The organism is Aeromonas sp. R2-1 (genome assembly GCF_040908425.1).
GTDB classification, from domain to species: Bacteria; Pseudomonadota; Gammaproteobacteria; order Enterobacterales; family Aeromonadaceae; genus Aeromonas; species Aeromonas caviae.
This window is the reverse complement of the sequence record NZ_JBFODR010000021.1, coordinates 1-111,835: the sequence shown is the minus strand read 5'-3', so window position 1 is coordinate 111,835 and position 111,835 is coordinate 1. Positions and strand designations below refer to the sequence as shown.

At 61.7% G+C, this 111,835-nt stretch carries 117 protein-coding genes and 2 tRNA genes (1 of these 119 cut by a window edge); 62 read left to right on the top strand and 57 right to left on the bottom strand.

The features are described 5' to 3' along the window. The 3 genes from rbsB to AB5Y80_RS05870 all read left to right on the top strand — a co-directional run. Window positions 1-643, top strand: partial view of a ribose ABC transporter substrate-binding protein RbsB gene (gene rbsB / locus AB5Y80_RS05880; RefSeq protein ID WP_368172647.1) — the 3' portion only. It extends 233 nt beyond the left edge of the window; 643 of the gene's 876 nt are visible here — the last part of the coding sequence; its start codon lies beyond the left edge, outside the window; the stop codon is at window positions 641-643. A gap of 98 nt (window positions 644-741) precedes the next feature. Further along, entirely contained in the window at window positions 742-1,674 is a 933-nt protein-coding gene (rbsK, locus tag AB5Y80_RS05875) for a ribokinase (RefSeq protein WP_368172646.1), read from the top strand. Next, window positions 1,674-2,699 carry a substrate-binding domain-containing protein gene (locus AB5Y80_RS05870; protein ID WP_323917425.1) on the top strand — a complete coding sequence of 342 codons (1,026 nt, stop codon included), beginning with the start codon at window positions 1,674-1,676 and terminating at the stop codon, window positions 2,697-2,699. The genes rbsK and AB5Y80_RS05870 overlap by 1 nt, the downstream gene beginning before the upstream one ends. An 89-nt stretch (window positions 2,700-2,788) precedes the next feature. Here the strand turns inward: AB5Y80_RS05870 and AB5Y80_RS05865 are convergent, their stop codons facing one another. The 15 genes from AB5Y80_RS05865 to AB5Y80_RS05795 all read right to left on the bottom strand — a co-directional run bounded on the left by AB5Y80_RS05865 (window position 2,789) and on the right by AB5Y80_RS05795 (window position 20,523). After that, window positions 2,789-3,652, bottom strand: a complete 864-nt coding sequence (locus AB5Y80_RS05865) for a diguanylate cyclase (protein WP_368172645.1) — start codon at window positions 3,650-3,652, stop codon at window positions 2,789-2,791. Further along, complete coding sequence (locus AB5Y80_RS05860; RefSeq protein ID WP_368172644.1) at window positions 3,544-4,437, bottom strand: diguanylate cyclase; 894 nt, start codon at window positions 4,435-4,437, stop codon at window positions 3,544-3,546. Before AB5Y80_RS05860 ends, AB5Y80_RS05865 begins: the two co-directional genes overlap by 109 nt. Beyond that, entirely contained in the window at window positions 4,434-4,892 is a 459-nt protein-coding gene (locus tag AB5Y80_RS05855) for a hypothetical protein (protein WP_080770069.1), read from the bottom strand. The genes AB5Y80_RS05860 and AB5Y80_RS05855 overlap by 4 nt, the downstream gene beginning before the upstream one ends. A 106-nt stretch (window positions 4,893-4,998) precedes the next feature. Continuing rightward, window positions 4,999-5,772 carry a Sir2 family NAD+-dependent deacetylase gene (gene cobB, locus AB5Y80_RS05850; RefSeq protein ID WP_010674794.1) on the bottom strand — a complete coding sequence of 258 codons (774 nt, stop codon included), beginning with the start codon at window positions 5,770-5,772 and terminating at the stop codon, window positions 4,999-5,001. Between the two features lie 72 nt (window positions 5,773-5,844). Next, window positions 5,845-6,459, bottom strand: coding sequence for an N-acetyltransferase family protein (locus AB5Y80_RS05845; RefSeq protein ID WP_368172643.1), 615 nt, complete (start codon window positions 6,457-6,459; stop codon window positions 5,845-5,847). Next, a complete protein-coding gene (locus tag AB5Y80_RS05840) occupies window positions 6,460-7,710 on the bottom strand; it encodes a response regulator (RefSeq protein ID WP_368172642.1) in 1,251 nt (416 codons plus the stop codon). It abuts the gene before it with no gap. A gap of 1 nt (window position 7,711) precedes the next feature. After that, entirely contained in the window at window positions 7,712-11,635 is a 3,924-nt protein-coding gene (locus tag AB5Y80_RS05835) for a transporter substrate-binding domain-containing protein (RefSeq protein WP_368172668.1), read from the bottom strand. Window positions 11,636-11,689: 54 nt separating this feature from the next. Next, complete coding sequence (gene ihfA / locus AB5Y80_RS05830) at window positions 11,690-11,986, bottom strand: integration host factor subunit alpha (RefSeq protein WP_005300715.1); 297 nt, start codon at window positions 11,984-11,986, stop codon at window positions 11,690-11,692. Between the two features lie 3 nt (window positions 11,987-11,989). After that, complete coding sequence (gene pheT / locus AB5Y80_RS05825; RefSeq protein ID WP_368172641.1) at window positions 11,990-14,377, bottom strand: phenylalanine--tRNA ligase subunit beta; 2,388 nt, start codon at window positions 14,375-14,377, stop codon at window positions 11,990-11,992. A gap of 12 nt (window positions 14,378-14,389) precedes the next feature. Next, entirely contained in the window at window positions 14,390-15,373 is a 984-nt protein-coding gene (gene pheS, locus AB5Y80_RS05820; RefSeq protein ID WP_041215128.1) for a phenylalanine--tRNA ligase subunit alpha, read from the bottom strand. 398 nt (window positions 15,374-15,771) lie between these two features. Further along, window positions 15,772-16,758 carry a tyrosine-type recombinase/integrase gene (locus AB5Y80_RS05815; protein ID WP_368172640.1) on the bottom strand — a complete coding sequence of 329 codons (987 nt, stop codon included), beginning with the start codon at window positions 16,756-16,758 and terminating at the stop codon, window positions 15,772-15,774. A 369-nt stretch (window positions 16,759-17,127) separates the two neighbouring features. Further along, on the bottom strand, window positions 17,128-18,417 hold the full coding sequence (locus tag AB5Y80_RS05810) for a DUF6575 domain-containing protein (RefSeq protein WP_201969099.1): 1,290 nt from the start codon (window positions 18,415-18,417) through the stop codon (window positions 17,128-17,130). Then, window positions 18,414-18,812, bottom strand: coding sequence for a hypothetical protein (locus tag AB5Y80_RS05805; protein ID WP_201969100.1), 399 nt, complete (start codon window positions 18,810-18,812; stop codon window positions 18,414-18,416). The genes AB5Y80_RS05810 and AB5Y80_RS05805 overlap by 4 nt, the downstream gene beginning before the upstream one ends. A gap of 17 nt (window positions 18,813-18,829) precedes the next feature. After that, the gene (locus tag AB5Y80_RS05800) at window positions 18,830-19,519 is read right to left on the bottom strand and encodes a site-specific DNA-methyltransferase (protein ID WP_201969101.1); all 690 of its coding nucleotides are present in this window, start codon (window positions 19,517-19,519) and stop codon (window positions 18,830-18,832) included. 308 nt (window positions 19,520-19,827) lie between these two features. Continuing rightward, on the bottom strand, window positions 19,828-20,523 hold the full coding sequence (locus tag AB5Y80_RS05795) for a LexA family transcriptional regulator (RefSeq protein ID WP_274798585.1): 696 nt from the start codon (window positions 20,521-20,523) through the stop codon (window positions 19,828-19,830). 122 nt (window positions 20,524-20,645) lie between these two features. Between AB5Y80_RS05795 and AB5Y80_RS05790 the strand changes: the two genes are divergently transcribed. The 11 genes from AB5Y80_RS05790 to AB5Y80_RS05740 all read left to right on the top strand — a co-directional run bounded on the left by AB5Y80_RS05790 (window position 20,646) and on the right by AB5Y80_RS05740 (window position 27,267). Beyond that, window positions 20,646-20,843 (top strand): Cro/CI family transcriptional regulator, encoded by a 198-nt coding sequence (locus AB5Y80_RS05790; RefSeq protein ID WP_368172639.1) that lies wholly within the window; start codon window positions 20,646-20,648, stop codon window positions 20,841-20,843. A gap of 21 nt (window positions 20,844-20,864) precedes the next feature. Then, window positions 20,865-21,134 carry a DNA-binding protein gene (locus AB5Y80_RS05785; RefSeq protein WP_368172638.1) on the top strand — a complete coding sequence of 90 codons (270 nt, stop codon included), beginning with the start codon at window positions 20,865-20,867 and terminating at the stop codon, window positions 21,132-21,134. 37 nt (window positions 21,135-21,171) lie between these two features. Further along, complete coding sequence (locus tag AB5Y80_RS05780; protein ID WP_368172637.1) at window positions 21,172-21,681, top strand: phage regulatory CII family protein; 510 nt, start codon at window positions 21,172-21,174, stop codon at window positions 21,679-21,681. Window positions 21,682-21,694: 13 nt separating this feature from the next. Next, window positions 21,695-22,147, top strand: a complete 453-nt coding sequence (locus tag AB5Y80_RS05775) for a hypothetical protein (protein WP_368172636.1) — start codon at window positions 21,695-21,697, stop codon at window positions 22,145-22,147. A 65-nt stretch (window positions 22,148-22,212) separates the two neighbouring features. Beyond that, window positions 22,213-22,401 (top strand): hypothetical protein, encoded by a 189-nt coding sequence (locus AB5Y80_RS05770; protein ID WP_048207736.1) that lies wholly within the window; start codon window positions 22,213-22,215, stop codon window positions 22,399-22,401. 2 nt (window positions 22,402-22,403) lie between these two features. Further along, window positions 22,404-22,664, top strand: a complete 261-nt coding sequence (locus AB5Y80_RS05765; RefSeq protein WP_048207737.1) for a DNA-binding transcriptional regulator — start codon at window positions 22,404-22,406, stop codon at window positions 22,662-22,664. A 400-nt stretch (window positions 22,665-23,064) separates the two neighbouring features. After that, window positions 23,065-23,304 carry a hypothetical protein gene (locus tag AB5Y80_RS05760; protein ID WP_368172667.1) on the top strand — a complete coding sequence of 80 codons (240 nt, stop codon included), beginning with the start codon at window positions 23,065-23,067 and terminating at the stop codon, window positions 23,302-23,304. Continuing rightward, window positions 23,301-23,558 (top strand): hypothetical protein, encoded by a 258-nt coding sequence (locus AB5Y80_RS05755; RefSeq protein WP_201997606.1) that lies wholly within the window; start codon window positions 23,301-23,303, stop codon window positions 23,556-23,558. Before AB5Y80_RS05760 ends, AB5Y80_RS05755 begins: the two co-directional genes overlap by 4 nt. Beyond that, window positions 23,555-25,858, top strand: coding sequence for a replication endonuclease (locus AB5Y80_RS05750; protein WP_368172635.1), 2,304 nt, complete (start codon window positions 23,555-23,557; stop codon window positions 25,856-25,858). Before AB5Y80_RS05755 ends, AB5Y80_RS05750 begins: the two co-directional genes overlap by 4 nt. A gap of 324 nt (window positions 25,859-26,182) precedes the next feature. Continuing rightward, window positions 26,183-26,383 (top strand): hypothetical protein, encoded by a 201-nt coding sequence (locus AB5Y80_RS05745; RefSeq protein ID WP_368172634.1) that lies wholly within the window; start codon window positions 26,183-26,185, stop codon window positions 26,381-26,383. Between the two features lie 80 nt (window positions 26,384-26,463). After that, window positions 26,464-27,267 carry a hypothetical protein gene (locus AB5Y80_RS05740; RefSeq protein ID WP_368172633.1) on the top strand — a complete coding sequence of 268 codons (804 nt, stop codon included), beginning with the start codon at window positions 26,464-26,466 and terminating at the stop codon, window positions 27,265-27,267. A 4-nt stretch (window positions 27,268-27,271) separates the two neighbouring features. Here AB5Y80_RS05740 and AB5Y80_RS05735 read toward each other — a convergent pair whose 3' ends face one another. From AB5Y80_RS05735 to AB5Y80_RS05725, 3 genes are read right to left on the bottom strand one after another with little or no spacing between them, the layout of a single operon-like run. Further along, window positions 27,272-27,523: an ogr/Delta-like zinc finger family protein gene (locus tag AB5Y80_RS05735; protein WP_368172666.1), complete on the bottom strand. Its 252-nt coding sequence runs from the start codon at window positions 27,521-27,523 to the stop codon at window positions 27,272-27,274. A 58-nt stretch (window positions 27,524-27,581) separates the two neighbouring features. After that, on the bottom strand, window positions 27,582-28,598 hold the full coding sequence (locus tag AB5Y80_RS05730; protein ID WP_368172632.1) for a phage portal protein: 1,017 nt from the start codon (window positions 28,596-28,598) through the stop codon (window positions 27,582-27,584). After that, complete coding sequence (locus AB5Y80_RS05725) at window positions 28,595-30,409, bottom strand: terminase family protein (protein ID WP_368172631.1); 1,815 nt, start codon at window positions 30,407-30,409, stop codon at window positions 28,595-28,597. The genes AB5Y80_RS05730 and AB5Y80_RS05725 overlap by 4 nt, the downstream gene beginning before the upstream one ends. Before the next feature lie 175 nt (window positions 30,410-30,584). On the opposite strand from AB5Y80_RS05725, the gene AB5Y80_RS05720 reads away from it, so the two are divergent. The 25 genes from AB5Y80_RS05720 to AB5Y80_RS05600 all read left to right on the top strand — a co-directional run bounded on the left by AB5Y80_RS05720 (window position 30,585) and on the right by AB5Y80_RS05600 (window position 49,612). Then, on the top strand, window positions 30,585-31,457 hold the full coding sequence (locus AB5Y80_RS05720) for a GPO family capsid scaffolding protein (protein WP_368172630.1): 873 nt from the start codon (window positions 30,585-30,587) through the stop codon (window positions 31,455-31,457). Between the two features lie 9 nt (window positions 31,458-31,466). After that, window positions 31,467-32,516, top strand: a complete 1,050-nt coding sequence (locus AB5Y80_RS05715; protein ID WP_279986741.1) for a phage major capsid protein, P2 family — start codon at window positions 31,467-31,469, stop codon at window positions 32,514-32,516. A 3-nt stretch (window positions 32,517-32,519) separates the two neighbouring features. Beyond that, the gene (locus AB5Y80_RS05710; protein WP_324045714.1) at window positions 32,520-33,245 is read left to right on the top strand and encodes a terminase endonuclease subunit; all 726 of its coding nucleotides are present in this window, start codon (window positions 32,520-32,522) and stop codon (window positions 33,243-33,245) included. A 116-nt stretch (window positions 33,246-33,361) separates the two neighbouring features. Then, window positions 33,362-33,835: a head completion/stabilization protein gene (locus AB5Y80_RS05705; RefSeq protein WP_218291362.1), complete on the top strand. Its 474-nt coding sequence runs from the start codon at window positions 33,362-33,364 to the stop codon at window positions 33,833-33,835. Beyond that, window positions 33,832-34,356 (top strand): phage tail protein, encoded by a 525-nt coding sequence (locus AB5Y80_RS05700; protein ID WP_368172629.1) that lies wholly within the window; start codon window positions 33,832-33,834, stop codon window positions 34,354-34,356. Before AB5Y80_RS05705 ends, AB5Y80_RS05700 begins: the two co-directional genes overlap by 4 nt. After that, on the top strand, window positions 34,353-35,039 hold the full coding sequence (locus tag AB5Y80_RS05695; RefSeq protein WP_368172628.1) for a phage virion morphogenesis protein: 687 nt from the start codon (window positions 34,353-34,355) through the stop codon (window positions 35,037-35,039). The genes AB5Y80_RS05700 and AB5Y80_RS05695 overlap by 4 nt, the downstream gene beginning before the upstream one ends. A gap of 4 nt (window positions 35,040-35,043) precedes the next feature. Then, window positions 35,044-36,156: a DUF2586 domain-containing protein gene (locus tag AB5Y80_RS05690; protein ID WP_368172627.1), complete on the top strand. Its 1,113-nt coding sequence runs from the start codon at window positions 35,044-35,046 to the stop codon at window positions 36,154-36,156. Window positions 36,157-36,159: 3 nt separating this feature from the next. Then, window positions 36,160-36,615, top strand: a complete 456-nt coding sequence (locus tag AB5Y80_RS05685; protein ID WP_041214425.1) for a phage protein — start codon at window positions 36,160-36,162, stop codon at window positions 36,613-36,615. 9 nt (window positions 36,616-36,624) lie between these two features. Then, window positions 36,625-36,834: a TraR/DksA family transcriptional regulator gene (locus AB5Y80_RS05680; protein WP_139737785.1), complete on the top strand. Its 210-nt coding sequence runs from the start codon at window positions 36,625-36,627 to the stop codon at window positions 36,832-36,834. A 23-nt stretch (window positions 36,835-36,857) separates the two neighbouring features. Beyond that, window positions 36,858-37,184, top strand: coding sequence for a phage holin, lambda family (locus AB5Y80_RS05675; protein WP_039040942.1), 327 nt, complete (start codon window positions 36,858-36,860; stop codon window positions 37,182-37,184). Next, window positions 37,171-37,632 (top strand): glycoside hydrolase family 104 protein, encoded by a 462-nt coding sequence (locus tag AB5Y80_RS05670; protein WP_368172626.1) that lies wholly within the window; start codon window positions 37,171-37,173, stop codon window positions 37,630-37,632. The genes AB5Y80_RS05675 and AB5Y80_RS05670 overlap by 14 nt, the downstream gene beginning before the upstream one ends. After that, window positions 37,629-38,063 (top strand): hypothetical protein, encoded by a 435-nt coding sequence (locus tag AB5Y80_RS05665; RefSeq protein ID WP_368172625.1) that lies wholly within the window; start codon window positions 37,629-37,631, stop codon window positions 38,061-38,063. Before AB5Y80_RS05670 ends, AB5Y80_RS05665 begins: the two co-directional genes overlap by 4 nt. Then, the gene (locus AB5Y80_RS05660; protein ID WP_368172624.1) at window positions 37,996-38,190 is read left to right on the top strand and encodes a hypothetical protein; all 195 of its coding nucleotides are present in this window, start codon (window positions 37,996-37,998) and stop codon (window positions 38,188-38,190) included. Before AB5Y80_RS05665 ends, AB5Y80_RS05660 begins: the two co-directional genes overlap by 68 nt. After that, window positions 38,187-38,447 (top strand): putative phage tail assembly chaperone, encoded by a 261-nt coding sequence (locus AB5Y80_RS05655; RefSeq protein ID WP_041214418.1) that lies wholly within the window; start codon window positions 38,187-38,189, stop codon window positions 38,445-38,447. The genes AB5Y80_RS05660 and AB5Y80_RS05655 overlap by 4 nt, the downstream gene beginning before the upstream one ends. A 41-nt stretch (window positions 38,448-38,488) precedes the next feature. Continuing rightward, window positions 38,489-38,632: a hypothetical protein gene (locus AB5Y80_RS05650; protein ID WP_368172623.1), complete on the top strand. Its 144-nt coding sequence runs from the start codon at window positions 38,489-38,491 to the stop codon at window positions 38,630-38,632. Between the two features lie 6 nt (window positions 38,633-38,638). Beyond that, complete coding sequence (locus tag AB5Y80_RS05645) at window positions 38,639-40,561, top strand: phage tail tape measure protein (RefSeq protein ID WP_368172622.1); 1,923 nt, start codon at window positions 38,639-38,641, stop codon at window positions 40,559-40,561. Further along, window positions 40,561-40,884, top strand: coding sequence for a DUF2590 family protein (locus tag AB5Y80_RS05640; RefSeq protein WP_015985419.1), 324 nt, complete (start codon window positions 40,561-40,563; stop codon window positions 40,882-40,884). The genes AB5Y80_RS05645 and AB5Y80_RS05640 overlap by 1 nt, the downstream gene beginning before the upstream one ends. Further along, entirely contained in the window at window positions 40,881-42,068 is a 1,188-nt protein-coding gene (locus AB5Y80_RS05635) for a baseplate J/gp47 family protein (RefSeq protein ID WP_368172621.1), read from the top strand. Before AB5Y80_RS05640 ends, AB5Y80_RS05635 begins: the two co-directional genes overlap by 4 nt. Further along, complete coding sequence (locus AB5Y80_RS05630; RefSeq protein WP_368172620.1) at window positions 42,061-42,663, top strand: phage tail protein; 603 nt, start codon at window positions 42,061-42,063, stop codon at window positions 42,661-42,663. Before AB5Y80_RS05635 ends, AB5Y80_RS05630 begins: the two co-directional genes overlap by 8 nt. Next, window positions 42,660-44,696, top strand: a complete 2,037-nt coding sequence (locus tag AB5Y80_RS05625; protein ID WP_368172619.1) for a phage tail protein — start codon at window positions 42,660-42,662, stop codon at window positions 44,694-44,696. Before AB5Y80_RS05630 ends, AB5Y80_RS05625 begins: the two co-directional genes overlap by 4 nt. Beyond that, window positions 44,696-45,121, top strand: a complete 426-nt coding sequence (locus AB5Y80_RS05620; RefSeq protein WP_368172618.1) for a tail fiber assembly protein — start codon at window positions 44,696-44,698, stop codon at window positions 45,119-45,121. Before AB5Y80_RS05625 ends, AB5Y80_RS05620 begins: the two co-directional genes overlap by 1 nt. Then, the gene (locus AB5Y80_RS05615) at window positions 45,118-45,999 is read left to right on the top strand and encodes a hypothetical protein (protein ID WP_368172617.1); all 882 of its coding nucleotides are present in this window, start codon (window positions 45,118-45,120) and stop codon (window positions 45,997-45,999) included. Before AB5Y80_RS05620 ends, AB5Y80_RS05615 begins: the two co-directional genes overlap by 4 nt. Further along, complete coding sequence (locus tag AB5Y80_RS05610; protein ID WP_368172616.1) at window positions 45,996-46,544, top strand: hypothetical protein; 549 nt, start codon at window positions 45,996-45,998, stop codon at window positions 46,542-46,544. Before AB5Y80_RS05615 ends, AB5Y80_RS05610 begins: the two co-directional genes overlap by 4 nt. After that, on the top strand, window positions 46,541-48,154 hold the full coding sequence (locus AB5Y80_RS05605) for a hypothetical protein (RefSeq protein ID WP_368172615.1): 1,614 nt from the start codon (window positions 46,541-46,543) through the stop codon (window positions 48,152-48,154). Before AB5Y80_RS05610 ends, AB5Y80_RS05605 begins: the two co-directional genes overlap by 4 nt. A gap of 636 nt (window positions 48,155-48,790) precedes the next feature. Next, the gene (locus tag AB5Y80_RS05600; protein WP_323953263.1) at window positions 48,791-49,612 is read left to right on the top strand and encodes a hypothetical protein; all 822 of its coding nucleotides are present in this window, start codon (window positions 48,791-48,793) and stop codon (window positions 49,610-49,612) included. A gap of 99 nt (window positions 49,613-49,711) precedes the next feature. Here AB5Y80_RS05600 and nadS read toward each other — a convergent pair whose 3' ends face one another. The 6 genes from nadS to thrS all read right to left on the bottom strand — a co-directional run bounded on the left by nadS (window position 49,712) and on the right by thrS (window position 53,718). Continuing rightward, window positions 49,712-49,996: a NadS family protein gene (gene nadS, locus AB5Y80_RS05595; protein ID WP_113995677.1), complete on the bottom strand. Its 285-nt coding sequence runs from the start codon at window positions 49,994-49,996 to the stop codon at window positions 49,712-49,714. A gap of 1 nt (window position 49,997) precedes the next feature. Further along, window positions 49,998-50,318, bottom strand: coding sequence for a type II toxin-antitoxin system RelE/ParE family toxin (locus AB5Y80_RS05590; RefSeq protein ID WP_201969418.1), 321 nt, complete (start codon window positions 50,316-50,318; stop codon window positions 49,998-50,000). A 263-nt stretch (window positions 50,319-50,581) separates the two neighbouring features. Further along, window positions 50,582-50,938: a 50S ribosomal protein L20 gene (gene rplT, locus AB5Y80_RS05585; protein ID WP_010674800.1), complete on the bottom strand. Its 357-nt coding sequence runs from the start codon at window positions 50,936-50,938 to the stop codon at window positions 50,582-50,584. Between the two features lie 15 nt (window positions 50,939-50,953). Then, window positions 50,954-51,151, bottom strand: a complete 198-nt coding sequence (gene rpmI / locus AB5Y80_RS05580) for a 50S ribosomal protein L35 (protein ID WP_005300673.1) — start codon at window positions 51,149-51,151, stop codon at window positions 50,954-50,956. An 86-nt stretch (window positions 51,152-51,237) separates the two neighbouring features. Beyond that, window positions 51,238-51,768 carry a translation initiation factor IF-3 gene (gene infC, locus AB5Y80_RS05575; protein WP_185219337.1) on the bottom strand — a complete coding sequence of 177 codons (531 nt, stop codon included), beginning with the start codon at window positions 51,766-51,768 and terminating at the stop codon, window positions 51,238-51,240. A 21-nt stretch (window positions 51,769-51,789) separates the two neighbouring features. Next, entirely contained in the window at window positions 51,790-53,718 is a 1,929-nt protein-coding gene (gene thrS / locus AB5Y80_RS05570; protein WP_042017100.1) for a threonine--tRNA ligase, read from the bottom strand. 322 nt (window positions 53,719-54,040) lie between these two features. Between thrS and AB5Y80_RS05565 the strand changes: the two genes are divergently transcribed. Continuing rightward, complete coding sequence (locus AB5Y80_RS05565) at window positions 54,041-54,256, top strand: hypothetical protein (RefSeq protein WP_124245003.1); 216 nt, start codon at window positions 54,041-54,043, stop codon at window positions 54,254-54,256. Window positions 54,257-54,259: 3 nt separating this feature from the next. Here AB5Y80_RS05565 and AB5Y80_RS05560 read toward each other — a convergent pair whose 3' ends face one another. Continuing rightward, entirely contained in the window at window positions 54,260-54,850 is a 591-nt protein-coding gene (locus AB5Y80_RS05560) for a tetratricopeptide repeat protein (RefSeq protein ID WP_164882608.1), read from the bottom strand. 174 nt (window positions 54,851-55,024) lie between these two features. Between AB5Y80_RS05560 and AB5Y80_RS05555 the strand changes: the two genes are divergently transcribed. Then, a complete protein-coding gene (locus tag AB5Y80_RS05555; RefSeq protein WP_368172614.1) occupies window positions 55,025-56,080 on the top strand; it encodes a PA0069 family radical SAM protein in 1,056 nt (351 codons plus the stop codon). A 6-nt stretch (window positions 56,081-56,086) separates the two neighbouring features. Here AB5Y80_RS05555 and AB5Y80_RS05550 read toward each other — a convergent pair whose 3' ends face one another. Both AB5Y80_RS05550 and gyrA read right to left on the bottom strand, forming a co-directional pair. After that, window positions 56,087-56,260 carry a hypothetical protein gene (locus AB5Y80_RS05550; RefSeq protein ID WP_164882096.1) on the bottom strand — a complete coding sequence of 58 codons (174 nt, stop codon included), beginning with the start codon at window positions 56,258-56,260 and terminating at the stop codon, window positions 56,087-56,089. Window positions 56,261-56,565: 305 nt separating this feature from the next. After that, window positions 56,566-59,313, bottom strand: coding sequence for a DNA topoisomerase (ATP-hydrolyzing) subunit A (gene gyrA / locus AB5Y80_RS05545; protein WP_270807031.1), 2,748 nt, complete (start codon window positions 59,311-59,313; stop codon window positions 56,566-56,568). A 199-nt stretch (window positions 59,314-59,512) separates the two neighbouring features. Here gyrA and ubiG point away from each other — a divergent pair, with 199 nt between their 5' ends. From ubiG to yfaE, 5 genes are all read left to right on the top strand, one after another. Beyond that, window positions 59,513-60,229, top strand: a complete 717-nt coding sequence (gene ubiG / locus AB5Y80_RS05540) for a bifunctional 2-polyprenyl-6-hydroxyphenol methylase/3-demethylubiquinol 3-O-methyltransferase UbiG (protein WP_043155501.1) — start codon at window positions 59,513-59,515, stop codon at window positions 60,227-60,229. Further along, window positions 60,229-60,915 (top strand): HAD family hydrolase, encoded by a 687-nt coding sequence (locus AB5Y80_RS05535; protein WP_270807030.1) that lies wholly within the window; start codon window positions 60,229-60,231, stop codon window positions 60,913-60,915. Before ubiG ends, AB5Y80_RS05535 begins: the two co-directional genes overlap by 1 nt. 588 nt (window positions 60,916-61,503) lie before the next feature. Beyond that, a complete protein-coding gene (nrdA, locus tag AB5Y80_RS05530; RefSeq protein ID WP_182975747.1) occupies window positions 61,504-63,771 on the top strand; it encodes a class 1a ribonucleoside-diphosphate reductase subunit alpha in 2,268 nt (755 codons plus the stop codon). Window positions 63,772-63,850: 79 nt separating this feature from the next. Beyond that, window positions 63,851-64,984 (top strand): class Ia ribonucleoside-diphosphate reductase subunit beta, encoded by a 1,134-nt coding sequence (gene nrdB, locus AB5Y80_RS05525; RefSeq protein WP_104454217.1) that lies wholly within the window; start codon window positions 63,851-63,853, stop codon window positions 64,982-64,984. Between the two features lie 69 nt (window positions 64,985-65,053). After that, window positions 65,054-65,353 (top strand): class I ribonucleotide reductase maintenance protein YfaE, encoded by a 300-nt coding sequence (gene yfaE, locus AB5Y80_RS05520; RefSeq protein ID WP_270807035.1) that lies wholly within the window; start codon window positions 65,054-65,056, stop codon window positions 65,351-65,353. 133 nt (window positions 65,354-65,486) lie between these two features. Here the strand turns inward: yfaE and mltA are convergent, their stop codons facing one another. Beyond that, the gene (gene mltA, locus AB5Y80_RS05515) at window positions 65,487-66,638 is read right to left on the bottom strand and encodes a murein transglycosylase A (protein ID WP_042863900.1); all 1,152 of its coding nucleotides are present in this window, start codon (window positions 66,636-66,638) and stop codon (window positions 65,487-65,489) included. Between the two features lie 150 nt (window positions 66,639-66,788). Here mltA and AB5Y80_RS05510 point away from each other — a divergent pair, with 150 nt between their 5' ends. Further along, on the top strand, window positions 66,789-67,040 hold the full coding sequence (locus AB5Y80_RS05510) for a DUF1289 domain-containing protein (protein WP_039040754.1): 252 nt from the start codon (window positions 66,789-66,791) through the stop codon (window positions 67,038-67,040). Window positions 67,041-67,122: 82 nt separating this feature from the next. Here the strand turns inward: AB5Y80_RS05510 and fruA are convergent, their stop codons facing one another. Genes fruA through fruB form a run of 3 tightly spaced genes read right to left on the bottom strand, consistent with a single transcriptional unit; the run spans window position 67,123 to window position 70,933 of the window. Next, the gene (gene fruA / locus AB5Y80_RS05505; RefSeq protein WP_368172613.1) at window positions 67,123-68,847 is read right to left on the bottom strand and encodes a PTS fructose transporter subunit IIBC; all 1,725 of its coding nucleotides are present in this window, start codon (window positions 68,845-68,847) and stop codon (window positions 67,123-67,125) included. Further along, window positions 68,844-69,833 carry a 1-phosphofructokinase gene (pfkB, locus tag AB5Y80_RS05500; protein ID WP_368172612.1) on the bottom strand — a complete coding sequence of 330 codons (990 nt, stop codon included), beginning with the start codon at window positions 69,831-69,833 and terminating at the stop codon, window positions 68,844-68,846. Before pfkB ends, fruA begins: the two co-directional genes overlap by 4 nt. Continuing rightward, window positions 69,833-70,933 (bottom strand): fused PTS fructose transporter subunit IIA/HPr protein, encoded by a 1,101-nt coding sequence (fruB, locus tag AB5Y80_RS05495; protein WP_319893568.1) that lies wholly within the window; start codon window positions 70,931-70,933, stop codon window positions 69,833-69,835. The genes pfkB and fruB overlap by 1 nt, the downstream gene beginning before the upstream one ends. A 312-nt stretch (window positions 70,934-71,245) precedes the next feature. Between fruB and cra the strand changes: the two genes are divergently transcribed. From cra to AB5Y80_RS05475, 4 genes are all read left to right on the top strand, one after another. Continuing rightward, entirely contained in the window at window positions 71,246-72,232 is a 987-nt protein-coding gene (gene cra / locus AB5Y80_RS05490) for a catabolite repressor/activator (protein WP_048207771.1), read from the top strand. Between the two features lie 300 nt (window positions 72,233-72,532). Beyond that, the gene (locus AB5Y80_RS05485) at window positions 72,533-73,726 is read left to right on the top strand and encodes an aromatic amino acid transport family protein (RefSeq protein ID WP_219597017.1); all 1,194 of its coding nucleotides are present in this window, start codon (window positions 72,533-72,535) and stop codon (window positions 73,724-73,726) included. 243 nt (window positions 73,727-73,969) lie between these two features. Further along, a complete protein-coding gene (locus AB5Y80_RS05480) occupies window positions 73,970-74,374 on the top strand; it encodes an antitoxin Xre-like helix-turn-helix domain-containing protein (protein WP_219595771.1) in 405 nt (134 codons plus the stop codon). Further along, complete coding sequence (locus AB5Y80_RS05475; RefSeq protein WP_183149921.1) at window positions 74,374-75,063, top strand: RES family NAD+ phosphorylase; 690 nt, start codon at window positions 74,374-74,376, stop codon at window positions 75,061-75,063. The genes AB5Y80_RS05480 and AB5Y80_RS05475 overlap by 1 nt, the downstream gene beginning before the upstream one ends. Window positions 75,064-75,148: 85 nt before the next feature. Here AB5Y80_RS05475 and AB5Y80_RS05470 read toward each other — a convergent pair whose 3' ends face one another. Continuing rightward, a complete protein-coding gene (locus AB5Y80_RS05470; RefSeq protein WP_368172611.1) occupies window positions 75,149-76,555 on the bottom strand; it encodes a DEAD/DEAH box helicase in 1,407 nt (468 codons plus the stop codon). Window positions 76,556-76,893: 338 nt separating this feature from the next. On the opposite strand from AB5Y80_RS05470, the gene AB5Y80_RS05465 reads away from it, so the two are divergent. Then, entirely contained in the window at window positions 76,894-77,679 is a 786-nt protein-coding gene (locus tag AB5Y80_RS05465) for a substrate-binding periplasmic protein (RefSeq protein ID WP_368172665.1), read from the top strand. A gap of 87 nt (window positions 77,680-77,766) precedes the next feature. Here the strand turns inward: AB5Y80_RS05465 and aroC are convergent, their stop codons facing one another. Then, window positions 77,767-78,855, bottom strand: coding sequence for a chorismate synthase (gene aroC, locus AB5Y80_RS05460; RefSeq protein ID WP_167825666.1), 1,089 nt, complete (start codon window positions 78,853-78,855; stop codon window positions 77,767-77,769). Window positions 78,856-78,871: 16 nt separating this feature from the next. Continuing rightward, window positions 78,872-79,807, bottom strand: a complete 936-nt coding sequence (prmB, locus tag AB5Y80_RS05455; RefSeq protein WP_368172610.1) for a 50S ribosomal protein L3 N(5)-glutamine methyltransferase — start codon at window positions 79,805-79,807, stop codon at window positions 78,872-78,874. Between the two features lie 65 nt (window positions 79,808-79,872). Here prmB and smrB point away from each other — a divergent pair, with 65 nt between their 5' ends. After that, window positions 79,873-80,397 carry an endonuclease SmrB gene (gene smrB / locus AB5Y80_RS05450; RefSeq protein WP_041211465.1) on the top strand — a complete coding sequence of 175 codons (525 nt, stop codon included), beginning with the start codon at window positions 79,873-79,875 and terminating at the stop codon, window positions 80,395-80,397. A 90-nt stretch (window positions 80,398-80,487) separates the two neighbouring features. Here the strand turns inward: smrB and AB5Y80_RS05445 are convergent, their stop codons facing one another. From AB5Y80_RS05445 to AB5Y80_RS05420, 6 genes are all read right to left on the bottom strand, one after another. After that, window positions 80,488-80,898: an SRPBCC domain-containing protein gene (locus tag AB5Y80_RS05445; protein WP_042881036.1), complete on the bottom strand. Its 411-nt coding sequence runs from the start codon at window positions 80,896-80,898 to the stop codon at window positions 80,488-80,490. Window positions 80,899-80,944: 46 nt separating this feature from the next. Continuing rightward, window positions 80,945-81,172 (bottom strand): DUF4287 domain-containing protein, encoded by a 228-nt coding sequence (locus AB5Y80_RS05440; RefSeq protein WP_368172609.1) that lies wholly within the window; start codon window positions 81,170-81,172, stop codon window positions 80,945-80,947. Between the two features lie 29 nt (window positions 81,173-81,201). Continuing rightward, entirely contained in the window at window positions 81,202-81,600 is a 399-nt protein-coding gene (locus tag AB5Y80_RS05435; protein WP_010674834.1) for a GFA family protein, read from the bottom strand. Window positions 81,601-81,807: 207 nt separating this feature from the next. Then, a complete protein-coding gene (locus AB5Y80_RS05430; protein ID WP_201969142.1) occupies window positions 81,808-82,173 on the bottom strand; it encodes a VOC family protein in 366 nt (121 codons plus the stop codon). Window positions 82,174-82,295: 122 nt separating this feature from the next. Next, complete coding sequence (locus AB5Y80_RS05425; RefSeq protein ID WP_368172608.1) at window positions 82,296-83,741, bottom strand: chitinase; 1,446 nt, start codon at window positions 83,739-83,741, stop codon at window positions 82,296-82,298. 188 nt (window positions 83,742-83,929) lie between these two features. Next, on the bottom strand, window positions 83,930-85,123 hold the full coding sequence (locus tag AB5Y80_RS05420; RefSeq protein ID WP_368172607.1) for a methyltransferase: 1,194 nt from the start codon (window positions 85,121-85,123) through the stop codon (window positions 83,930-83,932). A gap of 179 nt (window positions 85,124-85,302) precedes the next feature. Between AB5Y80_RS05420 and AB5Y80_RS05415 the strand changes: the two genes are divergently transcribed. The 4 genes from AB5Y80_RS05415 to AB5Y80_RS05400 all read left to right on the top strand — a co-directional run bounded on the left by AB5Y80_RS05415 (window position 85,303) and on the right by AB5Y80_RS05400 (window position 88,075). Continuing rightward, the gene (locus AB5Y80_RS05415; protein WP_039040739.1) at window positions 85,303-85,881 is read left to right on the top strand and encodes an alkylphosphonate utilization protein; all 579 of its coding nucleotides are present in this window, start codon (window positions 85,303-85,305) and stop codon (window positions 85,879-85,881) included. 519 nt (window positions 85,882-86,400) lie between these two features. Beyond that, entirely contained in the window at window positions 86,401-87,036 is a 636-nt protein-coding gene (locus tag AB5Y80_RS05410; RefSeq protein ID WP_041211472.1) for a LysE family translocator, read from the top strand. Between the two features lie 123 nt (window positions 87,037-87,159). Further along, complete coding sequence (locus tag AB5Y80_RS05405; protein WP_039040737.1) at window positions 87,160-87,363, top strand: hypothetical protein; 204 nt, start codon at window positions 87,160-87,162, stop codon at window positions 87,361-87,363. Window positions 87,364-87,484: 121 nt separating this feature from the next. After that, a complete protein-coding gene (locus AB5Y80_RS05400; protein ID WP_048208717.1) occupies window positions 87,485-88,075 on the top strand; it encodes a hypothetical protein in 591 nt (196 codons plus the stop codon). A 68-nt stretch (window positions 88,076-88,143) separates the two neighbouring features. On the opposite strand, the gene AB5Y80_RS05395 is transcribed toward AB5Y80_RS05400, so the two are convergent. The 5 genes from AB5Y80_RS05395 to xapA form a co-directional block, all read right to left on the bottom strand. Beyond that, a complete protein-coding gene (locus tag AB5Y80_RS05395) occupies window positions 88,144-88,635 on the bottom strand; it encodes a histidine phosphatase family protein (protein WP_368172606.1) in 492 nt (163 codons plus the stop codon). Between the two features lie 38 nt (window positions 88,636-88,673). Further along, entirely contained in the window at window positions 88,674-89,588 is a 915-nt protein-coding gene (locus AB5Y80_RS05390) for a DMT family transporter (RefSeq protein ID WP_128314273.1), read from the bottom strand. Between the two features lie 47 nt (window positions 89,589-89,635). Then, the gene (gene deoC, locus AB5Y80_RS05385) at window positions 89,636-90,442 is read right to left on the bottom strand and encodes a deoxyribose-phosphate aldolase (RefSeq protein ID WP_368172605.1); all 807 of its coding nucleotides are present in this window, start codon (window positions 90,440-90,442) and stop codon (window positions 89,636-89,638) included. A 62-nt stretch (window positions 90,443-90,504) separates the two neighbouring features. Then, entirely contained in the window at window positions 90,505-91,764 is a 1,260-nt protein-coding gene (locus tag AB5Y80_RS05380; RefSeq protein ID WP_323890436.1) for a NupC/NupG family nucleoside CNT transporter, read from the bottom strand. A gap of 25 nt (window positions 91,765-91,789) precedes the next feature. Next, on the bottom strand, window positions 91,790-92,617 hold the full coding sequence (xapA, locus tag AB5Y80_RS05375; protein ID WP_323890438.1) for a xanthosine phosphorylase: 828 nt from the start codon (window positions 92,615-92,617) through the stop codon (window positions 91,790-91,792). Between the two features lie 308 nt (window positions 92,618-92,925). Between xapA and AB5Y80_RS05370 the strand changes: the two genes are divergently transcribed. After that, a complete protein-coding gene (locus AB5Y80_RS05370) occupies window positions 92,926-93,864 on the top strand; it encodes a LysR family transcriptional regulator (RefSeq protein ID WP_319909213.1) in 939 nt (312 codons plus the stop codon). A gap of 45 nt (window positions 93,865-93,909) precedes the next feature. On the opposite strand, the gene AB5Y80_RS05365 is transcribed toward AB5Y80_RS05370, so the two are convergent. From AB5Y80_RS05365 to cmoM, 8 genes are all read right to left on the bottom strand, one after another. Continuing rightward, window positions 93,910-94,218: a putative quinol monooxygenase gene (locus tag AB5Y80_RS05365; protein ID WP_042879252.1), complete on the bottom strand. Its 309-nt coding sequence runs from the start codon at window positions 94,216-94,218 to the stop codon at window positions 93,910-93,912. Between the two features lie 264 nt (window positions 94,219-94,482). Continuing rightward, the gene (locus AB5Y80_RS05360; protein WP_368172604.1) at window positions 94,483-94,968 is read right to left on the bottom strand and encodes a GNAT family N-acetyltransferase; all 486 of its coding nucleotides are present in this window, start codon (window positions 94,966-94,968) and stop codon (window positions 94,483-94,485) included. A 17-nt stretch (window positions 94,969-94,985) separates the two neighbouring features. Continuing rightward, on the bottom strand, window positions 94,986-95,459 hold the full coding sequence (locus AB5Y80_RS05355; RefSeq protein ID WP_041215097.1) for a cupin domain-containing protein: 474 nt from the start codon (window positions 95,457-95,459) through the stop codon (window positions 94,986-94,988). A 286-nt stretch (window positions 95,460-95,745) separates the two neighbouring features. Then, window positions 95,746-96,132, bottom strand: a complete 387-nt coding sequence (locus tag AB5Y80_RS05350; protein WP_042863918.1) for a septal ring lytic transglycosylase RlpA family protein — start codon at window positions 96,130-96,132, stop codon at window positions 95,746-95,748. 149 nt (window positions 96,133-96,281) lie between these two features. Next, window positions 96,282-100,709 (bottom strand): chromosome partition protein MukB, encoded by a 4,428-nt coding sequence (gene mukB, locus AB5Y80_RS05345; protein WP_368172603.1) that lies wholly within the window; start codon window positions 100,707-100,709, stop codon window positions 96,282-96,284. Window positions 100,710-100,754: 45 nt separating this feature from the next. Beyond that, a complete protein-coding gene (mukE, locus tag AB5Y80_RS05340) occupies window positions 100,755-101,492 on the bottom strand; it encodes a chromosome partition protein MukE (protein ID WP_029314572.1) in 738 nt (245 codons plus the stop codon). Then, complete coding sequence (gene mukF, locus AB5Y80_RS05335; protein WP_042863922.1) at window positions 101,473-102,792, bottom strand: chromosome partition protein MukF; 1,320 nt, start codon at window positions 102,790-102,792, stop codon at window positions 101,473-101,475. Before mukF ends, mukE begins: the two co-directional genes overlap by 20 nt. A gap of 114 nt (window positions 102,793-102,906) precedes the next feature. After that, on the bottom strand, window positions 102,907-103,683 hold the full coding sequence (cmoM, locus tag AB5Y80_RS05330) for a tRNA uridine 5-oxyacetic acid(34) methyltransferase CmoM (protein WP_039040723.1): 777 nt from the start codon (window positions 103,681-103,683) through the stop codon (window positions 102,907-102,909). A gap of 128 nt (window positions 103,684-103,811) precedes the next feature. Between cmoM and elyC the strand changes: the two genes are divergently transcribed. The 4 genes from elyC (at window position 103,812) to AB5Y80_RS05310 (ending at window position 109,166) form a co-directional block, all read left to right on the top strand. After that, window positions 103,812-104,597, top strand: a complete 786-nt coding sequence (elyC, locus tag AB5Y80_RS05325) for an envelope biogenesis factor ElyC (RefSeq protein ID WP_368172602.1) — start codon at window positions 103,812-103,814, stop codon at window positions 104,595-104,597. Window positions 104,598-104,732: 135 nt separating this feature from the next. Beyond that, window positions 104,733-105,488, top strand: coding sequence for a triose-phosphate isomerase (gene tpiA, locus AB5Y80_RS05320; protein WP_029314576.1), 756 nt, complete (start codon window positions 104,733-104,735; stop codon window positions 105,486-105,488). 143 nt (window positions 105,489-105,631) lie between these two features. After that, a complete protein-coding gene (gene pfkA / locus AB5Y80_RS05315) occupies window positions 105,632-106,603 on the top strand; it encodes a 6-phosphofructokinase (RefSeq protein WP_010674852.1) in 972 nt (323 codons plus the stop codon). A 1,306-nt stretch (window positions 106,604-107,909) separates the two neighbouring features. Beyond that, window positions 107,910-109,166, top strand: a complete 1,257-nt coding sequence (locus AB5Y80_RS05310) for an amidohydrolase (RefSeq protein ID WP_368172601.1) — start codon at window positions 107,910-107,912, stop codon at window positions 109,164-109,166. Between the two features lie 70 nt (window positions 109,167-109,236). Here the strand turns inward: AB5Y80_RS05310 and yjjG are convergent, their stop codons facing one another. The 4 genes from yjjG to AB5Y80_RS05290 form a co-directional block, all read right to left on the bottom strand. Further along, window positions 109,237-109,917, bottom strand: coding sequence for a pyrimidine 5'-nucleotidase (gene yjjG / locus AB5Y80_RS05305; RefSeq protein ID WP_042879264.1), 681 nt, complete (start codon window positions 109,915-109,917; stop codon window positions 109,237-109,239). A 33-nt stretch (window positions 109,918-109,950) separates the two neighbouring features. Next, window positions 109,951-111,435, bottom strand: coding sequence for a leucyl aminopeptidase family protein (locus AB5Y80_RS05300; protein WP_368172600.1), 1,485 nt, complete (start codon window positions 111,433-111,435; stop codon window positions 109,951-109,953). Window positions 111,436-111,579: 144 nt separating this feature from the next. Beyond that, window positions 111,580-111,656, bottom strand: a tRNA-Met gene (locus AB5Y80_RS05295). Between the two features lie 96 nt (window positions 111,657-111,752). Further along, window positions 111,753-111,829 (bottom strand) — tRNA-Met (locus AB5Y80_RS05290). Window positions 111,830-111,835: the final 6 nt, after the last annotated feature.

Below are 111,835 nucleotides of genomic sequence, written 5' to 3'. Positions count from 1 at the left end.
CAAGGTCAACGCCATCCTGATCAACCCGACCGACTCCGAAGCGGTGGGCAACGCCATTCGCCTGGCCAACAAGGCGAACATTCCGGTGCTGACCCTGGACCGCGGCGCAGCCCAGGGTGACGTCAAGGCCCACATCGCCTCCGACAACGTGGCCGGTGGCAAGCTGGCTGGCGACTTCATCGCCGAGAAGCTGGGCAGCGGTGCCAAAGTGCTCCAGCTGGAAGGGATCGCAGGTACCTCCGCCGCCCGTGATCGCGGCGAAGGCTTCGCCCTGGCGGTCACCGCCAACAAACTGCAGGTGCTGGCCTCCCAGCCCGCCGACTTTGATCGCACCAAGGGCCTGAACGTCATGGAGAACCTGCTGGCCGCCCATCCGACCGTGCAGGCGGTGTTCGCCCAGAACGACGAGATGGCGCTGGGTGCCATCCGCGCCGTGCAGGCCGCCGGCAAAGAGGTGATGATCGTGGGCTTTGACGGCACCGACGATGGCAAAGCCGCCGTGGCCAAGGGTAAACTGGCCGCCACCGTGGCCCAGCAGCCCGCCCTCATCGGCGCCATCGGCGTGGAAACCGCCGACAAGGTGCTCAAGGGTCAACCGGTGGAAAAATCCATCCCGGTACCGCTGCAAATCGTCAACAAGTAAGGTGACGGGGGGAGGTTCGCCTCCCCTCTCTTTTTCCGCCAGTGCTACCTGGTCTGGGCCCACCCAGACCAGGATGTACTCAACCAAGGGTGATAGGAATGAATCGTCTCGTAGTCCTCGGCAGCGTGAATGCGGATCATGTGCTGCGCGTCCCCCACTTTCCCCGCCCCGGTGAAACTCTGACCGGCCACAGCTATCAGGTCGTTCCCGGCGGCAAGGGTGCCAATCAGGCGGTGGCCGCCGCCCGCCTCGGCGCCCCTGTCTCCTTCATCGCCCGCATCGGTGATGATGCCATCGGCCACCAGATGAAAACCGGGTTTGCCAACGACGGCATCGATGTCAGCGCCGTCGAACTCGACCCCAGGCTCCCCACCGGCATCGCCATCATCTATGTGAGCGACGAGGGGGAGAACAGCATCGGCATCTCCGCCGAAGCCAACGGCGCCCTCACCCCGGCCGTAGTGCAAGGTCACGAGGCGATGATCGCCGCCGCCCACACCCTGCTGCTGCAACTGGAAGTGCCACTCGAGAGCGTGCAGGAAGCGGCCCGTCTGGCTCGTGCCCACGGCACCCGGGTGGTACTCAACCCCGCCCCCGCGCGCCCGCTCTCAAGGGATCTGCTGGCGCTGGTGGACCTCATCACCCCCAACCAGACCGAGGCCGAGCTGCTGACCGGCATCAAGGTGACGGACGAAGCGAGCGCCCGTGAGGCTGCCGCCCGCTTCCACCAGATGGGCATCGATGAGGTGATGATCACCCTGGGGTCTCAAGGGGTCTATTGCAGCAAGGGGCAGCAACAGGCGCTCATGCCGGGTTTTCGGGTCAAGGCGGTGGATACCACGGCGGCCGGGGATACCTTCAACGGCGCCTTCCTGGCGGCCGAGCTCGCCGGCGCCGACTTTGACGCTGCCGTACGCTTTGCCCACGGGGCGGCGGCACTCTCCGTCACCCGGTTTGGTGCCCAGAGCTCCATTCCGAGCAAGCAGGAGGTCGATACCTTCCTCCTTGAACAGACTGCGCAGGGGCACTGATGGCCAATATCAAGGAGGTGGCTGCGCTGGCGGGGGTGTCGACCACCACTGTCTCCCACGTCATCAACGAGACCCGCTTCGTGGCCGAAGAGACCCGGGAGCGGGTCTTCGCCGCCATGCGCGATCTCAACTATGCCCCGAGCCTGGTGGCCCGCAGCCTCAAGGTAAAGGAGACCAACAGCATCGGCATGCTGGTCACCACCTCCAGCAACCCCTTCTTCGCCGAGGTGGTGCGCGGGGTGGAGCGCTACTGCTTCGAGCAGGGTTACAACCTGATGCTGGGCAACACCGAAGGACAGGCCGAGACCGCGCTCTCCTACCTCAAGATGATGCTCAGGAAACGGGTCGACGGCCTGCTCATCATGTGCAGTGAAGGGCAGCAGGAGGTGTTCAACCAGCTCGACTGGCTCAAGAGCCTGCCGGTCGTGGTGATGGACTGGGGCATGGAGAACGGCGAGGTGGATCTCATCACCGACAACTCCCATCGTGGCGGCTACCTGGCAACCCGCCATCTGCTGGGGCTGGGTCACACTGCCATCGGTTGCATCACGGGCCCCCACAGCCGCGCCCCGGCCAACCAGCGCCAGGCGGGTTTCGAGCAGGCGATGCAGGAGGCCGGGCTCACCGTCAATCCGGGCTGGATCCAGGAGGGAGACTTTGACTGCGCCAGCGGCGCCGCCGCCATGACCCGCCTGCTGGCACTGCCAGAGCGTCCCACCGCGCTGTTTGTCTGCAACGACATGATGGCCATGGGGGTCATCAGTGCCGCCCATCAGGCGGGGCTGGTGATCCCCCGCGATCTCTCCATCGTCGGCTATGACAACGTGGCGCTGGCCCAGTTCATGTCCCCCCCGCTCACCACGGTCAATCAACCGAAAGAGGAGCTGGGCCGCCTCGCCGTCACCCGGCTGCTGGCGCGCATCAACGGCGAGCCTATCGCAAACCGCATGATCACCGTGGATCCGGACCTGGTGATCAGACACTCCTGCGCTCCCTTTTTCTCACCGAACAGCAAACCAGTTTAAGTGCCAGCAAGCAGCAGAAGGGCGGCCATGAGCCGCCCTTCTGTATATTGTCTCCTTGGCATCGGCCCCGATACTGCACAAGCCACCACTCAACTCAGCTTGAGATCATCCTCTTGCTGCGCCTCTCCCCGGGGAGCCAGGCGCAGCAGCCCCAGCGCCGTTGCCAACGGCTGGAGCAACGCCTCGTACCCGGAGGGTGCTGGCAGCCAGTAGCGAATTGGCCAGCCCGCCTGCAGCAGTTCGGGGGCGCTGCTGCCAAGCTCGCTCAGTGCCAGCATGCAGCCACACTCGCGCACCTTCTCAAGCAGGGTGGCATCCGGTATCAGCGCAGGCAATGCCAGGATCAGCCTCCCCTGTGGCAAGGGGGGCAGGCTCGCCAGCAGAGGGGCCAGCTGGGCAGGCTGATGAAGCATCACCAGCAAGGTGCCACTGCATGGCTCTTCTGTCAGCCATCGCGCCATCACGGGCCCAAGGACACCACGCTCCTGCATCCAGCCCACGTCACAGGGCTGCTGGCTCACCCGCCAGCGCAGGCTGACCGCCGTCACCGGCACGCCCTGCTCGTCTCTCATCGGCTCGCAGAAGGTCTCCAGGGGTGAAGGGGCGGCCCCCGCCAGCCATTCCCGCAGTTGGTGCAACTGCCGCTGGGCCATGTGGAGGTCAGCCTTCATCGCACTCTGATACCACACCAGGGTGGTCCCCTCACGCTTGGCCTCGTTCAATGCCAATATGGCCTGCTCCAATAGCTCATCGGCATCCTCGCCACCCTCGCACCTGGCCACTCCGAAGCGACACGCCAGATCAAAGCTGCTTTCCCGGGTCACGAACTCAAACTGCAACAGGCTCACCATGGCCGCCATGCGGGCATCGAGATCTCCCTCTTCGTCGTCCAGCACCACGGCGAACTCATCGCCCCCCAACCGGTACGCACGGCCGGGGCATGCCTGACGCAACCGGGCCGCAACGGCCTGCAACAGGCGATCACCAACCTGGTATCGAGCAGATCATTGACCTGCTTGAACCGCTTCAGATCCAGCACCGCCAGCGCCTGGACCCGATCTTGCAGCAGGGATTGCCTGAGCTGCCCCTGCAAGGCCCGACGGTTGCCAAGCCGGGTCATGGGATCGAGCAGGGAGAGGCGACGATTCTGCAGATTGGTTCGAATGAGGGCAAAGACCAGCACACAGCCCATCACCAGCAGGATCAACTGCCAGATCTGGATCCAGAACAGGCTCTGGCGCAACTGGTTGAGGGAGGCTTCCCGCTCCTGGCCGGAAAGGATCTGATCCCCAATCTGCTCCACCTGATGGATCAAACCGGTCAGCCGGACGAGGGCAAGATCGAGGGCTTTCCCCCTCTTCAGCTCCCCGGACTGCATCTGAGGATCCAGCGCCTTGAGTTCGTCAAAGAGCCGTTCAAGCACCTCCCCCAACCCATGCCTCGCCCGCGCATCGGCGGTCTCGGTGCTGATCAGGAACACATCCAGCCGGTTCCACAGCAGGTCGTAATCCAGGCTCAGGGCCGCCATGTCGAGCGCCCCGGCACGGTAGAGGCGCACATCATAGAGAAATCGCTGGGACTCCTGCATTACCTGGCTGATGTTCCAGTGGGTGTTGCGGTAGAACATGTCAACGAGCTGCTCGTGCCGACTCTGCAGCAGCAGCCCCCAGAGGGACGAGAAGAGAAACAGCAGGGAAATGGCTGCAAGCAGCAGGTTATCTCGCTGTCGTCGCGTCACGGGACAACCTCGATGCGGATCACCTGCCAGACCATGTTGTTGTGGATGGCGGACACATCCATGTCGGGATGGGCCGAGAGGGGGACCAGCAGCCAGAGCGGCCCTTTATTGCGACGGGTGAGCGGTTTGTCATCCTGGTAACGCACCAGGGTCAGCGGCACCTTGGCAAACAGGGAGAGATCGACCCGCTGCTGGTAGCCATTGAGTGCGGCGACATCGATGGCGCTGGCACTATCCACCTGCTGCGCCGCCAGCACGCTCTTCAGGGTCGGGCCACGATAGCGGTGAGTGCCGAGGGTCCAGGGCGTCGCCGTCTCGAACTCCACTTGTGGCAAGGCGGCCAACGCCGCCTCATCCAGGGTGATTTCCCGCTTGTCCGGCAGGATCAGTTGCAATAGCGAAGAGGAGGAAGCCTGGGTGCCGAACGAGAAAAACACCAGCAGGAGAGAGGCCATCCCGCGCGTTGGAAAGTTCATGACATGTTGTGCCAGCTGCATCTTGAAGTTAGGAGCCAGTGTGGCGATTTCAGTGGGTCAATGCAACTGTGTGAAAAATCAATAATTAGGGGCCCCGCATCTCCATCCAGTTATGGCCCTCGACGGAGAGAGGCTGATGCACTCCGCAACTTTGCAGGAGTTCATCCACAAAAGCGGGCACCAGCAAGGAAGCCGGACCATAACGTTTTTCATCAAACTGGCTGCCCACTTCGCTCGGCTCCAGATTGAGCTCCACCGTATGGGCACCGTTCAGGCCGGCCTCATGGACGAATCCGGCAGCAGGGTAGACCGCCCCGGAGGTCCCGATGGAGATGAAGAGATCGCACTGGGCCAGGGCAGAGTAGATGCGGTCAAGCCCGAGGGGCATCTCCCCGAACCAGACCACATGGGGGCGCAGCGGGTGGGGAAACTGGCAACAGGAACACAGCTCTTCCTGATGGAGATCCCCGCGCCACTCGATCACCTGACCCGAGCCCGGGCAGCGGGCCTTGAGCAACTCGCCGTGCATGTGGATGAGGTTCTTGCTGCCGGCACTCTCGTGCAGGTTGTCGATGTTCTGGGTGACAAGGGTGACGCGCCCCGGCAGCAGGCGCTCCAGCCGGGCCAATGCATAGTGGGCCGGGTTGGGGTGGATCTCGGCGCGCTGCAACTGATGGCGCCGCGCATTGTAGAAACGTTGTACCAGTTCGGGATCCCGCGCATAGCCTTCAGGGGTGGCCACGTCCTCCACCCTGTGCTCTTCCCACAGGCCATCACAGGCCCGGAAGGTCTTGATACCGGATTCGGCCGAGATGCCGGCACCGGTGAGGATCACGATATGTTTGGCTGACTGCACCATGGTTGTTCTCCTCCAACGGGTAACAGGCTGACCTTAGCACAGGAGCAAGAGGCGGCCCATTCGCCCTTGGTCTTAGGCCGACGGGAGCACAAAGCTCGCCATGGGCGCGAGATCCAGCCTGGCAAAGACCATCTCCCGTCCTGTCACCAGGGTAAGTGGCAACCCGAGCCCCTTGAGCAGGGCCAGCATGGGGCGATTCTGGCCGAGCACTTCAGCCGTCCACTCCCGGATCCCCTCCCCGTATGCCAGTCGCGCAAGCGCCAGCAGGATGCGACGCCCGGCGCCGCGATGCTGAAAATGATCCGCGACGATGCAGGAGAACTCTGCCCTGTCCGGGTGCAGGCGCCGGCGCACGGACTGGGCCATGGCAAGCGGCGCCCCCTGCTCGTCGGTCAGCAGCAATCCTATCTGGGGTTCTCTGGGGTAGTCGAGAAAGAAGGCGAGCTGCTCGGTCGTCGCTGGTTGCTTGGCCCGCATGAAGCGCAAATAGACGCTCTGCTCGCTCAGGGCGTCATAGGCCGCGCTTATTCGCTTCGGGTCGCTGCCCGCCAGCTCCTGCAAGCGGCAAGTCAGCCCCCCCACCACCATCGTCATCGGCAGGGCTGCCCGTGAGACGGGAGCCGTCCAACCCGACATTCCCTGCCACAAGCGCGTCTCATTGAGCGGCCAGCAAAGATAGCGAGCCATTTACCAGCGCCCTGCCACGCCGCGATCCTGCCACTGGGCGGCATCGTGCAGGTTGAAGGGGTCGTCGAGGTAGAGCGCGATGCCAAGCTCCCGGGAGCGCTGGATGAAGCGGGCCAGCAAGGAGTCGGCAGCCATCGCCTCCAGTTCGGGCAGCAGGTGTTGCCCGAGCAGCAAGGATTGCAACGGCAGACGCTCGATGAGATCAAACGGCAGGTGCTGGGCATGATCGAGTAGCAGCGCGAGTCTGGCCCCCGCGAGGCTCGCCTGCAGCACCAGGGCGAAACGGTCCGCCTGGCTCAGCAGGTGATCCCGTCGATGGATGACCAGGGTGAGCTCGCCTGCTTCTCGTCCATGCTGCTCGAGCCAGAGCTTGAGCGGCTCCCAGTGAGGGGAAAGGCCGCTCAGGCTCAGCCAGATCGGCAGCGTGCAGGAGGCCGCATCTGTCAGCAGCCCAAGCTGTCCTCTCGCCTCTCCCTGCCAGCTACGCACGGTGCGCTTGAGCCCGCCCAGCCTGCGCTGACGCTGGGGGCCAAGATAGAGCATCTTGAGCAGACGCAGCAGATCGTCGCTTTGCAGCGGCTTGGCCAGGGCGGCCAGCACGTTGAAACCCGCATCGTGCAGGAGACGCCGGGCGCCGTCTATCAGGGTCTGATCATGAGCGGAGAGCAGGATGATGGGCAGACCGCTGTGGCGATACTGGGGATGGCTCATCAGCAGGCTGATGGCATCCTGCTCCGCCAGGCTGAGATCACAGATAAGCAATCTCACGCCCCCCTCTTCCAGCGCCTTGAGGCACCCTTCGCCATCCTGAACCCAGTGGCAGGGCAATCCCAGTCCCTGGATCTCCTGCTGAATACAGGCTCCCTGGAAGGGGTGATCTTCGAGCAGCAGGATCTGGCACTGGGCAAGCCAGGCACGCCACCCCTGCTCCCGTACCTGCAACCCCTCGAGCCAGGGATCGCTGAGGCGATAGATCCCCGCCCCGGGAGCCAACAGATGAGGCAGATAGTCGGCCCCCTGATGAGAGGCAGGATCAAACAGGGCGATGGCCCCGGCGGCAAACAGCCCTTCCCATTGCCAGCCGGCATCGGGTCGGGTGCGGTGCAGATTGGCATAGGCCGGCAGGCCCGCCCCCTTGACCGCCTGATGGGAGACAGCGTCCAGGGCATAGACGCTGACCGGGTAAAACGTTGGCTCCTGGCTGTCATCAGACTCCAGCAAGGCCATCAACTCTTCATCTGTGATGATCATGTCATGCTCTCTCGCCCAGTTGTCGGCAGACCTCTTCCACGCACTGCCTCAAGGCGGCTCCAAGGGGATGTCCGGGGGCCTCCTGCCAACGGTCGATCACCTCTACCAGGGGGGTAGCCCCCACCATTTTGGCGGCCCCCTTCATCTTGTGTAAAGCCGTATTGAGGGCCTTCTCGTCCCCTTGTGTGACACACCGCTCAATGTCGGCCAGATCCTGGTGAACCGATGCCAGATAGATGTCAACGAGGGCCGGGCTGAGGGACACGGGCAGGGAAAGGGCTGCCGTTGGCTGCGGTGCCTTCCCCCCGTCATGGGGGCCAAAGACGGTACGAAGCAGTACGGCCAGATCCCTGAGCAAGACGGGTTTGTCCAGATGACCCTGACAGCCGCATTCCGCCAGTCGCTGCGCCGCCTGCTCGCTGAGATCGGCGGTGATGACGTAGACGGGCAGATGCTGCCAGCGTTCATCGGCGTGCAATTGCCTGCAGAGCTCGGCGCCGTCCATCACTGGCATCTGCAGGTCCGTCAGCACCAGATCCACCGACTCCGATTGCAGGATCTCCAGTGCCAGACGGCCATTGGCCGCGCTCAATACCCGGGCACCCAGCTGACCCAGCTGCATGCTGATCAGCATTCTGTTCACTTCGTGATCTTCCACCAGCAACACCCGCCTGCCTGCCCCCGGCAGATCCGTGATCTCCTCGGCGCCACGGACGAGTCTGGGTTGCAGCAGGCTGACCACGGAGCCCGGGATCCAGGGTTCCCCCTGCCAGTACCAGGCGCGCAAGCCCCCATCGTCCTGCATGGCCCCAAGGCAAGGTGCAGCCGGGTCCTCGGCCACGCCAAACGCTGCGAGCCAGGCCCGCATATATTCAAGTTCCCCGGGCAACAGTTGCAGGGAGACCGTCTTGACGCGCGGTTGCCAGGGCGCCTTCTCCTGCGCATGCCTGAGGGGCAACGAGCAGAGGAAACGGCTGCCCCCGCGAGCCACAGGCTCGACCCGGATCTCGCCCCCCATCTGTTCCATCAGCTGGCGGCAGATGGCCAGCCCAAGCCCGGTCCCCTGGGCTCTGGGCTGGCCAGGCTCCTCCCCTTGCTCAAAGGGCTGGAACAACCGGGGCAACAGCTCGGCACTGATCCCGGGCCCCTCGTCATCCACCCCGCACAAAATCCACTCCCCTTGCCGCCGGGCCCAGAGCACCACCTCTCCCTGCTCGCTGAACTTGATGGCGTTGGAGAGCAGGTTGTGCAGCACCTGTTGCACCCGGTGGGGATCGAGTTCCATCAAGGCGGGCAGCGCCGGGTCGAGCGCCAGGCGCAGTTGCAGATGGCGGGATCGCGCCTTGGACCAGTGCACCGCCGCCACATGCTCGCACAGCTCCACCAGATCCGTGGGCTGCACGGAGAGGCGCAACTGACGCGTCTCGTTGCGGCTGAAGTCGAGCACGTCGTTGAGCAGTCCGAGCAGTTCATTGCCCGCCTGTCTGACATGGGCCAGAACCGAGGCCTGCTCTGCATTGAGTTCGGTCTGCTCGAGCCACTCCAACAGGCCGAGCATGGCGTTCATGGGGGTGCGGATCTCGTGGCTCACGGCGGCCAGGAAGCGCCCCTTGGCAAGCACGGCCTGCTGGGCCTGCTCGTGGGAAAGTTGCAGGGAGTGCTCCTGCTCCACCCTGGCCGTCACATCCTGCACCACCCCGTAGATCCGCCACCCCTCTCCCTGACGGCGCCCCCTGCCGGAAAATTGCAGCCAGCGGGTTCCCTTGGCGGGGTGCTGATAGCGCAGCAGATGGGAGAACGGTCGTCCGGCTTGCAGCATGGCCAGCATGGGGGCTCGCATCTCGCGCCTGTCCTGATGGGAGATGCGGGTCAGGGTCTCGTTGGGATTGACCCGGATCTGCTGGCTCGCCAGCCCCAGCAGCTCGTGACTGCCCCGGCTCACAAACTCCACCCGGGTGATGGCTCCCCCCAGCAGGGTGAATTGCAGCACCACACCGGGCACCGTATTGGTGAGGGCGCGCAGGCGCCGCTCTGCCTGACGCAGCAGGCGGGTACGCTCGCGCAGGGCGCTGATGTCGGAGAGGGCGATAAGATCCCCTGCCGGTGCCTGGGGCCCCAGTCGCAAGGGGATCTGGGCATAGGAGTAGACCTGCTCGTGCAGCGCCAGCTCCCCTTCGGCGCCCTGCAACTGAGGCGCGGGCAGCACCAGATCGGCGGCGTAGCGCGCCTCCATGCGCTTGGCCCGCTTGTTGCGCTTGATCACCTCCCCCTTGTCATTGCGCAAGAACACGGGAACGGGGAGCGCCTGGAAGAGAGACTCCCTGAACTTGCTTTCCAGCGCCAGCGCCTGCTCTACCTTGTGACGCTCGCGGGCCTCCTGGGCCAGTTGCTGGCGGGATCGCCAGACTGACCAGATCACCGCCATGCTGATCAGCAGTGCCAGCAACACGGAGCCAAGCCAGAAACCATAGCTGACCCCCTCCTGCTGGTTGACCACCAGGCGGCGCCAACGTTGCACCAGATCGTCCACCTGCCGATCATTGAGGGTCATCAGGCTCTGATCCAGCACCCCTGCCAGGCTGGTCTGTTCCGGCCGGATGGCAAAGCCGAGGCCGAAACGCTCCGTCAATTCGGTGATGGTCAGCTCGCTCAACTGGTTGTTTCTAAGGGGATATTGGAGCTGATACAACTCCGCAAGCATGGCCTGGGCATCCCCATGCCGCACCGCCGCCAATCCCTGCAGCAGGTTGTCGGTCACCTCCCACTCATGCTGGCCGAACCGGGCAAGCAGGCCGGGATCATAGAGCATTCTCGGGACCACCACCTTGCCACTGACGTCCGCGAGGGAGACAGGCCCCCTCTTGCTGCGACTGACCAGGGCATAGCGGCTGGTCGCCACCATCCTGGTGAAGTCGAACTCCTTGTTCAAGGCGGCGGACTCCATCAGTCCGACCATCATGGCGGCATCGCCACTGCGCAGCAATGCCAACGCCTCCTCCCGGCTGGCGGCGGGCACCAGCTCGAAGCGCAGTCCCGTCTGCCGACTCACTTCCCTCAAAACGTCCGCACTCCAGCCAATGAGCTCTCCCTGCTGGTTGACGCCGCTGTACGGCATGAAACCGGGATCCGCCACCATCTTGATGGTGTGGGCCTTACCGACCAGCCAGGCCTGCTCCTTGTCGGTAAAATGCAGGGGATTCACATCCTGCTCACCCTGAGGCAGATACTTGCCCAGATCCCGGTAGAGACTGCCCGGCGGCAAATAGCGGATGGCCGTATCCACCAGCTCCAGCAACTCGGGCTGGTTGCGCATCATCAGCCGGTAGCTGATGACCAGCTCGTCGCTGCGAAGACGGCGAAGACGCAGCCCTTCATCCGGGTACTCCCGCATCAGGTAGCGCAGTTGCAGATAATCACCGAGATAGGCGCTGCCCTTGCCGGCCACCAGGGCGCCATACCAGTTCTCGGCATCGGTCAGCAGTTGCTGGGATGAACCAGGATAGAGACGCTTCAGGGTCTCCTGGGCCTGCCAGATGGGTGACACCAGAAACTGCGCCTGATCGAGCTCACCCCGATAGAGGATGGCGGACTCCGCTTCCATCATGGCGCGGCTCAGGACGGTATCGCTCGAGTTCGACCGGGCAGGCCCGAAGTGAGGAATGAGATCGCAGCGCCCGTTCAGCAGATCCTGCGTCACAGCAACCCAGCTCGGCCGCTTCTCGACATGCACCGGTACCGGCAACAGCTCTGCCAACCGCGTCATGCGATCGATAAGCAGGCCCCCCTCCGCTTCCAGATAGGGAGGACGTTGCAGGGCCGGGTAACAGAAGGTCAGTCCGGTGAGCGAATCGGCATAAGCCTGGGCATCCGGTGACAGAGGGAGTATGGCGGCACGCAGTGGCAAAGCCAGCAGCGCGCCGGACAACAGAAGGATTTTTATCATCGGAATGGAAAAGCCAGGCGATTGCCTGGCTTTTTGTCACTCGTTGGGTTCAACATTTTCTACCCTGGCCTTGAGCTTCTGGCCGGGCCGGAAGGTCACCACGCGACGGGCGCTGATGGGAATATCCTCCCCCGTCTTGGGGTTGCGTCCGGGACGCTGGTTCTTCTCGCGAAGATCGAAGTTACCGAAGCCGGAAATCTTGACCTGTTCGCCACGCTCGAGCGCCTGTCTGATCTCCTCAAAGAAGGCTTCCACCATATCTTTGGCTTCACGCTTGCTCATCCCGAGCTGGGTGAACAGGTGCTCTGCAATGTCGGCTTTGGTAAGCGCCATAGATCAATCCCTCAAGGATGCATTCAACTCTTCACCGAGGGCCCGCACGACATTGTCCACGGTCTCGGCGATCTCTTTCTCCTCCAGGGTGCGCTGGGTGTCTTGCAACACCAGGCTGATGGCCAGGCTCTTCTTGTCCTCTGCCATACCAGCGCCCTGGTATACGTCGAACAAGTTTATTCCAACTAACTGATTTCCGCCAACTTTTTTAATTACTGCCAGAACGTCGCCTGCCAGGATCTGTCTGTCAACCACCACGGCGATATCGCGACGGTTGGCCGGGAACTTGGATACTTCGGCAGCAACCGGCACCTTGGCCGGCGTCAGTTTGTCCAGCTCCAGCTCGAACATGACAGCGCGGCTCTTGAGCCCCAGCTTCTTCTCGAGGCTCGGGTGGATCACGCCGATGTGGCCGATCACGACGCCATTGCGCAGAATGGCTGCGCTCTGGCCCGGATGCAGGGCACTGTGCTCGGTGCGCTCGAAGGTGAAGGTAGCCCCTTCTGCAGTCAGATCCAGTACCGCTTCCAGGTCACCCTTCAAATCGAAGAAGTCGACGGGACGGGCCTTGACATCCCAGTGCTCGTCCCCCTGGTTGCCGGTGATGATGCCGGCCAGCATGGGCTCCTGACGGATGCCGTTCTCGGCATTCTCGTCCTTGATGAAACGCAGGCCCTGCTCGAACAGGCGCACGCGCGGCTGCTGACGGTTCTGGTTGTAGACCACCGCCTGCACCAGACCCGGGAACAGAGAGACGCGCATGGCGGACATCTCGACCGAGATCGGGTTCGGCAGCACGATGGCATCGCTCTGCGGGAACAGGGTCTGCTGAGCCTTGGGATCCACGAAGCTGTAGGTGATCGCTTCTTGGAAACCGCGGTCAACCAGCAGGTCGCGCACCCGCTTCAGGGTCACCTGCCCTTCTGCCTGCTCTACCATCGCGAGGGATGCGGCGGGTTTGAGGTTCGGGATATTGTTGTAGCCGTAGATGCGGGCCACTTCCTCGATGAGGTCTTCCTCGATGGCGATGTCGAAACGCCAGGAGGGAGCCAGCGCGGTCCAGCCGTCAGTATCCACGGTTACCTGCATGCCCAGACGAGTCAGAATTTCGACCACCTGCGCATCCGCCACGCTGATGCCGATCACCTTGTCGAGCTTGGTGCGGCGCAGCTTGATGGGGGCAGCCTTGGGCAGATGGGCATCGGATTTGACTTCGATGACCGGACCCGCTTCACCGCCGCAGATGTCCAGCAGCAGACGGGTGGCACGATCCATCACCTTGGCCTGCAGCTCGGGATCCACCCCGCGCTCGAAGCGGTGGGAAGAATCGGTATGCAGACCGTAGGCACGGGCACGGCCGGTGATGGAGAGCGGCGCGAAGAAGGCGCACTCCAGCAGGATGTCGGTGGTGGTCTCGGAGACACCGGTGCGATCGCCGCCGAAGATGCCGGCCATGCAGGCAGGGCCTTTGGCGTCGGCAATCACGAGCGTGGTCTCTTTGAGCTTCACCTCGTTGCCATCGAGCAGAGTCATGGGCTCGTCGGCACGGGCGCGGCGCACCACCAGTTCCCCTTCAAGCGTCGCCAGGTCGAAGGCGTGCATCGGCTGGCCGTATTCCAGCAGCAGGTAGTTGGTGATGTCGACGATGGCGTCGATGGAGCGGATGCCGCCACGGCGCAGCTTCTCCTGCATCCAGAGCGGGCTCTGGGCGTGCAGGTTCAGCCCCTTGATGACACGACCGAGATAACGGGGGCAATCCGCCGGCGCTTCAACCCGGATCGGGAAGGTGGCATCACAGGTGGCAGCAGCCGGCGCCCAGGTCGGCTCGACCACGTCCACGCTGTTGAGCACGCCGATTTCACGGGCCAGACCCGCGATGCCGAGGCAATCGGCACGGTTCGGGGTCAGATCCACATCGATGCTGACGTCGTTGAGCGCGAGGTATTCACGGATATCGGTCCCGATGGGGGCATCCAGCGGCAGCTCGATGATGCCATCAGCCTCGACGTCGATGCCCAGCTCGCTGAAGGAACAGAGCATGCCGTGGGACGGCTGGCCGCGCAGCTTGGCTTTCTTGATGGTGAAATCACCCGGCAGGGTCGCCCCGACCTTGGCCACGCACACTTTGAGGCCGGCGCGGCAGTTCGGCGCACCGCAGACGATGTCCAGCAGCTCGGCCTCGCCCACGTTGACCTTGGTCACCCGCAGCTTGTCGGCGTCCGGGTGCTGGGCGCACTCGACCACTTCACCCACCACCACATTGTTGAACTGGCCGGCCACCGCTTCCACGGCGTCCACTTCCAGACCGGCCATGGTGATCTGCTCGGCCAGTGCATTGTCACTCAACTCGGTGCGGACCCACTCCATCACCCAGGATTTACTGAATTTCATGTTCTCTCGCCCTTACTTGAACTGCTTGAGGAAGCGCAGGTCGTTTTCGAAGAAGGCACGCAGGTCGTTGACCCCGTAACGCAGCATGGTCAGGCGCTCAACGCCCATGCCGAAGGCAAAGCCGGAGTATTTTTCCGGGTCGATGCCGACCGAACGCAGCACGTTCGGGTGCACCATGCCGCAGCCCAGCACTTCCAGCCACTTGCCGTTCTTGCCCATCACGTCCACTTCGGCGCTCGGCTCGGTGAACGGGAAGTAGGAAGGACGGAAGCGAATGGTCAAGTCTTCCTCGAAGTAGTTGCGCAGGAAGTCGTGCAGGATGCCCTTCAGCTCGGTGAAGCTGGCATGCTCGTCAACCAGCAGACCTTCGACCTGGTGGAACATCGGGGTGTGGGTCATGTCGTAGTCGTTACGATAGACGCGGCCCGGCGCGATGATGCGGATCGGCGGCTGCTGATGTTCCATGGTGCGGATCTGCACACCGGAGGTGTGGGTACGCAGCATCAGATCAGGATTGAAGTAGAAGGTGTCGTGATCGGTACGCGCCGGGTGGTGAGCCGGGATATTCAGCGCATCGAAGTTGTGGAAGCCATCTTCAATCTCGGGACCACGGGCAACCTTGAAGCCCATCTCGCCAAACAGGCGCTCGATGCGCTCGATGGTACGGGTCACCGGGTGCAGACCGCCATTCTCGATGCGGCGGCCCGGCAGGCTGACGTCAATGGTCTCGGCGGCCAGCTTCTGGTTCAGCACGGCGACTTCGAGGGCTTCACGACGCGCGTTCAGGGCATCCTGAACCTGCTGTTTGGCCTGGTTGATCACGGCGCCCGCGGCGGGACGCTCTTCAGCGGACAGGGCGCCCAGGCCCTTCATCTGCTCGGTAAAAAAGCCCTTTTTACCCAGATATTTGACCCGGATTTCGTCGAGGGCGGCGATGTCGCTTACGCCCTCAATTTCGGCCTTGGCCTGGCCGACTACTTCTTCAAGCTGTTGCATGTCTTCCTCGTCACCACTCCCGGAACAGGAGCCTTTAGGCTAAATAAGGTCAAGAGGGGAATAATACAAAAAAAGCCCCTTGGCTGACCATAGTTATGACGGGCTTTTCTCCCTGCAAATCATTTTGTTATATGGAGAAAGCCACAAGCCAGATGCAACAGGATTGAGACAAGCGTCGTTTGTTCTAGTTTGTTGGCATATGGAAGGATAAAGCATTTATGAACGTGGCATGCTACCTGCCAACGCTCAAAAATAGACAACAAAAAAGGAGGCCTGAGCCCCCTTTCCATGTCTAATAAAAACAACAACATAGATAAATATCAACGAGTTACGAGCGACTTGAGGGTACATCAAAAGCCCCGTGGCGACCCTGTTTGGGGCAATTTGTGGACACTTGATCATGCGGCTGGGAGCGGGTTTTCCAACGGGTTGAAGCGCACCGCATCGCTCAGATAGTCCGGTGCAAAGTGGGCATAGGTCATCGTTTGCTGGATGTTGTGATGGCCCAGAATTTTTTGCAGCGCGAGGATGTTGCCCCCGGACATCATGAAGTGTGATGCAAAAGTGTGCCGGAACACATGCACCGCCTGCCCTGCTGGCAGATCCGGCGCCACGGCCTTGAGCACGTCACGCACCAGCAGATAGTCGAGATCACGAAACAGCGGTCCCCGGTTCACCCCATTCGTTATCTCTTGGCACAGTTCGGCAGAGATCGGCACGGTGCGGTTCTTGCCATTCTTGGTGTTGATGTAGGTCACCCGGCTGGCCAGCACCTCCTCGCGGCGCAGATTGGCCGCCTCGCTCCAGCGCGCCCCCGTGGCCAGGCAGAGTTTGACCACCTTCAGGTTATCCCCCGAAAGCGCCGCCAGCACGTCGTTGATCTCGTCCTGGGCCAGGTAGCCCATCGACCGCTCAACCAGTTTGACTTTCTTCATCTCTTTGAGCGGGTGATCATGATGGTAATGGCCGAGATCGGTGAGCACCGAGAACACCCCGCCCAGCATCTCCTGCTCACGGTTCACCGTCTTGGGTTGGCGACCAGCTTGCAGACGCTGCGCCCGATACTCGGAGAACAGTGCCCGGGTCACCTGTCTTGCCAACGGGTGGCGCAATGCGGCATCGATATTGTGGAGTTTCTTGCGCACCGCCTCCCCTGCTTTGAGGGTCTGGCCATGGTAGTGCCACCAGAGTTCGATAAGCTCGGAGAGCGGCCGGTTGTCTGCCGGGCGATCCACCCACTCTTTGTTGTGCTCGGTGGCGATCACCCAACGCTCGAACTGCTGGGCCTCGGACTTGGTCTTGAAGCGCTTGCGGATCCGCTTGCCTTCCCTCCCCTGCGGGCGGATATCGACCAGGTAGCCCTCGGGCGTGGACTTGATGCTCATTGCCCCTCCTTATATAGGAAGGCGCTCATCCATCCCCTCGGCCCGCACATCGTCATCGCTCGTCCCCCTGTACCTTCACTTTCACCCCCTATCAAAAAACTGCTGTTTTATACAGTATCTCATGATTATTAGCGGTGTTTAACTGGGAAGACAGCTCACATGGTGACGCATCATATAAGGATACTGGGAATAGCTATAAAGAAGGAAAATGCTCTTGCTGACCACATGCATCCACTCCGTTACCACAGCCACTCCCATCACGTGGAATCAAATCCATACATTAAATACAATGCTTAAAATAAATCTCACACAAGTTAAGTGGCTGGGGGATTTCAGTAAAAAAAAGGGGCTTTGCAGCCCCTTTATAAATCAAAAATATTCTTTTAAATCTGTGTACCATTTGGCTAATGTTTTTGCCCTTCTTCTTGCTGTGCTTTCCTTGAAGCCAGGTACATTTTCCAATATAAAATCAGCCGCACTATCAGGATTTAATTTTGTTATATCTTGCTCTTTCGACCATTTTTTCCATGCGAGTGCACAATCAGTTGCTTTGAAACTGGATGCGATTAGACGCATCCGGTCATCCAACTCTGAATGCTCCAATAAATAACGACCTTGAGATGTTAGTGAGCTATTCTTTGTTAGATAACCAAGAAGAACGGCTGCATCTTTATAGTATCTGATCTGTCTGTCCACAAGACCAAAATTTTCCTCACTAAATTCTTTAGAGTCAGCTCTAAGTTGAAGCAACCTTATTACATTCTCCAACTCATCAGCTTGAGGTATTTTGTTTGTTCCTAGAACACAGCCATAAATGCTTTCTAGTCGAGATCTCCATCTATTTACATCATCTTTCCGTAAAGAGCATGGCTTTATATCGCCTAAAAATATTTTAGGTGATACATCTATTTCAACACCATAGTAATCCATGGAGTCAAAAAACTCTTTTAAATCAGAGACCTGGATGCCAACGCTATATAATTTCTGTGAAAGAGCTTCATCTTCCAAGGTTGAGTCATTAAATATTGAGGTTACTTTATACAAAACATCAGATGCAATTTCATTATTTGATGTATTGAATTTCACTTCAAAAGAGCCTGGCACAGCATATGCTGGGTATAGTTTCTGGCTCTTCGACAGGAAATTCATGGCACCTTCAAACAAAGTTGTCCATGTACCAATGATTGCAGAAACGCTTTCTGCTGAGGGATTCGTATTTCTACTATCCCTTGCAATCCTAACATCATGATTCCACTCTATCTCATTTTTCGAAATAAACTCAATAGAGTCCTGCTCAACAAAAAAATCATCTTCAGGTATAAACCCATCTACCAGCAATGTGGCCAAGTCTTTTAATTCAACTGTATCTTTCTGATTTTCGCCATAAAAAACATAAGCAAGGTAAATTACATCCTCATGTTTCTCAAAAGCATCTTTTATTGATATTTCCGCTCGCCTTACTTGTTCCAACCTTTTCTCTGAAACAGGCATATACAACCAACCATCATATTCGCGTCCTGGTGAAGAGTCACACCAATATGATAAAAATGCTTGGCTTGTCTTGTTTTTGGCACAAAACAATTTGGGGCCATCATAGTATTCATATACTTCAGAAATATAAAGAGAGCCTAGGCACGTTTTTTTGGGAAGGATACTCATGATTCCTCCTTCTCCTCAGTTTTAAAGCAATTTTCAGGCACCGCATCAGTGTAAAACCATGCTGTATGATGACTTGGTTTATATGTTTGCATCACAACACCAACGTCATCTCCAATCACACCACTTGCAATTTTCTTGGATGCCATGGCTTTTTTGAATTTGCGCTTAGTAGAAAGAGCGTCCCCAATCTTGCTAAAAAATGAGGTCCCATAAGAGTTTATGATCCCAGCACCATGAAAATCCTTATCTTTTTGCGTCGGATTGTCTCTTGTTCTCAAAAAATCGTTACTATCAGGAGGAAAGTTATCTACTAAACGATAGAATTTATCTTTAGAATGAGATGCTGTTTTAGGGGGGCAGTTTGCAGGAAAATCAGCAGGCCATTTTTTGCTCATCCCGTTACTCCATTACTTTATTTTTTTGATAACCTATTATAGGAAATTGATAAGGCCTCTTCGCTGATATCATTTCCAATAAATGCTCTATTTAGATTTCTTGCTGCAACGCCACTAGCACAAGCCCCCATGAATGGGTCACAAATCAATTCTCCCTCATTTGAACTCTGAGCTATTAGAATGCTCATCAATTCAACAGGTTTCTCTGTGGGGTAACCACGATGGATTCTTGGAACACTCAATATGTCAGGAATTGAAAGATTGTTAAGTTTTCTCTTTCCTTTCTCAAAAAAAAGAATGAACTCATATTTAGCACGATAATGATACCCCATGCCAATTCTCATCTTATCCCAAACAATTGGCTTCCAGAATTTGAATCCCGCAGCTTCAGCAATAGGCTTTACTATAAAAGCAGTTTCTTGATCACAGAATAAATAGAAATGGCTGTTTTTTTTCAGAACTCGATACACTTCATAAAATAGCGATTCAAATCTGGAGTTAGGAAAAATTTCAAACCATGTATTACTTGACGACTTACTCTGTTTTAATCGAGTCGTTGTTCCAACTTTTCGATGCTTCTCTAGTGACTCATAAGGAGGGTCTGTAATTAACAGGTCAATTGATGAATCGCTAAGAGATTTAAGCCAATCTATAGCATCTCCTTGATGAAGTTCAAATGATGCTTGTTGGATTATCTTGTCAGACACGGGTTACTCCAAAGGTGAAGATGAGGGCCCAGCTCAAAACATGCCAGAACACTGAACATGAAAACCATAAAAGTCTATGATTTACATACACCTAAGGAAGGGGCGACAACAAGAAGGCTGGCTGATTAAGTCATGAGTTTAGATATAGCTACCGCACGGCGTGAGAGCCACTCCCCCCTGCCATTAAAGCTACAATTCTCTCTAACCAAACCCTTGTGGATTCAAAGGTATCTTATTCTGGTTCCAAACTAAGCGCGAGACTATATCAAAAATTATGCGAGCAATCTCTCATAATTTTATCTTTGAAATCAGCGCCCTGTTTGTCTTTTTCTATAAGATCTGTGTTCTACCATCACGCCGATGATCTGGATGTGTTGTCGGTCGGAATGCATGGTGGGGAAATCGTCATTGAGGGGGACCAGTTCAAACACCTCTTGTCCGCTCTCGTCGATGCCGCGGGGCCGGTACTTCTTGAAGGTGGCCTCTTCGCTGCCGTTCTTGGCCACGACGAAATCCCCTGGTTGGGGCGCTTCGTCGGGGTCAACGATGATGAGGTCGCCCTCTTTAAAGAAGGGTTCCATCGACTGGCCACGCAACCAGAGGCCGAAACCACAAGGGCCAACATCCACCCCCGCCGTCACATACTCGACATTGCCATCGAAGGCCGTGGCCTGTTCACACATCTCGTGCCAGTGACCGGCCTGAACATAGCTCAGCACAGGCACGCGCGTACCTTGCGGGATCACGGCCGGTTCGACGTTGTGATATCCGACGACTTGCTGCTCTCCTGATGACGCAGGAGCATCCCCCTCCCCCGTCAAGAGCCAGTCAACAGTGACCCCCAACGCAGCAGCTAACTCATTGAGATAGCGACCATTAGGCGTGTTCTCTCCCCGCTCCCATTGACTGATGGAAACGCGTGATACACCGACTCGTGAGCCGAGAATTTCTTGGCTATATCCGAGTCTCTTCCGTGTCTGTTTGATGCGTTCATTTATTTTCATGTAAGCAATCTTACAAGTTGCTTTCGTAGGATTTCTTGTCTTTTTTGTAAGTTTTTCCTTGCAATCATGATTCACCTAGCTTTACATTTGCTTTCGAAAGTAAACCTTACAAGGTGATGAAAATGAAAAAACAAGATGCAATTGACCACTTTGGTGGGGCTGCAAAATTGGCCCAAGCGCTGGGCTGTAAGCCACAAGCCATTTCTCAATGGCGTGACCATGTTCCACAAGGCCGTGCCTACCAGATCGAAGTGCTGACCGGCGGCAAATTGAAGGCCACCGCGCGCAGTACCCCGCAACAACCAACCCCTTGTGTTTGAACCCCCTGAGAAGGATTCACCATGGTTACTCGAATCAAACCCATCCGTATCCCCAGCGACGTGAGCCAGTTGCCGCTTGATTACCCCTTTGGCAATCGCGTCAGTGAAAGCCTGGAGGAGTACGCCAAGCGTCAGGGCTTAACGCTTGGGGCAGTTAAAAAGCGCGCCGACCGCGGCCAGTTGCCCATCTTGCAAGACGGCCCGGGCGCACCTCGCGAGGTCAACCTTTACGCCCTGTTCCTGCAGGCCCGTTATCAGGCCGAGCGCTACGTCACCATGACGCTCGCGTGAATCTGCCAACACCATAACGGGTCAAGGAGACGCTCGCATGTTTACCGAATACGCCAGCAAACATCCGCACTGGATCAGCGCCTGCCAACGCTTTGCGGCCAGTCACAACATGGCCGAGATAGCCCAGCGGGCTGGCATGAATCCGCAGCTCCTGCGCAACAAGTTAAACCCCGATCAGCCCCACGAACTAACGGTGGCCGAGCTGATTGCCATCACTCAGGCGAGTGAGGGCGATGAAACCCTGTTCGATGGCGCCCTGTTTGGCTGTGGCTTGACGGCCGTTGCCATTCCCCAGGCAGAACGGACCCCTTCCCTGCCCCATCAGGCCATCGATCTGAACGCCAAGATTGCCAGCATTGGCCAACGCGCGCTGGAGCTGACCGACCGCGGCCGGATCACCCGCTCGGAGCGCAACACCCTGGTGAGCGTGGCCACCTCGGCCATGGGGTCGCTCGCCATCTTGATCCACGACATCGAGGCCCGCTTTCAAGCGGTGCCCGCCCTGGCCTGTGCATCAGACATCCTGATGCAGGCCGCGACCATGTGAAGGGGAAACCACCATGCAATGCATTGACCATGAACAACGCAATCTGGCGGGCCTGACACCCACCGAGCAGATCGCCATGAATACCGCCGGCTGCCTGCTGTTGCGCGAGCTGTTCAGCAAGACACGCTCAAGTCTGGATAACGACTGGCTGGCACTGAGCCAGACCAAGAAAGCGGCCATCTGTGCCATTGCCCGCCAGCCACGGGGCGAACTGATGACCGCCACCCTGTCAGCCCTGCCCCATGCACAGCGTGAGGCGATCAGGCTGGCGGTGATCGCGCTGGAGTATCAGAAAGCCTTTCACGGCGGTTGTGACAGCAAAGTCTGGCATCCGGCACTGAACACCAGATCCATCGGGGATATCGAGAGGGAGAAGAAAGAGAGAGCGGCAAAGCTTCGCTTGAAGCGCGCCGTGCTGGCGGCAAGCCAGATGACCGGGCAAGGCCCGCGCCCTATCGGGCAGTAAAAAGCCCGCATAACGGAGCGGCAACTCCAAGCGGGCCTTTATCAACAACGTATGAGGAAGTCGACATGGCAACTTTAGCGATCCCCTGCGCCCTGCGCAACCTTCGCATCCAGCAACGCAAGCTGACGGGCCGCTATGGCACCCGTCTTAGCCAACACCCTGACGGGATTGCGCTTATGGAACGCACCACCGCACTGGCTTGGGCTTCTCTGTTCAGCCGCATCAATCCCTGCACTCTTTCACAAGGAGCCTGACCATGCACACCCAACCAACCCAGATCAACCTGCTCAACCACCATGCGGCCAAGCGCCTGCGCCAGTTGCGGGAGCAGTTGAAACTGAGCCGCCCCAAGTTTGCCGATCAGCTCGGTATTCCAGCCACCACGCTCAAGAACTATGAGCTGGGATACCGCGAGATCGGCGGCGGTCTGTTCCTGCTGATCGCCAATCACCCGGATCTGAAACACCACTGCGATTGGCTGCTGACTGGCATCGCCACGCCGGAGGTGCAGGCATGAGCCGGATCTTTCATCCCATATCGGAACAGGAGGCACTGGCCCGGGCGGCAGAGCTGCCCCTTAACCTCGCCAGATTAACCCGTGTGCGTTTGCGCGGGTCGGAAGGGCGCAACCTGCGTGCCCAGGGCAAAACCAGCCAAGGCTGGCACCAGCTCTTTGTCACCTTGAACCGGAGGGCCTGCCCATGAGCGACGCCATCAAGATTGCCCGTCAGGCCCCCAAGCTCGTCGAAGGGCTGCTGGCCGACATGTTCGCAGCCAATGCCGAAGATAACCGCATCGCCCTGGGCGGGATTTACTCCGGCCAGCAATACATCCAGCTCCAACTGGTCGCCACCTGCAATCCGGCCGCCCTGCTGGATGACGACAGCGGTGAGGACGATGACGAAGAGGGGCCAGCCATGACCCCGACTCATGGCCCGCTGGTCACTCACTGGCTGGCAGCCCGCGCCGAGTTTATCGCCGCCGGTGGTGAAGCCCGGGGGGATAGAGACATCGCCCGGGAGCTGCTGGCACTCGGGGCCGTGCGATCCGTCTATTGGCTGGCGTTGGGTCAGGGTGAAACCGCCCTGGCCCGGGAGATTGGCGACTGGTGGCGCGAGTGCGCCCCGCTGCACGGACAAGGTGAGGTGATCCAGTGACCCATCACCTGCAACAGGAGCTGACCAGCCTGATGCACCGCTGGCAAGAGACCTATCGGGAAGACGCAGCGCGGCTGCGTCTATATCAACGGGAGCTGGCCAATGCGCGCAGGCTACCAGCCCGACCCCGGGCCAGTATCACGCTACTGCTGCGCCAGTGTGCGGCAGCCCGCCGCATGAAAGCCCATGCGCAGCAGCGCATCCAGGGCTGCCAATCCCGCATCAGCTTGTTATCTGGTACCGCCATCCAATGAGTCGAACAACCACCAGGCTGCCGCTGTCGAAAAGGACACTGCGGCAGCGCATCGATACCCTTTCCAATGCTCTACCCGGCGTCAATCTTGACGCCGCTTTCGTTGGCGTACCCGGCCAATCTGATCTGGCGTGGGCCGTGCAAGTTCTCGATGGCCTCTCCCCCCAGCTCAGCCAGACCCTGTTCAAGCAGTACGTGCGACGCCGCAAAGATGGCAGCACCCGCCATGCCCGCAATGGCAACATCTGGCTTCGTGAGCGGACCAAGCTGGTGCGCGGCCTTATCCAGGCCCTGCCAGTGGACCCGCAGGCGCTGCGCGATGAAGAGAGCCGTAAGCGGGTGGCGCATCAGTTCGCCAACCAGACGGCCGCCATCTGGCACAACATCGAGCAGGGCATCAAAGCCGGCGATGAGCCGGATCTGCTGCTTACATGGGAAGCCATCCGCCAGCCTGCCGACCAGTGGGGCTTTATAGGGGAGTTGCCCGAATTCAAAACCGTGGAGGTGCGTGATAACTGGATCCTGAGCGTGATGGTACGCCTGCTCTCTGCCAAGTGGTGGGAGAAGCGGATCAACCGCACCTGGGACCGACTGCAGGAGCACATCAACATCGTGCTCGGCAAGGTGCGCAAGGGGGTATCGGCGTATGTGTCGAACGCCACCATGAAGGTGGTGCGCGAGCGCAAGCGCGCCATGATGCGCTGGCTGGCCGAGTCGGAGGTGATGAACACCCAGCATGACCTGGTGATCTCGATGAAGGATTGCTGGGAGGCCAGCAACGCCAACCCGGTCAACCGCCGCAACGAGATGATGGTGCGGATGCGCGGCTTTGAGGACTACGCCGAAGAGCAAGGGCATGTGGGGGTCTTCTTCACCTGGACTGCGCCGAGCCGCTTTCATGCCTGGACACAGAAACACGACGGCAAGACCGTAGAGAACAAACGCTATGAAGGGGCAACGCCGCGGGAAACCTGCGCTTATCTGGCCAAGCTATGGAGCCTGACTCGGGCCGCTCTCAAGCGGGCAGATACCCCCGTCTACGGCTTTCGGGTGTGCGAGCCACATCACGATGGCACCCCGCACTGGCACATGCTGCTCTTTATGCGCCCTGCCAACAAATGGCGAGTGATCAGCACCCTGCAACGCTATGCCCTCACCGATGATCATCAAGAGCTGGTGCGCGATATCCAGGGGCGCCCGCCCTTCACCGACATCACTCCCCGCTTTGACTGGAAAGAGATAGACCCGGCCAAGGGCGATGCCACCGGCTACATCGCCGCCTATATTGCCAAGAACATCGACGGTGAGCATGTGGATGGTGATCAGGAGTCTGACACTCCTGCTGATCAAGGGGCCAAGCATGCATGTGCCTGGGCAAGTTGGTGGGGGATCCGCACCTTTCAGCAGATCGGCGGCGCCCCTGTCGGTGTATGGCGCGAACTGCGCCGCATCAGCAACGCCAAGAAGTACGGCGATCTGGTGGGCCCACCCAAGCCCGTGCTGCAAGACCCTCGCTTTGAGGCCGCCCGTTTTGCCGCGGATAACGGCATCTTCCGCTGCTACCTGCAGGCCATGGGTGGCGCCCTGGCGACCCGAGCCGAACACCCCATCAAGTTGGCCCACCTCATCGAGGAGCAGGCCAACGCTTACGGCGAAGACATCAAACGCTTGATGGGCCTGCACACCACCCGCCTGGGTGTACGCACCCGTTTGACAGGGTGGGAAGTAGTGCCCGCCGGTACCTTCGAGGCCACCAAGGCCGCCGAGGGTTCGGCTTGGGGTATTGGGGTTAAGTCGGGCGACAGCCCGGCTCCTTGGAGCTCTGACAATAACTGTACGCGGCCGGAATCTGAGGTCTTCGCAGACCAGATCATGAGGGAACAATGGGGGTTATCGCCCTTCTCCATCGACCGATTACGGGCTGGCGCAAGTATCAGCTCGGACGGTTTCACCCTTTGGCTAGAGAACGGACAGCTGCAGTCGTGCCACTTGACCCCATCGGGCGATGACGACCCTCTTATCGAGCTGGAATGGCTGCGTGCCATGGTCGGTATACCAGAGCTGGACGAACAGCCCGACGCCGTTCCCCCCGATGATGAGCATTGGCCGACGCTGGTGATGGATTGCTACGAATTGTTCAATGCTTGCGGATTCATGGCATGCCAGCAGTGGATCGCAGCGCTGCCCAATCCATATCGGTGTGAGCTCTGGCGCGTGCTGGATAAGTTAGACCGGGCCGAGCAACACGACACGCCTAGCCCACTGTTTGATGAACTGATGAGCGAGGTAGTGTGTGACTGATCTCTTTGCCTGGCTGGAAGCCCTGCAGGGCGAATTGCCCGCCACATTCCATAACTACAGGCCGTTGACGGCGCCGCAGTTTGAAGCGCTGGAGAGCCAGATATACCGGATGGGGCCCCAGATCGATGGCACCCCGGCATGGCCACCTGAGCAGATACTTGAATGGCTGCAACAGCAACAGCCGCGTATATAGAGTGGTGGCCATCGCCATGATGCGCCGAGTATACCGGCTGGAGCGGGTGGGGCTCCCTCTCCTACCTCAAGCCATTCCCGGCCGCCAGAAGGCGGCCCAAGCTGATGGCTAAACGACTCGCATCCCAGCTAATGATCCCTATGCTTTCCGCCGATGGCCGCACCGTGGGCAAGCGCCACCTTGTGGATGGCCTGGTGCCAGTGAACATCGACCAGAGCGGCACCATCCGTCGCGCCAGCACAGGTCGCACCCTCTGCCGATCGTTCCAACCCAGGCGCAGCCAAACAGCTCAATCCAACGTACCGACCAACCCTGCACCAGGTAGTGTCTGATCATAGTGAAAAAAGTTAAGACTGATAGTATTGTCACGCTCATGACTATTTTCACTTGAACTTATCCAAGGCTTTAAAATATGAGAATTAAACTGTTAGCAATTTTTATGAAACTGCAATCAGTTTGTAAAAACCTCAATAGGAGTCAAAGGTTTTTCTTTTGGGGATTAATTTTCTTACCTCCAACACTTATATCACTACTTGTAGATAACAAGATAATTCCTATTGCTTTACTTTCGTTTTCCTTACTCTTGCTCTTATTTGGAATAGTGTCTGACTTATTAATAATTTATAGAAAAGTTTGGGACACTATTATTGGAAAAGGTGTAATTTTAATAAGCTACGCTATGTGCACTACAATTTCGTATGCTTTTGCATCCCAACTAGTCAATGAGATTGTTGCATTCGATTCATCAAAACTAACAAGTTCAATCACATTCACATCTATTTTACTTATACCTGTTTTTATATTAGGGTTCAGCTTTATACTATTGGTCGGAATTCTAGTCTTTGGACAGTTCTACATTCTTTTCGGTTCACTTTCAAACAACTTTAATAATGATGAATGTTTCAAAAAGCTAGCATTTGCTAGTGCTGAAAACTACCCAAAAGCATCTTTCATTTCAAGGTGCGCTATATATCCAATTGTAGTCAGCTTCTTTCTGTTTTTTGGAAGTGATTTGATGCCTGCTTACGGTAAAAAAATTGAATATTGGACTAGTTGGTTTATCTATAACTTGGAAGCTGTAAAACACTCTCGATGTAAAGTAGGTGATTTAAATTCCAAAGTCATAAACATTAATGACAGTGAAATTATTATAGTAAATGAAATCAATGGTAAATTTATTTTCACTCCAGCGAAATGTATTTCTAAAATAGAGTGAAAAATCAATTTTCACATAGGCCTTGTAAGACCATCTGCCTCCCCTCGGGAGTAAGAGAACCCACTAAGCTCAACACCAATTGATTGGCCATTCGAGATGATGGGCTCAGGGTATGACTGAATGATAGTGTGGCCACCCAGCTGTGGCCACACTCTGCATCAGTACACTGACAGTAGAGATCCGAGACATCATCGCTCAGTCGGTTGGTTTTGGTAATGCGGCCCCGCTGGCCACACACTTTGCAATAAACCCGCATTACGCCCCCTTTTCTATCCAAATCAACAGCCTATCTTGCCACAGCAAATACTGTTTGTTTATACAGTTGAACCGATATTCTCCCGAAAATCGACCCAGAGGGAGCGAGGGAGTCCCGCGCTGTTGATGGCGTCCTGGACCAGCTCGCAAAGCGGCAACACCTCGTTTCGGGCATAGGTCGCATCGTACTTCTCGGGGTCTCCCAGCCCTCCCCCGCCATTGGTCGGGATAATGCCAGCCAGCGCCGCCGGGAAGCGATGGGATGTCAGCACATCCTGGGCTGTGATCCCCTTGATGGCGGCAAACTCGTCCTTGGTCGCTATGTCCCCGACCGGAATGAGCTTGATGCCATCGGGCTTGCCGTCGGGGATGTTGACGAACATCGAGCGGAAGTTCCCCACCCCCTTGGAGTTGGCGATCATCTCCTTCATCTCCTCCTCGGTGTCGTCGTCCATGTTCGGGTCGGTGGCGTAGAAGATGAACCCCATGTGGGCGCCGTTGAGGAAGTATTTGCGCCGAAACAGGGTTGCATCCTGGTTGAGCAGAGCCGACTGCAGGCCGCCCAGGTAATCGGGCATGCCATAGACCTGCTGCTCGGGGTCGTACTGGGCCAGCCAAATCACATCCTCCGGGCGGTAAATCAGGTTCGGCTTGCCCTGCTGCAGGTAGACAGAGCAGCCATCCTCGCGCCGGCGCAGGTAGACACTGGAGAGCGGGTGCAGCCCCACCACCTGGCCAAATCCATTGCGAATTTTAAGCAAGCCCGCATCCCCAAACTGCAGGTAGTTGTGCACGAACGCCGTGATGGTGGCGCGCTGGTTGGTGAAGCGCCCCGCCACCATGTTGCGGCGTGCCATCAGGATGGCCCCGTGGTGGGCGTTGGCCCTGGCCACCTTGGCCAGCCCCTTGCGCTCGATGGGTGGCTGGTAATACTCGCCATAGGGGTTGTAGAACACCCCGGTGTAATCGGTCATCCAGGCCGTGGGATCGATGGCCTCCGGCATGCTGAAGGCCACGGCGCTGCGGTTGGGTGAGGCGACCGCTTGGGCCGGTTGTTGTTTCTGTCGCTTGGTCATGCTGCCTTTTTCTCCTGGCTGGTTGCCCAGGTGGATTTGCGTTTTCGGTGGGTATCGAGGGGCTCATTGGCCACGGCGTGGGCGATGGCAAAAAACACGTCGGCGTGTCCGGTCACGTTGTCACGGGCAGCGCGGAACGTCATCTGGCCGCCGCCGGTGGTGCTGCGCTTGATGGCGAGAAACGCCAGCGGGATGTCCCGATCCGAGCTGTCCCACTCGATGCGATTCGCCTCCACCACGTCGATCATCTTGAGCACCAGTCGCGACTTGCTCTCGATGCTGTAGTTGATGGGGTGGCACACCCCTTTGAACACCGGCTTCAAGAGGTCAAACACCCCGGCGCCGATGCCGGAGACATCGACCCCGAGATACGTGACCCGGAATTTCTTGGCAATGCGCTCGATCTCCTGGGCCTGAAACTGGAAGTTGAGCCCGCGCCAGTAGTGCTTTTCCAGCACCCGGAAGCGCTCGCCGGCGACGGTGGGCGGGGCGACCACCACCAGGGTGGCGTTGTCGCGGGTACGGCTTGGGTCGTAGCCCAGCCACACCTCGCGACGCCCGAACGGATCGGGCCGCCCGGGCTTGTAGTCCTCCCACCGGGTCGGATCCACCCCCGCCCGCTCCATGTCCTGGAACTTGAACACCGACAGGGCATCGTCGATAAAGCGGCACATGTAGAGGCGGTCGAACACCTCCTCCGGGTACTCGTTCTTGAGCTCCTCGATGTCGATAAGGTTGCAGCCAAGGCGGATCGCATCTTCCAAGGTAATGATGTAACGCCATTGGCCATCGAGACAGACACGGCCACCGTCGCGCAACTCCTCTTCACCCGGGAAGTCTATACAAACCCGATCCGGCCTTGTTCCCTTCCAGCGATCCCCGGTCCAATGCCGGTATGCCTCGTGCACCTTGCTCGACGGGGTCGAGAAGTAGGTCTTGCGCCAATGGCTCTGGGTCGCCATGGCGCTGGCTACATCCGAGAGCTTCTCGAAGTTGGGGATCCAGAAGTATTCGTCGATGTAGACGTTACCGGAGCGGGATTGGGCGCTGTTGGAGTTGGTGGAGCAAAAATGGAGCTCAGCACCGTTCGACAGCACGATGGGGTTACCGGTCAGGGTGACCCCCAGGAAGGTCTGGGCAATCTTGCAGATATAGGAGCGGAACACCTCCGCCTGGGCCCGGGTAGCGGACAGGAAGATCTGGTTGCCGCCGGTCAGAATGGCATCTTCCAGCGCCTCGCCGGCGAAGTAGTAGGTCATGCCGATCTGGCGGGACTTGAGGATGTTGCGGGTACGCGGCAGCGCCGGGTCGTTCTTGGCCTCCCGCACACGCAACTGATAGCCGAACAGGGTGCCCAGCCACTCGGCAAAGTCATCGGCCGTCAGGTGGCCGATCTCGTTCTTGGCCTTCTTACCGCCCTTGCGACTGCCACCTGCCTGGCTACTGCGCTCACGCTTGCCACGGCTGGGCCCGGGCTCATGCCCTTGCTCACGCTGGACCTTGAGGGCCTGCTCGCGCTCGGCCCACTTGAGCGCCTTCTCTTTGAGGCTGACATGGTGGCCGATAAGTCGGTCCAGCTCCTCCTGCTCGCCCGATGTTTTCTTCTCCCGGTGCAGCAACACCTGCACCCGGCGAGCGATGGCATCCTCGACCGCTTCCTCGGTTAGCAGGTCACGCCAGCCGAGCTTTTCGGCCCAGTAGTAGATGATGCGACAGGAGTTGAGCCCCAGTTCGTCCTTGATCTCCTGGGGTGTCCATCGTTTAAGGTAGAGTCCCTTCGCCGCATTGCGGATCTCTTCGGGGTACGCCACGGCGCCTCCATCCGGTGAATGATGGCGCCATCATAGCCAGCCCCCTCCCCCCACTTATCCCACTGATGTTCTGAGCAATTCGGATTTCCTGCTGGATCCGAATCCCGCCGAACACCATAGCGTGAAACCCCCTTGCCGACCCGATAGCCTGAGCCCGCATCACTTGGGAGCAGGTATGAACGAATCAACCTTGAGAACTGGCTGGGTCTGTATCGCCACCGAAGGCAAAGCGGTGGACGGGCGGGACATTACCCGCGACTGGCTCACCGACATGGCCGAGACCTACGACCCGACTTATTACACCGCCGTCATCTGGCCCGATCACGATCGCTGGTCCAGCTACGGCACCGTGCAGGCGCTCAAGACCGAAGAGGTGGATGGCAAGCTCAAGCTGTTCGCCATCCTCTGCCCGAATCGGGATCTCATCTACTACAACCAGAACGGACAGTATCAGTTCTGCTCCATCGAGCCCTTCGAGAATTTCGCCGATCTGGGCCGCACCTACCTGCTGGGCCTCGGCGTCACCGACGAACCGGCCAGCATCGGGACCACCCATCTCAAGTTCAGCAAGAGCAACAAGGGGCAGGCCGTTGGCACCAGCGAGCCGCTGGACCTCTCCACGTTCAAGCTGCCCAAGCACGAAAAGACCGATGGCCTGATCGCCAAGTTTTTCAGCTTCCTGGCCAGCCACGGCGAGCAAGCCCCCCAATCACCCCCCAGCCAACCCGAGGATGAGGAAATGACCAAAGAACAGTTCGACCTGCTGCTGGGGGCCGTCAATGGCCTTGGCACCAAGATCGAAGGCTTCAGCACCAAGCTGGAGACCAAACCCACTACCGAACAGCCTACTGCACCGGCTGCTGAGCCCGCCAAGGTGGACGCGCAGCCCGGCATCAGCGCCGAGCAGTTCAGCAAGCTGGAAGAGACCCTGAACGGTCTGGCCAGCACCGTCGGCGAGCTGAAAGGCCAGATCGACCAGTTCTCTGTCGAGAAGCCGGGCCAGCGCCCGAGCGCCCTCGGTGGTGACGATACCCCTGCAGTCTATTAAGGAGCGACCGTGAGCCAGACTCTTACCGTTCAGGCCATGCAGCGCCTGGAGCAATACAGCAATGCCCTGGCCAAGGCCTACGGCATCCCCGTCAACGCCCTGGCCAAGCAGTTCAGCGTCACCGGCCCGGTGGAAACAGGCCTGCGCGCCGCCCTGCTCGCCTCCGTCGAGTTCCTCGGCCTGATCACCTGTCTGGATGTGGACCAGATCAAAGGTCAGGTGGTGCAGGTTGGCATCGGCAAGCTGTTCACCGGCCGCAAGAAGAACGGCCGCTTCAACGGCAAGATCGGCGTCGATGGCAATACCTACGAGCTGACCGAGACCGATTCTTGCGCCTCGCTGGACTGGGCGACCCTGTGCGTCTGGGCCAACGCCGGCAGCGAGGGCGAGTTCCTGCGCCTGGTGGGCGATTTCATCAACAAGGCGTTTGCCCTGGACATGCTGCGGGTCGGCTGGAACGGCGTGGAAGCGGCCGCCGATACCGATCCCGCCGAACACCCGCTGGGTGAAGACGTCAACAAGGGCTGGCACCAGATCGCCCGCGAGTGGAACGACGGCAGCCAGATCATCAAGGCCGAGGCTGGCAAGAAGATCTACTTCGACCCGGACGGCAAGGGGGATTACAAGACCCTGGACGAAATGGCCTCGGACCTCATCAACACCACCATCGATCCCCTGTTCCGCCAGGACCCGCGTCTGGTGGTGCTGGTCGGTACCGACCTCATCGCTGCCGCCCAGGCCAAGCTCTACAGCGAGGCCACCAAGCCGAGCGAGCAGATCGCTGCCCAGAAGCTGGCCGAGTCCATCGCCGGGCGCCGCGCCTACATCCCGCCCTTCTTCCCGGGCAAGCGGATGGTGGTCACCACCCTGGACAACCTGCACATCTACACCCAGCGCGGCACCCGCAAGCGCAAGGCGGACGATAACCAGGATCGCAAGTGCTTCGATAACCAGTACTGGCGCATGGAAGGCTATGCCCTCGGCGAGCACCTGGCCTATGGCGGCTTTGAAGAGGCCGACATCGAGATCGGTGCCGCACCGGCAGCCCCCGAGGCCTAAGCCATGAGCTCACCCGGTCAACGCCACAAGCAGCGCGTGCACGCCGTGCAGGGGGCCCAGCAGGCCGCCAGCTCAGGCGTCGCCACCGGCGCGGTGGCCGACAGCCTGCACCTGCAGCTGATTGCCCTGGAGCAGGACATGGTCCGGCTGCGCAAGCTGGCCCGCATCGGGGATCGGGTGAACATGAAACGCGACGAATTGATGCCCAAGTACCGCCCCTATGTGGAGCGCTATCTGGCTGCCGTCGCTGAGTCCGGCCAGCCCTATCAGAACGATCTGTTCCAACGCCTCATCATCTGGGCCTTCGATGTCGGCGACTTCGACGCCGGCATCGCTTGGGCTGATCTCGCCATTGCCCAGGGCCAACGCACCCCGGCCAACATCAAGCGCGACTGGGCCCACTTCGTGGCCGACACCGTGCTGGAGTGGGCCGAGAAGCAGGCGGCCGAGGGGCATGCCGTCGAGCCCTGGTTCTCCCGGGTATTCGACAAGGTGCGCAATGACTGGCGCCTCAATGAACGGCTGACCGCCAAGTGGTTCAAGGCCGCGGGTTGCCTGCTGCTGCGGGGCCACGACGGCCAGCCCCGCCCGAGCGCCGTGGGGGATAGCGCCACCCTGGAGCAGGCCGATCACTGGCTGGCCCAGGCCGACAAGCTGCACAGCAAGGTGGGCGTCGGCACCTTGCGCCAAAAGATTGCCATGCGCCTGCGGGCGCTCAATCCCGAATAACGAACCGACTCTCCGCGCCGTCGCACCCCGGCGCGAATGCCATGGACCGCCTCTGGCGAACCCAGCGGCAATTGCGTGGCAACAGGGGTGCACCTTTTCAACCAGCGAGGCAAGCCATGTTTGCAGGCAAGGACATCGACTATAGCGCCGCCACTATCCGCAATGACGGGTTCTGGCCGGATGTGGCCGTCGCCGACTTCGAGCGCCGGCGTGCCCTGCCTGCCGATCTGGACCAGCAGACCACCGGCGCCGCCTTGCTGGCCGCCGTCTCTGAAATCAACCTGCAGCTCGCCAGCCACCAGGCCGCCCTGCAGGGCAAGGGTTATGCCAGTGCCGCCGCCGTACCGGGTCCGAGCCTTGACGATGGCGCTGACTCCGGCAGAAACGCCCTGACCGAACAGTACCTGGCCGCCGTCTTCGCACGGGCCAAGGCGGCCTTGCTGCCGGAGTTCGCCAGCGTCACCGAGCGGGCCACCGCCAACAACCAGGTGGAGCGCTCCCCGGACCAGCGCGCCCAGTTACTGGCCGAGAGCCAGCAACTGGTGCGCAGCATCAAGGGCAAGCATCGGGCGGGAGTGTCGCTGATATGAGCGCCGCCATGAACGAGCAGCAGGCCCAGGGCTACTTCCTGCAGGCACTCCACGCCGAGTTGTTGCGGGTGCTGCCGGCCAAGTGCCACAAGCGCCTGGATAGCTGGATGGAGAACGGCACCATCAAGCTCGAACCCAGGAACATGGGGCCCACCGGGGTGGACGTGGCCTGGCTCACCTATCAGGCGGTGTTCACCATCGAGCAACTGCCGTTTCGCGAGCTCGACCCGGCCATTCTGTTGGCGGCCGTCGCCGCCTGGGTGCAGGAGCACGACGAGGTGCGCGGGCAGCTCGACCTGCCCGATCCCGAATACGCCGTCACCCCGAACGACGAGCAGACCGCCGATCTCGAGATCCAGCTCCCCTTCGCCGAGCCGCTGCGGCTTATCGAGCACCCGCAAGGGCCCATCAACTGGCTCGGCAAGCACTGGAACGTGGCTCCCTATGACATCTGGGTGGCCGAACAGATTGACCTGAACGTGGGTGATTCCGGCGCTCACCCGGTGGGTGGCCTCTCATGATCACCATCACCCTGGACACCCGTCGCGGCAAAGACCAGCTCAATCTGCTGGCCCTGCCGCCCAAGCAGCGCAAGCGCTTGGTATGGCGCGCCGCCAACGAGATGAAGAAGCTGGCCGCCCGTCACGTGCGCCAGCAGCAAGACCCCAACGGCAATGCCTGGGCTCCTCGCAAGCGGGGCAAACGCAAGATGTTGCGCGGCCTGCCCAAGCTGCTGGTGATCCACGAGCCGCGCCAGGATGTGGCCGAGGTCGGGTTCAAGAAAGGCACCATGAGCGCCCACGCCGGAGTCATCGCCAACACCCATCAGAAGGGGCACACCTACAAGGTGACGGCCGCCAGCCGGCGACGCATCGCCCCCAGTGAAGGCGACAAGCAGAAGCAGGCCACCAAGGCCCAGGCCCGCAAGCTGCGGGAGCTCGGGTTCAAGCGCCCCGGTCAGCGCAAGCGCTCATACCGCTCGGCATCGCTCGGCTGGATCACCGGCCACCTCAACTACGCCCAGGCGGGGTTGCTCATCAAGAAGCTCAAGGACGAACCGGCGGCCGAGAGCTGGGAAATCCATCTGCCGGCGCGCCCGTTCCTGGGCGCCAATGCCAGACAGCGGCAACAGGCCTTCGCCCGCGCCCTGCAGAGCATCGATTACGGCTGGGACGTCAACAAGCAAGACATGAAGGGGAAATAACGGCATGTGGCCTTACGTACAGATCAACAACTTGAACCAGATGCAGGGGCCCGTGACGGAAGTCGAGCGCCACCTGCTGTTCATCGGCAGCGCCGCCAGCAACACCGGCAAGCTGCTCTCCCTCAACGCCCAATCCGACTTCGATCAGTTGCTCGGTGCCGCGGACAGCGAGCTCAAGGCCAACCTGCTGGCCGCCCGCGATAACGCTGGCCAGAACTGGTCGGCGGCGGCCTATGTGCTGCCCACCGACAAGCCCTGGCTGGACGCGGCCCGCGACGCCCAGCAGACCCAGTCGTTTGAAGGGGTCGTGGTGCTCGGGCAGGAGTGGGACCAGGCGGCCATCAACGCCGCCCACGCCCTCAACCAGGAGCTGATCGCCAAATGGGGGCGCTGGCAGTTCATGCTGCTGGCCGTACCGGCCATCGCCGACGAACAGGACTGGTCCACCTACGAGGCCGAGCTGGCCAGCCTGCAGGATGGCATCGCGGCGAGTTCGGTTTCCCTGATCCCGCAGCTTTGGCCGACCCTGGCCGGCGCCTATGCGGGCCGCCTGTGCAACCGGGCGGTGAGCATCGCCGACAGCCCCTGCAGGGTGAAGACCGGCGCCCTGGTGGGCCTTGGCAACAAGCCGGTGGACAAGGACGGGATCCCGCTGCCGCTGGCCACCCTGCAGACCCTGGAGGCCAACCGCTATTCGGTGCCGATGTGGTACCCGGACTATGACGGGATCTACTGGGCCGATGGCCGCACCCTGGATGCAGAGGGCGGCGACTACCAGGTGATCGAAAACCTGCGCATTGCCTACAAGGTGGCGCGCCGGATGCGCCTGCGCGCCATCGCCCGCATCGGGGATCGCTCGTTCAACTCCACCCCGGGCAGCACCGCCGCCGCCATCACCTACTTCGGCAAGGATCTGCGGGAGATGGCCAAGGCCGCCACCATCAACGGCCAGCCGTTCCCGGGCGACATCGCCTCCCCCCAGGATGGCGACATCCGCATCCAGTGGGTCGCCAAGAACCTGGTCTCGGTGTTTGTGGTGGTGCGCACCGTGGACTGCCCCAAGGGGATCACCGTCAACATCATGCTCGATTTGAGCCTCAACAATGGGGAGGGCTAACCCATGACCCGTCGTATCTCCGGTGCCAGCTTTGACACCACCCTCCTGGGGGCCATGGTCCACGTCGAAAAGGCCAGCCTCTCCATCACCGACAACAGCGCCGTGGCGCAAACCCGGGGGATCCCGGACGGCTTCGTCGATGGCGATGTCGCCGCGGAGCTGGAGTTCGAGCTCGATACCAAGAATTTCTCGCAGTTGGCCGATGCCGCCAAACGGGCGGGGAGCTGGCGCGGGATGGAGCCGGACGATGTGCTGTTCTACGCCGACACCGGCACCGAAACCATGAAGGTGGAGGCCTTCGGGGTGAAGCTGCTGGTCTCCGACCTGCTCGACATCGATCCCAAGGGGGGCAGCAAGAGCGTGCACAAGGTGAAAGGCTTTGTGACCTCCCCCGACTTCGTTCACCTCAACGGCGTGCCTTACCTCTCCAAGGAAGACACCCGCCACCTGCTGGGTTAAGGGGGAAGCTTGGACGACATCGACCGCGCCACCCGCCACGCCGCCCGCATGCTGGCGGTCCAACTGGCCAACCAGGTGGGCAAGGGGCACTACCAGGGGGAGAGCCTGCACCAGTGCGAAGAGTGCGACGACGACATCCCCGAGGGACGCCGCCGCCACGTACCCGGGGTGCGCCTGTGCGTCCCCTGCCAGACCCGCCTTGAGAGGCTGGGCCGCTAATCAGAGCAACGGACATGAACCACATGCCTCATAAAGACCCGACCCTCGCCACCGCCCTGCTGGCCTGGCTGATGGACAACTGGCCCGCCGTCTATGGGGCCCTGCTGGCGCTGGCCATCGCCTTCCTGCGCATCACCTACGCCGGTGGGCGGGGTCGCCGCCGGCTGATCGAATCCCTGCTGTGCGGCCTCATTACCTTGGCGGCCGCCACCGGGACCCACCTGCTCGGGATCCCCCAGGAGGCCACCCCCTTTCTGGGCGGCGTGGTGGGGCTGCTTGGGATCGACATCATCCGCGACAGGGCTGCCCTGATGTTTAGCAAGAAGGAGGACAACAATGCCGCGCAGTAATTGCCATCCCCAGATGGCCGCCTTTCTCGACCTGCTCGCCTATGCCGAGGGCACCAAGGGGCTGGGCGACGACGGTTACAACAAGCTGGTCAACCCGGCCGGGTTCTTCCAGGACTACCGCGAACACCCCGATGTGTTGGTGCGGGTCAACCCGACCCTGCACAGCACCGCCGCCGGGCGCTATCAGTTTCTGTCCCGCCACTGGCGCCACTACCAGGCGGCGCTCGGCCTGCCGGACTTTGGCCCCGTCTCCCAGGACACCTGGGCTATCCAGCTTATCCGTGAGCGCAAGGCGCTGGACGACGTGATCAAGGGGCGTATCCCCCAGGCGATCAGCAAGTGCGCCAACATCTGGGCCAGCCTGCCCGGCGCAGGCTACGGCCAGCGCGAGCACAAGCTGGCTGATCTGCTGGCCAAGTTCACCGAGTTTGGCGGGGTGCTGGCATGAGCACGGTCATCCGGTTGTTGCCGACCCTGATCGGGCTGGTGATTGGCAGCTTGCTGTTTGTCCAGGGGGAGCGACTCACCCAGCGCACACGGGAGCTCGCCACCGCCAACGACACCATTGCCACCCTGCGAGAGGCCAACGACCAGATGGGCACTGTGCTCAAGACGCTGCGACAAGAAGACAGCGCCCTGCGCCAACTGCTCGCCCACCAGAACGCCGCCCTGACCGAGCTCGACCAAGAACACAGGAAGACCGCCGATGACCTGCAACAAGCCCTGGCCACGCCGCCGGCGGGCCGCCCGAATTGTGCTAGCGAGCCTTTGCCTGGCGGCGCTCTGCGCCTGCTCCAGCCAGCCCGCGCCCGTGGTGCAAACCCGGGTGGTCAAGCGGCTGCCACCGCCGGGACTGGTGCCCCACTGCCCGGAGCCTGAATTCACGGGGAGCACCTACGGCGACGCCGTGCGGTTTATCCCTACCCTGCAGACGGCGCTGCGCCGCTGCCAAACCCAGATCACCACCTTGAACAACTGGATATCCCAAGAGGAGACAACCCCATGAGCAAGACCCTGACCCTGACTGTGGCCGGTACCGACATCAGCTTTGAACCGACCATGACCGCCTACAACGGCTTTATCAACGACATGATGCCGAGCGACAAGGTGGCGCCGGCCCACAACTACCTCAAGAAGATCGTCTGCCAGGAGAGCAAGGCCGCGCTGGACGAGTTGCTCAAGCGCCCGGGCGCCGCCCTGCAGTTGGCGGGCGCCATTAACGAGCAGTTCGCCCCCACCCTGGAGATCACCGTAAAAAACTGACCGCGCGCGCCGAGGCCATCGAGCGCAATCCCCTGGAGCAGGTGCTGGCACTACGGCGCTACTACCTGCCCCATGAAGAGGACGACCTCGACAGCCTGGCTCGCGCCATCTGGTTAGACAAACAGCATCGAGAGTCCAACGCCACCGCCGTGGCCGAGGGCATTGCCAAAGCACTGAACGGGTAACGACTGATGGCCTGGATGGAAAAATTGATGATGCAGGTGGCCCTGGTTGACCAGGTCACCAAGCCCCTTGCTGGCATCAATGCCCAGATGGACAAGGTCAGCAAGGCGGGCCGCCAGGGCTGGAGCAACATGGCCATGGGGGCCACCACCCTGGCCGCCGGCGGGCTGGCGGTGCAGGCGGCACTCGGCCCCGCCATCGAGATGGACCGGGCCCTCTCCGAGGTGGCCTCCCTCGATGTGCAAAAGGACGTGCTCGGCGCGCTTGGCCAGGAAGCCCTCAAGCTGTCCGTGCAGTATGGCAACTCGGCCACCGAGATTGTCCGCTCCTCCTACGACATCCAGTCAGCCATCGCCGGACTGGAGGGCAACGAGCTGCCCGCCTTCACTCGCGCATCCACTACCTTGGCCAAGGCCACCAAGGCCGACACCGCCACCATCACCAACTACATGGGCACCATGTACGGCATCTTCGAGCAGCAGGCCAAGCAGATGGGCAAGGCCAACTGGGTGGAAGATGTCGCCGGCAAAACGGCGCTGGCGGTGCAACTGTTCAAGACCACCGGCCAGGGCATGGCCGATGCCTTTGGGGCCATCGGGGCCAACGCCACGGCGGCCGGGGTGTCGATGGATGAGCAGTTCGCCGTGCTGGGTCAACTGCAGGCCACCATGGGTGGCGGCGAGGCCGGGACCAAGTTCAAGGCGTTCCTGGCCGGGGTGGGCAGTGCCCAGAAGGCGCTCGGCATGAAGTTCACCGATGCGGCGGGCAACATGCTGCCGGTGCTCACCATCCTCGACAAACTCAAGGCGCGCTATGGCGAGACCCTGAGCGTGGCCGAAGGGGACGAGCTCAAAAAGGCGTTCGGCTCGGATGAGGCGGTGGCCATGGTCAAACTTCTGATGACCAACACCAAGGCCCTTTCCACCAACATCAACGCCCTGGGCAACACCCACGGCATGGGCAAGGCCGAGCAGATGGCTGCCTCAATGACCGACCAGTGGGAACGGGTGACGCAAGGATGGTTCGCTATCCGGGCCGCCGCCTTTGGGGTGGTGCTACCGGCCATCAACAAGGTGGTGGGGGTCTTTGCCGACGGCGCCGACACAGTGCTGCGCTGGACCCACCTCTTCCCGAACCTCACCCGGGCGGTGAGCTATGCCCTGCTGGCCATCGTGGGCCTCGGCATGGTGACCGGTGCCTGGCTGCTGGTCGCTGGCGTGGCCAAGCTGGCCACCCTGGGGCTCGGCATTGCCTGGTCGCTCCTGATCGCCCCGCTCAACCTGCTCAAGGCTGGGCTGGTTGCCTTTCGCGCCATCCTGCTGGCCGTCAACATCATGATGGCCGCGAACCCGGCCGTGCTGCTGGCCTATGTGGTCGGCGGGCTGCTCGTCGGGGCTATTGGGCTGGCTATCTACTACTGGGACGACCTCAAGAAGACCCTGGCGGATTGGGGCGTTTTTGAGGCAGTCCAGGCGATGATCGACGGAGCCGCCGCTGGCTGGGACAGCTTCATGCAGCTACTCGGCAACCTGAGCCCCTTCCAGTTGCTGGGTCGGGCGGTGGACTGGCTGATCGAGAAGCTCAACCTGATCCCGGGGGTCAATATCGAGCTCGGCGGCATGCCGGACCTGCAGATGCCTGCGCTCACCCCGCTGACCCTCCCGCTCATGCCGGGGACGGTCAGCGCCCCCATGGCGGCAGAGCAGCAACAGGCCTCGATCACCGCCCCCCTCGCCCGCTACCGCCAGCCGGAGCAGAGCAAGGTGCCGGCCGGCGGGTTGGGCCAGCAGCTGATCCAGGCCAACGCGGCCGCGAGCGCTGCCAACCAGAAGCCCGCCAAGTCCCTGCATATCGGCGAGGTGCACATCACTAACCAGAACCCCATGACCCCGGAGCAGCTGGCCGAAAACGCCTGGCTGGAGACCAAGTGATGAACGAACCCAAGTACATCGACATCCTGGTGGTGAACGGCGCCTGGCAGCTCGATGCCGGCGGCCAACCCCGCACCACCCAGGACCGCCACAGCATCGGCCAGGACATCAAGCACCGCATCATGGAATCCGGCCTCGCCCGCAAGCTCATCGGCGAGCGCAGCCCGACCCTGCGCAGCGACGTGATGACCGAGATTGAGCTGCTGGTTGAAGACGACGAGCGGCTGGTGCCCGGCACCATCTTCATCAGCGAAGAGGCCCCCGACCGGGTGCTGGTCACCGCCCGCACCTATGAATTCGGCGAACTGGAGGTAACCCTGTGAACCTGCGCCCGACTGTGGACTTTATGGCCCTGCTGGCCGAGGCCGGCGTGCCGACCACCGAGGCGGCCATGGAGACCGAGCTCAAAAAGGAAGTGGTGGCCGCCGGCTCCCTCATCACCAACGACAGCGACGTGAGCCCCTTCTGGCGGCTGGTGCGCGGCGTGGTCATCACCCCGGCCCTCTGGCTTATCCGCACCCTGCTGGCGGGCCACGTGCTGCCCAACACCTTCGCGGCCACCGCCACCGATGCCTATCTCGACCTCAAGGCCTGGGATGTGGATCTCACCCGCAAGGCGGCCCAGAAGACCCGAGGCCTGGTCAATTTCGTGAAAGCCAACCCGAGCGACGCCGTCACCATCCCGGCCGACATCTGGGTCACCACCGAGCGCATCAACAGCACCATCTATCGCCTGCGCCCCCTGCAGGCGGTGGTGAGCCCCGCCGGGGAAGCGGTGGCCCGGGTGGTGTGCGAGGCCGAGCTCGCCGGCGCAGCCTGGAACCTGGCCCCGGGCTATTACAACCTGCTGAGCGAACCGGTGACCGGCATCCTCTCGGCCCGCAACGATGACAAGGAGTGGATCACCACCCAGGGCAGCGACGTCGAAAGCAACGACGCGCTCGGTCTGCGCATCCAGAACCAGTTTTCGGCGGTGGGCCGTTACCACATCGATGCGATTTACCGATCCATGCTGGCGAGCGTCGCGGGGATCCGCGCCGATCACATCTTCTTCGAGCACGACGCCCCGCGGGGACCCGGTACCGCCAACGCTTACATCCTGCTGGAGGTGGGGGCCACCCCAGCCAGCCTCATCAACCAGCTCAACGACTACGTGGGCCGCCAGGGCAACCATGGCCACGGGGATGATCTGTTCGTGATGAGCATTCCCGAGACCCAGCACAGCCTTACCCTGGCGCTCTGGCCGCAAGCCAACCTCAGCGACGAGCAAAAGGCCGCGCTCAAAGCCGGCGCCGAGAACCTGGTCAGGGCGGCGTTTCGCCAGTCGGCAGACTTCCCGGCCGTCACCCGCACCTGGCCACGCTCGCGCTTCTCGCTCTCCCAGCTTGCCCGCGAGCTGCACAGCCAGTTCCCGCAGCTCCAGAGCCTGCGCTTTGGCGAGAGTGACATCGTTGCGGGGCTGGCCATCCCACGATTGAAAACGCTGACGGTGACCCTGCATGACTGACCCGACCCCCCTTGAGCACGAGCGGCAGGCGCCAGTGCTACCCAATGCCAGCGCCCCCTGGTGGGAAGACGGCTACACCATCAGCCCGGCCCATGCCGAGCCGGGGTTCCTGGCCAAGGGCATCAACGCCTTCTGGCAACGGCTCAAGGGCTGGTTGCTGCTGCCGCTGGCCCAGCAAGACCCGCTGACCTGCTCGGAGTCCTTGCTGGCCCTGCTCGCCTGGGAGCGGGACATCACCCGTTTCAATGGCGAACCGATTGAGCTCTTTCGCAAGCGGGTCAAATTCGCCTTTGTGAACGCCCGGGACGCCGGCGAAGTGGCGGGCTTTAAACGCATCTTCGAGCGCCTTGGCATCGGCTGGTGCGACATCCACGAACGCCAGGCCGGCACACCCTGGGACGTCATCACCATCGAAGTGACCGACAGCGCCATCGCCAGCAATCAGCAGTTGATGGAAACCCTCATCCAACACTATGGCCGCACCTGCCGCCGCTACCGCTTCCAGGTGGTTTACCCGGTCACCGCCACCCTGCGCCCCGGTCGCATCGACATGAACCAGCAGGTGTTCGGCGCATCACTCAAGAGGACCCCATGAGCCAGATCATTACCAACGCTTTCGCCAGCTACCTGCAGGCGAGCCTCGCCAACCAGACGCCGGTGGTGCTCGATGAGTTCGTGCTGGCCAACATCCCGGGCCTGGACCCGAACCAGCCGATAAGCCCGGATCTCGGCTTGCCACCGGCGGGCCAGATAGTGCATCGCCGCACAGTCGATCAGCGCGGTCGCATCAACAACGACGCGGTGGCCTACACCATCGTGATGGACACCACGGTCGGCGATTTCAGCTTCAATGCCCTGTACCTCATCAACAAGGCCAGCGGCATGGTGGGGATGATTGTGCACAAGGGACTGGAGACCAAACTCAAGACCAATGAGGCCACCGGCCAGACCGGCAACAGCCTGGTCAAGTCCATGCTGATGGAGTACGACCGGGCTTCCGAGGCTACCGCCACCCACGTGGACGCCAGCACCTGGCAGATTGACTATGCCGCCCGCCTGCGCGGGATGGACGACGATCTGCGCCTGCAGGCGCTGCAGTTCTTCGGGCCAGCCACCTTCTACGGCGACGGCTTCAAGCTGGTGAACGAATCCGGCGTCTACAAGGTGCAGCCCGGGGTGGCCTATGTGGGCGGCCTGCGCGCCCAGCTCGACGAGGTCAGGAAAATCACCCCCGGCGCCAAACCGGTGGGGCTCTGGCTCGACATCTACCGGGCGGGCTCTTTGCTCAATGCCTGGGTGAATCACTTCACCCTCACCCTGAGCGTGCCGGCCCTTACCGACTATGTGGACGGCAACGGCAATCAGCACCATGTGGCCAAGGTCGCCATCATCAACAGCGACGGCAGCGTCACCGACCTGCGCCGAAAGCGCACCATCGAGCTCTCCGGGGATGTGACTGGCAAGGGGATCCTGGAGGATGCCCAGGGCGTCAATATCGCGGTGGAGGTCAAGGACAACAGCCACGGCCATCTGATGGAGAACGTGTCCGGGTTAACGCAAGCGCTGGCCAGCAAGCTCGATGTCAGCGGCTACAAAGCCCGTCGCGACATGTTGAATAACAACGGGGCGACGTTCGGCTACACGGCCAACAAAGACTTGGATAGCTGTTTGGCTGGTGACTTCGGGCTCTACGAGAAAAAGACCTGTCCAAATTCACCGCCGACAGCAAACGCCTATTTCTACTGTGAGACCAAGCGCATCTACGCGGCCGAGGCCCTGCTCCAGGTCGCCTGGTCTTACGACGGGGGTGGTGTGCTGGCCATGCGTAACTACAGCATGAACACCTCAAACTGGAGCCCGTGGCGCGAGGTCTTCGACACTGGCCACAAGCCGACCATCCAGGAAGTCGAAGGCCTGCAACAAGCCCTGAACGGCCTTTCGCCCACGTCTCACTCGCACCCGGGCTCCTGGCTCAACCCCATCAATCTGGGTACCGAAGACCTCGACACCCTGAAAGAACCCAAGGTGTATGCCCAGCATGCCAACGCCAACACCTCGGCCGCACGCCACTACCCGGAGAACAGCGCGGGGGCGCTCATCGTCAGCGCTGGCGCCGGCCCCCAGCAGACCTACCTGGTCTACAACTCCAGCCGGGTCTGGCGCCGGGCGCAGTACAGTACCGGCGCCTGGACACCCTGGACCCGGGATTACAACACCGGCAACAAGCCCACTCTGGCCGAGCTCGGCGCGGCTGCAGCGAGCCATTCTCATCCTTGGTCCCAACTGACCGGGATCCCGGCCTACGCATCGCGCTGGCCCAGTTGGGCAGAGGTCACCGGCAAGCCCGGCACCATGCCGCCGTCTGCCCATACCCACACCGCAGCACAGGGCAACGCTGATGTGGTGGCCGGGGGCGTCGGGCAAATCGGAACTTATGGCTTTTTCTTCACCAAGGCCGCCGGTGCCTATGCCCCCGGCCGCACCCTGCCCGGCAGCAGTTTGCGCTGGTCTTCTACTGACATGCACGAATCAGATACTGGCGGTGGGAGTCCTGCAGGGACTTGGAAACTCATGGGCTATTACGCAAACAACGCTTGGACCAAATCACTTTGGATAAGGATTGCCTGATGGAGATCATCACCGCCAAAAACGTCATCGCCTACACCGACCAACCGGACGCCCTGGACATGGAGGTGGCCTTTGCCCACCTGCCCGGCCAGTTCGTCACCTTTACCGCCCGCAAGGACGACTCGGCCGAGCACGGGCGTGAGCTCTATGTGCGCGCCATGTTTGGCGAGTTCGGCGAGATCCGCACGTTGGCCCAGCCCGAGGACCTGCCGAGCGAAGCCGAGCAACAGAGCAAACTGGATGCCCTGCAGGCCGACGTTGCCCTGCACATCGCCCCTCTGCAGGACGCCAAAGAGCTGAAGCTGGCTACCCCGCAAGAGCTGGCCAAGCTGGAAGCACTGCAACGCTATCGCATCGCCCTGATGCGCCTGCCACAAAGCGAGGGATGGCCAAGTTCGGTTACCTGGCCGGAGATGCCCCAATGAGTTGGGCCCAGGGGGCGCTGCGCTGGCCCGCAAGTGCCGGCAGCATACACACCCGCGCCCGGGAGGTGCTGGGGCAGCTTCCGGCGAGCCAGGCGAGCGCCATTGGCCGACTGCAGGGGCTGGCTGCTGGGGCCCAGTATCGGCGCCACCCACTTAGCGAGGCGGCCGAGGGTTTGGCTGGCCTTCGGGCCGAGCTCGACCGGTTGCTGGTGAATGGCCATTGCCTCACCGTCACCCCCTATCAGCACGGGGTGGGCCAACATCAGGGCAACCAGCACCATCTGTCCGCCCCCAACGCGGTGGCAGCCCTGGCCGCCAAGTTGCAGGATGGCGCCGACCCACGCCTGCCCAGCGGGCAGCAGCATGCCCTCGCCTGGCTGGTGACCGGCAACAGCGCCGAGGATCTGGCCCGACAGTTGCTGCCCCTCTGCGCCCTGCTGCCGCTGCCGGAGTGGTGCGCCACCCTGCGCCGCCTCACGGCCAGTAACGACCCCATGCACCAGCCAAGCGCCGCCAGGGTGCCGCGCTGGCGTGCCGGTGAGCCCCTTTGCTGGGCCCCTCTGCGCCCTGCCAGGGCAGCCGTTGGTGCTGAGCTGGCGCAACTGGAGAGCCTCGCCCGGGATAGCCAGAACCCCATCGACAAGCTGCAAGGGCTCGCCGTGCGCCGTAGCGCCCGCCTCGATGAACTGGCCACCGTCCTGACCGAGCTGGGCAAACTCTCCGGCACGCTCTGGCACTGGCAAGGTCAGGGAGATGTGCCAAGCCTCGCCACCCAGCTCGGACAGAGCACGCCCCCCGACCACAGCATGAGCATGACGGTCGGTGCCCTACTGCTCTCCCCCTCCCCGCTCACCTTCTGGCAGGAGTTGACCCCATGAGCCAAGCCATGCTGACCCTGGATGGCGAACCCATCATCATGAAGTCGATGCGCGTCTCCGCATCGATGCAGTTTCAGGACAAAGACCAGAGCGGCCAGACCAGCTCGACCAGCAGCGCCGAACAGGGCGCCAAGGGCAAGGAGCTCGACGTCTCCGGCCTTATCCCGTTCAAGGAGGAGCGCATGCTGAGTCGGCTGTTTGAGCTGGCCGATGCCAAAGGTAGCGGCGGCAAGCGCCACATCTACCGGGTCGGGTCGCTGTTGGCCAAGTCGGTGAAGGTGCGCCAAGCGAGGTTCGCAGGGCGCATCACCGCAAGCGAACAGGAGGGGCTGCTCGCCTGGCAAGTACAGTTCACCTTGAAGGAGTTCAACTCGGTACCGGAGAAGCGTGAGCAGCGCCTGCCCAAGCAAGCCTCGACGGTGGGCCAGGGTACTGCAAACACCACCGCCGCCAAGCCTGGCGGCAAAGGAACCGGGGACGAAGCGCCGGACCTCAGCAGCTTCGAGCGCTACGTGCTCCAACCGATGGATGACATGCTGGCATGAAACTGACCACCTCACTGACCCTCGCAAGCCAGCCGGTGCACCTTATCGACCATGACCTGGTGCTGGATCTCAACGCAGGCGGCCGCGCCGCCCTCACCATCGAGGGATCCGCTCTCAAGGGGCAGATCTTCACCCTGGACACCGGCTATAACGGCGACTTGCGGCGCTGGTTCACCGGCTACGTGTACGACGTACAGCCCGCCGCCAACGGTGCCAGCAAGCTGTTGTGCCGGGAGCTCGCCGGTGCCCTGGGATCCCGCCTGCCAGTCAGCCAGCAGCATGCCACCCTGCGCGGTCTGCTGGCCTGGCTGACCGACCGCTGCGGGCTCACCTTCCTGCTGCCCCAGGGGGCAGACTACACCGACCGCCCTATCCCCAACTTCACCAGCGCCGGCACCGGCTATCAGTTGCTCGATAACGCCGGGCGCGCCTTCGAGGTGCCGGACTTTGTCTGGTACCAGCAACCGGATGGCGCCATCTACGTGGGGAGCCACGCCCATAGCCGCTGGCACGACAAGGTGGTGACGCTCGATCCCGCCTGGTCAGGGAGACAGGCGGGCGACACCCTTACCCTGTCGCCGGTGCCGGCCATCCGGCCCGGGGCCATCATCAACGGCAAGCGGGTGATGCGGGTACGTCTCAAGGGCGATGAGATGACCCTGACCACGGCGACACCCGGCAAACCGGTGAAGTCGCCGGAGCGGCGCAAGATGGAGGGCGAGTTCCCGGAGCTCGCGGACAAGATGCACTTACCCAAGTTCGGGCGGGTCGAGGCGGTCAGCGATCAGGCCACTGCCGGCCAGCTCAATGATCCCTTTCGCCCGCGCTACGCGGTGGATGTGCAACTGCTGGGCGAGGATGGCCAGCCGGACAAGGCAGCCCCGCTGTATCGGGCGGTGCCGCTGCCGGTGCTGTTCGGCGGGCAGGAGCAGGGCCTGCTGCAGTTCCCCATCGAGGGGACCCTGGTTGAGCTGGGGTTTGCCTTCGGTCGGGCCGACCGGCCCTTTATCCGCACCGTGCTCGGCAGCGGCTGGGCCTTGCCCGACATCACCCCGGGCGAGCAACTGCAGCAGCAACGGGCCGAGGTGTTCAAACGCATCGATACCGTGGGGAACCTCTGCCGCCACACCGACCGCCACCTGCACGACCAGGCCCTGAAGATGCATCACCAAAGCGATGACTACCTGGGGGACCATGACCAGCATCGGCTGCAGGTGGCGCAGCACAGCGTCGAGGAGGTGGGCGGGTTCAAGCTCATCGAGGCGCTGGGGGCCATCGAGCTGCTGGCCGGCGACGATCTCACTTTGGGGAGCCTCGGCAATCTGAGTCAGACCACGGCCGGGGATCTGGTTGAGGTGGTGGGACAACTACGCCGGGCGGTCGCCGGCGAACTGCAGCACCTGGAAGCGCCCCGTTCCTGGGTGGGGACAGATAGCGTGAACATCTTCCGGCTGCTGCTGCAACTGATGAACGTGGTGGAGCAACTGGCCGCCGCCACGGCTGGCCATACCCACGGCAGCGGACCCGCACCAGGGAACAGTGCAGCCATGACCGGACAAAGCCAACAAGCCGGGCAACTGGCCAGCACCCTCTCCCCCATCATCGAGTAACTCACCAAGCGAAGAAGGCCCCACAATGTGGGGCCTTCTTCTTGTCTGCCTGACAGCGCCTGAGCATGGCCAGGGAAGGGCGCCGCATGAAGAGGCGCCATCGGGCAGCGCTGCATCATACGTGAAGCCTGCGCACGCTCACAGTCTCCTGACGAGCAACGGAAACACCCACGGCGGCGTCTGCGCCACGGAATCCGCGCTCATCCGCTCCCGCCTGCGGGGTTCATCAAGAAAATTATTTGCAAAAGTGGATTAGCGCAAAACCATAGGCCCAGACCGCGCCACATCAAGGATCCGCAAGGCGTTGAGGATCTGCAAAGAAGGATCTTTTTTGCAGCGATTTACAGTTTGGATGAGAGCTATTTAACAACGATGAGGCCATAACTCTTTGAATATATTTGATTAATCTAATTTTTCGTGACTATTTGAATGAACGGGCAGGATCTGTAGCCTTACTTCGAAATGACAAAAAGCCTCTTATTTTCATATTGTTAAGTGATAGCTACTATGTTTTGGAAACTGAACGGTTGCAAACTCGCGCCATACATCCCAACCGCTCACACACATTTTCATCCGTCGTAGGAACGGTACAATATTGGACATGTTTGAAGCTCGCAATGTCTTACGTAGGGACACATGAAGAAGAGAAAAGAGATTAACTGGGAACGCTGGCACTGGTTAAGACAACACCTCAAACGGGTGCGAAAAACACCAGAACCAGAAGAACCTCAATCTGAGATATCCAAATTCCTAACTATCATTTTCGCCGCGATCCCATTAATAACTGGTGGCATCTACCTAATCGGAATGGCTTATCATTTTGGTGAGTGTTCTGCTCATGGACTGGACATCATTGAATTCCCATGGCCTGCAGATGTCACCCTAGCGATGGGATTCCTACAACTACTTAACTCAATTAAAGAGTATGTGGGGCCCATAACACTAGGGGCCATTAGCCTAGTGACAATCTTCATTTGTTTGCTCTTCAGCCCTGGGCTCCGGTTAGGATGGGCATGGTTCTGTCACCGTCAGTTTTCTAAGTCACCAAATAAACTCCGGCATTTTTTCCGGAGAGGAGCCCGTGTACCGCCCCACCGACTCTTCTTCTTGTTAATCTGGGTAAAAATTTTCTACGACAGATTTGCCATTCTGCTGATTCCACCTTTACTCGCTCTCATGCCGGCCTACTTTAGCTTTAACCAAGGAGTAAAGGCTGCCGAAGCCCACATCAAACCAGTAGATAGTATTGAATGGACTACAGATAGAAATAGCACTCAGTCTGCTCTGCTAGGAGATACTCCGCACATCCGCCTGATGTGTAATAGCACTCATTGTGCCTATCGCTTAAAAGGAGGGTTAGTCCGGCTCGTGCGCCACGAGCAGGTCGAACAGGTGACCTGGATGGTCCCCAAAGACACTCCAGATAAAACGTCGAAAGAAAGCAGCAAAGAGAAATAACACAGCTCAAAAAAGTGATGATTCTTTATGTCCTTCAACTGCTGACCAAAAAGAAGGCCCCAATATATGGGGCCTTCTTCTAGTTGTGTGGTACCCAAGTCAGTGAGCAGCCAACTCACGAAAAAGGTCTGGCTTATCCTGGATAAGCCCCAACACTTTGGCAGCCAATCCCGTTGGATTGCGGCGCCGGGTTTCCCAGCTTTTGACCGTATCCACACTCGTTCCCAGTGCTTGGGCAAACTCCTGTTGCGATACCTTGAGGGCTAGGCGGATGGCCTTAACGTCTGCGACCTCGTATTTGGTCCGTGCAGCAGGCTCTACGCGACCCTGCTTGATCTCGACAGCCTCTTCCAGGGAAGCCTTCAGTTCGTCAAACATGTTCATATCAAACCTCCCCTTTCAGTAACGTGGTCAATTTCTTCAGCTCTGCCTTTTCTGCCGCAGTGAGGCTCTCTTTCTCACTCTTCGCATACGCCAGTACCAGGTAAATCGTCTCTACAGTTGCCAAGAAGTAGATCACCCTGGCACTGCCGCTTTTCCCTTGCTGGCCTGTTGCCATTCGAACTTTTCGCAAGCCACCAGTACCTTGGATCAAGTCGCCTTTCTCTGGCTGGGCAATCAGCTCGACTTGCAGTGCTCTGAGCTCATCGTCTGTCGCTAAGGCTTTTATCTGTCTGGTGAAGATAGACGTCTCAATAAATTCAATCGCGTGACTCACGCATCACTCACTCTGAGCATTCATCATGGTGTACATAGTACACATCACGAGTCAGCGAGGCAACATGGCCATTCTGGCTGTGCCACACCCTTGCAGCCAATACGCCCACCAGGCTCTCAGCCTACGATGGCATCGAGCAAAATAAATGGGGCAATATGTGGACATTAAAAACAAAAAATCCATATAAAACAGCTAATTACAGATACAAAAAAGGAGGCCAGAGCCTCCTTTATTTTTATAACAGAGCTGGATTAGACCAGAGCTGCTTTAGCTTTTTCAACCAGGGCGGTGAAAGCCAGCTTGTCGTGAACGGCGATATCGGACAGGATCTTGCGATCGATCTCGATGGAAGCCTTCTTCAGACCGTCGATCAGACGGCTGTAGGACAGGCCGTTCTGACGGGCTGCAGCGTTGATACGCGCAATCCACAGCTGACGGAACTGACGCTTCTTCTGGCGACGGTCACGGTAGGCATACTGACCAGCTTTGGTTACCGCTTGTACCGCTACGCGGTAGACACGGGAACGGGCGCCGTAGTAACCCTTGGCGGCTTTCATTACTTTCTTGTGACGAGCGCGAGCGGTCACACCACGTTTAACTCTTGGCATTTTTCACATCCCCCCTTATGCGTACGGCAGACAAGCGACAACACGTTTGTGGTCGGCAGCGGAAACAAAGAACTTAGGTCCCAGCTGACGCTTACGCTTACTGCTCTTCTTGGTCAGGATGTGACGCAGGTGGTTGTGCTTGCACTTGAAGCGACCTGAGCCAGTCTTCTTGAAGCGCTTTGCGGCGCCCCGGTTGGTTTTCATCTTCGGCATTTCATACTCCGCATTGTGAGTGACAACAAAATCGCAAGGCGAACCGACTCATGGGGCCAGCCCCATGAGTCAATTTCTTGTGGGCCTTAAGATTTCTTCTTGGGTGCGAGGACCATCACAGCTTGACGGCCTTCGACTTTCGGGAACGATTCGACTACGGCCAGCTCTTCCAGATCGTTCTTGACGCGCTCGAGAACCTTGATACCAAGATCCTGGTGGGCCATTTCACGACCACGGAAGCGCAGGGTGACCTTTGCCTTGTCCCCGTCTTCCAGAAAGCGAACCAGGTTGCGTAGTTTTACCTGATAGTCGCCTTCGTCGGTGCCAGGACGGAATTTGATTTCCTTGACCTGGACGACTTTCTGCTTTTTCTTCTGTTCTTTGGTGGTCTTGCTCTTTTCGTAGAGGAATTTGCCGTAATCCATGATCCGGCAAACGGGCGGCTCAGCGTTCGGACTGATCTCGACCAGATCCACTCCTGCCTCAAGGGCCAAGTTCAGCGCATCCTGAATGGAGGTGATGCCAATGGCTTCACCATCCAGACCAGTCAGACGAACTTCTTTCAGACGGATCTCTTCATTGATCCGGTGAGCGCGGGCTTGCGGTTGCTTGCCCAGTTTTTTTCCGCCTTTTATAGCTTATTCCTCCACTTTCTTTTGTCCGCGGGTCTGAACTTCCTGGGTCAACAGAGCAATCAGCTCTTCAACAGGATAAGAGCCCAGGTCAGCCCCTTTACGAGTACGCACTGCAATCTTGCCGGCTTCTACTTCTTTGTCGCCGCAGACCAGCATGAAGGGTACTCGCTTCAAAGTATGCTCGCGGATTTTAAAGCCAATCTTCTCATTTCTCAAGTCCGCTTTTGCGCGAAGGCCCGCATCATTCAATGCCTTGGCAACTTTCACAGCATAATCGGCCTGGTTATCCGTGATATTCATGACCACGGCCTGGGTCGGAGCCAGCCAGGTCGGGAACAGACCGGCGTACTCTTCCGTCAGGATCCCGATGAAGCGCTCCAGCGAGCCCAGAATGGCGCGGTGGATCATCACGGGGATGTGGCGCTCGTTGTCTTCGCCCACATAGGTGGCGCCAAGACGGCCCGGCAGGGCAAAGTCGAGCTGCACGGTACCACACTGCCAGGCACGATCAAGGCAATCGTGCAGGGTGAACTCGATCTTGGGACCGTAGAAAGCCCCCTCGCCCGGTTGCAGGTCGAACTTCAGGCCGTTGAGTTCCAGCGCCTCGGCCAGCGCGGCCTCGGCGCGATCCCAGGCTTCATCAGAGCCGATACGCTGCTCCGGACGGGTCGAGAGCTTGACCACGATGTTTTCGAAACCGAAGGTACCGTAGACGTCATAGACCATGCGGATGCACGCAGACACCTCTTCCATGATCTGCTCTTCGGTACAGAAGATGTGGGCGTCATCCTGGGTGAAACCCCGTACCCGCATCAGGCCGTGCAGGGAGCCTGATGGCTCGTTGCGGTGGCAGGAGCCGAACTCGGCCATGCGCAGCGGCAGATCGCGGTAGGATTTCAGACCCTGGTTGAAAATCTGCACGTGACCCGGGCAGTTCATCGGCTTGATGGCGTACTCGCGGTTTTCGGACTGGGTGGTGAACATGGCCTGGGCGTATTTCTCCCAGTGACCTGAACGCTCCCACAGCACGCGATCCATCATGAAGGGGCCTTTCACCTCCTGATAGTCGTACTCTTTGAGCTTGCCGCGGATGAAGGTTTCCAGCTCGCGGAAGATGGTCCAGCCGTCGTTGTGCCAGAACACCATGCCCGGCGCTTCTTCCTGCATGTGGTACAGGTCGAGCTGCTTGCCGATCTTGCGGTGGTCGCGCTTGGCGGCCTCTTCCAGACGCTGCAAATACGCCTTGAGCTGCTTCTTGTCGGCCCAGGCGGTGCCGTAGATGCGCTGCAGCATCTTGTTGTTGGAGTCGCCGCGCCAGTAGGCGCCGGACATCTTCTGCAACTTGAAGTGGTGGCAGTGACGCATGTTGGGCACGTGCGGGCCGCGACACATGTCGATGTACTCTTCGTGATGATAGAGACCGGGCTGGTCATCACGGGCTATGTTCTGATCCAGGATCTCGACTTTGTAGGTCTCGCCACGGGCTTCGAACACGTCGCGCGCTTCCTGCCAGGAGACCTTCTTCTTGATGACGTCGTAATCCTTGGCGGCCAGCGCCAGCATGCGCTCTTCCAGGGCAGCCAGATCTTCGTCGGTCAGGGTGCGGTCGAGATCGATGTCGTAGTAGAAACCGTTGTCGATGACAGGACCGATGGCCATCTTGGTCTGGGGCCAGAGTTGCTTGATGGCATGACCCAGCAGGTGAGCACAGGAGTGGCGCAGGATGTCCAGACCTTCTTCGTCTTTGGCGGTGATGATGGCCAGGGAGGCATCGGCTTCGATCAGCTCGCAGGCATCCACCAGTTCACCGTTTACCCGACCGGCAATGCACGCCTTGGCGAGACCGGGACCGATGTCCGCGGCCACATCCATGACGGAAACGGCGTGGGCAAATTGACGTTGGCTGCCGTCAGGCAGAGTAATGATTGGCATTAGGTGTTTCCTTATACAGTGGTGACCCCTACCAAAGGCCACATGCAGGTTGGAGAAACCCTTTCATGTCCAGCTGTTCACTCCCGAGTTTCACCGTTCACAATACGGTTGGTACACGGCAGTGGCACACCATATGGCGTGTGCAAGGCCATCCATTGAGAGGTACAGCGGGGGATTGTATCAGACGCGACAACCCAGACAAGCTGTCTTGGCGATTTTGCATACCGCCTAAGCGCGGGTGTCAACCTGTCCTACTTGCGAGGGCGCCCTTCTGCTGCCATACCCTGTACCAGATTGAGGCGTCAGCCAAAGCAAGGAGAGCATGATGTACACCTACGACATTTCATTTCCGGAGCATGCAGAAAAGCTGGTTCATCCGGATCACCTTCTCACGACTCACTGTCCCGTCCATATCGGTGAGCTGGTGATCCTGGGTGATGGCAGCAAGCGGGAGGTATGCAGCATCGTCCACAGTGCCGAGCGCAGTACACTCTATGTCACGGACGTGACGCCCGGCAAAGTCACCGCCAGCCGTTGATCCCTAACCGGCGTTCAGAAATGAGTGGCCATTGAAATCGAAGGCGCTGCGCCCCTCCTCGGCCAGCGCCATCTCCTGCAATACCTGGAGTGCCATCTTGTTGCCCTTTTGCGAGGCCTGATAGAGCCACTGCTTCGCCTCGGCCAGTTCAACCCGCCCGTTGACCCCCATCAGGTGCAGGATGCCCACCTTCAGCATGGCGGGCACATCACCGTTTCTGGCTGCCAGCTCCATCCAGCGAAACGCCTCGTGCAGATCCCGCTTCACCCCGGCCCCGCGCAGATAGACCTCTCCCAGCCGATACTGGCCGAAAGCGTCCCCCGCCTGCGCAGCCTGACGATAGAGTCGGATGGCGCGATCCATATCCTGCTCGCTCCCCTGCCCCACTTCATGGCTCCAACCCATCAGCGCCTGTGCCCGTGGCTGGCCCTGCTCCGCCAGGGGCGCCCAGATCCGGGTCGCCTCATCAAAGTGCCCTGTCCGCCAGGCGCGGTTGGCCGCCGCCAGCTCCTGCTCGGTGGAGAGCGGGATCAGACGCCAGATGACCAGCGCAATGAGGGCGATGAAGAGCCAGCGGGCGGTAGTAGGTTGCATGACATTTTCCGTGATCTGGTTCGCATTTCGTCTATGTAAACGAAATGTAGCAACAGATCAAGCAGGAGATCACCCGGGTTCACCCTCTTTCATGGGGTCGCTCTTTGCGAACTTGCAGTTTGACGGGCTACACAGCAAAATAACTGTATATATAAACAGTGCATTGGTGATGTGATGGCAGGACGAGGCGCGAACCACAATGTCGAGCACCGCTTCAGCGGCCCGCAAATCGAAACCGTTGACGACGGCTGGAGTCAGAGCGACTGGGACGCGGCATTTGCCGCCAGCGCTCCCCGCACCGAGGTGACGGAGATCAGCGCCCGCAGCATCATCAGCTACAACGATTCGCCGGATCTTCCCTTCGGTCGCTCCATCAATCCCTATCAGGGGTGCGAGCATGGCTGCATCTACTGCTATGCCAGACCCAGCCACGCCTACCTTGAGCTCTCCCCCGGGCTGGATTTCGAGAGCAAGCTGTTTGCCAAAACCAATGCTGCCGAGCTGCTGCGACGGGAGTTTGCCAAGCCAGCCTATCAGCCGCAAACCATCGTACTGGGGGCCAATACCGATCCCTATCAACCCATCGAGCACCACTATCGCCTGACTCGCGAACTCCTGACGGTGATGCTGGCTCATCGCCATCCGGTAGGGCTCATCACCAAGAGCGCCATGATCCTGCGCGACCTCGATCTGCTGACCGAGCTGGCCCGGGAAGGGTTATGCCAGGTGATGGTGTCGGTCACCACCCTCAATGAGACGCTGAGGCGACAGCTGGAGCCCAGGGCCAGCACGGGGGTTGGGCGGATCAAGGTGATCGAACGACTGGCCAAGGCCGGTGTGCCGGTCGGCGTGCTCGCCGCCCCCATGGTCCCCAGGCTCAACGAGCCGGAACTGGAACAGATCATCAAGGCCGCCGTCGACGCCGGGGCGGGCTGTGCGGATTACATCTTGCTGCGATTGCCCCACGAGCTCACCACCCTCTTGTGCGACTGGCTCGATACGCACTATCCCGGCCAGAAAGAGGCGATCCTCAACCAGCTGCGGGCAAGCCGGGGTGGCGCACTCAACAGCGCCACCTTTGGCAGCCGCATGCGAGGTGAAGGACAGTTTGCCGACCTGCTCGCCCAGCGCTTTCGCCTGATCAGCAGGCGGCTGCAACTGGGCAAGCGCCATGTAGCACTCAATACAGCCGCCTTCATCCGCCCGGGCGAGCAGTTGCGTCTGTTCTGAGCACCGTCAGCCCCGTGGTCTCGGCGGGCAGCTCCCCGCTGGGTGGCGCTGTGCAATCAGCTCCGCAGGCAGGCGGGATGGCTCGTGCGCCACCTCCTCCTCATCCACCCTAAGGCGCGCCTTCTCCTGCCCTCCCCACATCCGGCTCCACCAGATCTCCCACATTACCCAGCTCGTCATAACAGTGCTCCTGGCAAGCGATGCCTGCCTCTGTGGTGGCCTCATTCAACGCAGGCAGCATGGCTGGCCGTCATGACAGGGCCATGACAGCCGAGTGAAGGCATCGTGTTGATGGGATGGGGCCAGCCCTGCATATCAGGAAGATGACGCCGTGGCAGGCAGGGCTGCATGCACGGCAGACGGAGCCGGGCAGCAGAGAAGAGAGCTGCTGGGCAAGCACAAGGACGGGGAGAACCTGCGGTGAGGCGGACAAAAAAAGAGCGACCATCAAGGTCGCTCTTTTGCACCGGACAAAGGGGGGACGATTACTCGTCGCCCACCTCCCCGGTATCGACGGCGCCAGCGTCCGCTGCGGTGTCGGTGCCTTCAGACACCTCCCCTTCAACAGCCAGGGCCTCGGTTTCCTCTTCGTCGCTCTCGGCAACGCGCTGCAGGCCGACCACGGTCTCGTCTTCACCGGTACGGATCAGACGCACACCGCCGGTGTTGCGGCCGATGACGCTCACCTCGGACACCCGGGTACGAACCAGGGTACCGCCGTTGGTGATCAGCATGATCTGGTCGGTATCTTCGACCTGGATCGCATCGATCACCTTGCCGTTGCGCTCATCCACCTTGATGGAGATGACGCCCTGGGTACCACGGCTCTTGGTCGGGTACTCGTCCAGCGCGGTGCGCTTGCCGTAACCGTTCTCGGTGGCGGTGAGGATGGCACCATCACCACGGGGCACGATGAGGGAGACCACCTTGTCACCGGCGCCCAGCTTGATGCCACGCACGCCAGCAGCGGTACGACCCATGGGACGTACGCCCTTGAAGGTACCCTTGCTTTCGGTGCCTTCGCCGTTGTCACTGCCATCATCATCGTTGCCGGCGTCGTCGTCGGTGTCGACTTCGTCAGTGGCATCGGCATCGGCGCGACCGCTGCCTTCCGCGAAGCGAACCACCTTGCCCGCATCGGAGAAGAGCATGATCTCGTTGCTGCCATCGGTGATGTCCACCCCGATCAGCTCATCACCCTCTTTGAGGTTGATGGCACGGATACCGGAGGAGAGCGGACGGCTGAAGTCGGACAGGCTGGTCTTCTTCACGGTGCCGTTGGCGGTGGCGAAGAAGACATACTTGTCGGCGTCATATTCTTTCACCGGCAGGATGGCGGTGATGCGCTCACCCTCATCCAGCGGCAGCAGGTTGATGATCGGACGACCGCGGGCGCCACGGGACGCTTCCGGCAGCTGATACACCTTGAGCCAGTAGACCTTGCCACGGGTGGAGAAGCACAGAATGGTGTCGTGGGTGTTGGCCACCAGCAGACGCTCCACAAAGTCCTCTTCCTTGATCCGGGTGGCCGACTTGCCACGACCACCGCGGCGTTGGGCCTCGTAGTCGGAGAGCGGCTGATACTTCACATATCCCTGGTGAGACAAGGTAACGACCACGTCTTCCGGGGTGATCAGATCTTCGATGTTGATCTCGGCACTGGACATGCTGATCTCGGTGCGACGCTCGTCGCCGTACTGCTCGCGCACGGCCAGCAGTTCGTCACGGATCACTTCCATCAGGCGTTCCGGGCTTGCCAGGATGTGCAGCAGCTCGGCGATGAGATCCAGCAGAGATTGGTACTCTTCCAGGATCTTCTCGTGCTCGAGGCCGGTCAGCTTGTGCAGACGCAGGTCAAGGATGGCCTGGGCCTGGATCTCGGTCAGGAAGTACTGCCCTTCACGGATGCCGAACTCAGGCTCCAGCCACTCGGGGCGAGCCGCGTCGTCGCCCGCTTTTTCCAGCATGGCGGCCACGTTGCCGAGCTCCCAGCCCTTGGCTACCAGGGCGGCTTTCGCATCCGCCGGGGTCGCACTGTGGCGAATGAGCTCGATGATGGGGTCGATGTTGGCCAATGCCACCGCCAACCCTTCCAGGATGTGCGCCCGATCCCGCGCCTTGCGCAGCTCGAACACGGTCCGGCGAGTCACCACTTCACGGCGGTGCAGCAGGAAGGCATCCAGGATCTCTTTGAGGTTCATCACCTTGGGCTGGTTGTTGTCCAGCGCCACCATGTTGATGCCGAACGTGGTCTGCATCTGGGTGTGCTTGTAGAGATTGTTCAGCACAATCTCGCCGGACTCGCCGCGCTTGATCTCGATGACGATGCGCATGCCGTCCTTGTCGGACTCATCGCGCAGGGCGCTGATGCCCTCGATTTTCTTCTCTTTGACCAGCTCGGCGATCTTCTCGATCAGGCGAGCCTTGTTCACCTGATAGGGGATCTCGTGGACGATGATGGTCTCGCGACTGGTCTTCTCGTCCACCTCCACTTCAGCCTTGGCCCGCACATAGACGGAGCCGCGACCGGTACGGTACGCCTGCACGATGCCGGAACGGCCGTTGATGATGCCGCCGGTGGGGAAATCCGGGCCGGTGACATGGGTCATCAGCTCGTCAATGGTGAGGTCGCCGTTTTCGATCAGCGCCAGGCAACCGTTGACAATCTCGGTGAGGTTGTGAGGCGGGATGTTGGTCGCCATGCCCACCGCGATACCGGAGGAGCCGTTGACCAGCAAGGTGGGGACCTTGGTGGGCATGACAGCCGGGATCATCTCGGTGCCGTCGTAGTTCGGCACCCAGTCCACGGTCTCTTTGTCCAGATCGGCCAGCAGCTCGTGGGAGATGCGCGCCATCCGCACTTCGGTGTAACGCATGGCCGCGGCGTTGTCGCCGTCCACCGAACCGAAGTTGCCCTGACCGTCGACCAGCATGTAGCGCATGGAGAAATCCTGCGCCATCCGGACGATGGTGTCATACACGGCGATGTCGCCATGCGGGTGATATTTACCGATTACGTCACCGACCACACGGGCCGATTTTTTATAGGGCTTGTTCCAGTCGTTCCCCAGCTCGTTCATTGCATACAGAACGCGGCGGTGAACCGGTTTCAAGCCATCACGCACATCCGGCAGAGCTCGTCCTACGATCACGCTCATGGCGTAATCCAGATAGGAACTCTTGAGCTCTTCTTCGATGTTGACCGGCGTGATCTCTCTGGCCAGATCGCTCATAGAAAGCCTTAATCCCTAATTAGTTGTTCTTTGGCTTAAACAGCGCGACATGGTAACACACTGAGCCAAATACATTAAGCCACAAATCCGATGAGCACATCGGGCTGGTGCGACGAGGTCGGTCCGTTATAATGCGCGCCAGGACAATAGATTGCGCGCGCCCAGCCCGCTGCGCGCCTTGCCACAGGATCATCAAAACATGAATAGTGATGCCAATGTCGATCTGACAGAAATCGCCAAATTTGAAGCCATCGCCTCCCGCTGGTGGGACATGGAGGGCGAATTCAAGCCGCTGCATCAAATCAACCCGGTGCGCCTTGACTGGATCACCGATAAGAGCGGCGGCCTGTTTGGCAAGCGCGTGCTCGACATCGGCTGCGGTGGCGGCATCCTCTCCGAGAGCATGGCCCGCCGGGGGGCCCGGGTCACCGGCATCGACATGGGCAAGGAACCCCTCGGCGTCGCCCGCCTGCACGCGCTGGAACAAGGTGTGGAGCTCGAGTACCGCCAGATCACCGCCGAAGCCCACGCCGATGAAGCGCCTGGCCAGTATGACGTGGTTACCTGCATGGAGATGCTGGAGCACGTGCCGGACCCGGCCTCGGTGCTGCGCGCCATCGCCACCCTGGTACGGCCGGGGGGCAAGGTGTTCGTCTCCACCATCAACCGCAACCCCAAAGCCTATCTGATGATGATCCTCGGGGCCGAGTACCTGTTGAAGATGGTCCCCAAGGGCACTCACGATCACAAGAAGTTCATCACTCCCGCCGAACTCTGTCGCATGGGGGAAGCGGCGGGCCTGCTGGTGCGGGACATGAGTGGCGTTCACTACGCCCCGCTCTCCAACAGCTTCAAGCTCGGCAAGAATGTCGACGTCAACTACATGGTGGCGTTCGAGCGCCCGGAGCAAGGCTGATGAGCACACCTCACCCGATGCCCCTTGGCTGCGTGCTGTTTGATCTGGACGGCACCCTGCTCGACACCGCCCCAGACCTTGGCGCCGCCGTCAACCATGTGCTGATAAGCGAAGGCTTTGCGCCACTCTCTGACGACATCATTCGTCAGACCACCTCCCACGGGGCCCTGGGGCTGCTCAGGGCCGGTCTTGGGGACGAGCTGCTTGAGGAGCTGGGGGCCACCCGCCTTCGCACCGCCCTGCTCGACTACTACGCCGCCAACCTCTGCGTCGGCACCCGCCCCTATGAAGGCATGGTGGATCTCATCGAGTGGCTCGACGATAAAAAGCTGCCCTGGGGCATTGTCACCAACAAGCCGGGTTTTCTCACCGAACCGCTCCTGGCAGCCCTGCCCGAACTCGCCAGTTGCGGCGTGACGGTGAGCGCCGACACCCTGCCGGTGCGCAAGCCCGACCCCGCCCCCATGTTCTTTGCCTGCGAGCGCCTCGGCATCGCGGCCAGCCAGTGTCTCTATGTGGGGGATCACGAGCGCGACATCGAGGCTGGCCGCAATGCCGGCATGCGCACCGCGGTGGCTGGCTGGGGTTATCTCAATGATGACGAGGATCCCGCCCTCTGGGGCGCCGATCTTCACTTTGATACCGTGCAGGCCCTGCACCACTGGCTGCGTTACGAGCTGAGCTGACACGTTCATTGCCCATGACCGACAAGGCATCCGGATAGAGGTGGATCTGCGGGGCAACTTTGATGTTGTCCCGATGGCCGTGTGGGCATCTGCCCCGACGCGCAGATCCCCCCGCAGCGCACCAGAGGGATCCCGGACGATCCCTCTTTTTACGGGCTTGGCAACCCCCCGAACGGCGTAACAGGACACCTTTTGACCCTGACTGCACAAGGGATGAGCAGGCCGGATTTGCTAGTAAAAACACCCTGCTTTCGCAAGCAAAAAAAGTTATTTTAATTTTCCATCTTCGATCGCCGGACTTGCATTTGACGGATCGGACGGATGAAAACCCATTCGCTGTGAGCGTCCACTAACTCCCGTCCCGACACCCACAATTTATCCACAGCTAATGCGTTATCCACAGATTGCATTACCGCATCGACCTCACTATCTTGTATTTCGCATTAAAAATAACACTACATCTTGTGATTCATCGCACAATCCCTGCCCAGTTTCCCTCGACAGACGGAGCCGGGTTGCGCCATTGTGCGATGGCTTTTCGGGAATCAACCGATACCGGCAGGTATCAATGAAAGGGGTCATCAGCCAATGAACTTGTTTGTGACGAAGCGTAACGGACACAAAGAACCCATCGATCTGGATAAAATTCACCGTGTGCTCGACTGGGCTGCCGAGAAGCTCGACAACGTGTCGGTCTCCCAGGTGGAGCTCAAGTCCCACATCCAGTTCTATGACGGTATCCGTACCGCCGACATCCACGAGACCATCATCAAGGCTGCTGCTGACCTCATCTCCGAGCAAAGCCCGGACTACCAGTACATGGCTGCCCGTCTGGCCATCTTCCACCTGCGCAAGAAGGCCTACGGCCAGTTCGAGCCGCCCCACCTGTATCAGCACGTCGCCAGACTGGTGGACATGGGCAAGTACGACAAGCACCTGCTGGAAGACTACACCCAGGCGGAATTTGAGGAGCTGAACGGCTACCTCGATCACTGGCGCGACATGGACTTCTCCTACGCGGCGGTCAAGCAGCTCGAAGGCAAGTACCTGGTACAGAACCGCGTCACCGGCGAGATCTACGAGAGCCCGCAGTTCCTCTACATCCTGGTAGCAGCCTGCCTCTTCTCCAAGTATCCGAAAGATACCCGTCTGGACTACATCAAGCGCTTCTATGATGCGGTCTCGACCTTCAAGATCTCCCTGCCGACCCCGATCATGAGCGGCGTGCGCACCCCGACCCGCCAGTTCAGCTCCTGCGTGCTGATCGAGTGTGACGACAGCCTGGATTCCATCAATGCCACCGCCAGCGCCATCGTGCGTTACGTTTCCCAGCGCGCCGGCATCGGCATCAACGCCGGTCGCATCCGTGGTCTGGGCAGCCCCATCCGTGGCGGCGAAGCCTTCCACACCGGCTGCATCCCCTTCTACAAATACTTCCAGACGGCGGTGAAGTGCTGCTCCCAGGGCGGCGTGCGCGGCGGTGCGGCCACCCTGTTCTACCCGCTGTGGCACACCGAGGTGGAGAGCCTGCTGGTACTGAAGAACAACCGCGGCGTGGAAGAGAACCGTGTCCGTCACATGGACTACGGCGTGCAGATTAACAAGCTGATGTACCAGCGCCTCATCAAGGGCGGCGACATCACTCTGTTCTCCCCGTCCGATGCACCTGGCCTCTATGATGCCTTCTTCGCGGACCAGGACAAGTTTGAAGCGCTCTACGTCAAGTACGAGCAAGATCCGGCCATTCGCAAGAAGACCCTGAAGGCAGTGGATCTCTTCTCCCTGATGATGCAGGAGCGCGCCGGTACCGGTCGCATCTACATCCAGAACGTGGATCACTGCAACACCCACAGCCCGTTCGACCCGTCCGTGGCGCCGGTGCGCCAGTCCAACCTCTGCCTCGAGATTGCGCTGCCCACCAAGCCGCTCAACAACGTGGATGACGAGGACGGCGAGATTGCCCTGTGCACTCTCTCCGCCTTCAACCTGGGCGCCATCGAGAAGCTGGAAGATCTGGAAGAGATGGCCGAGCTGGCCGTGCGCGCTCTGGACGCCCTGCTCGACTATCAGGACTACCCGCTCAAGGCCGCCAAGAAGGGCAGCATGAACCGCCGCACCCTGGGGATCGGCGTCATCAACTACGCCTACTACCTGGCGAAAAACGGTGCCCGCTACTCCGACGGTTCCGGTCTGGCCCTGACCCACCGCACCTTCGAGGCGATCCAGTACTACCTGCTGAAAGCCTCCGTGCAACTGGCCCGCGAGTTCGGCCCCTGCCCGGCCTTTGGCGAGACCACCTATGCCCAGGGTATCCTGCCCATCGATACCTATAAAAAGGATCTGGACACCCTGTGCAATGAACCCCTGCACCTGGACTGGGAAACCTTGCGCGAAGAGATCAAGACCGTGGGTCTGCGCAACTCCACCCTGACCGCCCTGATGCCGAGCGAGACCTCCAGCCAGATCTCCAACGCCACCAACGGCATCGAGCCGCCCCGCGGCCTGGTGTCGGTGAAAGCCTCCAAGGACGGCATCCTCAAGCAGGTGGTGCCGGAGTACCACCGCCTGAAGGATCAGTACGAACTGCTGTGGAAACAGCCGAGCGTCGACGGTTACCTGCAGCTGGTCGGCATCATGCAGAAGTTCGTGGATCAGGCGATCTCCGCCAACACCAACTACGACCCGGCCCGCTTCGAAGGCAACAAGGTGCCGATGAAGCAGTTGCTCAAAGACTTGCTGACCGCCTACAAATACGGTCTCAAGACCCTCTACTATCACAACACCCGTGATGGTGCCGACGACACCCAGACCGATCTGCAAGATGACGGCTGCGCTGGCGGGGCTTGCAAGATCTAACCGCGAAACGCACTGATAAACCGGGCGGGAGCATCAAGCTCCCGCCCTCCTGTTTTCCCTATTTCACGGCATTCTAACCATGGCTTACTCTACTTTTTGCCAGACCCAAAATGATCAGCTCAAGGAGCCGATGTTCTTCGGCCAGTCGGTCAACGTGGCCCGTTATGACCAGCAAAAGCACGACATCTTCGAGCGGCTGATCGAGAAGCAGCTCTCCTTCTTCTGGCGCCCGGAAGAGGTGGATGTCTCCCACGACCGCATCGACTTCCAGGCTCTGCCGCCCCACGAGCAGCACATCTTCATCTCCAACCTGAAGTACCAGACCCTGCTGGATTCCATTCAGGGCCGCAGCCCCAACGTGGCCCTGCTGCCCCTGGTCTCCATCCCGGAGCTGGAGACCTGGATCGAGACCTGGGCCTTCTCCGAGACCATCCACTCTCGCTCCTACACCCACATCATCCGCAACATCGTCAACAACCCGGGCCAGGTGTTCGACGACATCGTCACCAACGAGCAGATCTTGAAGCGCGCCGGCTCCATCAGCCACTTCTATGACGATCTCATCGAGGCCACCTCCGTCTATCACCTACACGGTGAGGGGGCCCACCGGATCGGGGATCGCGAAGTCACCATCAGCCTGCGGGAGCTCAAGAAGAAGCTCTACCTGTGCCTGATGAGCGTCAACGCCCTCGAAGCAATCCGCTTCTACGTGAGCTTCGCCTGCTCCTTCGCCTTCGCCGAGCGCGAGCTGATGGAGGGCAATGCCAAGATCATCAAGATGATCGCCCGTGACGAGGCCCTGCACCTGACCGGCACCCAGCACATGCTGAACCTGATGCGCAGCGGCAACGACGACCCCGACATGGCGGAGATCGCCGTCGAGTGCGAGCAGGCCTGCTTCGAGCTGTTCAAGGAAGCGGCCCTGCAGGAGAAGGAGTGGGCCGAGTACCTGTTCCAGGATGGCTCCATGATCGGCCTGAACAAGGACATCCTCTGCCAGTACGTGGAATACATCACCAACCTGCGCATGGCGGCCGTCGGCCTGCAACCGGCCTTTGCCGGCACCAAGCAGAACCCCATCCCCTGGATCAACACCTGGCTCTCCTCCGACAACGTGCAGGTGGCGCCCCAGGAAGTGGAAGTGAGCTCCTATCTGGTGGGTCAGATAGACAGTGAAGTGCACGCCGACGATCTGGGTGACTTCGAGCTGTGATGCAAGGCGACCTCTGCTGGCAGGCCATGATGCGGGAGAGCGACGTCCGTGAGTGACGCCACCGCCACCCTGAACGCGCCCCTGCATACCGCCACCACGGCGCCGGAGGGGCAAGCCCCCCAGGTACAGACCCTGGACGGTGTGCTGCACCCCCATCCCGGCGAAAGCGTGCTGGAGACCCTGGAGCGCCACGGCCATCACGTGGAGTTCCAGTGCCGCAGCGGCTATTGCGGCGCCTGCCGCACCACGCTGCTGGCGGGCAAGGTGCACTACGCCGCCGTCCCGCTCGCCTTTGTCTCCCAGGGGGAGTGCCTCCCCTGCTGCTGCCAGCCGGTGGGCACCATCAAGCTCGATATCCGAAAGGGCTGACGGCCCTTATCGCCAGATCTGCCCCGCAAACAAAAAGCCGCCGGATTGCTCCGGCGGCTTTTTTCATGGGAATCTCCCATCTCTTGAGGGAAATGAGGGGCCATGGCCCCTCTTACATTACAACCCGGGGGCGTTACAACCAGGGGGCGGCGGTCGGCCCGTGGTGCAGACCCAGCTTCCAGACCCGGCCAAAGTGCTTGTAATGACCGGCCGCGACACCGGCTTTCTCCCCCATGCCGTGGTAGAGATCGAGGTGCCCCTTCTTCACCGCGCCCCCCACATCCAGCGCGATCAGCAGGCGCAGCTGGTGCTTGCCGGTCCAGTTGCCTGCTTTGTCCAGCAGCGGCACTTCCGCGAGGATGGGGGTGCCCATGGGCAGCAGAGTCTTGTCGGCAGCCACCGCCGCCATGGGCAAGAGCGGAATGCCGGCAGCCCCCACCACGTCATTGGTGGGACGGCGCTCGAAGAAGACATAGGAGGGGTTCTGCTCCACCAGCTCCTTCACGCTCTCCTCCGGCTGACGATTGGCCCACTCCTTGATGGCCTTCATGGACATCTGCTCCTTGGGCACTTCGCCACGGTCGATGAGCACCCGGCCAATGCTGACATAGCCGTGGCCGTTCTTGCCGCTGTAACCGAGGTACTGCAACCGGTCGTCATCGCCGTAGTGAACGAAGCCGGAACCCTGCACGTCCATCAGGAAGTTGTCGATGAGGGACTTGCTGTAGCCCAGCTCCAGCCCCCGGTTGGCCAGCGCCCCCCGGTGGATCTCGGCCCGGCTCGGGCAGCGGCCGCCGCAGTTGGGCATGGCATAGATGGGATACTTGTACTGGGCGTCCGGGCGATGGCGCACCTCCAGCACCGGCGAGTAGTAGCCGGTGAAGAGCACATTGCCCATGCGGTCGGCACCGCCAAGCTGCGCCAGGCTGATGCCGTACTGGGTGATATGAGCGGGATTGCCCCCATTGGCGACCCAGCGTGAGAGTTGACGGTAGAGCTCCCCATAGCGGCTCGCCATGCGGCCGGAGCGTTCCATCACCATCCGGCTCTGGGGACCGAACTTGCTGTAATCGGCGCGGGCGCGGCTGTTGACACGCTCCACCCGCACCAGATCCCCCGGCAGGGCACCATCCAGATACTGCTTGCCCAGATTCACAGGGATCTCGCAGTTCAGAAAACATCCGGATTCCGCCTTCTTCTGGGGCACCTTGACCGGTTCAGGGTTGCCCGCACAACCGGCCAGCCCCACCACGGCGGCGGCCAACCAGTACGCATGTCTATTCATATGTCCTCATATAACACCGAGTGTCTTGCACGGCGGGGAAGATGCCAAAATTGCCCGGGGAAAGCAAACGCCTTCACGCCCCTGACGACGGATTTCTCCTGCCGTGATCTTCTGGGTTATAACAAGGTGACAAGGTGTGAGAGGTCATGGATGGAACAGCTCGAAATCTTCCCGCTCCAGAGCCCCTGTGTCGGGGTCTGCGAACTGAACAACAAGGGGTATTGCAAGGGATGCCTGCGAAGTCGCGAGGAGCGTTTCAACTGGCTTGCCATGACCCCTGCCCAGCAGCAGGAGGTGATGCGCCTGTGCCGCAGCCGCAAGGCCAGGGTCGAGGCCGCTCGCCGCAAGGCGCAGGCCGCAGAGGCGGCCGATCCGCCTCCCCCGCCGGGCTGGGATTTTTAAATCCCACGTTGCCCCTCCCCCCAACAAGAAAGGCGGCCCCAGGGCCGCCTTGTCATGAAGGGTGTGTCACGCCGTGACGCTCTCAGGCGGTCGCCAGCTTGGCCTGCTCCTCGCCACGCTTGAGCATGGCGTAGGCCACCCCGGTCACCAGAGAACCGGCGGCGATCGCCAGGATGTACATCATCACATGGCTGATGGCATTCGGGATGAAGAGCACGAACAGACCACCGTGGGGTGCCACCAGCTCGCAGCCGAACAGCATGGAGAGCGCACCGGTCAGGGCACCGCCCGCCATGCAGGCCGGGATGACACGCATGGGATCCTTGGCGGCAAACGGGATGGCCCCCTCGGAGATGAAGCACAGACCCAGCACGAAGGAGGCCTTGCCCGCTTCCTGCTCCGCCTTGATGAACTTTCTGCTGGCCAGGAAGGTCGCGATCCCCATTCCCAGTGCAGGCACCATGCCTGCGGCCATGACCGCTGCCATGGGGGCATAGGTCTTGGAGGCGAGCAGGCCGACACCGAAAGCATAAGCCGCCTTGTTGACCGGGCCACCCATGTCGAAGCACATCATGGCGCCGATGATGACACCCAGCAGCACGGCGTTGGCAGAGCCCATGTTGTTGAGGAACTCGGTCATGGCGTTCATGATGCCCGCCACCGGGCCACCCACCACGTAGATCATCACCAGACCGGTGAACAGGCTGGCAAAGAGCGGAATGATGAGGATGGGCTTGAGGGCTTCCAGGGTGACCGGCAGGCGCACCTTGTCGCTCAGGAACTTGGCGCTGTAACCGGCGAGGAAGCCGCCGACGATGCCGCCAAGGAAACCGGCGCCGAGCGAGCTTGCCAGCATACCGGCGATCATGCCGGGCGCCAGACCCGGACGGTCGGCGATGGAGTAGGCGATGTAGCCTGCCAGCACCGGGATCATCAGGGCGAAGGCGGAGCCGCCACCGATCTTCATCAGGGCCGCGGCCAGCGTCCCCTCTTCCTTGAACGCTTCAATGCCGAAGATGAAGGAGAGCGCGATGATAAGGCCCCCCGCCACCACCATGGGCAGCATGAAGGAGACGCCGGTCAGCAGGTGCTTGTAGGGGCCCGCCTTTTCTTCTTTCTTGACCGCGGCCGCGCCGCTGTGGCGATAGATCTTCGCCTCGGTCCAGGCCTTGTCGAGCTCGGCCCGGGTTTTCTTCAGGGCAGCCCCCGTGCTGGTGCGATAGACCGGCTTGCCGTCAAAGCGCGCCATGTCCACCTCGATGTCAGTGGCGAGGAACACCAGATCGGCGGCGGCAATCTCGTCCGCCGTCAAGGCATTCTGGGCACCGACCGAGCCCTGGGTTTCGACGCGGATCTGGTGACCCAGCTGCTTGGCCATGGTCTCCAGGGCCTCGGCCGACATGAAGGTGTGGGCCACCCCGGTCGGGCAGGCCGTCACCGCCACGATGCGCTTGGCACCGCAGGCCGGTTTGGCAACCACAGGTGCCGCCTCATGGCGATAGACGCTGGCACCGCTTCGCGCGGCGTCTAGCAGGGCTGCGGGATCCTGGAGCGCCAGATCCATGTCGCCCCGATAGAGCGACTTGCCGTCATAGGCGGCCAGATCCACCGGTGCGCTGGCAACGACCAGCACCAGGTCGGCGGCGGCAATCTGCTCTTTCGAGGGAACCTGACGGGGCTGCACACTGGAGTCGACGTCGAGGGTGAGCTCCCAGCCAGCCAGTTTGGCCTGCTGTTCTATCCGTTTTGCAGCGAGAAAGCTGGTGGCAATGCCCGCCGGGCAAGCCGTAACCAGAATTGCTTTCATTGGGCATCTCCTGAGTTAGCCATCAAATGGGGTTGGGGTTGAGTCGGTGCCAGATCATCCAGACGCTGTACGAGCACCTGCTCGAGTAAGGGGTTGAGCACATTGATATCGTTGAAGCCGACCGCGACCTGGCTCACCGCCAGTGCCGAGACGGCGGTGGCCAGACGCAGGGTCTGCTCCGGCGTCCAGTCCAGGCTCATGCCATGGACCAGGCCCGCCACCAGGGAGTCGCCGGCACCCACGGTGCTGACCACCTCCATGCGCGGCGGAATCGCCTGCCAGGTGGCATCCGGTGCAAACCAGATGAGGCCGTCGGCACCATTGGAGATCACCACGTTGGGGATCCCGCTGGCCTGCAGCGCGCGGGCGCACTCGGCCTGCTCGCTCAGGGTCTTCACGGGGCGACCCGCCCACTGGCTCAGCTCTTCCAGGTTGGGTTTGACCAGGGTCGGCGCCGCCTTGATCCCTTCGCTCAACGCCGCGCCGCTGCAATCGAAGATCACCTGCTTGCCCTTGGCCTTGAGCAGGCGAATGAGGCGCGCGCAGTAATCGGGGGCCACCCCTTTGGGCAGGCTGCCCGCCAGCACGAACCAGTCGGAGTGGGGAGCCAGTCGCTCCAGCGCCGCCTCCAGGGCGCTGACATCGCCCTCCTGCACGGCGAGTCCCGGCAGATTGAGATCGGTCACCCGGCCGGATTGTTCGGAGATCTTGACGTTGATCCGGGTGTCGCCCGCCACGCGCACGAAGTGATCGGCAAGAGCACGTTCCTCGAACAGGGAGACGAAGCTCTGCTGGTTGCCCTCACCGAGCCAGCCGGTCAGGCCTACGTCACGGCCGAGATCTTTCAAGACCATGGCGACGTTGATCCCCTTGCCCGCGGCGCGCAAGTTGGCCTCGCTCACCAGATTGACCTCGCCAGGGTGCATGGCCTCCAGACGGGTGGTGAGATCGAGCGCGGGATTGAGGGTGATGGTGACGATGTCCATCAGTGCGCCCCCTCGCCAAGACCCGCGGCAATGGCTTCGCCAATGCCCTTGAGGGCTGCTTCGGCATCCGCTCCTTCGGCGCGAAACGCCAGACGATGACCGCACTTGACCCCAAGCCCGATCACCTTCATCAGGCTCTTGGCAGAGACGGCTTCACCGCTGCCATCGAGGTTAGCGACGCGGATGTCGGATTCATACTCCTTGGCCACCTTGACCAGCATGGCGCCCGGACGGGCGTGCAGACCGTGGGGGTTGATGATGGTGAAGGTCTCGGACAGCCCGCTCGCCGGACCCGCCTGCAACATGGCAAGACCATCGCTGCCAGAAAGGGTGGCCAGCTGGCCGGCTGCGGCCAGCTTGGCCAGATTCTCGAGTTGCGGTAAATGGCCGCTATCTGCGGCACACAGCAGCAGCAGGGCGCTGACCGGCAATTCACCGACATTCAGCTGGGTGCTCGGGGTGGCCAGCACCCAACCGGTCTGGGCCGCTTGCGCACGGGCCAGCCAGATGCCCTCCCCTAGGTGAACAGGTTGGCTGGCCAGGAGGGCGCTCACCATGGCGGCGTCTCCCCAGCCTGCGGATTTGGCGCGGGCCGCAGCCCCCAGCAGCAACTGGTCCTGGTCGTCGGCCGGGAAGTCCGCCAGGGTCAGGTATTGCACCTCTTTGGCGGCAGTCGCGCCAGTCAGGATATTGATGATGGTCTCTTCGTCGGTCGCCCCCTTGAGCTGGGCTGCGGCCTGCTCGTCACCCAGCACGTGGGTGAGCTGGCGCAAAATGCCCAGGTGCTCGTCGGACTTGGCGGCGATGCCGATGGCGACGTAGGCAATCTGCCCCTCGTCCCACTCGATGCCGTGGGGGAACTGGGCCACCATGACACCGGTGCTCTTCACCAGATGACGGGTGTCCGTGGTGCCGTGGGGAATGGCGATACCGCTGCCAAGATAGGTGGCGTGCTGCGCTTCCCGCGCCAGCATGCCGTCCACGTAACCTGCTTCAACCAGACCGGCGTCGGTCAGTTTGCTTGCCAGCAGGGCGATGGCGTCCGCCTTGGTCGTCACCGATTGTCCCAGCAGTATTTGCTGTCGCGCCAACTTCAACATAGAGATTCTCCATCAGGTCCGGCTTCACCTCGCGGCGTACCGGCTCAACTCAACTCAACTCGATTTTCGGGTAACTTGCCTGCTGACAATAGACGGTGATCTCTCGCTTTGGTGAGCCGGAACCCATTTCCAAGCGCAGATAATCATCCGTTACTGACAAGCTGAATCGTTTCACTTACACTCAGACTGAATCGTTTCAGCGTATTGTTCAAGATCCCGCAGAAAGTACGTTTCAATGATATGATCCCGCGCACACTTTTCGGTGCCCCAACCAGGAACCGGCGCGGGCCTTGCAACTCAAACAGAGCCAACATGATGAAACTGGATGAAATCGCCGCGCTGGCCGGTGTCTCTCGCACCACCGCCAGCTATGTGATCAATGGCAAGGCCGATCAATACCGCATCAGCCAGGCCACCCGCGACAAGGTGATGGCCGTGGTCCATGCCCACAACTATCAGCCGGACAGCCGCGCCGCTTCCCTGCGCGGCGGCCAGACCCGCACCCTCGGCTTCATCCTGCCCGACCTCGAAAACGCCAGTTACGCCAAGCTCGCCAAGCGCCTGGAGCAAGGGGCTCGCACCCAGGGATATCAGTTGCTCATCGTCTGCTCGGAGGACGATCCGGACACCGAAAAGGAGCTGGCCCGGATGCTGGTGAGCCGCCATGTGGACGCGCTCCTGGTGGCAAGCTGCCTCCCCCCGGCGGATCCCTTCTACCTGGAGCAGCAGTCCAGGGGCGTGCAGATCCTCGCCATCGACCGTGCCATGGCCACCGAGCATTTCGTCACCGTGGCGAGTGAAAACCAGAAGGCGAGCCTGGACCTCACCGCCTCCCTGCTCACCCCGGCCATCGGTCATATAGCCTTGATCACTGCGCTGCCGGAACTGACGATCAGCCAGGAGCGAAAAGCGGGCTTCGAGCAGGCCATTGCCAGTCACAGTGCGACCCGCCACCTGTGTGAAGGGGCCCACTTCTCGCGTACCGAAGGGTATCGCCTGATCAAGACGCTCCATCAGCAACTCGGCCAACTGCCCGAGGCGCTGATCACCACCTCCTACATCCTGATGGAGGGGGTACTCGACTACCTGCTGGAGCAGGAGGCCGACATGAGCCAGCTCGCCATGGCCACCTTCGGGGATGACCGCCTGCTCGATTTCCTCCCCTTTGGCATCAACTCCCTGCCCCAGCAGCACGACGCCCTGGCAAGCCAGGCCCTGGCGCTGGCCCTCAAGGCGGTCAATGGCGACTACCAGAGCGGCTTGCACTATGTGAGCCGCACTCTCAAACGCCGCCGCTGACACGAAACGGACGTGCCGAAGGCGACCACGGTCGCCTTTGCGTGTTTTTACGCCATCCACTCCAGACAACTGTCATCATTTATTTCCACACAAGCGCCTTTCACAGTAGAACCTTCGCTCACCCCCGCTTGTTTTCGATATTTTAATCGGCTAACGTGGCAACCCTGTTTTACAACCTGCGGCTGTTCGTAACGATGTCTCCACTCCGATATTGCTAGCCTCCGGCCTTCCCCCGGAGGCACCCCGACACCTTGCCCCCTGCCACCCTTCATGATGCTTTTTTAGATTCGGATGGATAACATGAATACCAAGACCCTGGGTTGTACCCTGTTGATTGCCGGCACCACCATAGGCGCCGGCATGCTGGCCCTGCCGCTGGCCTCCTCGTCCCTGGGCGGCCCCGCCACCCTGATGCTGATGATCGGCCTCTGGGCCCTGATGGCCTTCACCGCCATGCTGCAGGTGGAAGCCAGCCTCAGCACCGGCAAGTGGTACCTGCACCAGCTGGCGGATCACCTGCTCGGCCCCTGGGGCAAGGGCATCGCCTCCTTCTGCATCCTGATGCTGTTCTACGCCCTGGCCTCCGCCTACATCAGCGGCGGCAGCAGCCTGCTGGCCCAGGCACTGGCCGATGCCGGCCTGCCCCTCGGCCAGGAGCAGGCGGCCTGGGTCTTTACCCTGCTGTTTGGCGGCATGGTGTGCGTCGGCACCAGGCAGGTGGATTACCTCAACCGCCTGATGTTCACCGTGAAGCTGGTGATCATGGTGGCGGTGCTGGCGCTGCTGCTGCCCCGCGCCCAGGGGCAGCACCTGCTCTCCATGCCCCTCGGGGAAGGCCTGCTGCTGGCGGGCCTGCCGGTCATCTTCACCTCCTTCGGCTTCCACGGCTCCATCCCGAGCGTCATGCTCTACCTCGGGGACAACCCCAGGCAGTTGCGCCAGGTCTTCGTGTGGGGCTCCGCCTTGCCACTCGTGCTCTACGTGCTGTGGCAGGTCGCCATCCTGGGGCTGCTGGGCCAGCAATCTCTGATCCAGACCGGCGGCGCCCTGGACAGCCTGCTGGCCAACGTCGGCGGCCTGGTGAGCTGGCCCGCCTTCAACCAGGCGATGCATCTGTTTGCGGATCTCGCGCTCGCCACCTCCTTCCTCGGGGTGACCCTGGGACTGTTCGACTTCATGGCCAAGGTGACCCGTCGCAAGGACAACTGGCAGGGCCGCACCCAGACCGGCCTCATCACCTTCGTGCCGCCCCTGCTGTTCGCCCTCTACTTCCCGCAAGGCTTCATCATGGCGCTCGGTTACGCCGCCATTGCGCTGGCGGTGCTGGCGGTGCTGCTGCCGGTGGCCTTGGTGTGGCAGAGCCGCAAGCAGGCCGAGGCAAACCACTACCGCGTCCCGGGCGGCGTACTGGCCCTGGGTCTGGCCGGTGCCATGGGGGTACTGATCGTCGGGGTGCAGGTCAGCGTCAGCATGGGGCTGCTGCCCGCCCTCTGATTTCCCCGGCCCGACAAGCAGAAACGCCGCAAAGAGACACGCCCCGCCAATCCAGTTGGCGGGGCGTTTCATTGGCACGGGCTCACTTGGCCGACCCGCGCCCCTCCTCGCGAAATCCATCCAATAATGAACATTTGAGTGCAACCATGTATAGATATGTACATGACTGCGCCCCTGCCCTACACTGCTTAGCAGACAACCCATGATCCCGTGCCCGTCTGGCACGCCAACCCGGGAGGCAACATGGTCGCCACCGCATCTCTTCCCCGGCAACAGCCCGCCGTCGATCCCAGCAAGGCCCTGCCCGTGGTGTTTCGCATCCTGGACAAATGGCAGTGCAGCACGGATGAACAGCTCAGGCTGCTTGGCATTACCTCACGCTCCACCCTGAACAAGTACAAGGAGGCCAGCGGCGGCATTCGGCTGAGCGCCGATCTCCAGGAGCGGATGAGCTATCTGCTCAACATCCACAAGAGCCTGCGGCTGCTGTTCAGCCTGGATGAGAGCATCTATGGCTGGGTGCGCAAGCCCAACAGCCACCCCTTCTTCGCCGGGCGCAGCGCGATGGAGGTCATGCAGGGTGGGCGGGTGGCCGATCTTTACGAAGTGGCCACCCGGCTGCACGCCTGGCGCGGGGAGATGCCCTGATGTCCTCCCTGCCCTTGCGCACCTTCCACAATGCCTGCGCCTATCGCATCATTCCGAGCCGCTTTCCCCCCATCTGCCTCTATGAAGACGTCGCTACCGCCGACGAGCTGGAGGCAGTCTGGGCCGTCGAGGCCCTGACCAACGACAGGCTGAGGGAAGAGGCGGGCGAGCTGATGCGGGTGCCCAGGGAAGACTGGCTGGTGGGGCTGCCCGGCGGCAGCTATGTGATGGCCGCCTTCACCCACCTCAATCCCGAGGGTGGCCGTTTCACCACGGGGGACTTTGGCGGCTACTATTGTGCCCCCTCCCTCGACACCGGCATCAAGGAGACGGTCTACCACAGGGAGCGGATCTTTGGGTACACCCGGGAGCCGGCCCAGAAGGTGCAGATGCGGGTGATCCAGGCGCAGTTCAGCGCCAGCCTCATCGACATCACGGGCCCGGCGTTTCTGCCAGGCCCCCTCTATCACGCCACCGATTACGGCCCCGCCCAGGCCTTCGCCCGGGAGCAGAAGGTCGCCGGGGCGGACGGCATCCACTACCGCTCGGTGCGCCACCCCGGTCACGACTGCCACGTGCTCTATCGCCCCCGTCTGGTCAGCCGGGTGGACCACGCCCGTCATCTGGAGTACCACTGGAGCGGCGAGGCCATCACCCATGTGCTGGAGATCCGCCTCTACGGTGAATAGCGTCTACCAGGACAAAAAAACCCCGCCAGATTGGCGGGGCTTTTTGTATCAATCGAACAGTGGGGAAGCCTGGCTCCCTGACCGCTTACTGGTTGTGGCTGGCGCGACGGGGACGACGGGCCTGGGCCGGCTTCGCGGCGCCATCAGCCGGACGCTGACCACCCTGGGGCTTGGGCTTGCCACCGTTGCCAGTGCGATTGCCACCGCCGTTACCACCGGCGCCATTACCGGAGCGACCGGCACCCTGACGCTGGCCCTGACCTTGCGGACGCGGCGCACGGCGCTGCTCGCTCGGATCCCGCGGCTCTTTGCGAAGCGGCGCACCGATGCCACGGGCGATGTTGTCGAGGGTCTCGCGGGAGGCTTCAAAACCGACCACCTGCTCGCACGGAATGTTCTGCTTGGTCAGCCGCTCGATGGCCTTGATGAGCTTGCCTTCATCGGCCGCAACCAGGGAGATGGCATGACCGGCGGCGCCGGCACGGCCGGTACGGCCGATGCGGTGCACGTAATCTTCCGCCACGTTCGGCAGCTCGAAGTTGACCACTTGCGGCAATTTGTCGATGTCCAGGCCACGGGCGGCGATGTCGGTCGCTACCAGCACCTTGACGCTGCCATCCTTGAAACCGGCCAGGGCGCGGGTACGGGCACCCTGGCTCTTGTTGCCGTGGATGGCGGCGGCGCTGACACCGTTCTTGTCGAGGGTCTCGGCAACGCGGTTGGCCATGTGCTTGGTACGGGTGAACACCAGCACCTGCTGCCAGTCGTTGCTGGTGACCAGGTGGCTCAGCAGGGCAATCTTGTTGGCCTTGTCACAGGGGTGTACCAGCTGCTCGATACGCTCGGCGGTGCTGTTGCGCGGGGTCACTTCGATCACCGCCGGGTTGTCCAGCAGACCGGTGGCCAGCTCACGGATCTCATCGGCGAAGGTGGCGGAGAAGAGCAGGTTCTGGCGCTTCTTCGGCAGCAGGGCCAGGATGCGGCGGATGTCGCGGATAAAGCCCATGTCGAGCATGCGATCCGCTTCGTCCAGCACCAGGATTTCCACTTCGTCGAACTTGACGGCGTTCTGGTTGTAGAGATCCATCAGGCGGCCCGGGCAGGCCACCAGCACGTCCAGACCACGGCGGGTCGCCATCATCTGCGGGTTGATGCTCACGCCGCCAAATACCACGTGGCTGCGGATCGGCAGGTGCTTGCCGTAGTTGCGCACGCTCTCGCCCACCTGGGCGGCCAGCTCGCGGGTCGGGGTCAGCACCAGGGCACGGATGCGATTCGGGGAGACCTTGCGCTTGCTTTCAGTCAGACGCTGCAGCATCGGCAGGGTGAAACCTGCGGTCTTGCCGGTCCCGGTCTGGGCGGCGGCCATCAGATCACGGCCAGCCAGTACCGCCGGGATCGCTTGTTGCTGAATGGGAGACGGGGTGTCGTAGCCTTGCTCGGCAACGGCACGCAACAAGGGTTCGGCCAGACCGAGGGAAGTAAAACTCATAGTTACCTGCTAGGGATAGGGGCGCCAAAGATCGTGGTGGGGCTCCTCTGCTGAGCCGATGCCATCTCACAGGATCCGGGCCTATAGAGAAAACAACGATTTCCCCGGGGAGCAGAGCAAAGGGGAAAGAATAGAGGCGCAGTCTAACGGAGTTGGCGCACTTAGACGAGGAAAATGTGATGCACCTCCCAGCGCGGCTGGAAATAGCGACAAAGGCAGGACAAAATGGCCCGAATCGCCGTATGTATCAAAGCCCCTGCACAGCCTGCCGGGGACGGCGCGATACACGGAACAGGAGGTTTTGATTGAAACGGAAGTTCACCCCCACCGCCCGGCGCATGCTGGGCCTCGTCTTGCCCCTGCTCTTCGCCCAGCCCCTCGCCGCCAGGGAGACCCTGTCGGTGGCCTGGAGCCACTGGCCCCCTTTCAGTCAAATCGCTGCCGACGGCACCCTCGGCGGACTGGACGTGACCCTGACCCGCCAGATCCTGGGCAAGGCAGGCGTGGAGCCCGCCTTTCGCAACCTCCCCTGGGCCCGGGCCCTCTACCTCATGGAGCGCCAGCAGCTGGACGTGGCCATGGGCGCCCTGAAAACCCCCGAGCGGGAGCGGTTCGCCCGCTTCTCCGCCCCCTATCGGCGCGCCAGCTTCGTGCTGCTGAGCCAGCGCCCGCAGGCCGGGGAGCCCGAGGGCTGGCGAGAGATCACGGAGCTGGCAACCCTGTGCCAGGCCAAGGGGCTGCGCCTTGGCAAGCTGCGGGGCACCCGCCCCCTGCCGATGAGCGAGGAGTGCCCCGCCCTCGGGCAGGCGAGCGAATACAACAGCGATGACAGGCTGCTCACCCTCTTGCTGGCGCGCCGCCTCGACGGCGTCATCATGGAGTGGCAATACGCCCGCTACCGGCTCGGCCAGCTCGGGGCGAGCGATGCCATCCAGTGTGAGGTGCTCTTGCACCAGCAGCCAGTGCGCCTGATGTTTGCCAAAGAGGCCGTGAACGATGAGGCGCTCGCCCGCATCGATGCCGCCATCGCCGCCCTGCCCTCACCGGACCCCGCCTTTGCGCCGCCCCGCTGCCGCCTGGATGCAACCCGGACCCCATCGCTCTCGACGCCATCGGCCCCCTGAGGCAGGCGCCGGCAAAAATCCATGAAAAAGGCGACCCTGGGGTCGCCTTGTGGTGTCTGGTGATCACTCACCTGGCCCGCCGCGTGATCAGCGCAGCTGCGGGGTCTGGGTGTGAACGCCCTGGTTCTGGGCGCGGTGGCGCAGCAGGTGATCCATCAGCACCAGGGCCAGCATGGCCTCGGCGATGGGCACGGCACGGATGCCGACGCAGGGGTCGTGACGACCCTTGGTGATCATCTCGGTGGCCTCACCGCTGGTGGTGATGGTCTTGCCCGGCACCGTGATGCTGGAGGTGGGCTTGAGGGCCATGCTCACCACGATCTCCTGACCCGACGAGATGCCCCCCAGGATGCCCCCCGCATGATTGCTGGCAAAGCCGGTCGGAGTCATCTCGTCCCGATGCTCGGAGCCTTTTTGCTCCACCACCGCGAAGCCGTCACCGATTTCCACCCCTTTCACCGCGTTGATGCCCATCATGGCGTGGGCGATGTCGGCGTCGAGGCGGTCGAACACCGGCTCCCCCAGGCCTACCGGCACGTTGCGCGCCACGACGCACACCTTGGCCCCCACGCTGTTGCCCTCTTTCTTGAGGGCACGCATGTATTCATCCAGCGCCTCCAGCTTGCCCGCATCGGGGAAGAAGAAGGGGTTCTGCTCGATCTGGCTCTCGTCGAACCCTTCCGCCTTGATGGGGCCGAGCTGGGAGAGAAAACCCACGATCTCGATGCCGTGCACCTGTTTCAGGTACTTCTTGGCGATGGCCCCCGCCGCGACCCGCATGGCGGTCTCGCGGGCCGAGGAGCGGCCGCCACCACGGTAGTCACGCTGGCCGTACTTCTGGTGATAGGTGTAGTCGGCGTGGCCCGGGCGGAACAGGTCCTTGATCTCGGAATAGTCCTTGGAGCGCTGATCGGTGTTCTCGATGAGCAGCCCGATGGAGGTGCCCGTGGTCTTGCCCTCGAACACCCCGGAGAGGATCTTCACCTCGTCCGCCTCGCGGCGCTGGGTGGTGTAGCGGGACGTGCCGGGCTTGCGCCTGTCCAGATCCCCCTGCAAATCGTCTTCGCTTATCGCCAGCCCCGGCGGGCAGCCGTCGACCACGGCGCCCAGCGCCAGACCGTGGCTCTCGCCGAAAGTGGTGACCCGAAAGAGTTGGCCGAAACTGTTCCCTGCCATGGATGCTCCTTGCTGCTTAGTTCTTGTAAATGGCGAAATGGGCCTGGTACTGCTCGAGCTCTGCGCGGGTCATCACAAAGACGCCGTGGCCGCCGTTTTCGAACTCGACCCAGGTGAAGGGCACCTCGGGGAACTGGGCTTCCAGGTGGATCATACTGTTGCCCACCTCGACCACCAGCACGCCATCCTCTTTCAGGAAGTCGGCGGCATTGGCCAGCAGGCGCTTGGTGAGCTTGAGGCCGTCGGAGCCCGACGCCAGGGCCAGCTCCGGCTCGTGGCGAAACTCCTCCGGCAGATCCGACATGTCCTCGGAGTCCACGTAGGGCGGGTTGGAGACGATGAGATCGTACTTGTCACCGGCCGGCAGATCCCGGAACAGATCGGAGCGAATGGGGATGACCTGCTGCTCCAACCCGTGATCGTTGATGTTGCGCTCGGCCACGTTGAGGGCATCGACGCTGATGTCGATGGCATCCACTTCCGCATGGTGGAACTCGTGGGCCATGATGATGGCGATGCAGCCGGAGCCGGTGCACAAGTCCATGATCCGGGTCGGTTCGTCTTTCAGGAAGGGGGCGAAGCGATTGGCCACCATCTCGGCGATGGGGGAGCGCGGGATGAGCACCCGCTCGTCCACATAGAACTCCCAGCCCGCATACCAGGCCTTGTTGGTCAGGTAGGGCGCCGGAATGCGCTCCTGCACGCGGCGGATGATGAGCTCGGCGATGCGGTGGCGCTCGCTGGTGGTCAGGCGGGAGTGGCGCATGGCGGGATCCACGTCCGGCGGCAGATGTAACGCGGGCAGCACCAGTTGCACGGCCTCATCCCAGGCGTTGTCGGTACCATGTCCGTAGAAGATCCCGGCGTCGTTGAAACGACTCATGGCCCAGCGCAACATGTCCTGGATGGTGTGCATTTCGGCAACCACCTCATCGATAAATATCTTGTCCAAATCCACCTCCAAGTCGAGTAATATCCGGCCCGAGAATTTTATACAGCGAGCAAGACGAGTACCTGATGAAAAAAACGCCCTCACTCACAGACGAGGAAAGCCTGCTGTTTCGTGATGCTGTCAAAGGTACCCGGAAAATTAAGCAAGATACCATAAGGGCCTCCTCAAGCCCGGTCAAGCAGAAACGCGAAGTGCGCGAGAGCCGCGAAAAGCTTGGGGTTGACCACTTTTTCAGCGACGAGTACCAGCCCCATCTCGAGGCGGACGGGCCGACCCGTTACGTGCGCGACGACGTGTCAAAATTCGAGCTGAAAAAGCTCAAGCGCGGCAGCTACCCGCCGGAGATTTATCTGGATCTGCACGGCATGAACCAGCACCAGGCCAAGCAGGAGCTGGCGGCCCTGCTCACCCTGTGCCGAAAAGAGAACATCCACGTCGCCTCGGTGATGCACGGCATCGGCAAGCACATCCTCAAGCAGCGCATCCCGAGCTGGCTGGCCCAGCACCCCGCTGTGCGCGCCTTTCACCAGGCGCCGCGGGAGTGGGGGGGCGAGAGCGCCATCCTGGTGCTGCTGGACATCGAGGAGTGACCCCCTTCCCCTCCCCGCCTTGCTCCGGGCGAACGCCATAAAAAAACCACCGCCAGCTTGCGGTGGTTTTTTCTTGGCGCCCCGCAGGGGTCAGCCGGCGGCCTCCATATGGCGCTTGAAGTTATCCAGGATGCTCTGCCACCCCGCCCGCTGCTGTTCGCCGCTGTGCAGGGACTCGGCATCGAACCGCTCCTCCACCCGGGTGCCCCCCTGCTCTGCCACGAACCGCACGCTCACCTCGCGGCCATCGTCCATGACGTAGCCGAGCCCCGTCGGCGCTGTGACCTCGGTGAAGGTCCCCTCGAAATCAAACCCCGTGCTGCCATCCCGCGCCGCCATGTGGTGGCAAAAACGCCCACCCACCCGCAGGTCCACCCGGCTTTGGGGGCAGTGCCACTGCGGGGAGGCGGCGTTCCACGCCATGATGCTGGCGGGGGTGTTCCAGCCCTGCCACACATCGGCAATCGGCCTGGCAACCCAGACGCTGACGCTTATCTTCATCTCTCTGCTCCTCTGGCTGTCCTGCACGTTTTGCACTGTGGCACTGTCATGCCACGCCGGGCGCATCGGGCTGCGCCAAAAAGTGGGCCACCAGGGCATTGGCATGGCCGTGACCCATGGCGTGTTCGTCCTTGAGCCAGGCCACCAGGGCCATGTGTTTGCGCTCCTCCCGCCCTGCCAGCAGGGTCAGCCAGTGGACGATGGGCTGGCCGTATTTCTCCTCGATGGCGGGAAAATAGGAGGCAGGCCCCTTCACCTTCGGTTGTTCATCCATGATGGCTTCTCCTCGGGGTGAGTACAGGCTCAGGGTTTGGGGGCGAACTGCTCGAACACCTGCTGTCCGGTCAGGGTCGGGGTGTCGTTCTTGAGGGCATAGAAGTCGGGTTTCTCGTCGATGAAGATCTGCCCGGTGAGCTCGAACCCCTGATCCTGAAACAGGCCGGCAGAGAGGATGTACTCGTCCGTCGGCAACAGATGGTAGAAAAGATGGGTGCCGCAGGTGGGGCAGAATCCGCGCTCCGCCCACTCCGACGAGCGGTAGGCCACCGGGGTCATCCCGGTGAACCGCACGCCCTTGCCCCCGTGCACCGCGAACATGGGCCCCCCTGACCAGCGCCGGCACATGGCGCAGTGACACAGGTTGACCTCCTTGTGATCGCCGCTCGACACGGTGATCCCGCCACACAGACAATGCCCTTCCATGATGCCTCCTGAGAGTTGGGGCGACAGACCGGGCGAACGGGTGCTCGCCTCCTTGCCGCACCAGATGAAGTAGCACGGGATCCGGGGGGCGGCGACTGACCATTCCGGGGCCTCACCGCGAGTCTGAGACTCCCGGAGCGGGACAATCCCCCTCTTTATTCACCTCATAAATGACTCAACATATCCCATGCACCGGATAAATAATGGTCAGGTTCCCTCCTGCAAGGCGATGCGATTCCCCTCGCAATCCCGACACTCCGCCACCCGGAGGCCCTCCCCGACCCGGGTGACGGGATAGAGACAGGCCCCGCCCGATGCCAGTGCCCGGGCCATGGCTCCCTCGATGTCAGGCACCCGCAGATAGATCCGGGTGCCATCCAGGCTCGGCACATAGCTCTCCCCCTTCGCCAGGGCGCCGGAGCAGCCCGCCGTGCCACTTTCCAGGGGAAAGAGCGCCATCTCGTTGCCATCGATCTGCACCCGCTCCAGCACCGTCTCGAAGACCCCCTCATAGAAGCGGATGGCTCTCTCCAGATCCTGTACCGGAATTTCAAAATGAATGGCGATGTTCATGGTCATCCTCCCTCGGTGTGAATCCGCAGGCTATCAGTGCCAAAAGAGGCGCAGCAAGCCAGCACGGCGATCAACAAGGGAGGCGCGCGGCCTCCCCGGGGTGCTTGCGCTTTTACTGACTCTCAGGTCACCGGTGCCCAGGGATCCCCCTTGCCCGGCTCGTTGCCCTGGGTCCACCACTTGGCCTGATAGATGACCCCCTTGTGGCTCACCTTGTTGCCCGCGGTGTAGACCTTGCCTGCCTCCCAGGCCGGTACCCCGTCCACCGGCGGCGTGCCGGGGTCGACCGGGGCCGGATCCAGCGCGGCCACCACCCGTACCTTGGGCCAGCTGGCGTGGGAGCCGTAGAAGTTGGTCACGCACTTCTCGTAATCCCCCGGCACCAGGGCCGAATAGGCGGTCTGGTACCCCACCAGATCGCACTCGAAGGAGTAGCCACCGGGTCTGTCCGGGTAGTATTTCCAGTTGCCGTCCCAGTTGGTGTAGAGCACGTCGGTGGCGCCGTTGAGGTTGAGGCTGCCATAGGGGGTCTGCTGCCAGCAGGTGTTCTTCTCGTCCGCCAGCAGCGGGATCCCGTAGTGGGCCGCAAGCCCCTCCCAGTAGCGGATGCGGTTGACCGGCTGGCCCTTGTTCTTGTTCTGCTCGCCGCACTCGATGCCACCGTTGATGATGTTGATGGTGGTGCCAAAGCCGTAGCCGATGCCCGCCGCCAGCTCACGCTGGGAGGGCACCCAGGTCCGGTCGATGACGTGCAGCATGGCGGGTTTGGGGGCCTGGGGCGTCAGGAAGAACCAGATGGCGGAGGCGAGGTTGAGCCAGGAGTCCGCCACCAGCCCGGGGTTGTTGAGGAGCACAGAGGCGTCGCCGTCGAACATGGCCTCGGAGAAGGCGCCGTAGTTGAAGTGGTAGGAGAGCTGCTTGGCGCCGCGACCGAAATAGCCCTGACCGGTGCTGCAGGGCCAGCGCCGGTTCTGCCAGTCACTCTGGCCACACCCCGTGGTGTAGCCGGTCTGCCCCTCAGACCAGCCCATCTCCCGCACGTGCACCAGGGCCTGTTGCCACTCTTCCAGCCCCAGGGGGTTGTCGGAGACATTCTCCTTGGCAATGTGGCCGCCGGTCTCCTGGGCAAAGTGGGCGAAGGCGGTGATGATGGACTTCTTGCAGATGGCGTCTGCATTGCGCCCGTCCGTGTAGTCGCCGCAGAAGGCGGGGAACTTGCCCACGGCCCGCAGGAAGCGCTCGTAGGTGTACTCCGGGGCGGCCATCTGGGTCAGGAACTCCCAGTCCGATTCGGTGAAGACCCGCTCGACCCGCTTGACGTTGTCCGGGTTGCCGAGGGCGCGGGCCACGATGGCCTCCACCACCGTGTTGGGCCGGGTGGCCAGGGCGTGGGACCAGATCCCGTACATGGGGTTGGCGGTCTTGGCCTGGGCCGCACTGGCAAGATCCGCCGCCGCCATCACATAGCCGCCGCTGTTCTGGGGATCGGGCTGGATTGTCATGGCGCTCTGGCCGGGCAGTGCCCAGACGAGGGCAACCAGGCAGGCGGTGCGCGTGAGCATGAACATGGGTAACCATCCTTGTCTTGAAAATGTCAGGGCGAGCATAGGCATCCTGACAACTAAATTCACGACAAGAATTAAGAATTTGGCGAAATTGTGAGCCATGCCTCCCTGCACTCAGATGGCGCTCGTTTGCAGGGGGATCCAGCCCCTGGTCTTGTTGGCGCAGCCATCCGACCTGTGCGGACGCTTGCTCAGATCCCCCCTGCGCGCACCGCCCGGATCAGCAGATTGCGCGGGGTCATGGGTTTGGGGCAGAAGGTACCCACCTCCACCCGGTAGCCCTGCTCCTCAAGGAAGAGGGCGCGATCGAGCAGCAGCCAGATTTCCAGGGGGCGGCGAAACAGGTGGCGCACCAGCTCCATGCGGGCGACATCGCCAAAGCGCCGCTCCCCCTGTGCCAGCAAGGCGGCGTAGTCGAGCCCCGCGGGCAAGCCCATCCCCTTGCGTTCGGCGGCCCAGTGGCAGAAATCCTCGAAGCCCCCGGTCAGCAGACTCTTTTGCAGGTTGGGCACCGGCAGGTACTCATCCACCCCGCGCACCTGGCGCTGCAGGCAGTCAAAGGCGAGGCGCCACACCACCTCCCGCTCCCGCAGCCGGGCGATGCGGGCACCGCCGGTCACCGTCTCCTGCAGCGGCAGCTTCAGGTCGCTCTTGCCAAGGCGCAGGGCACTGGCCCTGGCGGCCCGGGAGAGGGGCGCGTAGTGCTCTCCCCTGATGAGGTGGTAGCAACACGGGGAGAGGGTCACCCCCTGGGCGCCCCCCTCGGCCACCCGCGTCAGCAGATGGGTGTGCAGATCGCCGCAGGCATGGAGCGCCATGGCGTGATGGTGCGGGGCGATGAGGGCCCCGGACTCGGTGGCAAAGGCATCCGCCTCCACGAACCGCATGTTGGCGCCGTCGCGCGCGGCGAGCCGCCGCCCCTCCTCGCAGAGCGCCCCCTGCCACTCCAGGCTCAGGATCTCGGCGCCACGGTGCAGCGACACCAGGCGTCCCAGATGCCCCTTGCCGGCGCACCACTCCAGATAGGGACCTTGGTGGGGGGGCAGACAGCCGGTGAAGGCCTCTATCTGCCCCTGCTTGCGTCCCGGCATGTACATCGCCATGGCCCTGGCGCACTGGACGGGCTCGGGGGCGAAAGGGGCAAGCTCGCCGAGGGCCTGCAACTCGGCCCCCGCCGGGATCCAGGGGGCGAGCAGGGTGCAGAGCGCATCCATGTCCCCATCGAGGTGCGCTATCTCGTCAAGGGTCAGGGCTGCCAGGCACTTCGCAAGGGCTGGCGCCTCGCGGGCAAAGGCGATCCCCAGGTGGTGATAGGGCTGGTATTGCCACCAGCGTCGCTCGGCGGTGAGCAAGCAGTCCAGTTGTCGAAAACGGTGGGCCAGCACGGTGAACCTGTCCTTTGGCGCAAAAAGGGAGGCTCATTCTAGCGATCTGCCGTCAAAAAGCACTCGCCTGTGCGCCGCTGGTAGCCTGACAAAAAGCAGGGATTTGTGCTATATTCCGCCCCCTCATTCGCGCAGCCCGCCACGGCGAGCCGCTTTACCCCTATAAACGGAACCCAATCATGACCATCAATGCCATCCTGCAAGCCCGTGCAAATGCCAAATGCGAGCTGTGTGGCGCAGAACATGCGCTGACTGCCTTCCCGGTGCCGCACTCCCCCGCCAGCGACGACGACCACAGCGTGGCCCTCTGCGCCACCTGCCGCGGCCAGCTGGAGCAGCCGGACACCACGGAGGTGAACCACTGGCGCTGCCTGGGTGACAGCATGTGGAGCCAGGTGCCGGCGGTGCAGGTGATGGCCTGGCGCCAGTTGAAGGCCCTCGTCGCCCGGGGCGAGCTCTGGGCCCAGGACATGCTGGACATGATGTACATGGAAGACGAGGTCAAGGCCTGGGCAGACGCCGGCGTGACCAGCGACGATGACGACAGCGTGCCGACCGTCGACTCCAATGGCGCCGTGCTGGTGGAAGGGGACTCCGTCACCCTGATCAAGGATCTGGACGTCAAGGGCGCGGGCTTCACCGCCAAGCGCGGCACCCTGGTCAAGGGCATCCGCCTCACCAACAACCCGCTGCACATCGAGGGCAAGGTCAACGGCATGCAGATCGTGCTGGTGGCCGCCTACCTGAAGAAGGCCTGATTCCGACCCCTTCAAGCCAGAAGCGCCCCCAGGGGCGCTTTTTTGTTGCCTCTGTTTCCTGCCGTTCGGGTGGCACCCGCGGGAAACTGGACTATCCTGCAAACCAGTTCCGCGGTATGCCCCTCCCCTGACTGTCAGTGCGCCAATGGAGAGGGCCTTCCCGGCACGCATGGAAAGACCCCGGGCACCCTGATCCCCATGGCGCCCACGAGACAAGGAGCCGCCCATGGCCAGCAAGAAAGAGATCAAGAAGAAGATCGCCGCCCGCCAGGCGAAAATCGCCAAGCACGAAGGCAAGATCAAAAAACTGAAAAAAGCCCTGAAATAGGGGCTGACAACCATTAAAACCGCCTGATGGCGGTTTTTTTATACATATCCTTGCCTATTGCATTTCCAGCCACAGAGCATGCTGCACCGGATTGCCCTCCCCTGAATCCTCTTCGGGGTCGGGAGAGACGCCGCTGGACGACTCGTCAAAGAGGCTGGCATCATGCCAGCTTTGACGCCAAGGACGTGCTCATGAACCCCAATACCTGGATGCTGTTTGCGCTGGCCTATCTGCTGGCGACCCTGACCCCTGGCCCCAATGTGCTGCTGGTGGTCAAGAACGGTCTGCAACACGGCTGGCGCGCCGCCCTTGTCAGTATCCTCGGCAACCTGGGGTGCCAGGCCATCCTCATAGGTCTGGTCGCCATGGGGGTGGGGGCCCTGCTGCAAACCCTGCCTCCCCTCTTCGTCGCCCTCAAGCTGGCGGGGGGTGGCTACCTGGTGTATCTGGGCTACAAGGCGCTGCGCGCGGCCAATACCAGTGCCCAAGGGCTCTCTCCCTCCACCGCTCGGGGACGCACCAGAACCACCCTCTCCTTGCTGCGAGAAGCCTTTCTGGTCTCCGCCAGCAACCCCAAGACCATCGTCTTCCTCTGCGCCCTGCTGCCCCAATTCCTCGATCACCAGAGTCCGCTGACGCTGCAGTTCATCACCATGTACCTGACCATCTGCGCCATCGTCAGCCTGGTGCATCTGTGCTATGTCGCCCTGGCCAGGCGCGCCGGTCGCTACTTCAAACCAGGTCGCAGCGAGCGCCTCGTTGGCCGCATCACCGGCGGGCTTTTCATCACCCTGGGCGGCGCCATCCTGCTCAGTGGTCGTCCCTGATCCCCGTGCCTCACCGCTGCTGACATTATCTGCACCATCGGCGCCGCTTGGGCGCCGCGGATCCCGGCCACCGGGGCTAGAGTTGTAGGCGTGTCTGTATATGAGCCTGCGGTGGAGCGCCATATGTATTCCTACACCCTCACCTTCCGGGAGGAGGCCGACAAGTTGACGGCCCCCGAACACGAGATCCGCTTGCAAAGCCCGGCCCAGGCCGGTGATTTCATCATTCTCTCCGATGGCAGTCGCCATCAGGTGATGTTCGTCACCCACCGAGCCCACTACAGCAGCCTCTACCTCGACAAGGGGGTCCGCATCCCCCAGAGCTGACGCAGACATCCTCTTTCGCACCCTCCTGCTATGGTGAGAGAGGGCTGCAGCTCGCCAACGCAAGCCCCTTGCCGCCCAGGGAGCAGCAAGCCCGAATGACCCATTGCCAGAGGTATTGATCATGTTCAGACAGACCGCGCTCATCCTGACCCTCACCCTGTTGGGCAGCGCCCAGGTTCACGCCATCAACCACAAATACGCCGAGCAGCTAGAACGCTCCGGCTGCACCCAGGTGACCGAAGCCCAGGGCTGCGATATTCACAAGAGCAAGGCGGAAAACGCCAAGGCAGGATTTGGCACCGCCGCCACGGCCGACGAAGGCGGATTGAACATGAGCTATGAGCAGAAGCTGGAGCGCTCAGGCTGTACCCAGGTGAGCGAACTCAGCGGCTGTGACATCAACAAGAGCAAGGCCGAGAACGCCGCCGCCGGATTTGGCGCCGCCCCCGCAGCGGCCAGCGCCAGCCCCTACGCCGGCAACTGGGTCGCCACCTTCCCAGAGACGGGCGCCACGGTCGCGAACATCCGCATCGATGACAAGGATCAGGTGTGGGTCAACGACAAGCAGGTGAGTGCCAGGAAATCCGACGGGGCCCTGGTGTTCAAGGAGGGCATGGTCATCTACACCATCCAGGGGGATCGCCGCCTCAAGGGAGAAGATGGCTGGGTCGACAACGACGCCGGCACCAAGGGGCCCATCGCGGCCAAATGACCCCGTCACCATCACGACAAGGGGAGCCGCGGCTCCCCTTGTCGTTTCTGCCTGCAACCGACGCCCCCCTACTTCTTCTTCGGAAAGTCCAGCACGGCCACCACCGGCGAGCAGGACGGGAGCGCCGACCAAGAGGGGGCGTCGAAGATGAAGCGGGCGACGGCGCAGGTCGGCATGCGAGTGATACCGGAGGAAAAGCCATGAGCCAGGTCGGTGAAGGCAGGATCATGACCCACCAGCAGTACGCAGGCGAGATCATCTGAAAGCGCCCCCACCACCCCGAGAAGGGTCCCGGCATCGCTCTCGTAGAGGCCCTCGTCGATGGCGATGTGGTTCGGGGAATAACCCAACTCTGCGGCAAGCAGCCGGGCGGTTGTCAGAGCCCGGCAGGCGGGGCTCGAGAGGATGAGATCGGGCTTCACCCCCAGGTGTGCCAGGCGAACCCCCATCAGGGGCGCATCGCGCAGCCCGCGCGCCGCCAGAGTACGAGCGCGGTCAGACAAAGATGCGTCCTCCCAGCTCGACTTGCCATGGCGTACCAGGATCAGGGTTCTTCTCATGACGCACTCCCTGGTTGATAAGGGCGACAGGCAGCCCCTCAAACCGCCCCCCGTTTGCCAGCATGAAGGGGCAGCAGCACCATGACCACCATGGTCAGCAGCACACCCCCTACCCCCCAGCCTACCTGTTCCCAGTGTACTGTCTCCCCGGTCAGCATGCCGGTGAGCAGCACCATCACCGGGATGAGGTAGGTATAAGCTGACACCTGTTCCGGTTGCAGCGCCACGCTCCCCTGCTGGAACAACAAGAAGCTCAGCGCCGTGGCAAAGAGAGCCAGATAGCCAAGTCCCAGCCCCACCGGCAGGGAGACCCGGCTCCAGTCGGTTTCAAGCAATCCGGGCAGCGCCACCGGGGTGAGCAGCACAGTCGCGCAGATGAGGGTCCAGCCGGTCAGGTGGAGGAAGGACTCCCCCCGGTAGCAGCGCTTGATCAGGATGGGGTTGAGGGCCATGGCCACGCAGCCGAACAGGTAGATGCGATTGCCGGGAGTGAGGCTGAGGTTCGCCACCAATCCCAGATCGCCGCGAAAGATGATGAGGGCCGCAGCCACCATGCCCCCCAGCAGGGCCAGCCCCATTCCCCAGCCGATGGCGCGGCGCAAGATCACCATGCCGGCCAGGGCGCTGATCAGCGGCACCGTGGTGTAGAGTGCACTGGCATCGAGGGCGCTGGTCTCCTGCAATGCCACGAACATGGCGACGAAGTAGCAGAGGGCCGGCAACGAAATGAGGGTGTAGCGTCCCAGATCCCGCAGGGAAGGCAGCACCAGGCCCCCCTGATACCCCAGCACCCCGACAAAAATGAGGGAGGCCAGCAGGTAGCGCACCCAGGTGACCACCAGCGGGTCCAGCACCGCGGTGAGGGCGCTGCCGATGGGAAACGAGAGGCTGATGAGCAGAGTGAACAGCAACACCTTGCCGTGGGCCTTTGCAACATGGGGACGTGAAGACATGGGATACACCTGTCAGCAAGGGCGCCCGCAGGCGCCGACGGAAGAGATCAATAACCGTGGTCGGTCGCAGGGGACAGCTTGCCCTCGCCCAGGGTTGCCAGCAACTGGCCAAGCAGGCTGGAAGCACCGAAACGAAACCGCTCGGCCACCAGCCACTCCTCGCCAAAGAGTGCGGCCGCCATGGCGAGATACTCCGCCGCCTCCCGTGCGCTTTTCACCCCGCCCGCCGCCTTGAACCCCACCCGATCCTGCACACCGCACTCGGCGATGGCCGCCAGCATGGTGCGGCACGCCGCCGGGGTGGCATTGACCGCCACCTTGCCGGTGGAAGTCTTGATGAAGTCGGCCCCCTCCTCGATGGCAAGCAGGGAGGCCACGCGGATAAGCGCAGGCTCCTGCAGCTCGCCGGATTCGATGATCACCTTGAGCACCCGGGCGCCGCACAACGCCTTGCAGCCGCGCACCAGCGCCCGGGCGGGTGCCTCGTCCCCGGCCATCAAGGCACGCCAGGGGATCACCAGATCGATCTCGTCGGCGCCATCCGCGAGGGCGGCGCGGGTCTCGGCCAACACGGTTGCCAGATCATCGTCGCCGTGGGGGAAGTTGACCACGGTGGCAACCTTGACCTCGGGGGTGCCCTGAGCCGCCAGGGTGAGCCTGGCCAGCCCCACGAAGCGCGGGTAGATACAGACCGCAGCGGTGTTGCCGACGGGGGTTCGGGCCTGATGGCAGAGGGCGATGATGCGCGCGTCGTGGTCATCGTCATTGAGGCTGGTGAGATCCATCAAGCGGATGGCCCGGATGGTCGCCTCTGTGGTGGCGCAGGCAGGTTCAAAAGCAGTCACGTCGTTCATAAATAGCTCCTGTTGGGATAAGAGAGGGGCGCCGCAGCGCCCCGAAACAAAGGGTGAGAGACTCAGGCGAGGGAGAAGAAGACACCGGCGATGGCGGCGCTCATCAGGTTGGAGCAGGTGGCCGCCAGCACGGTACGCAGACCGTAGCGGGCGATGAAGTCGGTGCGCGACGGGCAGAGGGTGCCGAGGCCACCGATCAGGATCCCCATGGAGGCCAGGTTGGCGAAGCCGCACAGAGCGAAGCTGATGATCACCTTGGACTTCTCCTCCAGCACCTGCAGACCGGCAGCGGTGACCGTGCTGGCGTCTTTCAGATAGGGCGCCAGATCGCTGTAGGCCACGAACTCGTTCACCACCAGCTTCTTGCCGATCATGGCGCCGGCAATGCCGATGTCCGCCAGCGGTACCCCGAGCAGGAAGGCGAGCGGCGAGAAGATCCAGCCCAGGATGAGCTCGAGGGAGAGCGGCATGCCCACCATCTCCCCCACCCCGCCCAGCAGGGTGTTGACCAGGGTCACCAGACCAATCATGGCGATCAGCATGGCGCCGATGGCCGCCGCCAGCTTGAGGCCGCTGCTGGCCCCCTCGCCTGCCGCTGCCAGCACGTTCTCCGGCTTCTTGCCATCAAACTGGATACTGTTGTCAAAGACGTAATCCGGCTGGCTGGTTTCGGGGATGATCAGCTTGGCAAACAGGATCCCGCCCGGCGCCGCCATGAAGGAGGCCGCCAGCAGGTACTGCATGTCCACTCCCATCATGGCGTAGCCCGCCAGCACGGTGCCGGAGACCGAGGCCATGCCGCCGCACATGACGGCGAAGAACTCCGAATCGCTCATCCTGGGCATGTAGGGTTTGACCACCAGCGGGGCCTCGCTCTGGCCGACGAAGACGTTGGCCACCGCCGACATGGATTCGGTCTGGGAGGTGCCAAGCAGCCGCGCCATGGCGCCACCGATGATGCGGATCACCACCTGCATGATGCCGAGGTAGTAGAGCACGGCGATGAGCGCCGAGAAGAACACCACCAGCGGCAGCACGTTGAGGGCAAACACGAAGCCGATGCCATCCACCGAGAAGTTGACCAGGTTGCCAAACAGGAAGTGGATACCCGCCTTGCCGCTTGCCAGCACGGCGTCGACCCCGTGGGCCATCCCCTCCAGCGCCCGGCGCCCCAGCGGTACATAGAGCACCAGGGCACCGATGGCGACCTGCAAGGCCAAGGCCAACCCCACGGTGCGCAGGCGAATGGCCCTGCGGTTGGTCGATGCGATCACGGCGATGAGGATCAGCGCCGCCATACCGAGAAATCCTGCTGCAAACATAACTGACCTCCTGGTCGTTCCCTGCTTACTGGAAGTGGTGCTGGATGAAGGCGTTGATGAGGCGGATGAAGTCCGTTTCCGCCAGCTTGGCGCACTTGAGGGTCTGCTCGTGGGAGAGCTGCACGTCGCCAAGCCCCTCCGCCATGTTGGTGATGGCGCAGATGGCCAGCACCGGCAGTGCGCAGTGGGCGGCACTGACCACCTCGGGCACCACCGACATCCCCACCACGTCGCCACCGATGATCTGCATCATGCGGATCTCGGCCGCGGTCTCGAAGCAGGGTCCGCTGTAGGAGACGAACACCCCCTGATTGACGGCGATCCCCTCCCGCTCAGCCAGCGCCAGCGCCTCGCTGCGCAATGCCTTGTCATAGGCATTGGCCAGGCTGAAGAAGCGCGGGCCGTAGGCCTCGTCATTGGCGCCCGTCATGGGGGTGCCCGGCATGGTGTTGATGTGATCGTTGAAGATGACCAGGGAGCCGACCCCGATGCGCTCCGGGCGCAGCGAGCCGGCCGCATTGGTTACCAGCAGCAGCTCGCAGCCCAGGCGCTTGAAGGTGCGCACCGGGGTAGTCATCACCTTCATGGTTTCGTGTTCGTAGTAGTGGCCGCGCCCCTTCATGCAGACCACGTCCACCCCGTGCAGCTTGCCGAGCACCAGCTCGCCGCTGTGACCGGCCACCGTGCTGACCGGGAAGCCGTCCAGCTCCTCGTAGGGAATGGTGACCTTCTCTTCCAGCGCATCGGCCAGCACGCCGAGGCCGGAGCCCAGGATCATGGCGGCGCGGGGGGCAAACCCCGGCTTGCGGGCAAGAATGGTGGCGACGGCGTTGAGTACGGGATCGTGTTGCATGAGTTGTACCTCTTGAGGCTGTGAATGAGACATGACGCTCACTCTAGGGGAGGTATTGGACGACAAAAATCGCTAAAATCGGCCTGATTATCCCGATATACAACACAATGACCGGCGTAGTGGGGTAATGACGCACCCGAAATGGCCCAAAAACCGCTGCTTCATGCCATTTCTCAGTCAAACGGGTCGCCGGAGGGGGAAAACCGATGTGATGCGGATCGCGGTGTCAGGAGGGACCCGCCTCCCTGCCCCGCCATTCCCGTGCCCAAACTTTGACGGCGATCTCACCCTTAAAGCCTGGAGAGACCATGTTCCCGGACACCCAATGGCGCGATCGCGTCACCCTCAAGATGTTGCGTTACTTCCATGAAGTGGCCAGCCAGGGCCACTTCAGCCGGGCAGCCCTACGGCTCAATGTCTCCAAATCGCCGCTCAGCGCCCAGATAAAGGAACTCGAATCCCTGCTGGGGGTGACCCTGTTTGAGCGCCACACCCGCCAGGTGAACCTGACCCCCACAGGGTGCCTGCTGCAGGCCGAATGCGATCGCCTGTTCGACGTGCTGGAGAGCGGCCTCAACCGGGTGGTGCAGGCAGGGCGCATGGAGCGCAACCAGATCCGCATCGGGCTGGTCAGCTCCATCTTCTGGGCCGGCTTTGGCGAGGTGATCCGCCAGTGTCACCAGCGCCACCCCGAGTGCGAGATCTCCTTCACCGAGCTCTCCCCCGAGCGCCAGAAGCAGGCGCTGGCCAGCAAGGAGATAGACATCGGCCTCGCCCGCTTCGCCGACACCCTCAACATCCACCCGCTGCAGGCCGAGACTGTCTATCGGGAGTCCATGGTGCTGGTGGTATCGGACGAGCATCCCCTGCGGGATCGCAAGCGGGTCTCCCTCCCTGAACTCGCCGCAGAGCCCTTCGTGCTGATGAGCCGCGCCAACTCCGCCTCCACGGATCTCATCATCAACGCCTGCCTGGTGGAGGGCTTTTACCCCCGCCTGCGTCAGGAGGTGGTGGAGCCCAATACCCTGATGGCAGTGGTGGCCACCAGCCAGCAGGTCGCCCTGGTGCCCGCGAGCTACGCCCGCCAGAAGTGGCCCCACGTGCGCTTCATCCGCCTCGAGCAGGGGATCCCCGCCGATCTCTGCGTGCTCCATGCTCCGCCCCTGGCCGGGCAGCCGACGACCACCGCCATCCGCCACTTCATCGACACCATGAGCGAGCAGATGAACCTGCCGGAGCGAGGCTGAAGGCAAAAAGCCCGATGAGGGGATCATCGGGCTCTGCGGCAAGGATCAGGGGCTCACTTCTTCCATGAAGACAAGCCGAAGGGGTTCGGCCAGCAGCTCGTCCGCCTGGCGAGCGAAAGCCTGGAAATACGCGGTCTCACAGTGGGCATCCAGGGCGGCCTGACTCACGAAGGCTTCCCGCATGTAGAAGGTGCCGGGTTCATCCTTCAACTCGAACAGCACGTAATCGAGGTTGCCCGGCTCCTGGCGAGTGGGGTCAATCAAGGTAAGCAGGGCATCGCGAAGGCGCTCTCCCATGCCGTCACGGGCCTTGAGCACCGCGATCGATACCAGTTTGTCTGTCTCTTTTTTCATCCAGTTTTCTCCGTTGTACATCGTCAACACGCCAGAGAGTGCAACCTGGACAGCGATTTATACTGCCGGATGCCCCCCATCAGACGTTGCCCAGTGTAGGCAGGACGGTGGAGGCCATATAGGGGGGCAGAATGAACACTGTGTTCAACGGGGTGGATAACCACGCCGTGCACGGAGGAACAAACGAGCGGGAGGGATCATGGCGCAAAGGGTGGCAACGGGCCCCGCCAGGGGGCGGCACGGCTTGCTGCCCCCTGGTCCAGGCTAAGGGCCTGCAGACCAGCGCTCAACGTCAAGGCAATAGGTGGTGAAAGGGTGTTCGCCCAGGCGCGTTTTCCTCACCCAGATGGCCCGTCTGGCGAGGGATCGATAAGGCGGGCGGGTATCCAGCAAGTGAAAGAGGATCGTCCGATGGCCAAGCTCCCTCGCCCACCCCATCATCTCGTTGAAAATCGCCACGCCACTTCCCCAGCCGCCCCTGGCGAGCACAATGGCAAGCTCCACTCCCTCGTCATCGGGCTGGATGCCGCACCACCCCGCCAGGGTGCCGTCGAGGAAGATGGCGCGCACGCGGCAACCTGGCCGGGCGTCGACTCCCAGCTTGTGCGCCATCCAGTCGCGCACCCCGGCCACATCGAAAAGCGGGTGAGGGATCAGGTGCTTTCGCAGCGTCTCATCGTTGAGCAGCGGCAGAAACTCCTCTGCCCTGACAGCAGAAAAGGAGCTGAACACCATGGAGGTCTCTCTCATTGCGCGAAGAGGCGCCCCTAGTAGGGGGTGCCATCCTTGTGTCTGGCTGACCAGGCGCCATCGGCACCCTGTACCAAGGCCAGATCGTCGTCGGGATAGTCGACGGTATCCCCTGGCAGCCTGTCCCCCACCTCAAGATAGACAGCGTCCACCTCACCGTGGTTGAGCAACTGGTGGGCCAGGCCGCTGCCCCCCTTGAAGCCGATGCACTCCCCCGGCGACATCCGGTACTCCTCCTCCCCGTGGCGCAGGGTGGGATTGCCCGAGAGTACATAGACGAACTCGTCCTGCAGGCCGTGATGGTGCTTGAGCGCCGAGATGGCCCCCGGTGCCAGGGTCGTCAGGTTGACCCCGAAATTGGCGAGGCCGAAATGATCCCCCAGCCTGCGCCGAGTGCGGTGCTTGACCAGGGAGGCAAAGGGCTCCGGATAGAGGGACTTTGCCTTGTGCTCGGGGATGGCCGTTGCCTGAATGGCGCGTTTGTCAGTCATGTTCTGATCCTCCCTGTGAATGACGTCTCACTTTATAGCCTGCTCCTTAGCGACAAAACATGGGCAGGGGTTGAAGGGGTGTCTCGCACACCATGTCATGCCCGGTTGCCGCCAGATGGCAAAGACGCCCTGTTTTTCGTTTGGCTATCTTAATGGCACACCGGAAAATGGGAAGCCGCGTTGGCAACCTCACCAATGGAATGAAGAAGGTGGCCCGCGATCACTGGGAAGCACCCTCTTCCAGCGGCCCGGTATGGAGGGGCACCGGCACATGCAGACCCGGCGACTAGAGCACCTCAATCCTGACCTTGATAAGCCCGGATCGGGGATTGCCGATGGCGCTGAACGCCGCTTTGGAGAGATCGATGATGCGCCCGCGGGGGAAATTGCCCCTGTCGTTGACCCGCACCACCACGCTCTTGTCGTTGGCCAGGTTGGTGACCCTCACCAGGGCGCCGAAGGGCAGTGTCATGTGGGCGGCGGTGTTGGCGTGGCGCTGGTAAGGCTCCCCGCTGGCGGTGCGCTTGTTGTGGTAGCGATCGGCGTAATAGGAGGCGAGCCCCGTCTCGCTATAGCCTCGCCAGTTGCCCGCACTGCCTGCATCAGGCTGGCTGCTGCAGGCGGCCAGCAGCAGGCACAGGGAGGCCAGCAGCCCTTTTTGTCGCGTCGTCATGCGTTGCTTCCTCGATGGGACAGAGCGACCGGCATCGCCAGTCGGGCTTTCGTTAACAGGGGCCTACTCTCTCACATTTCCCATGGAAAACGGGAGGCCCAGGCCTCCCGTTTGTGTATTCACCCGTCAGCCCCTGTCAGGGGAAGATGTCAGGCGATGAGCTTGTCGTCGGCGAAGCCAAAGCCGCGCAGCCCCACCACATGCACGTGCTCGTGCTTGCCCTGCACCTTGCGGATGAGCTTGTAGGTGGTGCCCTTCTCGGGGCTGATGTTCTCCGGCGCCGCGATGAGGAGCTGCATGTCCTGGCGCTCGCACAGCTCGAACAGGGTGGCGATGGATTTGCCATCAAGCCGCGCCGCTTCGTCCAGGAACAACAGGCGGCAGGGAGCGATGTCCTTGCCGCGCAGACGGCGGGACTCCTCCTCCCAGCTGATGAGCACCATCAGCAGGATGGCCTGACCGGTGCCGATCGCCTCGCCGGTGGAGAGGGCGCCGCTCTCGGCACGCAGCCAGCCGTCGGCCCCGCGCTGCACCTCGATCTCCAGCTCCAGGTAGTTGCGATAATCCAGCAGCACGTCTCCCATCACCTGATAGTTGCGCTCCCCCTGCTCCACCTGCGGGTTAAGACGCTGGAAGAGCTTGGCCATGGCCTCGGAGAAGCTGAGCTCCTTGTCGGCGAAGAGATCGTTGTGCATGGCGCTCTGATCGGCGAGTGCGGTCAGGAGGCGAGTGTGGGCCTCGCGGATATTGACGTTGAGACGCACCCCGCGCACCAGACCGAAGGCGATGTTCTGCAGGCCCTGGTTCAATACCCGGATGCGGTTCTGCTCCCGGCGGATGATGTTGGTGATCTTGGCCGCCACCTCGTGGGAGGAGAGGGACAGATGGGTTTCCCGCTGCTTGAGCTCGTCGGCGAGGCGCGCCAGCTCGATCTCCATCTCCTCGATGGCTTCCACCGGATCGTCCGAGCGGATGATGTCGTTGCGGATGCGATCTTTGAGGTAACGGTAGACCTGCACGTAGAAGGCGACCTTCTGCTCGGTGCTGCGGTTGCCTTCCGACAGACGCAGCGCATCGCGCAGGGCCTCGTCGTGGGCCACCGCCACCCGCAGGGCGCCGAGGGCCTTGTCCGACATGGAGCGCAGCTCGTCGCTGTCAAGATAAGCCAGCTCGCGCTTGTTCAGACGCTTCTCGACGTCGGTCTCCCGTGCCAGACGCACCACCCGCGACCAGCTCGCCTTGTGACCCACCAGGGATTTACGGGCGCTGTAGTAATCCTTGCCTTCGAGCTTGAGACGACCGCCAAGGGATTCGATTTCGCGCTTGCACACCTGCAACTGGGCCTCGGCGCTGGTGCGGCGGGTCCGGGTGCGGATAAGCAGCTCTTCAATCTCTTTCTTGTGGGCACGGGCCTTCTCTTCCATGTCATCCGACAGGGTCAGCCCCATGGCCGCCAGCTCCTGCTCGAACTCCGCCAGGGTCTGCCCCTTGGCCGAGGCGCTGGAATCGAGCGCCGTGCGCAGTTGCAGCGCCTCGGTGTGGCGCTGGGTGATCTGCTTGTGCTGCTCACCGGCGGTGCGGGCGGCAAGCTCCGCCGCCTTGAGCTTCTCTTTGAGTCGCTCGCTCATCTCGGACGCCTTGCCCAGCAGGTCTTGTGCATCCTGATAGGCAAAGTGCGGCAAACGGGCCACCAGCTGATCGAGGGCGTAGCAGCGGCGTTTCTGCTCGGCCAGCAGGTCGCTCACCTCGTCAAAGGCTGCCTGCAGGGCCGCCAGATCCTGGGGATCCTGGCGCAGCACCTGCACCATGGTTTCCAGTTTTTCCAGCGCCTTGCCGTGCCTGGCGATAAAGGCTTCGGCTGTTTTAAGGGCCTCCACATCGGCGTGAGCCGCCTCGAGGCGGGCCGCCAGGTCTGCCTCGGCAAACAGGTGGGCAAAGGGCAGCATCCCCTGCACCAGCTGGATATGGCGGGTCAGCTGGGCGGCGGCGGCTTTGGCATCACTCAGCTGCTTGTCGCACTCGGCGATGGTTTCTTGCAGCTTGCGCTGCTCGTGCTGCTTGGCCTGCACCTCGGCTTCGGGGTCCGGGCGGAAGGCGATATCCAGATGCTGGCCGATAAAGTCGCGGAAGTGGCCGTAGAGACGGTGGTACTTCTGCTGCTCGAAGGCGGCCTTGGCGTAGCCCTCGATGAGGTTTTCCCGCTCAAGATCGAGCTGCTCGATCCGTTTTTCCCGGGCGGCGCGGCCAAACAGCGGCAGCTCGGGGTAGCGGGAGAAGCGCACCTGACGCTTGCTGGTGCGCACCAGCACGGCGTCCCCCAGCTCATCCGCTTCCACCAGATCCTCATCAAAGGAGTCGGGGTTGCCCTGGATGAGGTAGATATCTTCCGGGCAATCTTCCAGCTTTTTCATCCGCTCGATGGCGCCTTCGAGGTCGAGCACCACCAGGGCGCTGCGAGCCGGGCCGTAGAGTGCGGAGTAGTAAGGGGCATCATCGATGGAGATGTCGTCATAGACGTCCGAGAGCAGCACGCCCCCCACCTGCTCGGCGATGCGGGCAAGACGCGGATCCGCCTCCCCGGCCCCCAGCTGCAGGTTGCGAATTTGCAGCTCCAGCGCCTGTTTCTGGCCCTGAATGCGGTTGCTCTCCTGCTCGAACTCCCGCTCCTTGTCGAGCACGCTCTGCATGCCGGAAGAGAGTTCTTCGGCGGTGGCCAAGGCCAAGCCACTCTGCTCGCGCAGTTGCTCGAGTTTTTCAAAGGATTTGAGCCAGCGCGGGGCCAGCTTGGTCAGTTCCGCGATATCGCGACCCAGCTGAGTGCCCTGATGCTCGAGGCTGGCGCGGCGCTGATTGGCCTCTGCCTGCTGCTCGGAGAGCTCCTCCTGGCGGGTGCGCTGGGCTTCGAGGAAGATCTCCAGCTCGTCCTGGCTGGCAATGTGCTGACCAGACGCCTGGGCCAGCTCGTCTCGCAGCCGCAAGAGCGTCTTCTGGCTTTCGCTCTCTTTCTCGAGGCGAGCCAGCGCGGCGCGCAGACCCTGCCCCTGGGCAATGCGGGCCTTGTCTTCGATGTGGCGCTTGAGCAGCGCCTGCGCGGTGGGCCAGGCGGCCTCGCGCACTGTCTCGGGGGCGATGCTGAGCAGCAGCGCCAGCGCCGCTTCGTGTTCGGCCACCGCCGCCTTGGCCAGCGCCAACTGCTGCTCGGCCCCCAGCACCCGGCTGGTCAAGCTCTGCTCGGCTGCGCGGAACTGGTGCAGGGTGTCGCTCGCCTGCGCAGGCTCGAGCCCCGGCAGCTCGCACTGCTCGCGGGCGTTTTCCAGGGCCTGCACCGCCTGACGGTACTGGATGGCGCGGGTCTGCTGGATATCGAGCGCCTGCTGGTAGTCGGCGAGCTGGGTCTTGAGGCTGTCTACCTCTGCCTGGGCCAGCTCCTTGCGCTCTTCCACCTCCAGCAACTGGCCGTGGATCTCTTCCACCACCGCCTGCTGCTGCTCCAGCTTGTCGTTGAGCTCCGCCAGATCGGCGCGATAGAGGGCAATCTTCTTTTGCAGCGCCACGGCCGCCATCACCTTGGCCAGGTGCTCGGCGGCGGACTCCAGCTCGTCGGTCAGGAGCTTCTCGCGGTTGGTGAGCTGATCCACCTCGTCCGCCAGATAGATGGCGCGCTGCTTCTCCTCGGCCAGCAGGCGGCGTTTGCCGGCGAGCTCAGAGCGTGCCTTGAGGGCCAGCTCGGAGAGGCGGCTCTTCTCGGCGGCGCCCCGCACATACTCCGCGGCCACATAGTGGGTGGTCTCGGTGATGAGATTCTTGAAGAGATCCCGCTGACCCTGGGTCTCTTTGATGGCTTCCAGGGTGCGGCGGTTCTCGTAGATGGCCGCCTCCATGTCCTGGAACGCCTTGCGTACACCGGAGTTCTCCGGCAGCAGGTATTCACGCAAGGAGCGGCTGATGGAAGACGAAATACCGCCGTAGAGGGAGGCTTCGATCAGGCGATAGAACTTGCCACGATCCTTCTGATCCCGCAGCTTCTTCGGGGTGATGCCGAACTCGAACATGAAGTTGTGATAATCGGTCACCGTATTGAACTTGGCGACCTTGATGGCGCCGAGCTCCGCTGCCGCCCCCTTCAGATCGGCGAAGGCACGTACCCGGCCCTTGCCGTCGTCGAGCTTCTCCAGCAGCAGATCCGTGGGCGCCAGGTGCTCGGGCACATCCACCAGGGCGAACGGGGTGATGTTGACCTTGTTGTCACGGTTGGCCACCTGTTCGAGGTGGACGCCGACCCAGATCCGCTGCTCGCGGCTGTTCATCACTTCCAGCAGCGAATAGCAGTGGCCACGCTGCAGCTTGCCGTAGAGCCCCTTGTCGCGGGAGGCACTGCTGGAACCCGCTTCCGTGGTGTTACGGAAGTGAAGCAGAGACTGGTCGGGGATGAGGGCCGCGATAAAGGCCGCCATGGTGGTGGACTTGCCCGCGCCGTTGCCGCCGGACAGGGTCGTGACCAGCTGGTCGAGATCGAAGGTGCGGGCGAAGAAGCCGTTCCAGTTGACCATGGTCAGGGATTTGAATTTGCCTCTCACGCCACACTCTCCATCAAACCGGCAGACACCATCAGTGCCGGCACATTAACGTTGCAGATCATCTTCCACCTCCAGCTCCAGCTGCTCTTCGTCCAGATCCTCTTCGATATCCTCGAACAGGGAATCGCTGCTCGGCATCTCGTCGTCGTGGAAAATGGCCTCCCCTTCCTGGATCATCCGCAGTTGCACCGCGCGGGGATCCTCGTCGGAGCGCACATCGGCGGCGAAGCGGAACACGGATTCGTTGACCCGGAATTTGTCGCTGTTGCCAAGGGGGGTGATCATCCCGAGGCGCTTGAGGCGACGCATGGAGGTGCGGATCTTCTCGAGGAGCTTCTTCTTGTCCAGATCCGTGCCGCCGGAGCGGCTGTTGACCATGCGCAGCAGTTGCTTCTCGTCCGCCAGACTCAGCACCTCTTCTTGCAGCTCACCCATGGCGAACACCCCTTCAGAGGCGAGCCTGTCCGGGCTCAGGAACAGGTAGCAGAGCACCTTGCCCACCAGCATATCGAGCTCAGATAACACTGTTGTTCCGATGTCGGCGCTCGGGCGCGGACGCAGGTAGAAGAAGCCTTCCGGCGCCTTGATGAGTTCCACCTGATAGCGCCCGTAGAAGATCTCCAGCTCCTGGTGGTACTCCACCAGGGCCGAGTGCTGCTCGAATTCGTCGGCACTGATGTGGCGACCGGAGCGCAGGGCGGTGTCGATGCGCGGAAACAAGGGGTTGGCGATGGCCTCTGCGAGACGCAGGGGCAAGGGGAATTCAGTATTGATCGATGACATAGGCCTGAACCTTGGATCCAGCTTGGTTGATGGGTTTCCATGCGGGTTGGCGGTGGTGCTCGCGCTCACCGCTGGCATGGCCGAGACGCACGGCCTGATCGATCAGGAGGCGCGCCACGTCGAAGTGGGCATGAGCCGGGTAGTCCAGCAGGTATTCCCGCAGCACGTCGGCAAGATCCAGCCGATCTCCCTGCTCCGGGTAGCGGGCCAGGTAGCGCTCGATGCGCTCCGCCAGCTCCTGGTTGATGTCCACCATCTCCACGTACTCCATCTCGAGGGGCACCTCGCCGGTCACCTCCTCGTCGTGGATGGCGATGGTTTCATCCCGCAGCTCCAGCAAACGGGGCTCTTCGGCCACCCGCAACAACCAGCTGTGCTGCTCGAAGTTGCGGATGGATTCCCGCAGCCGCTGGCTGAAGGCGCGGTTCTTGTCCATGTCGATGGCGTTGCGGATGAACTTGTGAACGTGCCTGTCATAACGGGACCAGAGCTCGATGCACTGCTGGCCCCAGGCGGTGATGACGTCCAGACGCCCCTGCAGGGCGTGGGTCAGCTCCTCGACGTGGAACAGATCCTCACGCCCCTGGGCCGCTTCCTGAATGTTGAGCAGCCCCGCCTGCAGGCGGTGGCCGGCGGCGTCCAGGGTGTCCTGCAACTCGCGCAGGGTCTGGCCGGTCTCGTGCAGGAGCTTCTCGCAGCTGTGAATGGCATCGACCCAGTTCTGGGTCAGCAGGGCCGCGATCTCGCTCTTGACCTGGTTTTGCTGCTCGTCCATGGCGCGCTGGGTGAGATCGATGCGCCCGAGCGTCTCTTCCAGGGAGAAGGAGAGGCGCGGCAGCACCTCGGCGTCCCACTGCTCCCGGGTGTTGGTCTCGAGCGCCGCCTTGCGGGCGGTGTCGAGCTCGGCCGCCAGGTGCTCGAGCAGGATGGAGAGCTTGATGGAGTCCACCTGGCGCTGATCCATGAAGAAATCGACGATGCTCATGCCAAGGCGCGACAGGCGGTAGAGGCTCTCCCCCGCCACCATGTCGGTGGTGAAACGCGACAGCAGTTGCTGGCGAATGAGATCGTTGATGGCGTTGTTGGCGCGACCGGTGAGGGTCTCGTCCATCTGGCCGAAGGCACTGCTGACATAGCCAAAGGCATCGTGCAGCGCGGCCTCCGAGAGATCAGACTCGTCCTCGGAGAGCGTCTTGATCGCTATCAGAAAGGCCAGCCTGTCGGTGGGGAGGTTCAGCGCCAACCCCTCCTGTCTGACCCATCCCACCGTCTCTGGCAGGGTACGGGATGTACTCATCATGACGTTATCATCTCGTTGTTATAGTCGGCAGGTCTTCGCCCGCCGTGGTGATATAGGCCGGGGTCGGTGGCGCCCCGGCGGCTGGATCCCGCATCGTATTCACGCCGGTGTGTCTCAACCGGCCGGTTTCTGGGCCATCACATGGATGTAGCGCCCCAGGGAAACAAAGGGCTCCTGGCGGCAATATTGCTGCTCCATGGCCAGCAGGTCCTCGAACTTCTCGACCTGATCCTGCTTGTGGCGCATGTAGTCGTGGATGACGCGCACCCCGGTCTTGCCGATGATCCGCAATCCCCCCCGGCCTATCCAGTCATAGACCTGCTCCGGCAACTGAGGGTTGGTGGGAGTCAGGGCTGTCTGGCGTTTCTTGCGAAGGCCCAGGCGCACATAGTCGAAATTACCCACCACCAGGCTCTGGAACAGGAGGCCGTGACGATTGTAAAAAAGCAGCGACAGTATGCCCCCAGCCTTGACGAAAGGGAACAGACCCAGCAAGGTCTGGCGCGGCTCGGCGAGCCACTCCAGTACCGCATGACAGAGCACCAGATCGAAGGTGCCGGTCACCTGGTGCTTGAGATCCTGAATGGGGCAATGGATGAGACGAATTCTGTCTTCCAAGCCCTTCTGGGCGATCTGCTCCCGGGCCAGATCCAGCATTTCTGCCGACAAATCGCACAGCTCCACCTGATGGCCCATGGCCGCCAGTTTCTGGGCGAAGTAGCCAAAGCCGCCGCCGGCATCCAGGATGCGCAGCGGCCGGTTGCCCAGGCGCGCCAGGCAGGCTTCGATGTCACTCCAGACAATGGTGGTGCGAATGCGCCCCTTGGTGGAGTCGTAAATGTTGCGAGCGAACTTGTCCGCGCGCCCGTCAAAACTCTGATCTTGCTTCAAGACACACTCATCTTCGACCGCCCCGCCATGAGGGCCGCAGGAGGAACCACACAGGATTGGGCCACAGGAAAAAAGAGGGGTATTCTGTCACATCCCGAATTTGCTGAAAACTCAAGGACGTGTCTGTCGTGTTCGAGCTCAACTTCTTTGTCATCAAGAAATGGCTGGGCCATCTGCTGATGCCGCTCCCCTTCTCTCTCTCCTTGTTGGTGCTGGCGCTCGCGTTGCTCTGGTTCACCCGTTTTCAGAGAACCGGCAGGCTGCTGGCGACCCTCTCCTTGGTGATCATCGCCCTGATGGGGACGCGGCCGGTGAGCTACGAGCTGGCCCGCAGCCTGGAGCAGACTTATCCCCCCTTCGAGGTGAGCCAGCATCCTGACATCCAGGCCATCGTCGTGCTGGGCAACGGTCATGTGAGCGATCCGGCCATCCCAGAGCGCGCCTGGCAAAACAACATCTCCCTGGCGCGCACCCTGGAAGGAGTTCGCCTGGCTCTGGCCTATCCAGAAGCCGAGCTGGTCTTCTCCGGTGCCGTGACCGGGGATCCCCTGTCGAACGCCGAGGTCAACGCCCGCATGGCGGCCAGCCTTGGCATCCCGCGTGCGCGCATGACGTTGTTTGAAAACAACAAAGACACCCATGACGAGGCGGTCAGCATCGCCGCCCACCTCAACGGCAAGCGGGTGGCGCTGGTGAGTTCGGCCACCCACCTGCCCCGGGCCATGGCCCTCTATCGCAGTCAGGGACTCGATGCGGTGCCGGCTCCCACCGATTACACCGCCAAGCAGAGTCAGGAGCCGCAACCCCTCTACAGCTACCTCCCCAAGGGGCGTTATCTGATGTATTCCGAGGCTGCCATTCACGAGTGGATTGGGGTATGGTGGGCCCGTTTGCGTGGGCAGGTCACCGAGTGAGCAATCGCGCCTTGCATTCCTGATTTGGATCAGGAAAGAGAAAAAAAATTACGTCATTTGCCGCCGGGTCAGCTATCTTGGGCTCGGTTCAATTCATATAATGTTGCGCAATCAAATGCCTAGGAGATATAGAAGATGAGACAGCACCTGGTAATGGGTAACTGGAAACTGAACGGCACCAAGGCTTCTGTAGAAGCCCTGATCAAAGGACTGACCCCGGCCGCTGCCGCTCATCCTTCCGTGCAAGTGGCCGTCTGCCCGCCGGTTATCTTTTTGGGTCTGGTTGAACAGCTGACCGCCGGCAGCAAGATCGCCTACGGTGCCCAGAACGCCGACGTTCACGAGTCCGGCGCCTTCACCGGCGAAAACGCCCCCTCCATGCTCAAAGCCTTCGGCTGCACCTACTCCCTGGTCGGTCACAGCGAGCGTCGTACCCTGCACGCAGAGACCGACGACGTGGTGGCTGCCAAGTACGAAGCCATCCAGAAGGGCGGCCTGATCCCCGTGCTGTGCATCGGTGAAACCCTGGCCCAGTTCGAAGCCGGTACCACCAACCAGGTGGTCGAGACCCAGCTCAAGGCCGTGATCGATCGCTGCGGCATCGCCTCCTTCGAGAACGCCGTCATCGCTTACGAGCCGGTATGGGCCATCGGCACCGGCAAGACCGCCACCCCGGAGATCGCACAATCCGTGCATGCTCACATCCGTCAATACCTGGCCGGTTTTGATGCAGCCGTGGCTGCCAAGGTACAGATCCTGTACGGCGGCTCCGTGACTGGCGCCACCGCTGCCGACCTGTTCGGCCAGCCGGACATCGACGGTGGCCTGGTGGGTGGCGCGTCCCTGAAAGTGGACGACTTCTCCCAGATCATCGCTGGCGCCGCCAAGTAAGCGCCAAGCAAAGAGGGGCCCCGCCCCTCTTTGCATATCGCTTTCCTATGGACCCTCTCGCCATAGGAAAGCCGATATAGTAAAAGCGGCCAGCCGTATTATTCAGAATCTTGATTTTCGACAACTCAGATCCAGAGGCACTCATGACCAAACAAATCAAACGTATTGGTGTTTTGACCAGTGGTGGTGACGCACCGGGTATGAACGCAGCCATCCGCGCCGTGGTGCGCGCCGGTCTGCATCATGGCCTGGAAGTTTACGGCATCTATGATGGCTACCTCGGTCTGCACCAGGACCGTATCGTCAAGCTCGAGCGTCACAGCGTCTCCGACGTCGTGAACCGTGGCGGTACATTCCTGGGCTCCGCCCGTTTCCCCGCCTTCAAGGATCCGAAAGTCCGTGCCGAAGCGGTCGAAAACCTGAAGAAACACGGCATCGACGCCCTGGTGGTCATCGGCGGTGACGGCTCCTACATGGGTGCCAAGAAGCTGACCGAAGAGGGCTTCCCCTGCATCGGCCTGCCGGGCACCATCGACAACGACATCGCCGGTACCGACTTCACCATCGGCTTTGATACCGCTCTGAACGTGGTGGTTGACGCCATCGACCGCCTGCGCGACACCTGCAGCTCCCACCACCGCATCTCCGTGGTCGAGATCATGGGCCGCCACTGCGGCGATCTGGCCATGTCTGCCGCCGTTGCCGGTGGTGCCGAATACGTGATCGTGCCGGAAGTGGCCTTCGACAAGGAGAAGCTGCTGCAACAGATCAAGGAAGGGGAAGCCAAGGGCAAGAAGCACGCCATCATCACCATCTGCGAGCACGTCACCGACGTCAACGCCCTGGCAAAAGACATCGAGGCCATGACCGGCCGCGAAACCCGCGCCACCATCCTGGGTCACATCCAGCGTGGCGGTTCTCCCACTGCCCGTGACCGTATCATGTCCAGCCGCATGGGTGCCTTCGCCGTTGAGCAACTGCTGGCGGGCCAGGGTGGCCGCTGCGTCGGCATTCAGGGCAACGAGATGGTGCACCACGACATCATCGACTGCATCGAGAACCTGAAGCGCCCGTTCAACCAGGAGCTGTACGATCTCTCCACCACCCTGTTCTAAGAGCTGTGGTCTGACAAAAAACCCTCCTCTGGAGGGTTTTTTTATGCGGGCTCCTCACCCCCTCCTCCCTCTGCGGAGGCCCGACTATCCACTGGCCACTGTCGCCATCTCTTACCCCTTGCCCGGCGGCCCTGAGCCTCTGACCCCACGACCTTCTCCTTTACTTCTTTCCCCCGCTTTTCTGCTTGTTCACCTTGTTCGCGACGGGTCTGGATAAAGGCCCTCGTGCCGCAGTGCCACGGCCCTGCGCCAGGCCTCCCCTGCCCTTCATCCCATCACACTGGCGCCATATAGCAAACCGGGTGGGCCGACGATATCGCCCGCTTCCCCTGCGCGCGGGCCCAGTGGCTCGTCCCCCCAAGAAAACAGCGAAAAACGGGGCTTCCGACCACCCAAGGCCCCATGAAGATCGAACCTCCATTTTCCCGCCTTCCCCCTTTCCTTCCATGCTCCTTTGGCGGCCGTTTTGTCGTTTTTTCGTACTCTTTTTGCTCCCATCCTGTTTGGGATGAGCAGAAAATTGAGCCTTCATCGGATAACCCTGGCTGGCAACAGCCTTGCAGACTGGGGTTGGGAAACAAGTTGTGAGAAAACATGACATGGGATGACAAAACCTGGCTGACAACCACCAACCTCCCTAGGACGACATCAATCGGCGCATCCCGCAGGCCATTTTGCTGATGAAAAATGGAGATCACCAAAAAAACCCAATTGGAGCCACCAAGAAGAGAGCCACAAAAACAACATAACTTAATGTATTTAAAGACTTTATATGTATCCACTTTCACTGATATCACCATAAAACCCTTCCCAGGACAAAAAACGCCCTTAAACTTGGGAAAATGCAGCCATATTTCACCGACAAACCATTTTCGCCTCATAATTACATTTTTCGTTGTTTTATCGTTCTGTTGTGGTATCTTGGTTCCATCATGAGCCAACCAAGGGAGATAAAATCATGAAAGAGTTCGTAGTTACCGCCGTTTTCACCGTGTTTTTCACTCTGGTTGCCGTCTCCATGCCGTCGCTGGCACAGCTCTAAGTCGGTCAATCAGTCATCTGCCACCTCTGCACCAGAGGGGCGGTTCAAAAAACAGACTGCAATATGGGTTTTTGACGTGCTCTGACAAAGAATGATGCCAAGCCATCATTGAATGCGATCTGCGCGCACAAAACGACCTCGTCGACATCCATGCCATCTTTCAAGGGGAGCCCGGGCTCCCCTTGTCGCATCTCCCCCTGCGGGATTTACTCTTGCCTCCCTGCCCGTCACAATGGCCGCTGGATTTGCCACGCAGGAACCACCATGACTCAGGATGCCTTGCGCCACTGGCGCCGCGACCTTCATCGTCACCCCGAAGCCGCCTGGTGTGAATTTCGCACCACCACCCTCATCGCCCAACACCTCAGTGAACTCGGTTTCTCCATCATGCTGGGGGATCAACTGCTCGCCAGCACCCTCATCATGGGACGGGAAATAGACGTCGAGGCCCAGAAGGCCCGCGCCCTGCACCAGGGGGCGCATCCGGAGTGGCTGACGCGGATCGACGCACTCACCGGCGTGATGGGACTCTGGGATAGCGGGCGCCCCGGCCCCACCCTGGCGTTTCGCTTCGATATCGATGCGGTGGAGGTCGAAGAGAGCCAGGAGGCGTCACACCTGCCCGGCCAGGGAGGCTGGCACTCCGCCAACCCGGGCTGGATGCACGCCTGTGCCCACGATGGTCACACCGCCATCGGGCTGGTGCTGGCCGAGCGGATCGCGGCCCTCGCCGATCGCCTCACTGGCCGCATCAAGCTCTTCTTCCAGCCGGCTGAAGAGGGCTGCCGAGGCGGCAAGGCGCTCGCGGCAGGGGGGCAGCTCGACGACGTGGACGCCCTGCTGGCACTGCACATCGGCATTCACGCGAGCAGTGGTGAGCTGGTGGTCAACCCCACCGAGTTTCTCTGTTCAACCAAATTCGACGTGGAGTTCATGGGGCAAGCCGCCCATGCGGGGCTCGAGCCCAACGCGGGCCACAATGCCCTGGCAGCGGCCTGCATGGCCACCACCGCCATGCTCGGCATTCCCCGCCATCGGGACGGCATGACCCGCATCAACGTGGGGCAGCTCAACGGCGGCAGTGGACGTAACGTCATCCCGGGCCATGCCCGCCTGATGGGGGAGACCCGTGGCGCGACGCCAGCCCTCAACGACTACATGTTCAATCAGGTGCAGCAGATTGTGGAGGGGGCGGCCCTGATGCAGGGCGCGACCTACCACATCCGCAAACAGGGGGAAGCGATCGGCATCGAGAACAGCCCAACCCTCATCGAGGAAATCGTGCCTCTCGCACAGGGGAATTCCCTTGATACCATCCACACCCGCCGCTTCGGGGCCAGCGAGGATGCCGGTTTCCTCATCGAGCGGGTACAGCAGCACGGCGGCGAAGCCGCCTATCTCATCCTGGGAGCCAACCTCGCGGCCCCCCACCATCATCCGGAGTTCGACTTCGACGAAACCGTGCTGGCCCCCGGAGTGGCCTTGCTGGAGGCCTGGCTGCTCGCCCGCCTCGGCCGCTAGCAGACGCCGAATGCAAACAAGGCAGCCCATGGGCTGCCTTGTTTTTTACACCCTTGCGGGCATAGGGGACCTACTCTCCCAGCACGATCGCGCAGAGATGGGCGAAGTGGTGGATCTCGTGGGTCGCCTCGCACGGGACTGTCTCCCGTCCCGGGTTGTACCAGCAGGTGGCAAGCCCCTGGGCGGCGGCACCGGCGATGTCGGTCTTGGGATTGTCCCCCACCATCAACACCCGCGCCGGGCTCGGCTGACCCATCTGCGCCAGGGCATGCTGGAAGATGGCCGCCGCCGGCTTGGTCACCTGCACCTCGTCAGAGATAACGAGAGGCTCAAACCAGCTGTTCCAGCCCAGTTTGTCGAGGCGCCCGCGCTGGGGCAGGCTGAAGCCGTTGGTGATGATCCCCATTCTGACCTTGCTCTTCAGGGCCTGCAGGGTCTCCTCCACCCCCTCCAGCGGCACGCTCAGGGCGATGATCTGCTGCAGGAAGGTCTCGTTCATCGCCATGGGCGCCACGTTGACCTGCTCGGCAAAGAGCGAAAAACGGGTCTGCTGCAGGTGGGTGGCGTCAATCTCCCCTGAGTTGTACTGCTGCCAGAGCCGCTGGTTGAGGGCATGGTACTCCGCCATCTTGGGGGGAGTCGGCGCCACGCCGTAGATCTGCAGGGTCCGCTCCAGCGCCCTGGCGACCGGAAAATCGAGCAGGGTTTCGTCCAGATCGAACAGCACCCAGTCATAGCTTGCTTGTTTCACGCTTGTCCTTATTGATTGTGCTTGGCCACGTTGTCATGCGTCGGGCGCACCCATCCCCAGAGGGCTGTCGAGCAGGGTCAGGGTCAGCCTGACACCAAAGCCGGTTACCTCGCTGCCCACCACGCCATTGCCCCCCTTGTTGCGAAAACCACTCAGGTCGAGGTGCAACCAGGGAAGCTCGGCGGGCACGAAGCGCGTGAGAAAACGGGCGGCATCGATGTGATCCGGGGAGGCGCCCGGCGCGCACTGTAACAGATCGGCCCACTCGCTATCGAGGTTGTCATCGTAATCCTCGTCCAGGGGGAAGGGCCAGACTCGCTCCCCGCTCTGCTGGCCCAGCGCTATCAGAGTGGTGAGCCACTCGGGGCGGTTGGTGAAGGCGCCGCTGTAACGGCTGCCGAGCGCCCGTTTACAGGCGCCAGTCAGGGTGGCGTAGTCGATCAGCAAGTCGGGTTTGTCCCCGGCCGCCAGGGTCAGGGCATCCGCCAGCACCATGCGACCCTCGGCGTCGGTGTCCACCACTTCGATGGTGGTGCCGTTCAGCGCGGTCACCACCTCACCGGGCCGGAAGGCCTGCGGGCCGATGTGGTTCTCGGCGATGGCGAGCCAGCAGTGCACCTCAACGGGGAGTTTCGCCCGGCTGATGGCCAGCAGCGTGCCAAGGGCCACCGCGCTGCCCCCCATGTCCAGGTGCATGCCATACATGCTGCCACCGACTTTCAGGTTGTAGCCACCGGAGTCGTGGCAGATCCCCTTGCCCACCAGCGCGACGCGGCGCAGCGGGTTGGCCGGACAGTAACTGAGCCTGACGATGGCGGCCTGACCGTCCGCCGAACCACGGGCCACCGCCAGGAAGGCGCCAGCCCCCTTCTGTGCCAGGGTCGTCTCATCAAACTCCTGCCACTGCCACCCCTCCTGCTGCGCCAGCTCCCGGGCATAGGCCCGGTAATGACGGGGATTGAGCTCGGACGCTGGCAGCACTGCCAGGTGGCGAGCCAGACCGTTGCCTTCGGTTTCTGCGCTCAGGCGGGCCATGTCCAGCTCGCAAGGGGGGGAAAGTTGCAACTGCTGATAACCCGGTCTTGTCGCCTCACTCCGTTTCTGGGTCGGCAGGGTCACATCGGCGGCGAGCAGGCAGGCGAGCACCACCCTTGCCAGTTGCGCGCGATGCTCATCGTCAAAGCCCTCCAGATGGAGCGCCAGGTGCGTCGCCTTGAGGCCCGCCAGCGAGCCCACCCAGCTGCGCACCTGCTTGTAGAGCCGATGATCCAGGGCCGGGCGGGCATCCATGAAGATCACCCGTTGCAGCCCCTGACTGTCGTCAAGGGAATAGGGGGCCTTCTGACCCAGGGCTATCTGGGTTGCCACGGCGGCAAAGGGAGGCGTCGCCAGCAGGGTATCGCGCGCTGAGTCGGCAATGAGCAGGAGTTTGACGGCAGCCGGCCCTGCCATTACTTCGGCGAGGGAGGTGCTCTGCATCGTGATTTGGGGAGAAGAATAGCTAAAAGGGGTCATCACAGGGTGCGGCCTCATCCATGAACAGAAAGCAGGATGATACCGAACAAATGGCGAGAGGGATCGGAAAAACACACATTATTGTGTGCAAGCAACAGATGCTGGAGGTAATCAGAGAGGTAATTCAGAAGAAAAGCAGTCAGAAGTTGGTTGCGGGGGCCGGATTTGAACCGACGACCTTCGGGTTATGAGCCCGACGAGCTACCGAGCTGCTCCACCCCGCGTCCGAATTGTATTGCCACCACAAAAAGCAGAGCAGTTGCTTCTTGCTGTCTTCGTCTCCACCGCAGGCGCTAGCGCTTGCCATCGACACAAATAGTTGGTTGCGGGGGCCGGATTTGAACCGACGACCTTCGGGTTATGAGCCCGACGAGCTACCGAGCTGCTCCACCCCGCGTCCGAA

Coding starts and splice junctions, on each gene's coding strand:
- AB5Y80_RS05380 (WP_323890436.1), bottom strand. CDS start 91,764: ATGTTTGCAGCAGGATTTCTCGGTATGGCGGCGCTGATCCTCATCGCC.
- AB5Y80_RS05400 (WP_048208717.1), top strand. CDS start 87,485: ATGTTCAGACAGACCGCGCTCATCCTGACCCTCACCCTGTTGGGCAGC.
- AB5Y80_RS05565 (WP_124245003.1), top strand. CDS start 54,041: ATGATGTACACCTACGACATTTCATTTCCGGAGCATGCAGAAAAGCTG.
- AB5Y80_RS05480 (WP_219595771.1), top strand. CDS start 73,970: ATGGTCGCCACCGCATCTCTTCCCCGGCAACAGCCCGCCGTCGATCCC.
- thrS (WP_042017100.1), bottom strand. CDS start 53,718: ATGCCAATCATTACTCTGCCTGACGGCAGCCAACGTCAATTTGCCCAC.
- pfkB (WP_368172612.1), bottom strand. CDS start 69,833: ATGGACATCGTCACCATCACCCTCAATCCCGCGCTCGATCTCACCACC.
- AB5Y80_RS05395 (WP_368172606.1), bottom strand. CDS start 88,635: ATGAGAAGAACCCTGATCCTGGTACGCCATGGCAAGTCGAGCTGGGAG.
- AB5Y80_RS05775 (WP_368172636.1), top strand. CDS start 21,695: ATGCAATGCATTGACCATGAACAACGCAATCTGGCGGGCCTGACACCC.
- AB5Y80_RS05310 (WP_368172601.1), top strand. CDS start 107,910: ATGACTCAGGATGCCTTGCGCCACTGGCGCCGCGACCTTCATCGTCAC.
- AB5Y80_RS05745 (WP_368172634.1), top strand. CDS start 26,183: ATGATCCCTATGCTTTCCGCCGATGGCCGCACCGTGGGCAAGCGCCAC.
- AB5Y80_RS05700 (WP_368172629.1), top strand. CDS start 33,832: ATGAGCGCCGCCATGAACGAGCAGCAGGCCCAGGGCTACTTCCTGCAG.
- AB5Y80_RS05805 (WP_201969100.1), bottom strand. CDS start 18,812: ATGAGCAAAAAATGGCCTGCTGATTTTCCTGCAAACTGCCCCCCTAAA.
- AB5Y80_RS05425 (WP_368172608.1), bottom strand. CDS start 83,741: ATGTTCATGCTCACGCGCACCGCCTGCCTGGTTGCCCTCGTCTGGGCA.
- ubiG (WP_043155501.1), top strand. CDS start 59,513: ATGAATAGTGATGCCAATGTCGATCTGACAGAAATCGCCAAATTTGAA.
- fruB (WP_319893568.1), bottom strand. CDS start 70,933: ATGTTGAAGTTGGCGCGACAGCAAATACTGCTGGGACAATCGGTGACG.
- pheS (WP_041215128.1), bottom strand. CDS start 15,373: ATGCAACAGCTTGAAGAAGTAGTCGGCCAGGCCAAGGCCGAAATTGAG.
- AB5Y80_RS05485 (WP_219597017.1), top strand. CDS start 72,533: ATGAATACCAAGACCCTGGGTTGTACCCTGTTGATTGCCGGCACCACC.
- AB5Y80_RS05625 (WP_368172619.1), top strand. CDS start 42,660: ATGAGCCAGATCATTACCAACGCTTTCGCCAGCTACCTGCAGGCGAGC.
- rbsK (WP_368172646.1), top strand. CDS start 742: ATGAATCGTCTCGTAGTCCTCGGCAGCGTGAATGCGGATCATGTGCTG.
- AB5Y80_RS05605 (WP_368172615.1), top strand. CDS start 46,541: ATGAAACTGACCACCTCACTGACCCTCGCAAGCCAGCCGGTGCACCTT.
- AB5Y80_RS05690 (WP_368172627.1), top strand. CDS start 35,044: ATGTGGCCTTACGTACAGATCAACAACTTGAACCAGATGCAGGGGCCC.
- AB5Y80_RS05810 (WP_201969099.1), bottom strand. CDS start 18,417: ATGAGTATCCTTCCCAAAAAAACGTGCCTAGGCTCTCTTTATATTTCT.
- rplT (WP_010674800.1), bottom strand. CDS start 50,938: ATGCCAAGAGTTAAACGTGGTGTGACCGCTCGCGCTCGTCACAAGAAA.
- AB5Y80_RS05795 (WP_274798585.1), bottom strand. CDS start 20,523: ATGAAAATAAATGAACGCATCAAACAGACACGGAAGAGACTCGGATAT.
- AB5Y80_RS05815 (WP_368172640.1), bottom strand. CDS start 16,758: ATGAGCATCAAGTCCACGCCCGAGGGCTACCTGGTCGATATCCGCCCG.
- AB5Y80_RS05730 (WP_368172632.1), bottom strand. CDS start 28,598: ATGACCAAGCGACAGAAACAACAACCGGCCCAAGCGGTCGCCTCACCC.
- nrdA (WP_182975747.1), top strand. CDS start 61,504: ATGAACTTGTTTGTGACGAAGCGTAACGGACACAAAGAACCCATCGAT.
- AB5Y80_RS05705 (WP_218291362.1), top strand. CDS start 33,362: ATGTTTGCAGGCAAGGACATCGACTATAGCGCCGCCACTATCCGCAAT.
- ihfA (WP_005300715.1), bottom strand. CDS start 11,986: ATGGCGCTTACCAAAGCCGACATTGCAGAGCACCTGTTCACCCAGCTC.
- deoC (WP_368172605.1), bottom strand. CDS start 90,442: ATGAACGACGTGACTGCTTTTGAACCTGCCTGCGCCACCACAGAGGCG.
- AB5Y80_RS05410 (WP_041211472.1), top strand. CDS start 86,401: ATGAACCCCAATACCTGGATGCTGTTTGCGCTGGCCTATCTGCTGGCG.
- AB5Y80_RS05870 (WP_323917425.1), top strand. CDS start 1,674: ATGGCCAATATCAAGGAGGTGGCTGCGCTGGCGGGGGTGTCGACCACC.
- AB5Y80_RS05670 (WP_368172626.1), top strand. CDS start 37,171: ATGCCGCGCAGTAATTGCCATCCCCAGATGGCCGCCTTTCTCGACCTG.
- AB5Y80_RS05560 (WP_164882608.1), bottom strand. CDS start 54,850: ATGCAACCTACTACCGCCCGCTGGCTCTTCATCGCCCTCATTGCGCTG.
- AB5Y80_RS05415 (WP_039040739.1), top strand. CDS start 85,303: ATGACCATCAATGCCATCCTGCAAGCCCGTGCAAATGCCAAATGCGAG.
- AB5Y80_RS05675 (WP_039040942.1), top strand. CDS start 36,858: ATGCCTCATAAAGACCCGACCCTCGCCACCGCCCTGCTGGCCTGGCTG.
- AB5Y80_RS05645 (WP_368172622.1), top strand. CDS start 38,639: ATGGCCTGGATGGAAAAATTGATGATGCAGGTGGCCCTGGTTGACCAG.
- AB5Y80_RS05370 (WP_319909213.1), top strand. CDS start 92,926: ATGTTCCCGGACACCCAATGGCGCGATCGCGTCACCCTCAAGATGTTG.
- smrB (WP_041211465.1), top strand. CDS start 79,873: ATGAAAAAAACGCCCTCACTCACAGACGAGGAAAGCCTGCTGTTTCGT.
- AB5Y80_RS05695 (WP_368172628.1), top strand. CDS start 34,353: ATGATCACCATCACCCTGGACACCCGTCGCGGCAAAGACCAGCTCAAT.
- AB5Y80_RS05760 (WP_368172667.1), top strand. CDS start 23,065: ATGACCCCGACTCATGGCCCGCTGGTCACTCACTGGCTGGCAGCCCGC.
- aroC (WP_167825666.1), bottom strand. CDS start 78,855: ATGGCAGGGAACAGTTTCGGCCAACTCTTTCGGGTCACCACTTTCGGC.
- AB5Y80_RS05610 (WP_368172616.1), top strand. CDS start 45,996: ATGAGCCAAGCCATGCTGACCCTGGATGGCGAACCCATCATCATGAAG.
- AB5Y80_RS05475 (WP_183149921.1), top strand. CDS start 74,374: ATGTCCTCCCTGCCCTTGCGCACCTTCCACAATGCCTGCGCCTATCGC.
- AB5Y80_RS05510 (WP_039040754.1), top strand. CDS start 66,789: ATGGAACAGCTCGAAATCTTCCCGCTCCAGAGCCCCTGTGTCGGGGTC.
- AB5Y80_RS05790 (WP_368172639.1), top strand. CDS start 20,646: ATGAAAAAACAAGATGCAATTGACCACTTTGGTGGGGCTGCAAAATTG.
- AB5Y80_RS05430 (WP_201969142.1), bottom strand. CDS start 82,173: ATGAACATCGCCATTCATTTTGAAATTCCGGTACAGGATCTGGAGAGA.
- AB5Y80_RS05845 (WP_368172643.1), bottom strand. CDS start 6,459: ATGGCTCGCTATCTTTGCTGGCCGCTCAATGAGACGCGCTTGTGGCAG.
- AB5Y80_RS05365 (WP_042879252.1), bottom strand. CDS start 94,218: ATGAAAAAAGAGACAGACAAACTGGTATCGATCGCGGTGCTCAAGGCC.
- cobB (WP_010674794.1), bottom strand. CDS start 5,772: ATGGTGCAGTCAGCCAAACATATCGTGATCCTCACCGGTGCCGGCATC.
- AB5Y80_RS05630 (WP_368172620.1), top strand. CDS start 42,061: ATGACTGACCCGACCCCCCTTGAGCACGAGCGGCAGGCGCCAGTGCTA.
- mukF (WP_042863922.1), bottom strand. CDS start 102,792: ATGATGAGTACATCCCGTACCCTGCCAGAGACGGTGGGATGGGTCAGA.
- AB5Y80_RS05620 (WP_368172618.1), top strand. CDS start 44,696: ATGGAGATCATCACCGCCAAAAACGTCATCGCCTACACCGACCAACCG.
- AB5Y80_RS05360 (WP_368172604.1), bottom strand. CDS start 94,968: ATGAGAGAGACCTCCATGGTGTTCAGCTCCTTTTCTGCTGTCAGGGCA.
- nrdB (WP_104454217.1), top strand. CDS start 63,851: ATGGCTTACTCTACTTTTTGCCAGACCCAAAATGATCAGCTCAAGGAG.
- pfkA (WP_010674852.1), top strand. CDS start 105,632: ATGACCAAACAAATCAAACGTATTGGTGTTTTGACCAGTGGTGGTGAC.
- AB5Y80_RS05600 (WP_323953263.1), top strand. CDS start 48,791: ATGAAGAAGAGAAAAGAGATTAACTGGGAACGCTGGCACTGGTTAAGA.
- AB5Y80_RS05765 (WP_048207737.1), top strand. CDS start 22,404: ATGCACACCCAACCAACCCAGATCAACCTGCTCAACCACCATGCGGCC.
- tpiA (WP_029314576.1), top strand. CDS start 104,733: ATGAGACAGCACCTGGTAATGGGTAACTGGAAACTGAACGGCACCAAG.
- AB5Y80_RS05355 (WP_041215097.1), bottom strand. CDS start 95,459: ATGACTGACAAACGCGCCATTCAGGCAACGGCCATCCCCGAGCACAAG.
- AB5Y80_RS05780 (WP_368172637.1), top strand. CDS start 21,172: ATGTTTACCGAATACGCCAGCAAACATCCGCACTGGATCAGCGCCTGC.
- AB5Y80_RS05445 (WP_042881036.1), bottom strand. CDS start 80,898: ATGAAGATAAGCGTCAGCGTCTGGGTTGCCAGGCCGATTGCCGATGTG.
- mltA (WP_042863900.1), bottom strand. CDS start 66,638: ATGAATAGACATGCGTACTGGTTGGCCGCCGCCGTGGTGGGGCTGGCC.
- AB5Y80_RS05535 (WP_270807030.1), top strand. CDS start 60,229: ATGAGCACACCTCACCCGATGCCCCTTGGCTGCGTGCTGTTTGATCTG.
- AB5Y80_RS05840 (WP_368172642.1), bottom strand. CDS start 7,710: ATGATCATCACAGATGAAGAGTTGATGGCCTTGCTGGAGTCTGATGAC.
- AB5Y80_RS05390 (WP_128314273.1), bottom strand. CDS start 89,588: ATGTCTTCACGTCCCCATGTTGCAAAGGCCCACGGCAAGGTGTTGCTG.
- AB5Y80_RS05405 (WP_039040737.1), top strand. CDS start 87,160: ATGTATTCCTACACCCTCACCTTCCGGGAGGAGGCCGACAAGTTGACG.
- AB5Y80_RS05465 (WP_368172665.1), top strand. CDS start 76,894: ATGCTGGGCCTCGTCTTGCCCCTGCTCTTCGCCCAGCCCCTCGCCGCC.
- AB5Y80_RS05685 (WP_041214425.1), top strand. CDS start 36,160: ATGACCCGTCGTATCTCCGGTGCCAGCTTTGACACCACCCTCCTGGGG.
- AB5Y80_RS05555 (WP_368172614.1), top strand. CDS start 55,025: ATGGCAGGACGAGGCGCGAACCACAATGTCGAGCACCGCTTCAGCGGC.
- AB5Y80_RS05435 (WP_010674834.1), bottom strand. CDS start 81,600: ATGGAAGGGCATTGTCTGTGTGGCGGGATCACCGTGTCGAGCGGCGAT.
- nadS (WP_113995677.1), bottom strand. CDS start 49,996: ATGAACATGTTTGACGAACTGAAGGCTTCCCTGGAAGAGGCTGTCGAG.
- pheT (WP_368172641.1), bottom strand. CDS start 14,377: ATGAAATTCAGTAAATCCTGGGTGATGGAGTGGGTCCGCACCGAGTTG.
- AB5Y80_RS05855 (WP_080770069.1), bottom strand. CDS start 4,892: ATGGCCTCTCTCCTGCTGGTGTTTTTCTCGTTCGGCACCCAGGCTTCC.
- AB5Y80_RS05710 (WP_324045714.1), top strand. CDS start 32,520: ATGAGCTCACCCGGTCAACGCCACAAGCAGCGCGTGCACGCCGTGCAG.
- AB5Y80_RS05720 (WP_368172630.1), top strand. CDS start 30,585: ATGAACGAATCAACCTTGAGAACTGGCTGGGTCTGTATCGCCACCGAA.
- mukE (WP_029314572.1), bottom strand. CDS start 101,492: ATGTCATCGATCAATACTGAATTCCCCTTGCCCCTGCGTCTCGCAGAG.
- AB5Y80_RS05550 (WP_164882096.1), bottom strand. CDS start 56,260: ATGACGAGCTGGGTAATGTGGGAGATCTGGTGGAGCCGGATGTGGGGA.
- fruA (WP_368172613.1), bottom strand. CDS start 68,847: ATGAAAGCAATTCTGGTTACGGCTTGCCCGGCGGGCATTGCCACCAGC.
- AB5Y80_RS05665 (WP_368172625.1), top strand. CDS start 37,629: ATGAGCACGGTCATCCGGTTGTTGCCGACCCTGATCGGGCTGGTGATT.
- cra (WP_048207771.1), top strand. CDS start 71,246: ATGATGAAACTGGATGAAATCGCCGCGCTGGCCGGTGTCTCTCGCACC.
- AB5Y80_RS05640 (WP_015985419.1), top strand. CDS start 40,561: ATGAACGAACCCAAGTACATCGACATCCTGGTGGTGAACGGCGCCTGG.
- gyrA (WP_270807031.1), bottom strand. CDS start 59,313: ATGAGCGATCTGGCCAGAGAGATCACGCCGGTCAACATCGAAGAAGAG.
- AB5Y80_RS05615 (WP_368172617.1), top strand. CDS start 45,118: ATGAGTTGGGCCCAGGGGGCGCTGCGCTGGCCCGCAAGTGCCGGCAGC.
- AB5Y80_RS05785 (WP_368172638.1), top strand. CDS start 20,865: ATGGTTACTCGAATCAAACCCATCCGTATCCCCAGCGACGTGAGCCAG.
- AB5Y80_RS05740 (WP_368172633.1), top strand. CDS start 26,464: ATGAGAATTAAACTGTTAGCAATTTTTATGAAACTGCAATCAGTTTGT.
- AB5Y80_RS05655 (WP_041214418.1), top strand. CDS start 38,187: ATGAGCAAGACCCTGACCCTGACTGTGGCCGGTACCGACATCAGCTTT.
- AB5Y80_RS05350 (WP_042863918.1), bottom strand. CDS start 96,132: ATGACGACGCGACAAAAAGGGCTGCTGGCCTCCCTGTGCCTGCTGCTG.
- xapA (WP_323890438.1), bottom strand. CDS start 92,617: ATGCAACACGATCCCGTACTCAACGCCGTCGCCACCATTCTTGCCCGC.
- AB5Y80_RS05470 (WP_368172611.1), bottom strand. CDS start 76,555: ATGAGTTTTACTTCCCTCGGTCTGGCCGAACCCTTGTTGCGTGCCGTT.
- AB5Y80_RS05750 (WP_368172635.1), top strand. CDS start 23,555: ATGAGTCGAACAACCACCAGGCTGCCGCTGTCGAAAAGGACACTGCGG.
- AB5Y80_RS05770 (WP_048207736.1), top strand. CDS start 22,213: ATGGCAACTTTAGCGATCCCCTGCGCCCTGCGCAACCTTCGCATCCAG.
- AB5Y80_RS05735 (WP_368172666.1), bottom strand. CDS start 27,523: ATGCGGGTTTATTGCAAAGTGTGTGGCCAGCGGGGCCGCATTACCAAA.
- rpmI (WP_005300673.1), bottom strand. CDS start 51,151: ATGCCGAAGATGAAAACCAACCGGGGCGCCGCAAAGCGCTTCAAGAAG.
- AB5Y80_RS05440 (WP_368172609.1), bottom strand. CDS start 81,172: ATGGATGAACAACCGAAGGTGAAGGGGCCTGCCTCCTATTTTCCCGCC.